This window comes from Litoribrevibacter albus (assembly GCF_030159995.1).
Lineage (GTDB): Bacteria > Pseudomonadota > Gammaproteobacteria > Pseudomonadales > Litoribrevibacteraceae > Litoribrevibacter > Litoribrevibacter albus.
Window position 1 is genome coordinate 1 of record NZ_BSNM01000014.1, and the last position, 114,677, is coordinate 114,677.

Below are 114,677 nucleotides of genomic sequence, written 5' to 3' on the forward strand. Positions count from 1 at the left end.
GCTGTTTAGTATAGAATTTCATAGTGATGGCCTCCTAAGGTATGTGCGCAAGAGCGCGCTATACCTTGGATGGTAGTTTAACTATCAAGCCCGAAAATCCTTGGGAGGTCATCATTAGTATCAAGTGCGTCAATTAGGACGCTCGTAAACTCGCGCCTATTACGCAGGCGTTATGCGAAATTGAGCCATGAAATTTAAATCGTCAATTATTCATGTTGTTGTTTTTCTATTTCTAGTTTGGGTGCAGCTTGATATTTCATTCAGCGCAGTTGTATCTGCCTTTTTTGGGGGATTATTTCTTCTAAGTGTATTGGTAGTTTTTGTTCTCGTGATATTTGGTAAAAGCCGGCCAGCTAAAATCCACTCAGGTGTTTTTCTCGCGGTTTATGTGGCAGCAATTACTATGTCGAATGTTGTAAATAGTAGATTGGCTTCCGATTCGATTGATAAAGGAAACTTGTTGGTTGAAAAGCTAGAGATGTTTCATAAAGGTCATGGGGTATACCCTGGTCAACTAACCGATATTAACGGAATTACTGAGGATCAGGTTTTTACCGACATGGGTCTATTTAATAGAATCCCTTTTTTTTACTCGGCTAAAGGGTCAGATTACAACTTGTCATTTCCTTTTCCAGGTTGGATGCTATATACCTATGAAAATAAGTCGCAAAAGTGGTACTTGGATGATTAGAATGCATAACAAAGCAAGGCATGGGATGCTACGCACCCATGCTCGCGGCGTTAGGCAAAAAGGAGCATGAATTAATGCTAGTTAGCAAATTGACTAATCATAAAGAAAAAATATTAAAAGAGTTCAAAGATGCTATGGAGTTTAAAGCATTTACAGATCTTGCTTACTTGTTAGCAACCAACGTTTCAGAAGCGCCTGGTAATAATAGTAAATTTACTCTTGGTTATTCGGAGTATGCGAATAAATTTGGATTGACTGATCAAGAGGTGAATATTAAAGATCTTAAAGTCCATTTTGAAAATGCAAAGACAAGATATCTTGATTTTTTAGTACACCAACAGCAGGTATCCTTGTTTGAACATAGTTTTTTTGATTTATTGAAAATACTATTGCTAGATAAACCTGAGCGCTTATCTAAGAAAAAACAAATAGATTACGGAGCAATTATCGAAGCAGATTGTATCGATGATCTTATATCTAAGTTGGTTGAGCGTGAGTTAAATGAAATTAAATATAAGAATGTATCTGAATGGTTTAACTATTTAGAAAAATTAATAGGTCTGCTCAATATTGAAAAGAGTGAATTAGAAAGAATTTCTGAAGCTAAGGCTTCACGTGACATTATTGTTCATAATGCAGGTATCGTAAACGAAATATATATTAAGAAATCGGGTGATGCTGCAAGGTTTAATGTGGGCGAGAACATTGATGTTTCCGGACATTATACTCGAGACACTTGGATAATTTTTTTGGATGTATTGACTGGTGTTATCGATAAAACGATTGAAAAGCATAACAAATCAAATGCCTAACATCTATATGACCGGGGGTTGTCAAGGCGCAAAAACCTGAAGGCCCCTCCAAGGTCAGAGCTCGATTCTTAATAATCTGTTCTGTTTCCTCTTATTGGCACCACTGCCGATTCTTTCATTACTGTTGTCAGTTCGTAAGAACTGCACACAAACATCTATCGAGGTTCTACTGAGGATACCCTCAGCATGTATCGGAAATACAGGACAGCCAACGTAAGAACTATGCCTGATAGTGTTTGATACTGACTTTATATACAGTCTTTATGTCGAAACCCTAAAAGGCCACACCCATGCCCAAACCACGCAAAGCTCAAATCTCTTTGGATGCCACGCCTTATTATCATTGCGTTTCACGCTGTGTCAGACGAGCTTTTCTGTGTGGCTTGGATCAGCTCACAGGCAAGAGTTATGAACATAGACGAGGCTGGCTAGAGAATAAGCTATTGTCTCTTCCTTCTATTTTCGCCATTGAAATTGCCGCTTATGCCATTATGTCTAACCATTATCACGTGGTGTTGTATGTGGATGCAGAGCAGGCTAAGAATTGGACAGATTATGAGGTGGCAGAACGTTGGCACAAGCTGTTTCGTGGTTCACCCGTTTCCACTAAATTCCTGCAATACAAAGTATTGAATGATGGTGAAAAGATTAATCTTGATCTGTTGATCACTAAGTGGCGTGAGCGCTTGCAGGACATCAGCTGGTTCATGCGAGTATTGAATGAAGCCATTGCACGAGAAGCGAATAGGGAAGATCAAAGCAGTGGTCGATTCTGGGAGGGTAGATTTAAAAGCCAAGCCCTTTTAGATGAAAAAGCGTTATTGGCTTGTCTAGCGTACGTAGATCTCAATCCAGTGCGTGCAAACATGGCCAGAACGCCGGAGCATTCTGATCATACTTCCGTTAAAAAGCGTTATAAAGCAGCGGTTAAAACCCGAGAGCCTAACTTGCCCGAAAACCAGGAAAAGGCTTTACTGTCTTTTACGGGGTATCCCAATAATGAGCAAAAGAAAGGGTTACCCGTTCCATTAACGGATTACCTTGCGTTAGTGGATTGGACGGGTCGTATTGTCCGAGATGACAAACGTGGTGCCTTATCAAATACGCTATCACCGATATTAGATCGCCTGTGTATAGATCAACAAGAATGGCTGAAGCTTTCTCAGGGCTTTGAAAAAACCTACAAAACCTTTGCGGGTGGTTCTGGCAGGATGAAACACATTAGCCAATTGCTTGGGTATCAACGACTGCGAACCTCCTGATTTATATTCCTAAAGAAGATTAAGTACTCGGCATATGCTGAGGCTTTGTTGTGCCTGAAATCTGTGTTTTTGAAGGGTTTTCACATGAATTACTAGTTTGAACTGAGATTTTAAGCGAAAGCTTGATGGTTTTGAGGAGACAGGCTAGAAGTTTTCTTAAAATGGCTGTCCAGTTTCTCTTTCTTAAAATGGCTGTCCAGTCCTGTTAGCTTCCTGTTCTGTTAATCACAAAAAAGCCCGTCAATGACGGGCTAAAACGGTGGGTGAACACCAAAGGGTTTCAATTAGCTGACAGGCTAATTCAATGCGAACCTGGATTTACACTGCGCTAGGTTCGGTCGCAGATTTCTTAGACGTACGCTTTTTACGAGCAGGCTTTTTAGTTGCGGCATCAGCTGTTTCTGTGTTCTCAGCTTGAGCGTCCGCTGAATAATCAACACCGATTTGATCGTTTGCCAAGCGAATAAAGTTGTAGTCATTCTTTTTGACGTTGAGCGTTTCTAACCAGAACTTCCACGTGGATTTAGGCCACAGTGTGGTGTTTCTGCCATCGGCTTGTTGATACCAGCTTTGACAGCCAGAACTCCATACGGTGTCTTTCATTAGCTTCTGAAGTTCAACATTGTAGATCTCTTGTGCTTCAGGTTTCACATCCATGTAGTCGGATTCACGTTGCTCAATGGCCTTCATACAGTTGAGGATGTACTTAACCTGAGCTTCAATCATGAAGATGATAGAGTTATGTCCAAGACCAGTGTTCGGGCCAACCAGCATCCAAAGGTTTGGATAGCCTGTAATGGATGTCCCATAGTAGGCTTCGGTGTGGTCTTTCCAGTCATTGTTCAACTCGCGGCCACCCAAACCTTTCAGTTCAAAATCCTTCATATAAATTCTTGGATCGACGACGAAGCCGGTGCCGAGAATAATGCAATCGATAGGGCGTTCCTGACCGTCTTGGGTGACGATGCTGTTTTCTTTAACTTCTTTAATGCCTTCCGTTACGAGTTCTACATTGTCACGGTTGAACATAGGGTAGTACTTGTTGGAGATAAGGATACGCTTACAGCCGATGGTGTAGTCCGGTGTTAGTTTACGAGCCAGTGCTTTGTCTTTTACCTGGAAACGAATCCATGCTTTTGCGATTTGGCTCAGAGACTTGGCAACGGATGGGTTAAACATCGGCCAAACGCGGGATTCATTGGTCCAGTACAGACGGAATCGATGAAGTCTTCTCCAACCCGGAATCAATTTAAACGCCGTTTTTTCGACCCCTAAATATTTGCGATCATCACGAGGCAGAACCCAAGCCGGGGTGCGCTGGAAGACGTGGAGCTTTTTCACTTTCGGTGCAATTTCAGGGCAGTATTGAATTGCACTGCCGCCTGTACCGATGGATACAACGTTTTTGCATTCGAGGTCGTAATCGTGATCCCATTGTGCGGAATGGAATACTCGTCCTTTAAAGTTTTCCAGACCTTTGATCTTAGGAATCTGAGGCACATGAAGCGGGCCCGAAGCCAAAATGAAGTGACGACAAAGATAGACATCCCCAGAGGTAGTCTTAACGGTCCAGCGGCCAGACTCTTCATCAAAAACCGCAGAGGTTACTTCCTGATTAAACCGGCAGAAAGGGCGGATGTTGTATTTGTCTGCGGTATCCAATATATATTTCTGGATCTCGTTCCAAGGGGCATAACGCTTTGACCAGTCATCTTTAGGCGCAAAAGAGTAGGAGTACATGTGTGATTGAACATCACAGGCGCACCCAGGGTAGCTGTTGTCGCGCCAGGTACCGCCGATGTCGTGTTTTTTCTCTAGCAGAACAAAGTTGTCGTTATCTTCTTCGCGTAACTGGATCGCCATGCACAGACCGCCAAAACCAGCACCGGCAATCACGACGTCAATTTCTTTGACTTGTGCCGTCTTATTTTGGGTCTTTTGATCGAGCGTTTCAGTAGACAGTTGACTATTCATATTCTTTCCTCGTTACAAGTGAGCGATGAGTGCTATTCCACTGTTTGGGTGCCAACGGCTATGCAGTCGCTTGCTGATATTCTTGTTTTACGGATTCGCTGAATTCATCGATTTGACTCAACAACGCGCTGTTGTCGTGCTGCCAAGGGTGGAAGCCAGGGCGGAAGTAATCGAACATGTCCGGGAAGATACGTCTTAGTGCACCCGGTTTGCCCCATAAATAGTTCATGCAGCTTGCCCAGCCTTTCAGGCTGCTCAGTTTTTTAGATTTGCGGACCAAGCCAATATGGAACGGGATAACCAGAGACCAGAACACAAGGTGGGTAAGAATATGAATGCCGGTACGAACCGAGTAGCTGTATAAACCTTTACCCATCACGTCATTCCACACATCGTAGGCCACGCCTTTATGCTCAATTTCTTCCATTGAGTGCCAATACCAGATGTTGGAGAAGTTCTTCTCTGCGTTTTCCATCAACTTAGGATCGGTCAGTACCGTATCTCCCAAACTGGCAGTTAGATGTTCAAGGGAAATAGTAACGGCCAATTGCACGTCATTCGGAAAGATCTGCTGGACGCGCTTCAGAAGTTTTTCAACCCGATCCATGTACTTGTCGACAGGGAAACCAGCGTCGATCAATGCTTGGTTGTAGACTAGGTGTTCACGCGTATGCAGGGCTTCCTGACCCATGAATTCTTTGATGTCTTTTTTAAGCTGAGGATCAGTGATTTGATCTCGGTAGTTCTGAATACTGTCCATAAAGAATTTCTCGCCCGCAGGAAAGAAAATAGAAAGCGTATTCATAAACTGAGTAAACGCTACGCCAGCTGGGTTCCAGTTGTCTGCATGTTCTTTAGTTAAATTAAACTTAAGATTTCTATGCAATGGCGCCACTTTGTTTTTGAATTCTACCTTGCTCATATTGATTACCTCTAGCTATACAACCACTATCATGGTTCATTTATTAATGTTACATCAATTGATGTAACATAGAGTAATGTATTTGCTAAAAAGGAAGTTGGCAAGTAAAAAAACACAAAAAATGTAGGGTTAGTTCACATCATTTGCTCGATTTAGGGTGTTTTTTAAGGGAGAGAGGGCGATTGATCACTGAAATTGACCTGCGATTGAAATGGCCAGAATGAAAACTAGAGCGATCTAATTGCCTGAATAGGCAAAAAAAGAGCTGAATAATCAGCTCTTGGAAGGGAATTTCAAAATGGAAAAGGGGATTACCCCTGATGTGTTAATGCCAACTCGTCGTTTGGAATGGTTAATTTCACCGATTCCATAATGCGTTTTTCAGCGGCTTCGGCGTGGTCTTTCCAGAGTTTGAATTTGTCAATTCTATCTACTCTGTAACCAAAATCTAAGCAGAGGTAGTATTTATCGGTTAATGGCATGCAATAAATACGGTTCTTAGCTGGACGTGCGACTGCTTTTTGTTCTATGTAGAACAACCAAGAGCGTCCATTAATAGTTTTTATTTTATGAGGCTTTAGAGGTGCATAACCTGTATCGCTCAATCTAAGATTGATTTCTCTATCAATGAATTCTTGAGACCATGGCTCACTGCGACTGTTAGCTAGTTCTAGGATATCTCTTCTAATTTTAGTGTTTTTGCCAAGACTTGGATCTTTGTCGTTATCATCCCATCCAATAATTGGAGAGTTATAGTAATCCTCGTATTCTGAAATTACAGTTTTTCCTAATGAATCTAGGTCAAAGGCACTGATGTTTTTTTCCTCGGGGATGCGCTTGATTTGTGTCATCAGGGTTAGGACCCCAAGTTCACCACTGGGTAAATTGACTACGGAAGGTACATAAAACCACATTTGCGTATCTACGTGTACATAGCGGTAATACTTCAAGCTTTCAGCGTGCTGGTCAAACCAACCATCTTTCATAATAGGGAAATGAATTGATCTTGGTGGTTCATTTGTATCTATATTCGAATAGGGTAATTCCACGCTGAACTGAATATTCTCAAGTGAGGCATTTAATGGATTTACTTCGCTAAAGTCTGGTCCGCCTCGAAAGCCGCGCCAGAGATTCTTAATCATTCCCATAAAAAAGTATCCTTACTATTTAGAATAATGTTCAAGTTTAAGCTCTTGTGGATTTGTTTATGTATTGCTGCACTTTGGCAGCTTTTTTGTCATAGCCTAACAGTTGTAACTGGTTTTTGTAGGTTTCTATGCCGAGGTAGGGCAGTGTATGTGGACTTGCTAAAGGCTCTCCATTCACGATTAGTCCAAAAAACTGGAGACTTCTTTGCAAACTACTACCGGACATATCATTTCTACCTGCAACGTTAGGTACAAAGTCGAAAGGATTATTTCTTTCTTTGTGTACTTTCATACCAAGAGTATGAGCAATCGATTGAATCCTCGGCATGTACGAGCCAGAGCCATGGATTGCTACTTCCTGTTTAGAAAGTCGCAAGCTAGAGTAATGCTTATGGAAGTGTTCAAGTGCAGCACAGAAGATAATTGCGCCTTGGCTATGAACCAACCATTTGGTTGCTTTGCCTTGCATCTGGCGTTGATGTAAAACTTCAGCTAGGTGTTGAGCATTATGGGATTTTTTGCCTCTGCGTTTATCGAAACCACATTCTATAAGATCTAAAAACCATTTATCACTAGGGTTATGAAAGAGTGTGTAGTCTCGAATATCATCTTGAGGGTAGGCGACTTGAGCGTGTACACCCATTAACCAAGTAGCTTTATTTAATTCATTAAGCATCCCATTAACCGCAGCATGTTCAGTTCGAATCTGGTTAACTGGTTCACCTAGTTCCCACTCAGTCTGTAACACGGTTAACTGTTTTCTATCTTTTGCTTCATCGTAAATATTATTAGCTCCTGGCTTTCTCTTAACATGCCATACGGCGTTCCTTTCGTGTGAGTGTTGAGCATCATTTGCCCTGAGAAGAGAACGATCAAATAAAATATCAAAAATAACTACTTGATTGTTATCATTTATTTTGTACTGGATTAAGTAATGGTATTTATCGAAGGGATAACGAGTACGATAAAGGCGTTTGAATAAACTCGGGTTTGGATTTGGCTTACACGCCGTATTTGGGTGTTTTACAACGAAGTGGATTTCTTTCAGCACCTGTTGTTGGTCATAGAAATTCAGACTTGCCAGCATGATCAAGGCTTGGTGGGTGATCTGAATATTCTGGTTTTGAATATATGCGCTATTAATTCCGTGTTCTTCGGCGAGTTCGTGGGTAAGTGGGGAATAGTTAAACCCCTGCATTTTGCCTGCGTGCATCCATGTCATTTTTCTGTCTCTCCATAACAGTGTTGAAATGTTGAAACAGAGTACTAAAACGTGGGGTATTTCGAATCAATTTCCTGTCTTTGAAGTCGAAATTTGAGAAGTCACGCAGAACGTCTAGGACGTTCTACTTAACTTAGTCTCAAGTGTACAGAAGGCCGACCTCTCGAATGCATTTAATGCATCAAAGTTCATCAATCAGTCGTTTATTGAGGTTGGTTAATTCTTCGGAATTGGCTTGATGGCTCTTTATCTCCTGAGTACTGGATTGCAGTTGTGATGAAAGCTGCTTAACCCGGTCATTGAGTGAGCCAATTTGCTCCATTAAGGTATTCACTGTGGTGAGTGCTTCACCTGCTTTTGAGGTTTGTTCGACACTGTTTTCGACTTTTTCCTGACCGCCTTTCATGACGTTAACGGCGTCCTGGGTACCTGATTGCAGGACTTCAATAATTTCACTGATTTGCTCGGTGGATTCTTGAGTACGCTTCGCCAGGTTTCGAACTTCATCGGCCACTACAGCAAAGCCTCGGCCTTGGTCTCCAGCGCGGGCGGCTTCAATGGCTGCGTTCAGTGCCAGCAGGTTGGTTTGTTCAGCTATGCTGACGATAACGTCGAGGAAGGCTCCAACTTTTTGGCTCTGTTCTTCCAAGCCAAGAATGACTTTGGAGGCGGCGTTAATATCACCGGCAAGCTCATTGATTCCTTCAATGGCGTTTTTAATGACTTGATGCCCTTGTTGGACTTCAGTTGCAGCTTGGTGAGCATTATCCGAGGTTACACCCGTTTCATGCTGAATTTCATGCGTGTATTCATCCATCTGATTCAATGTGCTCTGGGTGTGTTGTTGTCTCTCTGTCTGATGCTTCAGGTTATTAGAGAGTTCAGCACGAAGATCCTGCATTTTTTGTTGTTGATCGGCTAGCTGCTGTTTCAGCGTCTCAACTTCTTCTAAGTCGTGCAGACTTGGCTCTGAGTCTGATTCTTTAAGCGATGTGATCAATACTCTCCGGATACTCAGGTTCATACCTTTAACGACCGGTACTGAAATAATCACACCAAGGCAGAGAAGAGCGGAGATCAGCCAGAAGGCAGTGGTATTGGGTTTACTTTCTTTGATCTTAGCCTTAGCTGCGCGAAGGTTTGCAGTTTCTCTTATCTGTATTTCCTGATTCTTGAGCAGTTCTTGATACGCTTTGATGGATTTCAATTGCTGTTCAACAAAGATGTCTAAAGCGGCTTCTGCTCGTTTGATAGACGCATTAATTTTAACGGTATCAAGGCTTACTGAGTCTGCCATTAAACTTGGTTGTGGGGCGCCCTCTACATGTATTTTCATCACATCGAGTAGATTTCCAAGAGTAGGTTGGCTGATGCTAGGTAACGGAGGAAGAGAAAGTGGTGTGGAATCAGACTTTGTAGGTGCTTGCCCTTCAAAGCTCTTGAAGGCTTTATATCTTTGATCTGCGATCTGTTGAAGAATTTGGATATCCAAACTTAATTGCTTTTGTTTTTTGAAGCTTAGAGGATCAATTTTTTGGATGTAGTCGGTGGCTGCTCGATAATTCAAAACCACATTTTGAAATGTCTTAAGACGATTGCCGATGAGCAAATCATTTAAGTAAAGAGAGCCGGTTGCCAGCAGATACTTGCTATGGGTCACCCGGTAAGCGACCAGGTTATTGCCTGTATCCAGCGCTATCTTTCTCCACGCGGATAAGCCTTTTTGGATGTCGTTATAATGGTTTAAGAAACGTTGGGCTTGTTTATCATCAAACCGTTGGACTTTTACTTCAGATAGACGCTTTTGAATCGTATTCACGGCGGTTTCAAGCTGTGTCTGTGCTTCTCGCCACGTTTGATTAACCGGAATCATTGCCTCATCTAATGCCTCTGATGCGGCAACAATTACCGCTTCGTGTTGCACATTAGCTTTGGCGTTGAGTTGTCCTTCTAGCGTTTCAAGATACCGACTAACTTGTGATTGATAGGAGAGAAGGGCGTCATTCAATTCTTTATGAGTCAGGATCTTAGATGATTTTAGCGAAACGGCTTCTGACTTGATCTGCTCCAGGGATTGTCGAAGGTTTTCTACATCACCCAGAGTTAAGTCCGGTATTTCAAGGGCTGGTAGGCGATACTCTTCACTTTTAGTCACGGAGCTTTGAGTGGTTTCAATCATATAGTAGAGCGCGATGACAGTGGTCAGTAGAAACCATAGAACAAGAAAGCCCACACCTTTGTATAGATGTGATGTGACTGATATTTCCTGTGGTTGAGATGTCATGTTTCGTAATGCTCCGCGTTCTTTTTATGACGTTCTGGTGACTGTTTAGGGGATAAGCAAAAAAAGGGCCTGTATTTTGAACAGTCTCTTTTAGTTATAGCAGTTAGTTTAAGTAGGTGATGTATGGCTCGATAAAATTGAAAGGGTTGATCCATCTGTCTTGTAAGCCGAATCTTTGAGGTGTTTGAACTTGCCGTTACAAAAGTAAACAGTACAATGTGCTCCTTTGACTATTGGAACAACTTTTAGGTTATCGATGTCCACCACCAACATTACCTGCCCAAGCTGTAATGCTAAAAACCGTTTACCGTCAGATCGCTTATCGGATCAACCCAAGTGCGGTAAATGTAAGAAGCCTCTTTTCTCCGGGAAACCAATGGAATTAACCGCAGCGAATGTGGCTGCAACGGTTAATCATAATGAGATTCCTGTGTTAGTGGATTGCTGGGCGCCGTGGTGTGGACCGTGTAAAAGTTTCGGACCAATATTCGAAAAAGCTGCCAAAGAGTTGGAACCCAAGCTTCGACTTGCCAAGTTGAACACCGAAGTTCATCAGCAAGTGGCTGCTCGTTGGCAGATCCGTTCAATACCCACCTTAATCTTGTTCAAACAAGGGAAGGAAGTGGCTCGTATTTCAGGCGCGCTACCATTGCCTCAATTGAAGCAATGGCTGAAAGAACATGGTGTGAATTAGAACGTTTTCTAATATGTGGCTTTGTTCTGGGGTTCTCTTGTTTTGACTACGCGTGTCGTAGCTTGTACTACTCACTAAGAAGTTGACTCAATTACACCTCGAACAATTGCTATAACTCAGGCTGTCCATCCTCGAACACTGATCATTAACGTAGCAAAATAAATTTTTGTTTAATATGGTAATGATTCTTATTATCATAAATGACAGTTAAGATTTGTTGTCGATCTAAATCAGAAATCTACCTATGAAATCACTAAGTATAAGCGCCAAACTTTGGTTCATCGCCTTTGTGGCAATCGTTGCAAGCTTTGTATTACTGGCTACCAGTAGCTGGGAAAACAGAAGCAATCTTCTGGAAAGTCGCCAGAATGAGTTAAAACACCTTACGGAACTGGCCATATCAACGGCCCGTTTTTATCACGATCAAATACCTACGTTGACTGAGCAGGATGCACAAAACCAGGCTAAGAAAGCCATTTCAGCACTCAGGTACAACAATGGTATCGGCTATTTGTGGATTAACGATTACTCCGCAAATATTGTCATGCATCCCATTAAACCTAATCTGGACGGTCGTGATTTATCTGGATTTAAAGACGCAAAAGGTAAACGGATTTTCTCAGAGTTTGCCCGTTTAGGCAGAACAAAGGGAGAGGGGGTTGTCTCGTATTATTGGGAAAAACCCGGCGAGCGTGAACCCGTCGAAAAGCGTTCTTATGTGAAGGCGTTTACTCCTTGGGGGTGGGTGATTGGAACGGGCGTGTATATCGATGATATTGATGCGATATTTTACAGTGACCTGTTAAAGAGCTTAGGTTTCTTTTTGGTGGTCATTGGCGTGATCTTTTTTGTGATTCTATGGATACGCCAGGATATGAATCACGCCATTAAACGCATGATAAGTTCGATGGGACGTATGAGGGATGGTGATCTCTCCGAACGACTGATCACGACCGACCGCAAGGATGAGCTAGGGCTACTTAGTCGCGCGGCCAATGACATCGTATCGTCTTTTCAGAGCACCTTTATTCAGGTTCAGGAAATTTTAAACAAACTACTGCATGAAGCGACTACGGCAGAACGTTGCGGTAAACAGATTCATCAAAGCGTTCAGGATCAATTCATTGAAACCGATTCGTTATCAACGGCAATGGATGAAATGGCAACATCGGTGACGGAAATTGCAGGTAACACTCAGCAGTCGTCTAACTCTGCAAGGAATGTAAATTCTTATGTTGAGAGCAGCCAACAGCAAATGCATCTGACGCTTGAGAAGGTGTCTTCACTAAGCGAACAGATCATTAATTCTGAGTCGGTGATGCATCAGCTGGATGCTTATACATCCCAGATTTCGAGTGTATTAGACGTTATTCGTGGGATTTCCGAACAAACCAATCTGTTAGCACTTAATGCTGCGATTGAAGCCGCCCGTGCGGGAGAAACCGGCCGAGGTTTTGCGGTGGTTGCCGATGAAGTTCGTTCTTTGGCGAAGAAAACGCATGACTGTACGGAAGAGATTCAAAGAACCACTGAACAGTTGCAAGAGGGCAGCAACAACGCTGTTCAAGTAATGAAAGTGTCTGCGAGTTTGTCTGAAGAATGTTTGGCTTTGGCAGAAGAAACGGATCAGAACCTGCAAAGCATCCTGCAACAGAGTGTCGATATTGCAGACATGAATACGCAAGTGGCATCAGCGACGCATCAACAGTCGTGTGTTACAGAAGAGATGAGCCATAACCTGACAGAGTTAAGATCGTTGTCGGAAGGGTTAAAATCTGAGGCTCAGGAAGCGGCTAAGGTCAGTGAGCATTTGAATGATCTGGCAGATCAATTGAAATCGTCGATCAGCAAATTCTCAAGCTAGTGTTCAGTTAGTTCGTTAGTTCGCGAGCTAGCTAGTTCCTTCAGGTACGTGTTTGATGAACGAGCCTGAAGGAACTTTGAATCATTTAATCATCTTCCGATCTAGTTGCTTAAGGCGTCCTGCTCCTGATACGGCTGATCGGAAAACTCATCTAACGCATAGGCATCGGTTTGATAGCCTGGCTGTTCTACCGGCGCTCTCTGCATTGGCATAGTGACTTTGGCTAATGAGAGCTGCTGCAACACGTAGGGGCCACTTTCTTGAGAGTCTCTAACCATCAGACCCGCAAATTCCAGTGGAATCCAGTGCGTTCCTGACGATAACTCTTTGGTTTGTTGGGTAACACCCACAGGCACGTTGGTGCTGCTGTAAAGGGATGCTTGAATATAAAACTTGTTGGTCTGAGCTACCTTTACTTCGGCTTCAATCAGTAAGTCGCCTTTTGAAGTGATCTTGTCCCTGTATTCACCGGTCAGTTCAATATCCGGTTGCGATAGCGTAAAAGTCAGCGCATCCAGAATCTCATGCGCTTCGTCTTGGATTACCACTTTGTAGATACCCGGCTCTGAAATACTGGATGAGCTATCCGCTAAATTTATGGTTGCCTGATAGGTGAAGTCTTGATCTTCATCCGCGAGTTCCAGTTTGCCAATACGTTGACGAAAGGCTTCTATATCTGCGCTGAAATTGGCTTTTATTTTCTTTCCTTCACCGTCAGTAACATAGGCAAAGATATTCACCTGATCCGTGTTCAGGTAATACTTCTTATCACTCCAGATGGTTAAGCCGAAGTTTTTATCTTCACTCAAGGTTGTACGTTCGTCTGGGGCGTATCTCTGGGTGATCGGGTCTTGATTCGGACTGGTGAACCGTCTGTTCTCTGGCGGGTAACGAGTATAGTTGTCGTGATCATCTAAGAGTGCCAGTTGTAGATCCGATTTTTCGGTCAGAGCTTTAATCCGATCAATCGGTGAGAGTGATTCCTCTGGTTTCTTCTTCTCCGTCTTGGCGGTTGCAGGCTTGGCCGTCGTTTCATTAAACACCGTTTCATCCCAAATCGGTGTGGTAGCTTCTGTGGATGGCGTATTGTCGGCATCAGCTGGAAGCACAAGGGTTGATTCGTTGGAAATGGCAAACCATGCCATCAACATCATGATTAAGGGAAGTAATAAGTATTTTGGTTTCATAATGATTCGTTTCAAAGTTACTGCATTTGAAAGCAAAGAAACCCGGAGCGTTAAACGTTCCGGGTTCTCATTAATTTAACAGCGAATTATTGTGTACAAGACGCAATGCGACCTGACATGTTTTTGCCGTTACCACAGCTTAAGCCGTTTTCGATGTTAGTGTAGCTCGGTGAACTGATACCACCGTTACGCTCTGCATCGTGATCAGTGTAAACGCTTGCCATGTTGTAGGTACGTGGTGTGCCTTTGTTGCTGTTGTTACAGCGGAAGATTGGGCTACCGTAAGCAATACCAAAGAAGGTTTTGTATTCGTTCAAGTCATCCCAAAGATTACGTTTAGGTGAACCTGCACAGCCCATTTGAGACGCCAGGTTGATGTAACCGTCATCTTCACCCGTTAAGAAACCAGCTGACGCGCCTTCAATACCTGGGAAGCTCTTATATCCACCCATGGTGTAAATAGGTGCAGCCAGGTTAGAACCGATGTAGTTACGAGCCAGATAAGAGTCGTTCGTCTGCAGCCATTGAACACTTGGGTTACAGTCTTTACCCAGGAATGCCATGTTGATCAGCGCATCCAACCAGTTGCCGTTACATACGCGGTCAGCACCTTCTGTACCACCCATAGCACCACCCATGGTGAAGATGCCTAGAACGTTTTTAAATGCTTCGCTGTAAGGTACAGACTTAGCAGAACCGCTCGCGGTGAATGCCGTGTTGTAATACGGTGCTCCAGATACTGCGTTACCTGCCATGAAGACCATTTCTTGAGAACCTTGGCTGTGGCTTACCACCCAGAAATTATCTGATGAAGAGCACTGTGTGTTTGGCTCATCATGAACCAAGCCGTCACCATTACCTTGTTTGATCGAAACCATTTGACGAGCAATTTCACCTGCTGTCTCATCGCGCCAGTAAGGATAACCGCTTTCATCCGTTGAATCGTAACCCACGATCGCATAGTTATCGCTTGGGCCAAGCAGATAAGACATAAAGTCACTGTTGCTGTATTCACTGAAGTGAGAGGTTCTCCAGGAATCACGAGCTTCTGCTTTGCTTGTGCCTTGAGTACCGTGACCGTGAACCATGATGTAGCAGTTATCAGCTGCCATTGCTGTGTTAGACATTAACGTACTGCCAAGAACTAAAGTACTTGCAACGGCCGTTGTGCCTTTGGCAATAGTCGCAAGATATGAGCGAAATTGCTTTTTCATAATGTAAGACCTTCTCGAATGTTATTTTTATTGTGAGCGTCCTGCTTAATTGATCATCCATGACTTCAACGTCAGTTAAAGTGTGATGAAGTTCGCTATTCCAATATATCTGCTCTATGAAAATCCGCCATGACACTTGAGGCCATTTAGTCCGACATTTCCGGCCAAGTGGGTCATTTGTTACCGAGTAGGGGGCCTTTAACGCCTACCTCTGATTAAAACTCGCCTAGACTAATGAATAGTCGTAACGCAGGTGATAGGGAAAGTGCGTAACAGATGAAAAACAAAATGATAGTCGGTGCACTTGAGAGTTGTGATCTGCCTGAGTTGGATCTTCATCAGGTGCAAATGCGTGTGGACACTGGTGCCGCTACGTCGTCCTTACATGTCGATAACATAAATGAGTTTATGAAAGACGGTAAGCGTTGGGTGAATTTTGATATTCATCCTGATGTCCATAATGTCGACACTGTGGTAAACAAGACTTTGTTGTTGAAGGGCAAAAAGGTCGTTAAAAGTTCTTCGGCTGATAAAGAAAAGCGCGTTGTGATTAAAACGGCAATTCAGCTGGGCGGTCAGGAGTGGGTGATCAAACTGACGTTAACGGATCGCTCGTCCATGAAAAATCTGATGCTCCTTGGTAGAGAGGCGATGCAAGGTCGTCTCTTGGTCGATCCGAGTCATGAATTTGTTGTTTCTGACAGAGATTGAGCAACTACACTTTAGAGTATTAGATTTTGATGAGGTAATTTCTTCAAATATTAACCGAATTTTTTTGTCTTCCTCCTGAGTCCGAGGTTATGGTGAAGGAACGGGACGGAATACATTAAAAAGGAGGCAATGCTCATGAAACTGGCAATCTTGTCATGCGGACCAAAATCCTACAGTACTCAACGACTGAGAGAAGCCGCAGAACAACGAGGGCATGACGTTAAAGTACTCAATACGCTTAAATTTGCGATTGATCTTCAGCGGGGTGTACCCGATCTCTTCTTCAAACAAAAAGTATTAAGTGATTATGATGCAGTGCTTCCTCGGATTGGTGCATCTATTACGTATTACGGAACGGCGGTTGTTCGCCAGTTTCAGGAAATGGATGTCTTTTGTGCCAATACGGCGCATGGCATTAGTAATTCCAGAGACAAGCTGCGTAGTCTACAGCTGCTCAGCCGTCATCATATTGGTATTCCCCGGACAGCCTTTGTTCGGGATAAGAAAGATGTGTTGCCTGCCATTGAACGGGTAGGCGGTGCGCCCGTTATTATTAAGTTGATTGAAGGAACTCAGGGCATCGGAGTGTTACTGGCGGAATCTGTGACAACCGCAGAATCCATCATTGAGCTTTTACAAAGTCAAAAGCAGAACGTGTTAATTCAGAAGTTTGTGGCGGAAAGTAAAGGCAAAGACATCCGGGCTATTGTCGTTGGTGATCGTGTAATTGCAGCAATGAGACGAGTCGCGCAGGGGCAGGAATTCAGGAGTAATGTCCACCGTGGTGGCGTTGCTGAAGCGGTTGAACTTTCAGAAGAATATAAGGAAACGGCAGTAAGAGCGGCGCAGATTATGGGGTTGCAGGTGGCCGGGGTTGATATGTTGGAAAGTAAAACCGGCCCGCAGGTGATGGAGGTTAATTCGTCCCCAGGGTTAGAGGGCATTGAAACCTGTACCGGATTGGATGTGGCTGGTGCGATTATCGAGTACATTGCGGCTCAGGTAGATTTCCCTGAGATCGATGTTCGTCAGCGTTTGACGGTCAGTAAGGGATACGGTGTAAGTGAGATTTATGTGCCGGAGGGGTCGAAGTTTGTTGGTAAAACTATTACGGAAACTCAACTGCACGAGCAGGATATTAACGTCTTAACTTTATATCGAGGCGCTAAGGTGATACCGAATCCCCGTAAAGATCGGGTTCTTGAACCGGAAGATAAATTGCTTTGTTTCGGAAAAATGGAAGCGATGCGGGGAATGATTCCTGCTAAAGCCAGAAAACGCCGGAGTCCGGCTGTGGTTGATTTACCGGATACTTTGCCTGAAGGCAAAGAGCCTGATGATCGCTGAGGGCGTTAAATAGAGTCGGTTTAATCGAGATCTTCATTGCATCTCAAACCATAAGGGCTTGAGATGCATGAATGTCAGGCGGCTTACTGAGTACAGCTCGCTACTCGACCTGCCATGTTTTTGCCGTTACCACACGTTAGGCCACTTTCAATGGTCTGATAGCTAGGTGCCGCAATACCACCGTTACGCTCTGCGTCGTGGTCTGTGTATACGCTTGCCATGCTATAGGTACGTGGTGTGCCTTTATTGCTGTTATTACAACGGAAGATAGGGTCGCCGTAAGCAATACCCCAGAAGGTTTTGTATTCGTTTAAGTCATCCCAAAGGTTACGCTTAGGTGAGCCTGCACAGCCCATTTGAGAGGCCAGGTTGATGTAACCATCGTCTTCACCGGTCAGGAAGCCTGCAGATGCGCCTTCCGCACCAGGGAAGCTTTTGTAACCGCCCATGGCATAAATCGGGGCGCCTAGATTGTTACCAATCATGTTACGAGCCAAATAAGAGTCGTACGTTTGTAGCCACTCAACGCTCGGGTTACAGTCTTTTCCTAGGAATGCCATGTTTACAAGGCTGTCTAACCAAGAGCCGTTACACACACGGTCAGATCCTTCTGTACCGCCCATTGCGCCACCCATAGTAAAGATGGCCAATACGCCGTTGAATGCTTGATCGTAAGGAACAGAAACGGTTGAACCATCTGCTTTAAACGCGGTGTTGTAATACGGTGAGCCAGAGATAGCGTTCCCGGACATAAACACCATTTCCTGAGCACCCTGGCTATGACTTACAACATAGAAATCATCGGATGCTGCGCATTGAGTGTTGGCTTCGTCGTGGGTCAGGCCATCGCCATTACCTTGTTTTATTGACACCATCTGACGGGCAATTTCACCGGCCGTTTCATTGCGCCAGTAAGGGTAACCACTTTCGTCAGTAGAGTCGTACCCGACGATACCATAGTTGTCATTCGGGCCTAGAAGCTGGGTGATGAAATCGCTGCCTTCGTACTCACTGAAGTATGACTCTCTCCAGGAATTACGAGCTTCAGTTTTTACATCCCCCTTGGTTCCGTGACCGTGAACCATGATGTAGCAGTTATCTGCGGAAGCGGTATTGCTAAGTAGTGCGCCACTGATTACAAGGCCACCCAAAAGGGTGTTGGAAACAGTTAAGCATTTGGCTAAGGTCTTTTTCATACTTTGAGCCTTACATAGTTGTGCCATTCATATTCAGAGACTCAAAATCATTCATAGGCTTTAAGTCACTCAGAACTAAACGGCGTGTTATTGTTTTTATTGGGTTGATGCTTCCTGCAGTGGTCTTCCTTTGTTCTTATCTCTTTATAATCAGGTAGATATGATGACCTAGGGCTATATTAGATAAGTCATCTTTTGGCGCCATAACCGAAGCGGTCAGGCAAACTACTTTAGCGGCCAATCTTGTAAGTATTGGTAAACCAGTTAAGTGTTTGTATCTTTATTGCGAGCTTCTTGTTTGTAATGGTTTGGCGCAACACCAAACCATCGTTTAAAAGCCCGGCTAAAACTGGCGGCGTTTTGATAGCCTAATTCTTCAGCCAACGACTCAATGGATATGTCGTGCTTTTGTACGCGTTTCATGGCAACCCGTTTTCTCTCATTCTCAAAAAGCGCTTTAAAAGACACCCCGTGATTATGAAGATGGCGCCTGAGGCTGCGAGTACTCATGTAGAGTTGTCGGCTGAGGTTCTCCATTGAAACGTCTGTAAACGGCATGTTTCGGATGGTTTGTTTGACCTTTTGAAGCACCCACTCATCTTTTGATTCAGGTTTAGTGTATTGGCGGCATAAGTGGTCATTCGTAAGGGCCGTCTTTTCATTCTGAAAAATGATGGGTTGAGCCAGAGTTTCGGTCGGGATAATGACTCTGTTTTCCGGACAACCGAATCTAACCGGATTTTCAAAGAAGTTCTCGAATTCCTTTGCTTGCCCAGGGTTATCGTGGGTGAATTCAATTTCTACCGGATAGTGATTCTGGCCCAGACAAAATTTACCCAGGGAATACAACACGGAGATGTTGTACTCAAGCACATGGGGAAGGGCGTCGTGTAATGGAATTTTCTCTTCGATTGAAAAGATGCTTTGATCTTCATTTGTTTCCAGGTTCAACTCCAACAAAGGCGTAAATAAGTGTTGGTATTGAATCAGTAACTGCATGGCGGCTAATGCATGAGTGCTGCTCATGGTGCGACAAGCAAGAATGCTGTCGTGGTTGATGAAGAATTGCTTGCCAAGGATTAACGCATAAGTTGGGTTTTTACAGAGTCTTCGGGCGTTGGATGTAAGCTCAATGTACGCCCATAGAGGGAGTTGATGGTCATGAACCGTTAGCTGTTCAAAGGTAATACCTGTTCCAGAGAGTAATGCTTGCAGAGAGCATCCTTCCGATACCAGAAACTTTACAAGGGGTTTGATCTGAGCAACGGGCACGGTCAAGGTACTGTGCTGATGATTACCGGAATCAACAGACATCGGCCCTATAGGTGATGCGTCAGATCCTCTCTTGTCATAATGAAAAGAGGAGGGTTTCATGAGCTTTGCCTTTATTTTAACTTTTATAATTATTATGTGTGACTACAAAAACGTTAGGCAGGTAGTCACAATACCCCATTCGCGTCGTGAAAAAACATTGTTATTGAATATACATTTAATAAAGGTATTGAAAATGACCCCTTTCGGGGCATAAAAGCCTTAGCCTTGGAAGTATGGAAGAGGTTTAGCCAAAGGTAAGCACCTTTGGCTTGGAGTCTGTGTCAGAAAGAGTAAAAGAGTTTGCTTTGAAACCCTGAAATATCTTCGGCGTGTGGGCTTCGGAGATACAATAAGGTTAATCCCATTGAGTTGTCTCGGCTTGAAGCATATGCCGGTTTGATCGAAAGTCCAAATTCACTGATATTATCCGCATAAACGTCATCGCCTTTGTATCGGGCATTGGTGATGATGTACTCAAAGTTCAGCGGGGTGTCCATTAGGTTCACTATGGTATCTACGAAAATTCCATGTTTGTAGACAGTATTCTCCTGATCCGGGTCCACTTCATAGTCATCAACTGACAGTTCCATGGTTTCATACTGTCCGAACATATTGCCGATGCTGATTGAGATTTCTTTTGAGAAAAACTTGGTTGAGTCGAATGTAAAAAGGCTTGTGATGGAGCCTGAAATGATCTGACCTCCATCATATAAGTCTTCTGACGCAATAATCCCGTAATCAAACACGGGAGTGACAATCCAATGCTCGTTAACCGGGTACTGGTAAGACGCGCCAAGCCTTGCCTTGTAGGTTTCAGATCCTTCCTGATCGATATAGCTGATTGGCGCTTTTATGGTCAGGCTTTGGCCGCTTTTGTCAGTCCAGGAGTAGCTGATTGGAATGTTCCAAACGTCGGTATCGTAGCCTGCCTGGTCGTATTTTGCGTAATCAATTCCAATGCCGATTTTGTTCTCTTCGGCCATTTCCCCGGCGGCTATGTTTACCGGCGCTTTTTTGAATCCTGTGCCAGAGTAGAAGGCATTATCAACCATGCTGTTCATCAGGCTTGCAGGATTTCCGGCAATGGGACTGGTAGGGGAAATCTTGATGAGTTCTCGATTGATGCGATTTGCCGTCTCGCCACCATTACCTTTCAGATACTCTTCAAGTAATCTTAACGCGCGTTCCCGATCCCCCTGTCCATCAAAGTTTTCATTGATGTTCAGCGAAGGGATAGAGAATTGAAGTGTTGTACTGTTCAGAGCGAAATTTAATCCCATAGGTAAACCACGATAGTTTACGTTGGCATCTACCTGAGTGACGTTATCGACATAGGATGGAAAGATGTCTCGAATGGAATCATTTTGAAATTGATCGATCATTTTGTCGACGGACTTAAAACTCGATTTTTGGCGCTGAGAATTATCAACCGTCATATCGACTTCAAGGAGCTTGGCTGCAAATGCGAAGGAGGGAAGTAGGGCAATCAGAATGAGTGTCCAAGCGTGTTTGGGCGTCATGGTAGTTCTCCTCTGAATTAAGTGTCTTAACTATAGAAAAAGGAATGCTTTCATTTAGGCGGAGTTTTGAAACTCTCAGTTGCCGTTTTTGTGCAATGAATATTGATGTTTCAATGATGTAACCTGTTTTTAAAAACTGACCTAGACTCAATCTATTCGTTGTTTGAAATAATGGCAGGAGAAACCAATGAAAACGCTAATTGCTGTGCTTTGCGTGTTGATTAGCTTGGGAGTGCAGGCTCAAACTCAGGTCTCAATCTATGGGGATGATGCGTATCCGCCATATTCTTTTAAAGATAAAGGGAAGATGACGGGCATTTATACGGTTGTCTTACAGGAAATTTTCCAGCAAATGCCTGAGTATCGTGTTTCGATTGAAGGTTATCCGTGGAAACGCGGGCTGAAGGAGATTGAGCAAGGCAAGATTTTTGCGCTTTACCCTCCGTATAAACGAGTGAAAGAACGTCCTTATATGGAATATGAGGAGCCGATTCTTGATGAGCAATTGGTTGTTTTCTGTCATGAGAAGGTTTTGTCGACGCCACGAACAAAATGGCCTGACGATTACTATGGCCTCACGATAGGCAATAATTCCGGGTTTGCTGCCGGTGGTGATGCTTTTTGGCAGGCAGTAAAACGCGGCGATATTAAAGTGGAGGAAACAAAAGGAACGTCCAAGAACTTGCTCAAGTTGATTGCTGGTCGGATTGATTGCTACATGAATGATGGCTTGTCGATTCAGTGGGAGTTGAAGGCGCTGCAGAATCAGGGGAAATATAACGGCCTGTCAGTTAAGAAAGGGGCTGTGATTAGTTCTGAACAAGGCTTCCTAGGCTTTGCAACTGATGGCTCGAAGTTCCCCTACAAAGACACGTTTAAAGAGAAGTTTCATGCGGTGCTGAACCAGATGAAAAGCTCGGGGCGAGTCCAGCAAGTCATTGATGAGTTTATCGCTCAGTAATTTCTACTGGTCATCGGATTAATAAGGCTTGAGGCGCCGAGAGGAAATCCTTGATTTCCTCTCGGCTGAGTCATAGGGTTGTTCCTATTTTAAATAGTAGGTTCAGGGAACTATGCGTTGGAATCCTTTCAATACCTCCGTTGGATTAGCATTAGGAGGCGGTGCAGCAAAAGGCGTTGCTCACATTGGCGTGTTAAAGGCCTTTGAAGAAGAAGGCTTGAAAATCTCATATCTCTCAGGTACCAGCATTGGCTCATTGGTCGCTGCTTATTATGCGTTTGGTAAAAGCATTGAAGAAATAACAGCGGTGGGTGAGCAGCTCACTTTCAAGTCCATCACCAGCTTCAGTTGGAAAAAAACAGGCGGCTTTTTCACGACCAGCGCTGTTCGTGAAATGATCATTCGAGATCTGGGGGATGTTCAGATTGAAGATGCGCTCATCCCTTTGGCTATTTGTACCACCGACATTGTAACGGGTGAACAGGTTGCTTTTGAGAAAGGGTCTTTGGCGGATGCCGTATGTGCCTCAGTGGCCGTACCAGGATTATTTGCGCCGGTTGAGATCAATGGGCGTAAATTGGTGGATGGCGGTATAGTTGAAAATGTCCCTGTATCTCTTCTGGGGGATTTAGGGGCCGGTATTTCCGTGGCTGTGAATCTAAACGGTGTGAAACATTATCCTGTGCCTGACGGCATGCTCGATGTGGTCAGTAATGCCATTGATATTTGTATGGATCAAAAAACACGAGAGCAAATCAAAAAAGCGGATGTTGTGATTTCTTTGGATTTAACGTCCTTTAACCGCACCGACAACAAGGAACGAGTTCATGAGTTGATCGAGGAGGGCTACCGGCCAACCAAAGAACAAATTTCGAAAGTCCTGTGGTTTAAGCGTACCAACTATCTTCATTATTTAATTGATCTCATCCGACGGATTATTCCACTGAAGGTTCCTGAATTGATCAAACTCCCATTCAAACCGAAACTGCCTTCCATCAAAATCAAATAGTCTTAGAGGGGTCTTCAATGAAAAACTGGATTTTCCTTTGTGTTGCGATTGTGTCGGAAGTGATTGCGACGTCGGCTTTAAAGCAAAGTGATGGTTTTACTAAGTTGGGGCCATCTGTGGTCGTTATTATTGGATACGGTATTGCGTTTTACTTGTTGGCGCTAACTCTGCGTAGTATCCCAATGGGTGTATCTTATGCTATCTGGTCTGGGTTAGGTGTGGCATTGATCACTCTGGTAGGGTGGTTTGTGTATGACCAAAAGCTGGATTTTGCGGCCTTGGTGGGAATCGGGCTAATTATTTCCGGTGTTATTGTGATGAATGTGTTTTCAAAAACATTAGGACATTAAATTCTCTTTTCTTGTTTAGGTGGAAGTCATCGTTTGATTAACTTTTCTCAGGCAATAAAAAACCCGGCGCATGGCCGGGTTTTTTATGAAAGGAACGAATTACTTCGCTTCTTTACGTGCTTTCGCTTCTGCGATTACTTCTTCTGCAACGTTTGCAGGACATGGTGCGTAGTGTGAGAACTCCATAGAGAACTGACCACGACCAGAAGTAATAGTACGAAGGTGACCAATGTAGCCGAACATTTCAGAAAGAGGAACGTCAGCCTTGATGCGAACACCAGTAGTGCCAGCTTCTTGGTCTTTAATCATACCGCGACGACGGTTCAAGTCACCGATCACGTCACCTACGTTGTCTTCTGGAGTGAACACGTCAACTTTCATGATTGGCTCAAGAAGTTGAGGGCCAGCTTTTGGCATAGATTGACGGAATGCGCCACGAGCAGCGATTTCGAATGCTACTGCAGACGAGTCAACTGGGTGGTAGTTACCGTCGAATAGCTCAACTTCAACGTCAAGAACAGGGTAACCAGCCAATGGACCTTCTTCCATCATGCGCTTGAAGCCAGCTTCAACTGCAGGCCAGAATTCTTTAGGTACGTTACCACCAACAACAGTAGATTCGAACTTGAAGCCAGAACCAACTTCACCTGGTTTGATGCGGTAGTCGATTTTACCGAACTGACCAGAACCACCAGATTGCTTCTTATGCGTGTAAGAATCTTCAAGTGGAGCCGTGATTGTTTCACGGTAAGCAACCTGAGGTTTACCTACTTCTAGCTCAACGCCGTAAGTACGCTTCAAGATGTCTACTTTAATGTCTAGGTGAAGTTCACCCATCCCTTTAAGGATTGTTTCGCCTGATTCTTGGTCAGTCTCAACAACGAATGATGGATCTTCTGCAACCATCTTACCGATAGCAACACCCATCTTCTCAGTAGAACCTTTGTCCTTAGGAGTAACAGCAATAGAGATTACTGGCTCAGGGAAGATCATTGGCTCAAGAGTACATTCGTGCTTAGGATCACATAGAGTGTGACCAGTCTGAACGTTCTTCATACCAACAACCGCGATGATGTCACCCGCTTGTGCTGAATCAAGTTCAGTACGCTCGTCCGCCTGCATTTCTACCATGCGGCCGATACGCTCTGTTTTGCCAGTGTAAGAGTTAAGAACAGTGTCGCCTTTCTTCATTACACCAGAGTAAACACGGATAAAGGTTAGGGCGCCGAAACGGTCGTCCATGATCTTAAACGCAAGTGCACGTAGTGGCTCGTCTGCAGAAACCGTTGCAACTTCACCAGTAGGCTCACCAGTTTCTTTGTCAGTAAGCGGCTGAGGATCAACTTCAGTCGGTGCTGGTAGGTAATCAACAACAGCGTCAAGAACAAGTTGCATACCTTTGTTTTTGAAAGCAGAACCACAGAACGTTGGGAAGAACGCAAGGTCACGAGTACCTTTACGGATACATGCTTTGATTTGATCGATTGATGGCTCAACACCTTCTTCAAGGTATTCCATCATTAGATCTTCGTCTTGCTCAAGTGCAGTTTCGATTAGTTTCTCACGGTATTCTTCTACCTGATCAACCATATCTTCTGGGATGTCTTTGATTTCGTAGTTTTCTGGAAGACCAGTTTCGTCCCAAACGTAAGCTTGTTTGGTAAGAACGTCTACAACACCAGAGAAAGTATCTTCACGACCGATTGGAAGTGTCATAACTAGAGGGTTAGCACCCAACACTTTCTCAACCTGACCAACAACGCGTAGGAAGTCAGCACCGATACGGTCTAGTTTGTTTACGAAGATGATACGAGCAACTTCTGATTCGTTCGCATAACGCCAGTTAGTTTCTGACTGAGGTTCAACACCACCAGAACCACAGAATACACCGATACCACCGTCAAGAACTTTAAGAGAACGATATACTTCAACAGTGAAGTCAACGTGTCCCGGAGTATCAATAACGTTTAGACGGTGATCATTCCAGAAACAGCTTACAGCAGCTGACTGAATAGTAATACCACGCTCAGCTTCCTGTTCCATGAAGTCGGTTGTTGATTCGCCATCATGTACTTCACCAGTTTTATGGATTTTACCGGTAAGCTTCAGGATACGCTCAGTTGTCGTGGTTTTACCCGCATCTACGTGCGCGAAAATACCGATATTTCTGTATTTAGATAAATCAGTCATTTTATTACTCTATTAAGTTATAGGGTCTTCTACGAATCTTTTTTGTTCGAAAAAATTTGCGCGACAGTATACAGGAACTTTCTAGCGTTTTAGAAGAGGTATCCTGAAAATATCAATGGATTATTTTAGTTTGTTTCTGCCATAGTTTTTAATTGCTTTCGTTAAAACCGACGAAGTAAACCAAAATACCGCAAAATAGGTCCGATTATTCTTATAATTCAGCTGGTTAGTCTCTGAAATTATTAAATTGCAGTGGCATGCCTACATTTGCTTCGCGAAGCAGTGCCATTGTCTCTTGTAAATCGTCTCTTTTCTTTCCTGTGACGCGAACTTTATCACCTTGAACTGCTGCTTGAACTTTAACTTTGCTGTCTTTAATTAACTTAACAATTTTACGAGTATGTTCAGCTTCTAGACCTTCTCGGACTTTAATGCTTTGACGAACTTGTTTTCCAGCGCCTTCCGGGTCATTGATTTCCAGTGATCCAGTATCAACGCCACGCTTCACCATTTTGCTACGCAGTATGTCTTCCATTTGATTCAGTTGAAATTCCGCGTTAGCGTAAGTGGTGATGATGCCATCCTTCACTTCAAATTTTGCGTCTACGCCTCTGAAATCAAATCGGGTTGCAAGCTCTCGGTTGGCTTGGTCCACAGCATTGGTGAGCTCATGCATATTAATTTCAGATACCACATCAAACGATGGCATAGGCTTTCTCCATTTACATTCAAGTTCGTTTCGTTAATTCACTTTTGGCTACTGCAGTTTATTCAGCTGTTTTTATTCGCTGTCGTCTGACTCAGAGTTTAATGGTCTATGCAGAGTAGACCATGAATCAACTTTCAAAAAACAGTGTCTGTAACCGTCTTATAAAATAAAGCTGGAAAGTGTACTACAAAGCGCTCCGTCGGTAGATACATCTTCATGAATAAGACGGGTTTTAGTTCGTGATGAGTGGCATTGCTTTACATAATTCATACTGTTCAGTTCTAAGGAATTCCAGATTAAGGCCGATATCATCTAATCGAGAAGTAGGAAAAGCTTGTTTTTGAAGGCTTTATTTTTAAAGACTTTGCTAGCGAAGACAACAAGGTATCGGTCGAAGGAAGAGGTGGCCTGTGGGATCAATCAAAGAAATGTCGCTGAAGAAGAAGTTATTAGCGACCGTCATTATTTTACTTGTTTCAATTATTTTAATCCTGGGTGCCAACCTTGGGCGTGTATTACTCAGTCTCAAGGAAGATATTGTTGCTCAAACCAGTGAAGTCATGGAGAACCAGATCCAAGCTCGACTGAGATCAGAAGCGTCCACGTTCGCACAAAAGGTGGGTGGCTTTATTAATCGGGCGTATCAATTACCTCAATCCGTCTCGAAAATTCTTGAGGACAGTATGTCACCTGAGAATATCGCGTTTGATCGTGATCAAGTAAATCAGTTGGTGTCATCCGTTTTGGCCAGAAACCCTCAGATCGGTTCGATGTATTCTCAGTTCGAACCTAATGCCTATGATCAGATGGATGGCATGTATATGAATACTGGCCAACTTCATAGTGTTCAAAGTACCGGCTCTCTTGAAATTTACTGGGTTCGGAATTCCGATGGTTCGTTAGAACAACAGCAAGTGGAAGACTCCAGTGAGAAATATGCGGACACCAAGAATGAATTTGGTATTCGTGAGGCTGAATGGTACTTGTGTGCCAAAGACTCCAAAACGCCCTGTGCAATGGAACCCTATTTATATGAAATTTCTGAAGGCTATTCAGAAATGATGACCAGTCTTACGTCGCCGATCGTTACTGATGGCAAATTTAAAGGCTTGGTCGGTGTAGATGTGAATCTCCCTGTGTTCCAAAAAATGACCGAAGAGCTCAGTCATAGTTTGTTTGATGGTCAAGGTCGAGTGACCGTGTTGAGTTCGATGGGCTTCGTTGTCAGCTCAAGTCATTACAAAGATAAATTAAGCCGTCCTTTGAAAGAATCACATCCTAATTATTCGGACGATCTTCTATCGGTCTATAAAAACAACTCGGTGCTAATTAAAGATGGAATGTTCCTTGTAGGCTATCCGATCGTTATTAACGCATCAAATACCACCTGGTCGGTGTTGATTGAAGTACCGGTGGAGGCCGCATTAGCTGCGGAACATGAGTTAACCGAGTTCATTGAAGGTCAGGTAGCGTCGATTATTTCTCAGCAAACGATCATTTCCATCATAGTGGGCATTGCAGGACTGGTGGGGATGGTGTTTTTGATCGCTTCTATTACCCGTCCTATCGGACAGCTCAATCGGGCAATGCGCTATCTTGCGAGTGCTGATGGTGATCTCACCCAGGAAATCAAACTGGATACCCATGCAGAATTAATTGAACTGAGCGGAAGCGTTAATCAATTTATTGAAAAGCTGCGTAATATGATCAGTCAGCTAAAAGTGGTTAGTGCCAATGCCCGAGTCTTGTCTTCTGACAGTAAGGAAGTGAGTGAGCGAGCGGATCATGAGACCAGTCAGCAACTACATGAAATTAGCAATGTAGTGACAGCAACCAATCAAATGTCTGCGACTGCCCATGAAGTATCCCGATTTGCTACAGAAGCTTCTGAAAATGCCAATAATGCGTCCAGTGAAATTCAAACCTCAACCCAGTCATTATCGAGTTCAGTGGATATGGTTCAGTCGCTGACTGAGGACATGCGAAAAGCCAGTGATTCCATTTCTCAGGTGGCCGCACGGAGTAATGAGATTCATCAAATCCTGGATGTGATTCGAGCGATTGCAGAACAAACTAATTTGCTGGCTCTTAATGCCGCTATCGAGGCAGCAAGGGCTGGAGAGCAGGGGCGTGGCTTTGCGGTAGTTGCCGATGAAGTTCGCTCGTTGGCCTCTAAAACCCAAGCGTCGACGGAAGAAATCAACGAGATGATTCAGAGCTTACAAGGCGAGGTGAATTCAGCGGTTGCGATTATTGGTGACGGTACCTCAAAAGCGCAGAACGCGATGGAACGTACACAGCTCTCTTATGAGTCGCTTCAGGGGGTCGCTAAAGACATCGTTCTGATTTCTGATCATATTACCCAGGTGGCGACTGCGGCGGAAGAGCAAAGCTCTGTGAGTGAAGAGATCAATCGAAATCTAACGATCTTGAGTGAAGCATCAAGTGCGCTTTCCGAATTGGGCAAGAAAAGTTCGGATATCAGTGATCAATTACAATCTCAAATGGACAGTGTCGAACACCAGCTATCCTATTTAAAGACATAAGTTTTTGGAGCTGCCTGAGCCTCAGTCTACAATACAAGAGGTTGGTCCAAAGATTTATGATTTTGGATGACCACTTGTATTGCTGAGGTTACTTGTGACGTTTACCCTATTGCTATCAATTCTGATCTTGTTCTCGTCTACTGTGCTTTCTACAGAAGCGCATTCAAATGAGGTTCTGTCAGACATGGGTGAGGCAGGTGTGGTTCGGGTGTGTCAGATCGAACAAGCCAAATATGGCTTTCGAATTGACCTGGCAAACTTGATCCTGAGTAAAACGGCAAGTCATTATGGTGAGAGTCAACTCATTCGATTTCGAAAAGAAGAAGCTGGCGTAAGTCAAAACCGATGCATTGAGTTACTTAAAATGAAACGCATCGACTTATTGTATCTCCCGCCTAAAGACGCTTTGATTTCAAATTTTGATTTTATTCCTTTTGATATTCATGCCGGAATGCTTGGGTATCGAGTATTCCTTATTCGAGAGACGGATGTAGAGCGCTTTAAAAAGGTGAAAACGATTGAGGATTTACGATCTTTCACTGGTGGCTTTGGTAGCCAGTGGGGGGATTTCAAAGTCTTTGGTCTGAATGATTTGCCCGTGGTTGGCGCTGCCAATACCAAAGTACTTCTGACCATGTTGAAACATGATCGTTTTGATTATTTTCATCGTGGTTTGCATGAAGCGTGGAATGAACTTCAGGCCCAATCCGATCAAACCAAAGGCTTGATTGTTGAGAAGCATCTGGCGCTTCGTTATCCGTTTCAAGTCTTCTATTGGTTTCACAAAGATAATGACTATTTGAAAGAGCGCTTTGAGAAGGGCTTACTGTTAGTTTTGCAAGACGGAAGCTATCGGCAGCTATTCAGAAAGCATTTTGATGATATTGTGACTCGGGCCAATCTGCGTAATCGCACCATCATTGATATTGACTACCCAATGTCGGATGAAGTCAGAAAGTGGTTAGGTGACGATGCGCTAACCCCTTTCTGGTTGGAAGAGAACTATTAGGTTTCTATCCTCAATCTGTTGATTTACATGTTTCTTCGGTATTCACCTCCGACACTGAATAATGCGTCGCAGATCTCGCCCAGGCTGGCGCACTTAACCGTATTCAACAAACACTCAAAACTGTTTTGCTTTGATTTTGCTGCGGCTTTCAATTCATTCAGCGCCTTTTCTTTGTCGGTTAGGTGCCGTTGATGGAACGCGGCCAATTGTTGAATTTGCTGTTCTTTTTCTTCATCTGTCGAACGCATTAATTCAATGGATGAGAGGTTTTCTTGCTGGTCCTGCTGAGATAAGAAGGTATTCACGCCGATCAAAGGGAGGGAACCATCGTGTTTCCTGTGCTCGTAAAGCATTGATTCGTCCTGGATCTTCGAGCGCTGATACATGGTATCCATCGCGCCAAGCACGCCCCCACGTTCGGTTAACGCATCAAATTCTTTAAATACGGCTTCTTCGACAAGATCCGTTAACTGATTAATCAGGTAGGAACCTTGCAGCGCATTCTCGCAATAGTTCAGTCCCAGCTCTTTGTTGATGATAAGTTGAATGGCAACGGCCCTGCGGACGGACTCTTCGGTCGGAGTGGTGATTGCTTCGTCATAGGCATTGGTATGCAAGCTGTTGCAGTTATCCAGTAAGGCATACAAGGCTTGCAGTGTTGTACGAATGTCATTGAATTGAATCTCTTGCGCGTGGAGTGATCGACCTGAAGTTTGAATGTGATATTTGAGCTTTTGAGAGCGCTCGGATGCACCGTAGCGCTCTTTCATGGCTCTGGCCCAGATCCGACGGGCCACCCGGCCAATGACTGCGTATTCCGGGTCCATACCATTACTGAAGAAGAAGCTGAGATTTGGCGCAAAGTCATCGATGGCCATGCCTCGCGACAGATAATATTCGACGATGGTAAAGCCGTTCGCCAGTGTAAATGCCAGTTGGCTGATCGGATTAGCGCCTGCTTCGGCAATGTGATAGCCGGAGATCGAAACGCTGTAGAAGTTTCGTACCTGATGGTCGATGAAATACTGTTGAATATCGCCCATCATTTGCATGGCAAATTCGGTGGAGAATATGCAGGTATTTTGGGCCTGGTCTTCTTTCAGAATATCGGCCTGAACGGTTCCTCGAATTTTCTTCAGCGTATCCGCTTTGATTTGTTGATAGGTCGCTTGATCAATGACTTGATCACCGGTTACACCCAACAGTGCCAAACCGAGGCCATCATTGTTGGACGGCAGGGCACCTTGGTATTCAGGTCTTTTTTGATCTTTGAAGAGGTCTTGAAGTTGTCGATCCACCTCTGTCCATAGGTCATTTTCGGTGATGTATTTTTCCACCTGTTGATCAATGGCCGCATTGACAAAAAATGCGAGGATGATCGGAGCAGGACCATTGATGGTCATTGAAACCGAGGTGGTGGGCGCACAAAGGTCAAAGCCCGAATAGAGCTTTTTCATGTCGTCCAGATTTGAAATCGAAACGCCTGAGTTACCAACCTTGCCATAGATATCGGGTCTGGGGTCAGGATTGTGTCCATACAGGGTTACTGAATCAAATGCCGTTGAAAGGCGGGTCGCCGGTTGGCCTTCCGCTATGTAGTGAAAACGCCGATTGGTTCGTTCTGGCGTGCCTTCGCCGGCAAACATGCGAATTGGATCTTCACCTGTGCGGCGGTAGGGGAATACCCCGGCTGTGAAGGGGTAATAACCGGGCAAATTTTCTCTTAGCAAAAAGCTTAAACGTTCGCCCCAGTCCTGATAGTCCGGAGCAGCGACTTTGGGAATAGCATTGCCCGACAGCGATGTCAGGTAGTTGTTACCCGTAACCTTGTTGTCTCTGACTTGGTAATCGTATTGTTCTTTTTGAACGCCCTCGATTAACGCATCCCAGTTTTTTAGTCCGTAAATTTCTTGGCTTGAAAGTTGATTTAACGCCTCCTGATAGGCGTCTCGGATCGTTTGAATCGACGGGTTGCTTTGGTCGGTGGATTGAAGTTGTTGTTCCGTATAGGCCGACAAACACTCAGGGCGCTGAGGATCATCCAGCAAGGTCAGGCAGGAATAATATTCTTTTACTTTTCTGGCAGCGGCGGCTTTATGCTGAATCGCCTGTTTGGTATCCCGACCTTGTTGTGCGATTTCAGACAAATAACGGACACGTTCGCCCGGGATTAGCGCGAGTCCTTTAGGTAGGGTTGCTGTACCCTCCATTTTATGAGGCCAACTTGTTTTAATCCCATTTTCTTGGGTCATCTTGGATAAGCGTTCGCAGAGTGTTGCGAACAAATGGTTGACGCCGGGATCGTTAAATTGGCTCGCAATCGTCGCATGAACAGGAAGAGCTTCATCGGGAAGCGTGAATTCATTATGGTTGCGCCGGTATTGTTTTCTCACATCACGTAGCGCATCTTGGGAACCTTTACGTTCAAACTTGTTGATGACGATGACGTCGGCAAAATCGAGCATGTCGATTTTCTCAAGTTGGCTGGCTGCACCAAATTCGCTGGTCATGACATACGTGGCGATATCCACCAGATCGACAATCTCCGAATCACTTTGACCAATACCAGCGGTTTCGATGATCACCAGATCGAATCCCGAATGTTTTAAAAGGTCTATAGCGTCAGAAAGCAGGGCACTGGTTGCGAGGTTCTGACGTCGTGTCGCCATTGAACGCATGTAGAGGTTGTCGGCTCGAAGACTGTTCATCCGAATCCGATCTCCCAGCAGTGCACCTCCGGAGCGTCTACGGGTTGGATCAATGGCTAAGATGGCAATTTTTTTATCGGGCAGTTGCTCGCAGAATCGATTCAGTAGCTCATCCGTTAGAGATGATTTCCCCGCGCCGCCAGTGCCGGTAATTCCAATCACAGGTGCGGCAGGAAACCCTTGCTGAAGCTGCTCTTTAAGCGTCACAAGTTCTTCGCCAGACAAAGTGTGATTTTCCAACGCACTGAGTGTCTGGCTGATGGTTAGTTTGTGTGCTTTATCGAGTGGGGCGTCTTTAGTGCGTGATATTAGGTTTTGAATCGCTTGATGTTTCGTTGTGTAAGGCAACAGCTTAGCGAGTCGATTCTGTTTGGCTGATTGGGTGCGCTCGATGACGTCGTCAATCATCTTCTCCAGCCCCATCGATAAACCGTCTTGTGGGTGGTAAACCCGTTCAATGCCGTAATTGTGGAGTTCTTCAATTTCTTGTGGGGTGATGGTTCCACCACCACCGCCAAAAATACGGATATGGGATGTGTCTAGTTCCGCCAACTGATCGTGTAAGTATTTGAAAAACTCCATATGACCGCCTTGATAGGAACTGATGGCGATGGCGTCGGCGTCTTCTTCAATGGCAGCAGTGAGAATGTCATCAACGCTTCGGTTGTGGCCAAGGTGAATGACCTCAACACCACGGGCCTGGATCAACCGGCGCATGATGTTAATGGCCGCATCGTGTCCGTCAAACAATGAGGCAGCAGTAACAAATCGGAGTGGCTCTGTGCTTACGGATTTCGTGCCTTGTTGTGCTTGTTCACTATCTTTAGCTCGGCCACTATCAAGTGCAGTATCGGTACTCATAGCTTTAAGTCTAGTCGAAGCGTTTTGTTTGATGTTCGCATTTGATGTCGTGGTTGTTGATGTGGTGGTTGTTGTTGATGTGGTTGTTGATTTGAAGGTAGTTGGTGCCGTTTTGACGGATGATTCGCTGCTCATCTTTCCCCCTTGTATGTCTTCCCTTGTCGGTGTTCATCAGCAAATAGGGATGTGTGGTGAGTGCTTTGGGGCGCACCATTGAGTGATCCGTCTGCTGATAGGTTTTTTGTTATTCTTGTAATACGTCCGATGTCTTTCACTGGTGTTTTTAGTGATGTTTTTGTGAGTATGGATAGCCTTTGACTGCTTCGCCATTGGCTTCGATCAATTGGTTAAAATTGGTTCATTCAGGCCAAGGAAAATATGCATAAAAGTCATTAGCTGAGGATTTGAATGGAATTTAGATTCAGTGAAGAGGCTTGGTGAGTTAAGGATGACTTGCTTCAAAACGACTGGTCTGAAAGCGATGGTTTGATATACCTCAGTATTTTAGTCGGGTATTTATGAGAGTATACTCAGCATATTTGATCAGTTAGGTAAGTACTATGTCTGCAGGTAAGATTCCACATCCTTTGTTCCGTTTAGGGTTTCGACCTCTTTTTTTCTTTGGCGCTCTGTCTGGAGTACTACTGATTGCCTGGTGGACATTTTATTGGACTAGTTTGTCTTCGGGGACTGCCGTTTCCTGGATGCCTGTAGGTGGTTCTATTTGGTGGCATGGCCATGAAATGGTGTTTGGCTTTACTACGGCCATTATCGGTGGTTTTCTGTTAACGGCGGTTCGTAACTGGACCGGTATTCCTACCATTACCGGCGCGCCTTTGATGATGTTGGTGGGGGTATGGTTGTTAGCTCGATTGACGTTGGCGTTCGGTTCCGGGCTACCGGGCTGGCTGGTACTGTTAATTGATGAGTCGTATCTGGTCGGTCTGATGGTTGCTGTGGCGTACCCCATCATTAAAGCCAAAATGTGGCGTAACTTGATGTTTGTGCCCATTCTACTGCTGTTTGTTGTTTTGAATGCGCTTTCTTACGGCAGTGTCCTAGGGGTAGCGTCTCTGGAAGGCTTTGCGCTAAATGCCATTCACGGTGCGATCTTTTTAGTTGCTTTGATCATTGCCATTATCGGTGGTCGTGTACTGCCATTCTTTACAGCGAATGGCTTGAGAGTTCAAAAGATCGATTCCATTCCTGCGCTGGATGCGGTTGCCTTGCTTAGCCTGTTAAGCTTGGTGGCTATGGCCGTCTACGGTTTGAATGACGTACCTTCTGCGTTATTAGCCTCCGTTGCATTTGTATCCGGGCTTGCCAATCTGATTCGTCTTGGCCGATTGCAGTTTTGGCTGTGCTTCAAAGTGCCTCTGTTATGGTCCTTGCACTTGTTCTTCAGTTTTATCGCTTGGGGATTGTTAGCTTTGAGTCTCTATGCGCTGGAGGTGATTGATAGTTTGAGCCCTGTGCTTCATTTGATAACCGTTGGCGCGATAGGGGGCATGATTCTTTCGATGATCACCCGTGTAAGCCTTGGTCATACAGGAAGACCGCTGCAAGCCTCTAAACCTTTGGCGGTTGCATTTGGTCTGCTCTTTGTCTCTGTGGTGATGCGTTCAGTGCTTCCGATGATCATGCCAGAACTGATTTCCACCGCCATTCTTATTGCGGGTGGGCTTTGGGTCATTGCTTTCGGGCTGTTTGTGTGTGTGCACGGACCGCATTTATTGACTGCTCGCCCGGATGGGAAACCTATTTAGTTGGAGGAGAATTAAGGCCGTGCGCCAGCATGGCCTTTGCAGAGGAATAACTGGAAACGCAGTAAGGTACGCAATAGGTAAGAAACATCTTGATCCAGTCTGTTGGAGTCAGGGAGCCAGCCAGAATCTTGTCGCCGTAATTAATCGCGATTAACAATGTGCCAACCACCAGTGCGACCCGAATGGCTGTCGATACAGTACTGGCGGTAAGCATGCAGGTGATCAGGGTTGGCTGACTCATGGTCTTCTTTTTCCGTCTCTAAAAGTACAAAGCAACGCAGAAGGCGATAAATAGCGCCAGAGACAATAGCTGCCAAAAGACTACAGGGTTGTTCTCGACTAAGGCCGTAGTATTTTGTCGCTTATATTTGGGGTTTGGATGTTGAACTTCATATAAAAGTTCGGATACGTCCTGATGTCGGTTTTGAGGATCAAAGGACAACGCTTTTTGTATCGCACCATCAATCCAGAAAGGAACCAGCGGATTGTGCTCATACGTTGGCGTGTATTTGAGCTTCATATAAGCGCTTTTTGAACGGCAGGTATTGAGCTTACCGTGGTAGGGTTCCTGACCTGTCAGCATTTCATACAGAATCACACCTAATGAAAATACTTCTGAGCGGATGTTACTTTTGAATTCTAAAACCGTTTCTGGTGACGAATATCCCGCTGTACCAAGGATGCCATCCTGTTCAATGGGGGACGCAATTTCTGCAATGCCGCGAGCATGGCAGGAGCCAAAATCAATAATTTTCGCTTCCCCGTTTCTATCCAACATGATGTTGCCGGGTTTCAAATCCTGATGAAGTGTTTCTTTTCTATGAAATGCTCGAACGCCTTTCACTATCTGCTCAAAGATATAAAGTGCTTCTTCAATGTGAGGCTTGGGATGCTCATTAATCCAACGTTCCAGTGTTATTCCTTCAACGAACTCGGTTAGGTAATACAGGCAGGATTTCCGTCTGCTCGATTCAACTACTTTGACCACATGAGGGTTGTTAATTCGACTGCCAATCCAGCTTTCCATGATGAAGCGTTCTATGTAGGCCGGATCATCATCGTAATTGACCGAGGGGGTCTTCATCGTGAGGATTTTATCGGTTTCCGTATCTCGCACCCGATAAAGTTGGCTTCGGTTACTGGCATGGATTTCCTTTTCGATTTTATAACCATCCAAGGTCATACCTACGTCTAAATAAGGCGGGAAAGGAAGTTCTGTCAGTTTCTGAGTAACGTCGTTAACGTCTTGCTTTGGAAGACTGTCAACCCGCACGATTTGGCAACTGAGATTGTCATTACTGTTATTTGATAATGCCAGCTCAATGAGCTGCTGGCATAAGGTTTCCAGATCTGACTGGTCAGGATTTATTGCATTTTTTAGTACATTTCGAATGTCTCTGTCTTTGACAAAATCATGAATGCCATCCGTGGATAAAAAGAAAATGTCACCGGCCTCGATGTCCAGGGTGCGGCAATCTACATCGAGATTTACATCCAGCCCCATCGCCCGTGCGAGGTAGGATTGTTGGTCACTAATATAGGTTGTGTGGTCTCGGGTGAGTTGTTCGAATTCTTCCCCTCGTAATCGATAAATCCGGCTGTCACCCACATGGAAAATAGTGGCTGTCTGAGACTTAAAGATGATGCAGCTCATGGTACTCACGTAGCCTTTGCCCGCATCAATATAGTGTCGACCCTGGCCGTAAAGCCATCGATTTAACGCCGTCAGGACTTTTGTTGTCGATTTCTTAACGCCCCAGGTGTCAGGCGTCGAGTAGTAATCGTACAGGAAGTTTCGAACACAGGTTTCGCTGGCTTCTTTACCGGCTTCGGCGGCGCTGACGCCATCCGCGATAATCGCAACCGCACCTTTGTTGCTTAACAGTGAACCGTCGGGGATGCGAATACCGATGGCATCTTCGTTATCTGGTTTTACGCCAGCTTCAGACTTTTGCCCAACCGTAAATTTTGCGTCGGCCTGCAGATGCCATTCGCTCATAGTGTGTCCTTTTTTATAAAAGCATTGCGTCTGGCGGGTTACTGTTTTATGCATCATTTTAGGGCGTGAAAACAAGCGTCATCCCAGTCACAGACTGCGTTCGTGATCTGTTGCTTACCTTTTCACGGTTGAGGATGAATTTCAATCGAACTAGGCACTTTGATTGAAAAATATCAGAGCGGTGAGTGAAGTTTTGATTGTGTTGGTTGAATTGTGAACAGAAAAGTCTATTATCGAATCATTAATAGACGATCGGTCGAAAAATAATAAAAAAAGGATTTCGTTGATGACTGTGCACATTTCTGGACCCAAAGGTCATTTCTTATTGGGTTCTATTAAGCCGTTTACCCAGGACTTACTGAACTTTATGACCTCAGCTCGACAAGCGCACGGGGATTTCATTCATTTCAAGCTGGGGCCGGTAGACACCTATTTAATTTGTCGGCCGGAATTGATACGCCGAGTATTAGTGTCCGATCAAGATAAATTCATTAAGAATCGTAATTTTTGGAAGCATTTTACGTCGTTATTTGGGCTTGGCTTATTAACCAATGAGCACCAATCCTGGCGTGTTCATCGTAAGCTCTCTGCTCCGGCATTTCAGCCAAAACGAATCGCAAATTACGCTGACTTTATGGTGTCCTATACGCAGGAAATGATGAGTCATTGGCAAGAGGGGGCTGAGATTGATCTTCACGATGAACTGATGGAAGTGACCGCAAGAATCGTCGCGAAGGCCTTATTCGATGCAGATTTAGGTGAACACAACGAGCAGCTTTTAACTGCCATGCACACCTTGGAAGGGTTAATTCCTACCCGTATGGCACGGCCGTTCTCTTGGCAGGATTCAATTCCGACAAAGAGCAACCGACAGTATTGGAAGGCACTTAAAAAGCTTAATCAAGTGGTGGACGGATTCATTCAGCATCACAAAGATCAGGAACGACAAGGGCAGGAGAGCAACTCTCTGTTATCTGTACTGATGCAGGCTCGCTATGAGGACGGTTCTCGTCTTCCAGACAAACAATTGAGAGATGAAGTGATTACGCTGTTTTTGGCTGGGCATGATACCACGGCCATTACACTTTCCTGGGCTTTGTACTTGTTATCACTGCATCCTGAAAAACGGGCGAAGTTGGAAGAGGAGGTGGATTCTGTTCTTGCGGGACGAGATCCGGGCTGGGACGATCTTAAACTGCTTCCATATACTCGATCCATCATCAAAGAAACTTTGCGACTCTATCCTGCAGCTCACCTGATTGGTAGAGAAACCACAGAAGATATTGAAATGGATGGCGTTATTCTCAAAAAGGGCGCTAGTGTGTTAATCAGCCCTTGGTTAATGGGAAGAGAAGAAACCTATTTTGATGATCCATTATCGTTCAAGCCTGAACGCTGGACTGAAACCTTTGAGAAGGATCTTCCAAAAGGCGTTTATGTGCCATTTAGTGCCGGGCCTAGAGTCTGTATTGGTGAAGGCTTTGCAATGATGGAATCCATCATTCTGCTGTCTTCCATCGTGAAAAACTTCCGGTTGAACTATGAACATTCTGAAACGGTAGAACCTTTCCCATCGATTACGCTAACACCACACGGTGGAATTAAAGTGCGAGTTGAAAAAAGGGAATCGACAATCCCTTCTGAAGTGCAATGTTCTGGTGTCCAGTCGTTTGCGAGTGGTAGCTAGTTATTTAGCAAATAATTGGCAGAACAGGTGTGATCGCCAGGTGAGAAAAATAGGAAACTTATTGGGATGAAGAAAGACCTACTGATTTCTTTCTTTAACATCAAACAGTTTATTCGGGGATTACAATGAACTATCCGATCGCAGGGTCATGTCAGTGTGGCGGAGTAACCTATCAATTACTCTCACAACCAAAAATGATCGTGGCTTGCCATTGCAAGGAATGCCAAAAGTTGTCGACCAGCGCGTTTAGTATTACGGCCATCGTAAATGCTGAAGATATTAAGTTTGAAGGGGAGATGGTTGAGTGGAGTCGAACGGCAGACAGTGGCAACATCAACGGCGCAAAGTTTTGCCCGACCTGTGGAAACCGGATTTATCATTTTGATCCAAAACAGCCGGAGACCATCAAACTCAAGCCCTCTAATCTGACGGATACCAGTATCATAAACCCAACGGCTCATGTGTGGGTGAGTGAGAAACAAGATTGGTTCGAAATACCCAAAGGAGTGGCAGTCTACGACAAACAGCCATAATTATTTGATCTCATGTCTCATTTTGGATTTCGACAAAACCGCGTATCTCGCGGTTTTTTTATGTCTTATCTGGCTTTCAGAGGAATTTACTCCGAGAAACAATGACCTGAGCTGCAAAAAGCACTACACTGCTTGGCTATTTTTTAATGTAACGAAATGTAAGTATGCCGACTCGGCAGTGACCTTTCGATAGGTGTTAGGAAGTACAATGCAGCAAATTGCGAGACGAATCTTTAACCGTAATATCAAAAAAACACTCCAAAGTAGCATCAAAAAGCCCTCTGAAGTGATCGGTCTTTATCAGCAAACGAAAGAGAATGCGAAGCAACGTTTTTTTAATGCGGATACGTTGGTTCAGGCAGAAAAGACACCTTTTGAAGTGGTGCATCAAAAAGACATCGTCACTTTGCGTTATTACCCGCCATTGGAGTGTGATTCTATTCAGGTAGAAGACGGTCAGGGTGGTGAGTTTACCGTTGAGGTGGCTAAAAAATCTTTGCCGACACCATTGGTATTAGTGTCACCATTGGCCGTAAATATGTACATCTACGATCTCTTTCCGAAACGTAGCCTGGTTAAGTATTTACGCGCCAGAGGGTTTGAGTTGTACCTTGTGGATTGGGGAAGACCAGGTTGGAGACAAAACCACTTTTCCATCGAAACCTATATTGCTGACTTGATGCCTGAGATGATGGCAAAAGTTCGTGAACACAGCGGTAAGCAGACGCTTTCGTTACATGGTTGGAGCTTTGGTGGCATGTTCAGTGCGGCGTACTCAGCACTGGATAAGGACATCAAGAACGTGGCCTTGATCGGTGCGCCGTGTGATTACCATGCTAATGGTGAATTAGGTGTCCAGTATCAACGTATTTCACGCAATCTACGCTGGTTAGAAAAACGAACTGGCTGGCGAGTACATAACACCAAACAGCGCTGGTGGCGTTCACCGGGTTGGGCGAATTCAATGGCATTTAAGCTGACTAATCCTGTGGGTAGTATTCAGGGGTATCTGGATTTGTTAAAGAATTTGCATGACGAAGAGTACATCATCTCGCATGCCACCAATGGTGCTTTCTTGGATGATATGGTGGCGTATCCCGGTGCGGTTATTCAGGATGTTATTCAGTTCCTATGGACCGACAACATCATGGCGAAAGGTGAGTTACCACTACGCAATCTTCGTGTGAACTACAGTGATGTTAGAGCGAATCTTTGTTTAATTACAGGAAAGCATGATCCGATTGTAACAACCGATTGTGGTTTAAAACTCTTTGATCACGCATCCAGTGAAGACACCTTCCACCAGGAAGTGAAAGGCGGTCACATGGGGATTCTTTCCGGCAGCAAATCTACCACTGAGATTTGGCCGCAAGTTGCTGATTGGTTAATTGAGCGATCTTAACAATCTCATTTTCTGACTAGGTTAGAAACGTCTTCAGCGTTTCGATCAGCTCGTCAGGTTTAAACGGTTTGGGCAGGTGGCTGTCCATTCCGATTTCTCTATACCGTTTGATGTCTTCACTCATCACGTTAGCCGTTAGCGCAATGATCGGCGTTTTTTGGTTAAGCCCGCTTTGACGAATCAGCTCTGTGGCTTTCATACCATCCATTTCTGGCATTTGGATGTCCATCAATATCAAATCAAATACTTCTGTATTCGCTTTATCGACGGCAATGGCTCCGTTGTCTGAGGTTGTTACTTGGACGCCAAAAATGCTCAGCATTTCTAACGCGATCAGTTGGTTGATAGCACTGTCTTCCACCAATAATACATGTTTCCCATGGAAGTCTTGCTGTGTTAATTGTGAAGAGGCACTGGATTTTTGCCCTTGTTCATCTGCCAACGCATTTACAATTCGAATAGTGTTTAGGGGCGCTTCGATCCCAACAAATGGTTGGGTAAAGTGATCATGCAATTCAAGTAATTGGTCCGGGTAGCCAACGATGTAGATGGTTTTATCTTTGTGCTTGTTCAGGAGTGAGGACACATCATTGATGGTACTTGCTTCCATTTCAGGGGGGAGTTCAATCAACAAGGAGTCAGATATTTCAGCAGGAAAGCAGTTAATACCGCATGCTTGAAGCATGTGTTCTAACTCTGGGGTGGCTGATTTCTCTGATTCACTTAGATCGCCTGTATTCGTTATCTTGATTGAATTCGCAAAGGGAACACTACAAGCAGGGTGAGCAAGCTTGATCCAGTGTACTTTTTTCTTTCTGGCAACATTGGTTGATTCAGTGATCGTCTTAGTCACTTGATCCTGAGATTGAACGGGTAAGATGACACTGAAGGCGGTTCCTACATCTCGTTCTGTTCTGATATGAACCTCGCCCCCCATAAGCTCTGTTAAGCTTTTTACAATGGAAAGGCCAAGACCTGTTCCTCCAAACCTTCTTGTAGTGGAGGCATCCGCTTGGGTGAATTCTTCGAAGAGATTTGCGGCAATTTCGTCGGGAATGCCAATGCCGGTATCTGACACTTCCATTTCCAGAAAGCCTGTTGAGTTGTAAGTGACCTTAAGTTGGATATAGCCTTCACTAGTAAACTTGATGGCGTTGGATATTAAGTTAGTTAAGATTTGTTGGAGTCTGGCTGGATCACCTTGGATATAAGCAGGTACATTGGGTTCAATCAAAATGTAGAAATTCAGATTCTTGTCTCGGGCATTCGTCCCCATGGTTGCTGAAAGTCTCTCAAATACATCGGCCAGATCTACCTGCGCAATCTCTAATTCAAATTTTCCGGATTCAATTTTACTGACATCCAAAATATCGTTGATGACATGAAGTAGGGCGTCACTGGAGAGAATCACCTTTTCTAAATAGCCTTGAACTTCAGGGGTGTCTGCCTTGTGACGGGCAAGGTTGGTCAGACCTATGATGCCGTTTAACGGTGTCCTGATTTCATGTGACATGTTTGATAAGAAACGGCTCTTGGCTCTGGTGGACTCTTCTGCTGCATTTCGAGCAATGGTCAACTCATCTTTTTGTTTCTCTAAGGCATGACTCATTCTACGTTGAATGATCAGTTGTCTTGAAATGACGATCAGTACAATAAGGGATATTGCTCCAATAAAACCGAGCAGAAATATTTGATTAGAGAGGCTTTTATTCCAATAGTTATGCATCATTAAGCTTTGTTCTTGGGACGCGTGGATTACCTGCCTGCTGTAACGGTTCCAATGCTGATAGGCTTTGTTCAGGTGGGAATCAAACTCTTTAGCATTGAGTAGGTCATGCTCGTGCTTGGGAGCAAAGAAACTAAGTTGATCAAGGTATTCCTGAAATTCTATGAGCTTGGATATGTCACCATGTTGGTGATGAAATTTCCGTGTTACATCACTTTTAAGATCATTGTTGATACTGCCTTTAATGACTTTCAGTTGCCTATTGAGATTTTTAAAGTTTTTCTTGTTGGGGGTTGTGAGATATCGCTGACTGGCTAATTGTAATGACATCAACTTGGTTTTGACCCCAAGGTTGTTACTGATGATGGCCAGAAACGGGCCGTCGTTTAATTCCTCAAACTTCTGAAGTTGATGGATGGAAAACAGCACGGAACCAAGTAAAACAACGGCAAGGACTATGATATTAACTACGAGCAGTAGCTGTTTTGTATTACTCACTGCTCTATTTCACCTCAATGGCTTTGATTTGCCATACCGACTTATTGTAGTAGAGGTCGTTTCTGATCTCGGGGAAGTCAGAAAAAGGGAAGACCACATACAGAGGCCCACGATCAGAAAGCGTGAGTTGTTTTCCGTTTTCTGAGTCAGCAAGAATGACGCCGTACTTATCCAAATCATCAACACTGATTTCGGCCAGATAGTCATCCCAGGCGATCACAACAACAGTGCGACCTTTACTGCCTAGCAGTGTCAGTAAATCAGTAAACAGTGGGCCGCTATAAGTGACTGGAACTTCTGTGATATGACTGCTCGTGGTGATGCTTTTACGAGGAAGGTTATTGATCACATCACGGTCAATGATTGCCATGTCGTCCGCATTTGTGACAGTAATCGCTCCACTTACTTCCACAATGATATCGTCGGTGGGGTTCGACAAATCTGCATAGATGTAGGGATTTGGAAAGAAAAATAGCGGAAGGAAAGAAAACAGAAATCTAATGTGTTTAGGTGTCATACAGTCCACTCTCAACTCTTTTGTTAGATCGAGTATAGACCTAAAATGGTTAGAATGACGGCTTGGAATGTTGGTGGTCTATGACTCACTCCTCAAAAGAACAAACAATTGATCCTTCAATTTGTCCATTATGTGGTAAATCGAACCAGTGTCAGATGGCTGCTCCGCTATCTAAAGCAGGGAAATCTAAAGCTGGAAAGTCTGAAGAGATCAAAGCTAAAAACAATAACTGTGAAGACAATAACCCAGCTGATAGCAATCTTGAGTCAACCACACCTTGTTGGTGTGTCTCTGAGAGCTTTCCTGAAAATTACCAAGAGCAGTTAGCTGAGCGAGACATAGATACTCGATGCATTTGCCCAGGTTGTTTAGCTCAACTATCCCGCCGTTAAAACGACGCTTATCAATAATCCTCCCTTAACACTTGAAGTTACCTGGTGTCATCAGGATAATCGCGCCTCGCTTTAGGTAGGCGTGCCTTATTTTATTGCTCACAATTTTGATGTCAGTAACTAAGAGCGTGTCTTTAAACGGGAAGTTGCGTGCTTGTGTTATCACGTTTGATGAATACATCAGATGATATTTCACGAAATTCCAACGCTGCCCCCGCAACGGTAATGGAGTTAAGTTCAGCAATTAGCCACTGTGTTTAAGTTTTTAGAACATGCATGGGAAGGCGCTGAATGTAGATGGACAACTATCTTACTCCTAAGCCCGGAGACCGGCCTGAAAGCATTTACTCATGACGCAATGCGCTTTTCATTTTGATCATGATTTTTCATTTCAATGAAGAGGCTTGTGTGTTTTCACTGATACGTGCGGTGGGCACGTTAGGCGGTAGGATAATGATATTTAAATCTAGGCTTTCTCAAGTATTAGTTTCTAAAACGTTCGTTTCTTCAACCAATAAATCTCCGGCAATCGCATCGATGTTCGCTGCGGCTATGTTGATGCATCCAAACGTCCATGGTCAGTCGATAGAAAATTCTCAACCCAACACTATGGTCGTCACAGCTAACCGTACAGCCGTGTCTGTCGATGAGACGTTGTCGTCCGTTACTATCATCACACGAGAAGATATTGAACGTTCTCAAGCGCGTTCTACTGAAGAGCTGTTGCGTGATTTTGCCAATGTTACGATCAAAAACACTGGAGGACGTGGGAAGCAAAGTTCGTTGTTTCTTCGTGGCACTGCATCAACTCATACGTTGTTTTTGATTGATGGTGTAAAAGTAGGCTCTGCAAATAATGGTGCGACGGCATTTCAAAATATCCCTGTGGATCAGATTGAACGAATAGAGGTGGTGAAAGGGCCAAGATCCAGTCTCTATGGCTCAGAAGCTGCGGGCGGTGTGATCCAGATCTTTACTCGTAAGCAAAGCCAATCCGGATTTAGCCCGTTTATTCGCGTGGGGGCAGGATCGGATGATACACAAGAGGTGGCATTAGGTTTTGGTGTTCGTAACGATTCTGCTTCCCTGAATGCTACCTATAGTTATGAAGGCACCGATGGTATTGATGCTTACAAGCACTACGAAAGTGATGATGACGCGTTTGAAAATTCATCGTTAACGGTCAATTCAGACATTAAGCTGTCTGGTAAGACGAACCTGACATTCAATTATTTGCAGTCTCATACTCAAAATGAATTTGATGATTCATTTGGTTTCTATCCGAATCAGCAAAATAAAGATACTTTACGTGTACTGGGATTTGGCTTGAACAACGACATGACTCAATGGTGGTCATCGAGCATTCAGCTTGGCCGTAGTTGGGAAAAGTCACATACCTTTGCTAACTTCAAAAGGCTGTCGTCCTTCGAAACTAGACGGGATTCATTTTCCTGGATCAATGAATTTACGCCATCGGATGACGTGAGTGTTGTTGTGGGGTACGACTTCCAGGATGATCACTCAGACACCACCTCGAACTTTATTCAAAATGAGCGCAATAATCATGGTGTATTTACTCAAGTACAAATGCATGTTTCAGGGCATGATTTGGAGCTGAACCATAGATATGATGATAACGAGCAGTTTGGGTCTGAGCACACAGGTTCATTAGGCTGGGGCTACAGCTTCGAAAACGAGACTCGATTAAAGGCGTCTTATGGCACGGCTTTTGTCGCTCCGTCATTTAATTATCTATACCATCCAGGCTTTGGTTTCTGCTGTTCAGGAAACCCAGACTTAAAGCCCGAGAAATCGGATACGCTCGAACTGGGCATCAATGGCGTTTTAGAATCGGTTAACTGGTCGATCACCTGGTTCCGCACTCGCATTCAGGATTTGATCGTCTCCGAAGAGCCTTTCTATATTCCTGAGAACGTGAATCAGGCGAGAATTCAGGGGATGGAGTTTTCTGCCAATACGCGTTTTTTTGATTGGGTTATTCGCGGTGATTTATCTTTGCTAAGCGCAAAGAGTCGCAACGGCGTATATAAGGGGAATCGATTAATTAACCGTCCGACGCAAACTTTGTCGATTATGATGGATCGTGATTTTGGCCGTTTCTCTGCCGGTGCTTCTTTTGTAGCTGAAAATGAATCCTATGTGGATCAGGCAAATACGGTTGAGTTACCCGGCTATGCTACCGTCGATCTTCGTGTTGGCTACGAGGTGATTGATGGATTGAAGTGGCAGGCCAAGATCGAAAACCTCTTTGAAAAGGAGTATGAGGTGAGCCGTGGCTACAATCAGCCAGAGCTAACCTATCTGGTTTCAGTGACTTATCAGCCATAGTGGTATCGACTTTTCATTCTTTGATCGATCTCACCAACAAAAGCCGCTCGTAACAGAGCGGCTTTTTAGTTTTTATCATCTAATCGATTCTCTATAATGCGACACTTCTTTTCCCGTTCTTTTGTCAGTTGATAAGGATCTTGTATGAATCTCATGACTATTGCCCTAGGTGCAGTGTGTTGGTTAATCGCTCTGGTGTTTGGGTATCGTAGCGTTAAATACAAAGAGACGGACGGACGTCTTAAAGTTATGAGAGCCACATTAGGCGAAAAGCGCGGCGTGTTGTTCTTTCGTTTTACCTATGTAGCTATGCCGCTTTTCATTGGCTCGATCATCATTGCAGCCGGTTTTCAGGGGTTGACCATCGTTGAGTTTTTCATGGGATCACAACAATCATAGAGTAGATTAGCTGTCTTACTGACACTGTCTTAATGACGCCGTCTAAATGCCAGATAAGGGTGATGCAGGATGCTAAATACACTTTCGACCTTACTTCTCTTACCTATTCTATTACCTCAAGGGATCTACGTTCGTCTCACTACTCCAAAGCTTCCGGAAGCAAAAGGGGAGCGATCAGGTGTGTTGGGGCAGGGCAACCCATTGAGTGTTCTGATTTTGGGGGATTCTGCCGCAGCCGGTGTCGGGGTTGATTGTCAGTCTCAGGCTTTGTCAGGGCAGCTAATTGAGCGCTTAAAAGCTCATTATCAGATTGAATGGCGATTAGAAGCCAAGACGGGTGATAAAACGTTAGACGTTATAGAACGATTAGAAACGCTTGATGCGTTTGAGGTCGATGTGGTGATTACCTCGATAGGGGTGAATGATGTCACCAGCAGTGTTTCACCTAATGATTGGTATCACCAGCAACAGCGAATGATCGATCTTTTAAAGGATAAGTTTTCAGTCGGTTCTGTGTTGATGACGCCTGTCCCACCCATGCATATGTTTCCGGCATTACCACAGCCGTTAAGGTGGTGTTTGGGGTTGAGAGCAAGAGAATTGAATGCTCATTTGAAGAAGCTCATTCATGCGAATGAGAACTGTAGCTTGATTGAACCCGGATTTGAGTTAGACCATTCACTGATGGCCAGTGATGGGTTTCATCCTGGTCCTAAACTCTATGAACAATGGGCTGAAGCTTTAACGCAGCATATCTATCGTTTTCAGCCCAAGTAAGTTTGTGGAGTTAACTCACTCCACGTAACGAGTTGATGTGCTAATTACGGTAAAGCGTTTGAATTAAGTGAAAGCCAAATTGGGTTTTTACAGGCCCATGAATTTCCAGGATGGGTTTCTTGAACACCACTTGGTCAAAGGCTTTAACCATTTGACCAGGGCGGAATTCGCCTAGATCACCACCTTTTTTTCCTGATGGACATTGCGAGTATTTTTTCGCGAGCTTGGCGAAATCCTCACCTTGTTGGATACGTTTTTTGAGCTTTTCTGCTTCCGCAGCGGTCTTCACTAGAATATGTCTTGCACAGGCGATCATTGATTTATCTCAACTATTGTTCACTTGGTAAGTATACCTGATCTTGGATGAGGCTAGTAACCATCTGGTCTCAATACATTTTTCCTGTTTGATGCGACAATTTGTCGCAGTGACATCATTTTAGCTTAGGGGATAATGCAGTCCATGAACTCAAATCTAGAAAACATCACACAAAACAAGAATCTACGGTTGCTGTTCCTGCTCAGGAACGTCGCGATTGTCGGTCAGCTTTTGTCGGTTTCGGTTGCCTATTGGGGATTCAGCCTCAAGCTGGCGGTGGAACCGATGTTGGTGGTGATTGGTTTGTTGGCGCTTGTGAATGTTTTTACTGCCTATCGTTTGAAGCAAGGCGCTAATCGCTTGGAACTTGGACGACAGGAAGTGTTTATTCAGCTTCTGATTGATGTTCTCGCCTTGTCTGTTTTGATTTACTTCAGTGGCGGTATTTCAAACCCCTTCATTGGATTTTTTATTCTTCAGGTAGTGATCGCTGCCATCTTGTTGGAACCCATTTATACCTGGTTGATCGTAGCAATTACCGGCTGTGCTTATCTGATTCTTTCATACGTGAGCTATGACGTTGCTGGCTTGACTCATTCAATGGCTTCGATGCCATCAGTGTCTTCCATTGCAGGGCATGCCGGACATGCAGGCCATGTTGGGCATCAGGTCAATGATTCTTCGTTTAATCTGCATCTTCACGGAATGTTTTTGGGTTATGTCATTGTTGCTGTGTTGGTCGCATTTTTTGTGGTTCGAATGGCGAATAACTTGAGAGAACGGGATCAGGAAATTTATAGAATTCAGCAGCAAGCTTATTCTGAAACTGAAATCATGAAGTTGGGTATGTTGGCCGCAGGTGCCGCACACGAATTGGGCACGCCGTTGAATGCCATTCAGTTAGCCACTGACGAGCTCAAGGCCAGTTTAGACGGTAATGATGAGGTTCAGCCTACTTTGAATCTGTTAGCTCGTCAGGTGAGCAGATGCTGTCAATCAGTGAATGATTTGATGACGGTAGTTCGCCAGCCTCGTGCCATGAATGCGTCTGAAGTTGAAATCAATCAATTCCTGCTTTCGCTTTCCGAGAATTGGAATCACTTGAACCCCACAAAGCAGTTAGAGTGTCATTTGGACGCTACTCAAGGGTTGAAAGTGGTGGCGGACAAACTTTTATCTCAATCCATAATTAACTTATTGGACAATGCCGCCCGGGTGTCTGATGAGGCAATTCAGCTGATCAGTCGAATTGATCAGAATACAATTGAAATTATTGTTCAGGATTCTGGCCCGGGTATGCCTGAAGAGGTACAGAGAAAGCTCAAAAACCACATGCCGATTACGGACGGTCAAGGCAAGGTTCGTCTTGGACTGTTCCTGGTGAATACCTTGGTTCAACGTATTGGCGGTGCTTTAAGCTTCGACAAATCATCGTCAGGGAAGTCGCAAGTTATTCTTTCGATTCCGGTAGTAGACAATTCAATGAATGGGGAGGGGTAGCGCGTGTCTGATCAGCCAATAACTGACATATCTGCAGCAGATGAATCGGTATCTGATGAACAGGATCAACCCAATGTCTTGATTGTGGATGATGATTTGGATTTTTCCGAAATCTTGGCCCTGTCTTTCAAGCGTAAAGGTTATCGATACAAAATTGCCCATGATGTGAGTGAAGCCCAGGCATTGATCGATCAGGAGCAATTTGATTACGCCACGCTTGATTTAAGAATGCCGGGTCCGTCTGGCTTGACACTCATTGAATCCTTTGTTGAGAAAAGCCCTGGTGTTCGCATTGTCGTATTAACTGGGTATGCCGGTATTAACACTGCAGTGGATGCCATCAAATTAGGGGCCGTTCATTATTTGGCGAAGCCAGCTTCTATCGACGAAATCATTACGGCCATGACCACTTACCAGGCAAATCCTGATCAGCCAATTGCCGAAAAGCCAAATACGATTGGTATGTTGGAATGGGAGCGTATTCAACAGGCTCTCACGGACAACGATTTCAATATCTCTGCAACGGCGCGCCAGTTAGGCATGCACCGCCGAACGTTGCAAAGGAAATTGCAGAAGAAGCACTACCGGGAATAACCCTAATCCGGACGTAAACCGGACAACCAAATTCAGATAACAGCGTTTATTTGCCAGTGGGATAAAACCATTGGTAGGGGCTTCTTTGTGCCTAAAAAATGTGCCCGAGAAAGTGGCTCGGGCGCTTTAAGAATAAAGAAGACCTTAATAACTGATTGAAAACAAAAGAATTTAATAAAATTACATTAATGGGGAAGCAGTATGACCAATAACACATCCTTTTTTGTCGCACCATATCTGGCTGCCGTTCCTTTGTTACTCAGTAGCGTTTTGGTTCAGGCAAATGAAGTGACAACTGAAGCAGTTGAGCGAAGTCAGCATACCAAAACTATTCAGGTGATCGGCACCGCTGAGCAAACAGGCGTAGATACACAGCTTACGCCGGAATCATCAGCCATCACGCATCCCATCAAAGATTCAGGTGAATTACTCCGTTCGGTCAATGGTGTGACGGCGTTGCGTCGTGCAGGTCACGGTTTTGAGCCTATTATTCGTGGTCAGCAACAAGGCCAGTTAAATATTCTGTCCGATGGTGGACAGATCATTAGTGCTTGCCCAAGCCGAATGGATCCGGCAACCAGTTACATCGGGATGGAGTCCTTCGATAGTGTGACGGTCATCAAGGGCAATCGTTCTGTGATCTATGGCAGTGGTGGTTCTGGCGGTACCGTGATTTTTGAACGTCAACGTCCGATTTTTGATGACAAACCATATCAGGGAAAAATTACTTTAGGCCATACGGATAACTCCGAAGCAACCAGTGGCTCCATCGATGTTTCGACGGGTGGCACCATTCATGGTAACCAAACAGGCTTTATTCGTGCGTACGCCGAAAAGACTGAGACAGGCAATTATGATGATGGTAATGGCGATACGGTTTCTTCGTCCTACAAATCATTAACCCAAGGTATTCTGCTTGGGGGGGATATTACCGAGTCAGATTATATTCAACTTGGCCTTGAACAAAGTCGTCAGGAAGACGTGTATTACTCTGGAAATGGCATGGATTCGCCTTATGCCGATGCAGACCATATTCGGGCTAAATGGGTACATGACGCGTCGCTAGGGTTTGTTGATGATTTTGAGTTGAGCGTTTATCGCAGTGACGTTAACCACTTGATGGATAACTACACCGTGCGTGATCGTCGACCTGTGATGGGAATGCCTCCTATGCCCATGGGCATGGCGGCACCGTCAAGTACGGATAGCTGGGGCGGACGTTTCTTAGCAAACACCTACCTTGATTCTGCAGATATTCGATATGGTGCGGATTATAAAGCCAGCAATCAGAAAGCCACCCGATACATGGACAACGACACGGACTATGGCAATGGATTCGCTATGTCTACGTCGATTTTGTGGCCAGACGCACAGCTTCGAAACACAGGGGTGTTTGGCGAGGTGGATTACTTCCTCTCTGATGTAAACACCTTACGTGTGGGTGTACGTTTCGATCACTGGACAGCAGAAGCGAAGGGGGCCGATGATAGTTACAACATGATGCCGCCAAGAACGCCGAATGGTTTGTATGAAGATTACTACGGATACGATGCAGACAAGCGTTCTGAAAATGAAATCAGTTTGGTTATTGGCTGGGATCGAAAACTCTCAGACACCATGACTTTGGATGTGAACCTTAGTAGAACCGCGAGAGCGCCAGATGCCACCGAACTTTATATCGCCTCTGACAAAGAAATGATGGGAAATCAAAACGATTGGGTGGGTAATCCTGATCTCGATTTTGAAATTCATCATCAGGTGGACATCAACCTAAGTCAGGCGACACGCAGCTACTCATGGTCGGCTACCGCGTTCTATGATCAGGTTGAGGATTATATTGAGCGGTATCAGGCGGGTACTGGTATGAATTCTATCTACAAATACCGCAATGTAGATGCTTTGCTTGCTGGTGTTGAATTGGAAGGCCAGTACAAATTTACTGAGGAACTTTCGACTCGTGCCACCTTGGCGTATACCAGAGGTATGAACACTGAGGACAGCACTGACTTGTCTCAAATCGCTCCGTTGGAAGCGCATCTTTATGCCGATTATAAAACGGGCGCATGGGGCACTGGGTTTGAGTGGGTGGTAGCAGATGGACAGGATCATGTGAGCGACACCAGTGGCCTTGATGCAGGTGAGTCCACAGGCTTTGGCGTACTGCATTGGCAAGCACATTATAATGTGATGAATGATCTGACCTTAAAAGCGGGTGTAGAGAACGTATTTGATAAAGCATACGCCTACCATGTAAACGCAGCGAGTGTTGATCCGTTCAGCTCGGATGCCGTTCGTGTGAACGAACCTGGCCGTCAATTCTGGGTGAAAGGAGAGTTCGTTTTCTAAGTCAGTTCTTTATTTCGTGCACTCTTAATGAGTGTACTGTTTTTGGGCGATGACCCTTCTGAATCAAGTGTTCATGGGTTATCGCTCAACTTTAGACGTTTTCTAATACTATTGAACTTTGTTCACAAATCGATTTCTAACACGGGCCGCAAAAATATGAGCAAATAGTATCATTATCCTATTAAGTTCTGCTTTAATGGGATGAATATCATTAAGGGAAGACACACGTAAGGATGTTCAATGAACAACAAACGCTATCTCAGTATCGTCGATAACGGATTTCTCATTACTGAAACGGAAGATAGTCCAAAACATATCGGAAGCTTATTAATTTATCGAAAGCCGGAAGGAGCAGATGAGAACTTTGTTCATGCTCTTTACCAAAAATGGCTGACCGTCAAAGAAGCTTATCCTCCGTATAATCTTAAACTCAATATCACCAATCCATTAGCACCTTACTATCTAGAAGACCCCGATTTTGACCCGGTAGATCATGTTGAATATTTAAAAATGCCGGAAGGTTCAAGCCGTGAAAAGCTCTATGCCAAGGTTTCTGAACTTCACGAAATCTTAACTGATCGTTCTCTGCCATTATGGCGCTGTTATCTTATTGATGGGTTAAGCGATAATCGCTTTGCTGTCTATTTCAGAGGTCATCATTGCATGGTGGATGGCATTTCTGCCGGTAAAATAATGATGGAGTTTCATGCAAAGGATGCAGAAACTCTGGATTTACCGCCATTCTGGGCAATGCCTGATAATCCTTATAACAAGAAGTCGTCACGTAAAAGACCGTCTATGATGGAACGCCTTAAAAACATGGCGACAAGCAACGTTAAGACGGCAGTGGGTATCTCTCGTATTTCGACGCAGTTGTGTCTTGAAGCGGCGGGTCTTACCAAGAACGCTATTTCATTGCCTTTTACATCGTCCAAGTCGGCGCTGACAGGCTCAATTACCTACAAACGTTCATTCTCTACGGCATCCTTGCCAATGGATCGCGTAAGTAATCTACAGAAGATTTCCCGAAATACCCTTAATCATGTGGCGTTGACCTGTTTGGATGGCGCTATCCATCGTTATCTGGATCATATTGGTCGTCCTCTGGATGAGCCGTTGACGATTACGATGCCTGTCTCGCTAAGGCGTGAAGATGCCAAAGTTGGCGGAAATCAGATTGGTTTGGTAGCTACCAAGTTGGCAGATCGGACGGATGACCCTGTTATCCGTTTGAGAGAGATTGGTGTATCGTTACAGAGTATTCGTCATCAGATTGATACGTCACCTGCCGCCAGTATCCAGGCGTACTCCTTATTAACCAATGGTTTCTCTCAATTGATGGAATCTGCCAAAGCCGCGCAATTTATTCCGGCGCTTTCGCATACCATCGTGTCTAACGTGCCAGGGCCAAAGCAAACCCTGTATATGGAAGGTGCAAAGCTAGAAGAGTGGTATCCCGTGAGTACGTTAGGACCTGGTCATCGTTTGAACGTTACTATGTTCTCTTATGATGGTCAGCTGCACTTCGGTTTGATTGCGTCTAAAGATTACTTGCCGGATCTAAATGTATTAGGTGGCTATATCTATGAAGCGTTTGAAGAGCTCGAAGCTGTACTTCAATCGCCGGATATGGGCACTTCTTTGCTAGAAGCGAAGAGACAGCACCGATTATCGGGCGTTGAACAATCCTGATTATCTTTCTTCTGAACTTACCTTGATTGGTAAGTCACGACGGGCAAGCTTCAGCCTGCTGAAGCTCTGCTCGTTGAATGAAGTCATCTAAGGCCGGTCTAAACTGGCACTGGCAACCCATCTCTACCAGCATCAAGTAAATCCCACCAATCACTCGATTGATAAATACGGTATCTGCTGAAGGTTGAAAATCACTCCAGTAGGGCAGAACGGATTTCCATTCCTTTAACACCTTTTTATGAACGTTCGATCGGCCAAAATCAAACCCGTCTGTGGTTTCAAATGGGGTCATAAATATGTCCGTCCATAATTTATAGAATTCATCTGGAATTCTTCGATTGCTCTGGGATCGGACATTTAGCTCTAACAGGGCTTGATTGAGTTGATCGTAGTCTCGGTTGATGGCTGAGCTTAAACAATTTAGGAATGCTTGTTTATGCATAGCTGAGATAGGGCTAACACTTCCAAAGTCATAAACGATTAGAGTGCCATCGGATTTAAAGGCAAAGTTACCGGGGTGAGGATCGCTATGGAAGGCATTAAATTCAAAGACTTGCCGAGCGATGAAGTGAAAGAGAGTATTACCCAATTGGTTGATGATGTCTTGAGGTAACTGTTTTGGAACTTCTTTGATGGAAAGACCTTGTTCCAAACTGGTGGTCAGGATGCACTTAGTTGAATATTCGTCGATGACGGAGGGAATGCAAACATTACTGTCGCTCTGGTGAAATTCTCCGAAACGCTTGAGTTGTCTTGCTTCTTCAAGGTAATCGAGTTCGCGAATTAAGGTCTCTGATAATTCTTCAAATACCGCTTCCAATGCAGATGGATCAACTTTAAGTAAACCACCAAACTTGAGTAACCGCCGTAAATGTTTAAGGTCAGACTTACAGGCTTTTTCAACACCCGGATACTGGATTTTCATGACGACTTCCTGGCCGTCGTGAGTAGTGGCTTTGTGCACTTGCCCGATAGAGGCTGAGGCTATCGGTTTCTTCGAGAATTCTGCAAAGATGTTATCTGGATAGTCGCCCAATTCCAGAATGATTTGGCGTTCAATGACTGAATAATCCATTGACGGCGCCTGATTCTGGAGGGCTGCTAACTCTTCGGTAAACTCTTGAGGAAAGAGGTGCTGCATTTGGGAGAGCATTTGCCCAACCTTCATGGCAGCGCCTTTCAATTCGCCGAGTGTGCTCACGACTTGCTTGCCGATTTCCCGGTACAGTTCGCTCTTGGCGACTTCTGTACGATGAGATTTCTGGAAGCTGGAGCGAATACGATTTGAAGCGTATTTACCAACAATAGATGCCGTCATACCTGCCAACTTGGTGGCGCGTTTACGATGACTGATCCATTTTCCTTTCTTTTGATGGCCTTGGTCGTGCTCGCTCATGCATTTCACTCTTTTTGCTAATTAAGGGCCGACGAGAGATGTCCATATTACTTGTCGCCCTAGGTGTTTCAGCACTTATTTATTTAGGGTTTAGACATCTACTTGTTCTTGACTCTCAAGCGTTTGGAACAGTTCTTCAAGTTTTCCGCCCATCTGAGCCAATGCAAAAATGGCATCCGGTAATTGTTGAGCAAATATAGGTAGGCTGTCTTTCAGTAATTGAGGGTTTTCTGATCGCTCCGCATTAAGTTCTGGTGTAGCAAGCGTGGAAATCAATCCCAAGATGGAATACACCTGGTCCTCAAGATTTAAGTCTCCCCGGAAGCTTTCATCCAGATTGTTAAACTTGTCTATGGTAGTTTTCCATAGCCCTTCAATAGAGGTAAAAGCGGTAATGAATCCCTGGCAGAAGTGTTCTAGCTCGATACGAGTTGGTGCTGATTCAGACCAAGTCAGGTTCACTGCGGGGTTACACGAACCAGACATCAAATCATCAAACGCTTCTTTGTAATGCTGAACCATATTCAGAATGATTTTTTGCATTTCAGTTTGCTTTTCAGCATTGGCAGACTCGCCGTTGAATACAATAGGAAGCCATTCTTCGGTGGAGAGAAACGCAGGGGCGGAGAGAATGCCGTACAACAGACCAATAAATTGCGGGTAGTTCAGCGTTCCGTTAGGTCTGTCACTGTGACATAGAAACGCTTTGAGTTGCTCTCGATCTGCATCTAATAAAGGGGGGAGTTGGTCTGTCATGATGTTGCATCCTTCAATCTATTACTTTCTCTGACATCCAACGTTCGGTTCCTCTTATCATCAAATATCAGACACTTACTTCCCAGAGTAGAGGAAAAGCCAATCCCTGGCTATGGTTCATCCCTGAAAACTACGAGTTCCTGAAAAATACTCGTCATCCAGAAGCAACTTGTTCCTGAGGAATGACTTGTTCATGAATAACTAATCGTCTTTGAAAATATCGGGCGTTTCTGCACGATGAAAGCCTTCGAAGGGTTCGCAGTTTTTTGCGTTAGGTAAGGGCCACACTCGATTCCCTAAGGATGCGCCGCCATCTATCCGAATGGATGTGCCATTGATGAACGATGCGGCAGGAGAGAGGAGAAAACAAATCATGCCACTGATTTCAGATTCTGTGCCCATGCGTTTCATTGGAACCGCGTCTTTCAGTTTGGGAATAATGGCTTTGAAAGCGCCATCGTAGGTGTCCATTCCACTGGAAATAATCCAGCCCGGGGCGATTGAATTGACTCTCACACCTTTGTGACCCCACTCAAACGCCAATGTTTTGGTTATGTTATCCATACCGGCACGTGCCGCGCCTGAGTGAATCATTCCCGGCATTCCGCCCCACATGTCAGCCGTAATGTTGACGATGGCACCACCGGTTTTTGACATGCTCTGGTTAAACACTTCACGGGCAAAAAGAAAACCGCCCATCATGTTGGTTTTAACTACGGCTTCAAATCCTTTTTGTTTGATGGTCATGGCTGGGCCAGGGTATTGACCACCTGCATTATTGATCAGACCATCAATTTTGTGGTGTTTTGACAGTACATTTGCGACCACGTCCGCAACGGTTTCTTCTTCTCGAATATCGCACTGGAAGAAGTCTGCGTTTCCGCCGTCTTCTTCAATCTCGGAGCAAACTTTTTCAAGTTTCTCGATGTTTCGTCCTATTAGGCTGACACTCCCACCCAAGGAAGCTATCTCGTGAGCTGTACACCGTCCAATACCACTTCCGCCACCAGTTACAATGAAATGCTGACCATTAAAAATTCCTGGTTTTAATACGCTGTTGAAGCTCATTACCTACTTCCTTTGTCTGTCAGTTTTGTATACTACTTTTTATACGTCTACGTAGTGTAAAGGATACTACCAAGCGGGTGCTTGGTAGTGAATGGCCCAAATGTTCACTTTTATTGAAGAAAATGATCTTGGGGGCAAAGTAGGGCATAATGCGAATTAGTAACGATGATGCTTTTTTATTAGGACGGTTATGAACGAAATTACTATCCAAACCCCAGACGATTGGCACCTACATTTCCGTGATGGTGACATGCTTAAAGAGACTGTTCCTGCGACAGCACGCTGCTTTAAACGCGCGATTGTGATGCCAAATCTGGTTCCGCCTGTAACGACTGCTGATATGGCAGATGAGTATCGTCAACGCATTTTAGCTGCGAGACCTGAAGGCAGTGACTTTGAGCCTTTGATGACGTTGTATCTTACAAACTCTACAACAGCTGACGATATTCGTGAGGCAAAAAAACGTGGTGTGATTGCTGCGAAACTCTATCCTGCTGGCGCGACAACTAATTCAGACGCGGCGGTTAGTGCGCTGGAGGGGTTGTACCCAATCTTTGAAACCATGGCTGAAGAAGGCATGCTGCTTTTGGTTCATGGTGAAGTGACGGATAACCACATTGATATTTTCGATCGTGAGAAAGAATTTATTGATCGTCATATGCAACCCATTACCGAACGTTTTCCTCAGTTGAAAGTGGTGTTCGAACACATTACTACGAAAGATGCTGCTCAGTTTGTGGAAGCTGCGTCTGATCTGGTTGCGGCGACAATCACGCCACAACACTTACTTTTGAACCGTAATGATTTGTTAGTGGGTGGCATTCGTCCACATAATTTCTGCTTGCCGGTTCTGAAGCGTAATATTCACCAACAAGCCTTGCGTGAAGTAGTTGCGAAAGGTTCAAACAAGTTCTTCCTGGGTACGGACTCAGCACCTCACGAAAAACATCGTAAAGAGTCTGCATGTGGTTGTGCAGGTTGTTACAGTGCTTGGTCTGCGCTGGAACTGTATGCTCAGGTATTCGAGGAATTAGGTGTTATTGAGAAGCTAGAAGGCTTTGCGAGCCATTATGGCCCTGATTTCTACGGTTTGCCTCGCAACCAGGGTACTGTTACCTTGGTGAAAGAAGAGTGGACTATTCCAGAGGAAATCACTCTACCAAACGGCAACCCGATTGTGCCTTTCTTTGCCGGTCAAACGGTTAATTGGAAAGTTAAAGGGTAAGCCCAAAAGCTTTAGGGTCTTGGCTTTGTGCCAAGATCCGAAGCGTTTCTTAAAGTTTCTTATCCAAAGTCTTTGTCACCCGCCTTTCTTGCCTCAAGCTCGGTTTATTTCAACCACTCGTTTTTCAGTCACTTTCAGCTCGATACCGTATAAGTCGCTCTGAAATTACTTGGTGACTGCCATTGGTAGTTCCACCGTCACTATAAAACTGGTCCGTTGCCCATTTTGCTGAACCGTCTCCGCATGCACTTGTCCTCCCAATCGAATTGTCAGACCTTTCACTATGGATAAGCCTAAGCCCAGATTAGTGGTTCCGGGTGTTCTTGCCTGGTCAGCTCGATAAAAAGGCTCGAATATATCTTCAAGCTGCTCTTCATTTAGATTTGGTTGCTCGGCTATTTCCGATATTTCATTACTAACAGAGATCTTTAGTTGTTGCTTAGTTTTTGTGAGTACGATGTTAACCGATGATCCGGCCGTCCGGTACTGCAATGCATTGCTGATCAGGTTCCGGAAGATGGTGCTGAGCCAGTTGTCTTTTGAATACACAAAAAACTCACCCTCAGGCGGAATGGTTTCAAGGGCAATATTGAGTTCGCTCTGGGTTTCAAACTGTAAGTCGTCAATTAACGCTTTTAGCGTGGTTTGGACATTTTCCCGGGTTTCAAGTTTCGGATGTTTTTCCTGTTCGAAGAGTGGTAGCGAAAGAGTTTGTTTGATGATTTGGTCAAACTGATTGATCTCAGTCTGAATTCGTTCGAATAGCTGTTGCGCCGCTTGGGATTCAAAGACTTGTTCGCTTTCAAGCAACGCTAACGCCACTTGCATTCGGCTAATAGGTGCTCTTAATTCATGTGACATATCCTGAATCAATCGATTTTGATGATTGTAGGCGTGTTTCAGTTGTTTCGTCATACGATCAAAATCACAGGCTAAAACAGCAATCTCATCTTTACGGTTTTGGAATTGTCCTGATATCTGAATATCCAGGTCGCCATCTGCCAGTGCGTTGGTGGCCTCTTGCATTGCTTTGATAGGGCGAGTGAGGTTTCTTGCTAATAAGTAGGAGAAGCAGCCTGTAAAACCCGCGACAAGGAGTATGACCAACCAAAAGTGATCGACAATGTGTCGGAAGAATTCACCGGGTCTGGGTGGATGATCAAAGATCAGTCTGTAGCCTTTGCCCTGATAGTCTGTCAAATAATACCCAAAGTAGACATTACGCCCGTGTTTTTGGCCTATTGTCTTTTGTTCTTCTGAAATTTTCTCTGCTATGTCGAGAATTTGTGGCGGAATAGGGCGATTTAACAGATCCGATTTTTCAGATAAAACATAAACTCTATGTGGATGGATTCGCCGGTTAATTCTTTGAGCCCAGTTTATTAAGCCTGCTTCCCCGTGTCGTTGATACGCCATTTCAGCTTTTACCACAGCTTTGGATAGCGGTGGTGGCAGCTCATTGGATTGAGGTCGAGAGAGGCGAAGAACTACTGCCGTTATGATGATCATTACAATCATCATGATCCAAAAAGACAGAAAGATTTTACCGAACAGAGTGCGCATGATGTATTGATTCGTTTAAAGAGTGGAATCTGAGAGCAGTTCTTCTTTGAACAGATAGCCCTGGCCTCGGATATTTGCGATGAGATCCGAAGGTAAATCTTCTCGTGCAAGTTTCTTTCGCAAGTTACTCACGTGAACGTCTATAGCCCGATCATACATTTCCAGGGGTCTATTCAGTACATCCAGAGTCAGTTGTTCTTTGCTTAAAATACGCCCTGGTGAACTCATAAAGACCTGCAGTAGTTTGAATTCAGCTCCGGTGAGTTGAATGAGATTATCATGATAGTAAGCTTCGTATCGTGCGGGGTTGATGCTTAACCCTGCCATGGTCAGATTCTCTGATGAGGCGTTGGTTGTCTGATCTGCTTGCTCTTTTATCACGGACTGACTTCTTCTTAAAATGGCTTTGATTCGAGCCACCAGTTCGCGAGGATTACAGGGTTTTGCAAGGTAATCGTCGGCGCCCATTTCCAGACCAATAATACGATCGATGTCTTCCGTTTTAGCCGTGAGCATTAACACCGGAAGTTCCGACGACTTCCTGACTTCTTTTAATGTGTCCAGACCGTCCATGATGGGCATCATAATATCCAGCACCATTAATTCCGGTTTAAAGGACGATAGCTTTGCTAACGCTTCTTTTCCGTTATATGCGCTCTCAACATCAAACCCTTGATTAGAGAGGTAATTTGCAAGCAGTTCATTCAAGGTGATGTCATCATCGACGAGTAAAATGTTTGTCATAGTACTTATCTGTTATTACTTTTATCTGTTATTACTTTTTTAAAAGAGTGAGACGGTTGTCGTTTGGTCTAAAACTTCTAGTGTAGCCATAATCAGAATGATTCAGTGACTGGCTTTACCTATCTTAACGTTAACATGTCTCTCATATTGCTCTGATACCAATAGAAGAGAAGGGTTCACTGCTTGGTCTTCTGATATAGTCAAAAAATAAAACCCTCGATCTTTGCACATACTTTACATTTTCTTTACCTGCTTTTGACCCACATTAACACTTGTGAGAATTAGACTGGATTCAATCGTTGGCGATAACCGAAAGCCGATATTGCTGACTCAAGTTAATTTCTTTAAAGGTGATTTATGAAAAAGGCAACAAAAGCAATTTTACTGGCTGGTGTATTAACTCTAAGTGTTCCTGTATTGGCGTTTCGAGGAGGGATGGGTGAGGACTTTGATGGCGGAAGACATCATGATCCTATGCAGAAATTCGAGCATATGAGTTTGATGCTGGATCTAACGGATGAGCAGATTGCTCAGGTCCGTCCCATTATTGAAAAGAACATGAAATCGGGCTCACCACGTAAGGAACATAGGGACGTTATGCGAGAGTTGAGAGAGGCGGTGAAAAATGGTGCGGATCAGTCCGAACTAAATGCCATTGCTGATAAAGCGGCTAGGGATGTCAAAGAGGATATACTGAAAAAGGCTGAGATCATGGCGGCAGTTCGAGATGTGCTAACAGATGAACAAAAGCAAAAACTTGAAAAGCTTTCAGATTTTAAAGAAAGAAAAATGTCGCGTTTCATGCATCACTAAATCGATGTTTAGAGCATAACCGGGTATCGGGCTAAGGCAGTTAGCCCGAAGCAGCATTGCTTCGGGTTAAGTAACAGTTTGTATCATAATGTTCTTTGTTGTGTTTGGTTAAGGAAAAGAGTTGATAGGCTCTATACTCATGTCCTAACTTGAGATATAAGTTTAAAGATAACAATAAAAAAACATGCAATAGACATTTATGCCGTTCTCGCGACTTTTTTCACTTTGGCTTATGCTATTTTTTGCCATTTCATCAGCCAAAGCCTCATCGACTTCTGAAACTGATCTTTCTGAAGTGCCTCTTAATATCTATCTTCAAGAATCCCAGGTTATTGATTCTAGTTTCCAATATATTGAAGATCCTGATTCCCAATTAAATCTATGGGATGTCATTGGTACTGATAATGACATGTGGACGACCGTTGAGAAGGGGGGCGGGAATTTCGGCTTTACGCATTCAACGTTTTGGCTGAGACTGGATGTGAAAAACGGCATGTATGAGCCGTCCAAAACGCTATTAACGGTCAATTATCCGTTACTTGATTACCTTGATTTCTATCTGATGGATGGGAATGAAATTGTAAAAAGCAGTAAAGTCGGGGATCTCCGGCCATTTTCAAATCGAGAAATCTATCATCCCAGCTTTGTATTCCGATTGCCTCAGGAAGAAGGTTCTGTTGACCGGATTTATATCAGAGTTCGGTCACAAGGTACCTTGGTGTTTCCGCTAGAGCTTTGGCAAGAAAAGCACTTTTACGAATACAGTTCCAATGCGACCAGTTTTTATCTTTTCTACTTTGGTGGAATGTTCATCGTTGTTCTGTTGAATTTTGCGATTTTCTCAATGCTACGAGAACGTATCTATCTGTACTATGCCTTGGCAAATACTGGTTATATCTTATTTTTTGCATGCATGAGAGGGTATGCAAACCAGTTCCTTTTTCCTCAATGGCCGGAGGCGAGCAATCAGCTGCTGTTAACGGCCTTGCCGATGATGTCTCTGTTTTCGCTGCTTTTTGCCCGTGACTTTTTGTCTTCTTCAAAACACGCTCCAAAGCTCGATATGTGTCTGAAATTTATGGCGGGGATTGAGTTTGTTAATTTGCTGGCGTCCTTTGTATTGAGTTATGACTATGCAATTCGCTTATCTGCCATCATTTCCGGCCCATTCTTCATCATTCTGCTCTTAGCTGGCCCAATCGTTTGGTTCTCTGGAATCCGAGCGGGGGCAATGTTTACTTTTGCATGGTCAATGCTGACCTTAGGAAGCATTCTGACGTTTATGCGTTTCTTAGGTGTTATTCCCGAAACCTTTATCTCTCACTACGGTATGCAGATAGGTTCCGGGGCGGAAGCCGTAATTCTGATGATTGCCCTGGCTTATAGGATTTATTACGAAAGAGAAGCAAAAATTTCGGCTCAGTTAGCGAGCATAGAACAGGCCAAGCAGAAACGGGATTCTCAGGAAGCGCTGGTGCAAGCCATGCTTCATGACCCTGTAACTAAGCTGCCAAATCGCAGCCTGTTTGAAATGGCCTTCAATGAGCGGATTATGTCTGAATCAGATGGAGAGTTCATAGTTTTGCTGATTCGTATTGATCGTTATATGGAAATCAGTCAAACCCTGGGGCTTTCTACCGGCGAGTCATTACTGCAAGCGCTCGCGGATTTCTATTGTAGGGAATTAACCAGCTTACCGGGCTTATTAGCACTGGAACGCACCCCGGATAGCACGCACCGGTTGTGTAACTTCTCTGGGGATACCTTCGGTGTGTTGTTAAATCATAAAGAGGTTATAAAGCATCCTAAGCAACACTTGCAGTTCTTAGGTATGTTGCGTAAGCCGTTTGAGTTTGGTGGATTAAGCCTTGATCTTAATCCCAAGTTTGGTGCGGCTCGTTATCCTGAAGACGGTGACAACGCTGAATCATTGATTCGAAATGCCATTGTTAGCATGGAAACAAACAAGAAGAATAAACACGGCATTAGCTTTTATTCGAAAGAACAGGACATCTATCACGAAGGTCGTCTGACATTGATGTCCAATTTGCGTCAGGATCTTGCCGATGATCGCCTTGAGCTTTTCTATCAACCCAAATTAGCATCTACAACCGGTCGAGTTGTCGGTATGGAAGCTTTGATTCGTTGGAATCATCAACAGTTAGGTTTTATTCCGCCTGATGAGTTTATTCTGCTTGCTGAAGAGACAGGGGTCATTTCCCAATTAACCCGATGGGTTATTAATAGGGCGTTGTCGGATTTTGTCCAGTTCAGGGCAGAGGGCTATGAAGGAGATATATCCATTAATATCTCCGCACGAAACCTATCGGAGTCTGATTTACCAGGTTACTTAACTTCAAAGTTAAGTGAATACCAGATCCCTGCCAATAAAGTCATTCTTGAGCTTACAGAAACAGCGGTGATGGAAGATCCGGAATCTGGCATTGTTGCGTTAAATGCGCTCACAGATACCGGGATTAACTTATCAATCGATGACTTTGGCGCGGGTTATTCATCTCTCTCATATCTTAAACGTTTGCCTGCCACAGAAATTAAGCTGGACCGTTCTTTGATAACGGATATTTTAAGTTCAGAAAGTGATCGGGTGATCGTTCAAACTTCTATCGATATGGCTCATAACCTAGGATATGACCTTGTTGCGGAAGGTGTTGAAACGCAAGAGGTTCTGGATTTATTAACGTCAATGAAGTGTGACAAGATACAGGGTTATCATTTAAGTCGTCCTCTTGATCGAGAGGCAATGTCTGCTTGGCTTGAAGAAGCATTAAATACAGCATGTGAGAACAACTGACCGAACTCTGTAATTTTGTTGCGCTCTGAATTCAGTGTTAGGTCAGTTGTTTATTTGATACGTCATATTAATTCTTAACTGGTTCCACAAGTACTAATCTCATATCCAAGGTACGGAACATCTGGTGTACCTTATCTTGCACGTCAAGAATGTTGTCTCCCTGTACGCGAAAGCGGAATTTAGTGCCTTTTCGAGTGAATGCATTGACTCTGTACATAAACTTTCTCCTATCGATCTTTGTCTTGTATTGCGTTTGATATGTGTCGTTCTTAGTTGATAGGATTAAGTTTACGGACTGAAGCGACAGATAGTGTCGCCATTAAGGGTGTTATGAAAACTTTTTTACGGCGAATATCAATTTTAGAATTATTGCGTACACAGCGTGCTTTCCTTGCTACAGAAGAGATTCTGACCTTCTTGGTGAATGAAGGTTATCTCGATGATGAGCTTCCGCATAAAACTTTGATGCGTATGGTGCAACGGGATCTTATCTTTCTGCTGGGAGAAGAGGATGAGGAAGGCATTCCTGATAATGAGTTTGGCCTGGAAAGAATCAAAGGTGAGGGGCGTTCAATCAAATGGCGGCTGGATCCTTACAATGATTTGACTTACGACTTCGAAAAAATGCCACAGAATATGGCGATTGCTTTCGCGATGACACAAAAGCACCTCTCTGACTTATTACCAAGGAATACTCATAAGGAATTGTCGCGTCTGTTTTCTGCGGCAGAAATGCGCTTGAGTCACAGTGGACGAGGCTTGTCGCCAAAAGATTTCAGTCGATTTAAAGACTCAATCGAGTTTTATCAGCGAGGCCAAAGCTTGCAAGCGGCACAATTTGATATGACTCATCTGGATACGATCTACAGAGCCATCATTCAGCGCAAGCAGATTGGATTTGAGTATCGCGGAAAGCGTTATCGAGTGAATCCATTGGGTGTGGCCATTTTGTTACCTAAGTTGTACCTCATTGCGATAAAGAACGGTGATTCTAATGAGATAGCCTCGTGTCGTCGTTTCTTGATTCATAAGATTGATTCGGTTTGGCTTGAGACTTCTTCTCTGGTACTCCCGGAAGGCTTTTCAATGGATGAATACCTGAAGGCTGGCAACATGGATGTTTATATCGATGCTAATGATGAGGCGGTTCATCAGCTGGAGCTGAAAGTATTGCCAGGAAATGATCGTCTGATTGAAGATTTGACGGAATCTCCGATCAGTATGGATCAGATTATTGAACCGTTAAGTGACGGTGGTGCGATGTTAAGAGCCGGTGTTCGTAGAACGATACAGCTTCGAAATTGGCTGTTGTCTGTCGCCTCTGTCTCAGAAGTTTTGGCGTCACCAGAGATTCGAAGAGATGTGTTGAACTTTCTCAAACGCTCGGTTTCTCAGTACAACACTCATTAATCACTTGTATGCTTTTAAAAGGTGATTGTTTAGTCAATAATTCCTGTTTGGGCAGGTCTTTAGTAAGGAATAAGAAGAGATGCTGTTAACTGTACGTTCTATATCAAAAGGTTTTATGTTGGTTTTGATGGCTGCCTGGCTATCTGCTTGCGCTACCGTAGGTAAAGAGTTTACGGAGAATAATATTCAACAAATTGAAATCAACAAGACAACTAAAGTCGATGTGAAACAGATGTTTGGTTCACCTTGGCGAGTGGGCTCTGAGAGTGGTCAAACTACTTGGACCTACGGGCTTTACAAATACAGTGCGTTTAAACCGGCAGCAACCAAAGATTTGGTGATTCGTTTTAATAGCAATGGCACGGTGGCGGGCTACACCTTCAATACCACGCAACATAAAGAATAACGATTTTCAGGATAATTCATGGACCTTAATTTCATCAGTCTCACTGTGTTGGCTGTATTTATTCCAACCTTTTTCTTTGTCTCAGTGACTCCTGGTATGTGCATGACTTTGGCAATGACGATGGGGATGACCATTGGTGTCAGACGAACCATGTGGATGATGAGTGGGGAATTGATTGGTGTAGGGTTGGTTGCCACGCTCTCCGTCATCGGGGTTGCGGCGATTATGCTGAATTATCCAATGGTGTTCGATGTCTTTAAGTATCTTGGTGGTGGTTATTTGGGGTACTTAGGATTGCAGCTATGGCAATCGAAAGGAAAGATGGCGCTGAATCATGATGGCTCACATAGCTTTGATGTCAGTCGCCGTGAACTGGCCGTTCAAGGGTTTGTGACAGCGGTTGCGAACCCCAAGGGATGGGCTTTCTTTGTGGCGTTATTGCCACCGTTTATTGATGTTAACCGAGACATGGCGCCACAGCTTGTAGTGTTGTTAAGTTTGATCTTATTGCTAGAACTTATTTGTTTGATGCTATATGCCGCAGGTGGTAAAACGGTCAGTCATTTATTGCAAAGTGCTGATAACGTGAAGGTAATTAATCGTTTGGCGGGAACGTTAATGATTGGTGTCGGTATCTGGTTAGCATTCGGATAAAAAAACTGCCTTCATGGGAAGGCAGTTTTTAATGGTTTTTCGAGTCTGGAATCTGAGTAAAATTAATTTTCGATACCAATGATGTACCAAGGTGCATTTGGTTCTTTTAGGTCGCGTTCCAAATGCCAAATATCAGAAATATCTTCCTCGACATTTTCAACTGAGTCTCTATAACGCCCCGAGAACTTAATACTTACTTGAGCTGTGCCGAACACCTGATGAGCACGTACCAAGTCCGCATCTACATACATCACTTCAGTATGCTGGTCACCGTCTAATTGGCTTCTTTCTGCAATGAGATCTTCAGCCAGGTTAGGGCTGGTATATTCTCTGATCGTATCTGAATCTGCTTTATTCCAGGCTTCCTGCAAGGTGCGATAGTGGTCACATGCACCACTTAAGAAACCATTCAGATCGAAACCAGGAGGTAAGTCCAGAGGCACTTCTTCAGAGTTGCTATCTGTTGTTTTAGCACTTGTCCCACCAAAAGAAGCCGTTGATTCAAAATGTTGAGTAGTATCTTGTGGGTTGAGAGTTGAATTTCCGGCATAAGCGGCTCGATTCATCGATGAGGCTTTGCTCTGTGACATCGCTTTGAACAGGCGATAACCCACAAAAGCCAGCAGTGCGATAATCAGAATGTCCATGAATTGAATACCTTCAAATGCCCCGCCGAGTAGTGCTGCGATGAGGCCACCTGCAAGTAGTCCGCCTAGAAGTCCGCCCATTAATCCTTTGCGGGGTTTGTTGGCTGTGTTGTTCTGAGTGTTTGTTTTATTAGCAGTTTGTGAAGAGTTATTTTTATTGTCCGCTAGAGGTTTTTTGGCTGGTGCTGTACTGAATAGCTTACCGAACGATTTACCGCCACCAAGCTTTTTGGCCTCAGCATCCGCTGGAGCGAGGATAAAAGTGAAGGCAAATATAACCGCAAAAATGGCCCAAAAATTTCTCATCATTAATACTTTTCCTATTACTGCATTCCATATGGAGGAGTTCGCATCCTAACTGGATTGTCTGACATGTCAATTGCTTTAGCTTCTAATCGAGACTAACCATCCACTTTCCTAATGGGATAGAATGCGGAAAATTTTTGCATGAAGTATCAGAAATGAAGGCATCTATTCCAGAAATTGAACAAGCTACCCGACAATGGGTTGAAGAGGTCATTGTTGGATTTAACTTTTGCCCTTTCGCTAAACGGGAAGTGGTTAGGAACAGTATTCGTTATCAGGTTTTAAGCTACTCAGATAGAACCAATGAGGGCTTTTTCGATGCATTAGACAAGTTGCTACAGGAGTTCAAATATCTCGATCAGCATGATGGTGTTGAAACCACGTTGGTTGTATTTACTGGCTTGTTGGATGAGTTTGATGATTTTCTCGATTTTCTAAATTTTGCTGAGAAGCTTTTGGTTGATGAAGGCTACGAAGGTATTTACCAGTTGGCTCACTTTCACCCTGAGTATTGTTTTGACGGAGAGCCTGTAACCGATCCTGCTAATTACACTAACCGTTCTCCTTATCCTACGCTGCACATTATTCGTGAAGCTTCGATGGAGAAGGTCTTGGCGAATATTACTCATCCCGAAGAAATTCCTGAGCGGAATATTCGTTTGGCTAGGGAAATGGGAAGCGAAAAACTGGCGGCTATTTTAAAGAGCTGCTTGAAAACTCAATCCACCTAATCGGATGTGTGGATTGGAAGGCGAGTAAACTAGGTAAGCTTACTCTCGGTGCATGTTTCTTTGAGCCCATGAATACATTAACTAGTCTTTCAAGCCGTTAGCAGCGTAGATGATAACGTGTTTGAACTCATCGAATCGTTCAAGAGGGGGAAGTGTTTCTGCATGTCCCTCTGCGAATGAAGAATAGCCATCAACGTCCAGGTTTTTTACACGTGAGTCGGCCATTAGGATTGATTTGCAGTTCTTTCTCAGCTCCGTCAGCAAAGGGATATTGTCCCGGTCGTAGAGCACATCTGCAGCAAGGATCAAATCAATGTCATTTTCTTGTTGGATTAGTTCAAAGAAGTCTGAACTGTATTCTATTTGAATATTGTTTAACTCTGCATTGGCTTTGCAGCTGATGATTGCATCGTCATCAATATCACAAGCGATAACTCGCTTTGCTCCGAATTTGGCAGCCGCTATAGCTGCAATGCCTGAACCTGCACCAAAATCTACGACTACTTTGTCTTTAACGACTTCGGGGTTTTGCTCAATATATTGCGCCATGATTTGGCCACTGGCCCAGCAAAAACACCAGTAGGGTGGCGCTTCCCATATGACTCTGACTTCTTCCGGACTAAATGGTCGATCCATGTTTGAGTCATCCAAAAGCCATAATTTTAACCAGGGTGTTAATGGCATCGCGGATTCGATAAGACGCGCGGTGGGTAGACTGTAGTGCAGTCGGTGGATCAGATCTTTGAGAGAATTAGCCATTAATTTTTCCTGTTCGTTCGCTCTCATGACAAGTGTCTATACTGGTTAAATGGCTGCGAATTATAACCAGTTATTGCGTAACAATCTTCCTTTGGAATACCTCTTATGAACCAGAGTTCAAAGTCCTGTATTTATCGTTATCGTGAGGGTAATCAATGTGATACGGAGTGTAATGGAGATTCCCCTTTTTGTTATTGGCATGACCCCGTTGTAGATAAGTCAAAGGATGATATCAAGGAAGAGTTAGAAGCTTGGGCAAAGTCGGGACGGTCGATGGATGGCTTCCAGCTAAAGCGAGTCGACCTATCTCACATTAACCTGGTGAAACCTGGTTCCAAGAATGGTTATACGATTCGGGATGCTGACCTTTACCGAGCTAATCTGAATAATGCCCATCTTTTTGCCATCGATTTTAGTGGCAGTTCGCTCATGAAAGCGAATCTCAGTTTTTCCAACCTTCATTGTGCCAATCTAATTGGGTGTAATTTATTAGGCGTGGATATCAGCAAGTGCAGGCTTGAGAATATTCAGTGGGGTGATTTTAGTTGTCAGGAAGTCAAAGCAAAAGAGGCCTTTAGTGAAGGTGAAGTAGCATTAGCTAGGGATCATTGTCAGGAAGCTGAGGAAATCTACAGAAATATTCGGAAGAATTGTGAAAAGCAGGGACTATTTCAGACGGCGGGGTATTTTTTTCATCGTGAAATGGTGGTTCGTCGCTATCAAATGCCGCAATATTCATTTGATCGTCTAGTGTCCAAAATGGTGGATGCATTCTGTGGATATGGAGAGAAACCGCTCAATGTAGTTATTTTCTCAATGGTCTTGATCTTGTTTTGTGCGATCTCGTATTTCTTTCTAGGTATTTCTGGCGCGCACGGAATGGTGGAGGCCAGTTTAAATTCGTCCTTCAAAGATAATGTACTGGCCTTTGGGAACTGTCTGTATTACTCCGTGGTTACTTTTACTACCCTTGGCTATGGAGATTTTACACCCGTCGGTCCATCCAAGATCATGGCTGCATTAGAAGCGTTTACAGGCAGTTTTACGATGGCTTTGTTCGTGGTGGTTTTTGTTAAGAAGATGACACGATAGACTGAATTCTGAGTTTAGATTCTTCGAAGTGAGTCTTTAAAATTTCGTCTGTCAAGTCATTGAGACTGATTATGCCTTGGGTAATAGGGCTTAAATCCAGGGCCAGATTGACTGAACGTGCTTGATCTTCTGTGTGACTGTCCGAGAAGGTGGCATTGGCCTGTCGTCTGCCTAAGACGGCTGTGTCATATCCTTTATTACCATCAATTTGTGAGTCGTATAGGCCGATCAGTGCTTGCTCCAAATTGGGCATGGGTGAACAATCTAACTCGATTCTGAATTGATTGGGTAACCAGTCTAAGCTTCCCCATACTTCAACACCGTAGACTTTAGGCTGGTAGCTAGGATTGGTTTGTATGACAGACTTTAATGCATCCAAAACTATCGTTAAGACGGTGATGTGGGTGCCATGTTTATCAAATGGATTGTGTGTGTAGATGGTGGAGGGGCGAATCTGATCTAACTCATTTGTAAGTTGTTGAACAGCCAGGTTGCGTTGGTCTTTTAATGTTTGACTACTGCATAGCCACTGCTGACAAAATGCATATTCACCCAAAAGTGCTGCTTTCTCTTGCTCATGTTGACGTATTAAGGATAGGGCATCATTAGAGGCGTTTTGATATCGACCGCCACGAGAAGCTCCGCTTCCATTAGTCAATGTGATACTGCTGAACCATGAATCGGTTCTTTGGAAACTGGCTTGTATGCCGGAATAGCCAACTATTTCTGCATCGTCTTGATGAGCTATGACTGCCAGATGAGTTGTGCTCGATTTATGATGGTCTTCGAGAAGCGGTGAGCAGAACTCCCGGCAGACAAAGTTATCCATAACGTATTTGGTGTCTTATAAGTGCAGGTTGTTTAAATCAACAGTTCTTTGTTTGTTGTAAGTTTCGACAACTGTTCCATCTTCCATAATATGAACAAATAAATTATCAATATCTCCGCCGTCTGATGGGTATTGAATGCTTACTGACTGGCCACACAGATCAGCAAGTTTTGCCTTCAGCTCCTCCAGATTAGTGCATTGGATTTCTAGGTCGAATGTTTTGATTAGATACATCGCGAAATTCCCATTCGTATGCGTTTCTTAGATAAATCTTATCCCAAGTGTGTATAAGATTTATATCTTAGGTTCCTAAAACTTAATATTAAGTTATGCTTATGGCAAGACAATTAACAAGATAACAACAAAGCGTTAGGAGTTTTCAATGTTGATCGAGATTGATATGGATGATGATCAGCTAAGACGTTTGCTAATGGGTGTTTCATTTTTTAATGAAGTTAAGAAACTCGGCGAAGAGCAATATCAGATCTTACTGTCGTTGGCTCGAATCTATAAAGCATCACCTGGTGAGGTTGTTATTTATAAAGGGGATATAGATTCTTCGATCTATTTCCTGCTAAAGGGACAACTCGAAGTGTACTCGGGTGAAGCTGTAAAACCTGAAGAAAAGGTGAACTATATTTCGCCAGGCGAAAGCTTCGGTACTTTCGCAATGATTAACAATGATGAGCGTGCAGCTACCATCGCAGCTGATGAAAACTGTCATGAAGTCATTTTGTTATCATTGAATTCAGAATTATTCGGTGACTTATTCAATCATGAATTAGTAAGTTTGGGCGTTAAGTTAGCGTTTTATCGAATGGCGTGTCACAGTGCTCGCTGGAAGCTGGAAATGTACCGAATGTCGCATCCCGACAGCCCACTGGTAACTAAGCTGAAAGATATAAAACTGTATACGGGTGTGAAAGATTGTCAGGAAGAGCTGGAAGCCCTGAGAGAACAGGCTCAGGCCTTGTCAGAACTTTTAAACGCTTGGAACCAGTATCTAAATAAATAATCCAACAGATTGGCCATGGTTTTACTGATTGTTTTGTGAACTATGGCTGCTTCTTATGTAAATTCCCCGTAAATGTTCCTTTAAAACATTGTTTGATAACTGAAACTTCAGTAGGGTACGGTTTAGAATACAACCTCTAATCCCTTCTATATTTTTGTAGGTGGCTCTGTGGCATCCCCATTTTCTTTAAAAAAGAATAAAAAAATTGTTTCTTTATTCAGTATTTTGTCTGCATTAACTCTCTTATCAGGTTGTGATAGCGGCAGTGGCGATTCGATTGGTCCTAAGCCTGATATCACTTTGTCTGGAGAGGTGATCAAAGGTACAGTGATTGGTGCACCTGTAAATGTTTATCGTGCCTCTCAATCATCCGGTACCATTCCATCTACTCCTAATGTCGAAGGTATCGAAGATAATCTTTACACCGATTTGTCTGGCAAGTTTTCTGTAATTCTTGATGGTGATGACTTCCGGAACCGAACTATTGTGGTTCAAGTGGGTGTTGCTAAGTGCTCCTCTTCAAGTTCTGAATATGATGAGGATAATAACGGCTGTAGAGATACAGATGGCACCTATGTGTCCATTGATGACTTCTATTATGTGGGACAATATCGCTGTGATGACCCAATCTCTGGTTGTATACACCCTGAAACCGGTGATGTCGTAGACTTTGGTGAATTACTTCCTATTGATTTTGAATTGCGCTCGGTTGTTCCTCTTCTTTCAAATTCAAGTAGTGTTCGTTCTCAAACTGCGAACGTTTCAGCACTAACGACGCTGGCAGCTTCGGAAATCCTAAATGTTGGTGGTGGGTACAGTGAAAATGTGGCGTTAGCTATCTATGACAAGATTGCTAAGGTTTTTCAGCTGGATGGTATTGATTTTCTCACGCATGACCTAGTTGATGTATCTAACCTAAGTTCTAATGTAACAAATGATAGTACGTGGCTTTTGTCCTCTGTGAATGCGGCTATTGTTACTACTGCTTCGCGCCCTGAAACTGGTGTTGCTACCACTTTGGGTCGTGGTTTTGCTTCGTTGACTTCTGTCTATTTATCGAATGGCGGGCAAATGGTGTATCGTTATTCTGGTGCAGATGATCAAGATCTACAGTCCATTTTCTCTTTAGCTCAGAGCATAACTTCAGATTCTCAGGTTTCTGGCTTTGTATCGGACTCAGCAAAAAATACGCTTACTGAAATACAAACAGATATTAATAATCAGCCTGCTAACACTTTAACAGAAGAAACAGTATCTCAAGATATTTTAGATCTGATTGCTTCTGATGTTGCTGATGCAAAATCTTATCTGTTTGATTTTATGGATTGGTATTCAGATGAGGTCGCTCCTAGTACGCCTGCGTATAGTAAATTTGAGTTTATGATGGAAAGTGTGAAGGCAGGAGCAAGTGAGTCGTTGGGCTATATGGAAACATTAGGTAATGATTTTACTTTGGTTTTGAGTGCAGCATTAGCCCAAATTCAAAACACTTCATGGGATGGAAGTGATTTGACCTTAACCTCCCAAGACTCTGACGGAAACGATGTCGAGGCTGTGCTTTCTAAATCAGGCAGTAGATATACTGTTGAAGGTCAGTTCCTGAATACTACGTTTGATTTTACTTTTACCTACCGTGAAACTACCAACGAAGATGGTGTGATGCCTGATAACCCGCCTGAGGGTGAAGAAGATGATCGTGTATATCGTTTTGATATAGAAGATGATGGCGCCGGTGTCCAATTTGCAGCGTTCAACAAAGGTTTAACTCTTAATTTTGAAGAAGATGTTGCTGTAAGTATTCAGGTTGACTCTGTATTTACAGGTCTTGAGTCGTCGGTAGTTAGATCTTCTTTTGCCTGGGGTGATATTAAACTGGCTCAAATCGAAAATGCACCAAGATACAGTACCGATCTTGGTCGAATCTCGATTGAGGGGCAGTTAGTGTTTTCTATGGAACATGTAGCTGACACCATAACCAGATTTAATGATACTTATACTGATACAGAAGAATTTACTGTTCCAAGAGTTGATGATCGTGCCTTTGTGTTCTTGCAGTTTGGTATTTATAGCTTAACCAATCCATCTCCATCTAAGTTTCGTTTAACTGTGTCAGGTCAAGGCAATAATGTCGGTGATACCTGGCCTGTGAGTTTCTTGTATGCGGTATTGAACCAGGAAAATGTTCAAGGTGAGTTGTATGGGGCAGAGGGTTTTGGCTCGTTTGATCCAAACTACCTTGAAAATGTATGGGGTGAAAATGATTGTGATTTTCTTCCGGTAACTTACTCAATCTTATTTAATCAGAACACTTCTGATGATTATGACTTTAATGACATTGAAGTGACTTTACCAAGTTCAGGTGGCGCGAGAGACTTGGTCTATAGCATGACTCTGACTAAGCAGAGATCAGAACTGTCATCTACCACCAAGAATGAGAAAGATGACGCGAGACTATGTAGCGTGACTTATACAAACGGAAGTGTTACTGCGGATGTTGATTTCTATAAAACGAGTTCTAGTAGTGAAACTGGAAGCTATATGGGGCGTTCTTTCAACTACATAGGTTTCGGTGAGCTTTCAAATAACCATAGTTTATTGTTTGCCGAAAGTGCTGGTACGGAAGACAATCTTAGCTCCAGATCTTCATTGATGAGTTATGATGACTGTGAAAATCTAGGCTCATACGGTGGTGGCGCAGGCCGACTATACAGTTGTAATACTCCGGCTGCAGGAAGTGATGATGAGTTCTGTTTTAATAGTGGACTTTATGCTGATTTGAATGCAACTCCGATTATTGGTTCTAAGATTGAGCGTCAACTGAATGGTGAAACAGGTAATTATGAGTTAGTTGTTACCGATGAAAACTACCGCTCTTGTTCAGATGGCGAGGATTGGGAAGTTCGTTACACGGATGGAACTATCCAGGTTTTACCGGTAGATTTAAGTCTTTTCGGAACGCCTGCAAACTAATTCCTTTATGCCTTAATTTAGACACGAAAGCAGACTTGGCTTATGCTAAGTCTGCTTTTTTGTTTTATTTACACTCTCAAAGTAGCCCTCATGTACAACGAATATTTTGGTTTAACTGATCGTCCTTTTTCTATTGCACCTGACCCGCGATATCTTTATATGAGTGAACAGCATAAAGAAGCGCTGGCTCATCTGATGTATGGGGTGAATCAAGAGGGTGGATTCATACTGTTAACGGGTGAAGTAGGGACAGGAAAAACGACAGTATGTCGTTGTTTCTTGAAGCAGCTCGATGATTCCATTGATGTTGCATACATTGTGAATCCGAAGCAAACCTCATTAGAGCTTCTTGAAACCATGTGCGATGATTTAGGCATCCCAAGGGTGCAGGATGATCGATCGATTAAGTCGCTTACGGATGTTATTACTCATCGATTATTAACCAATCATGCGAAAGGCAAGAGTACGGTTCTCCTGATTGATGAGGCTCAGAATCTTTCAGTCGAAGTGCTAGAGCAACTAAGGTTGCTGACTAATTTAGAAACTGATCAGAAAAAGTTATTGCAGATAATTCTGCTGGGCCAGCCTGAGTTATTGGATATTTTGGCTAAACCTGAGCTACGACAGTTGTCTCAAAGAGTGACTGCTCGTTTTCACATGGGGCAGTTAGATCGTAAGGACATCATTCCTTATGTGCAGCATCGCTTGGCTGTTGCCGGGTGTCGGATGGCGTTGTTTCCCCTGAGCACATCAAAAATTATTGAGAAAGCCAGTGGCGGGGTTCCTAGATTAATTAACCTGATTTGTGATCGTGCGTTGCTTGGGGTGTACAGTAGTAATGGCTCAACGGTTACAACTCAGACATTGAAACAAGCAGCCAAAGAGGTCCTTGGCGAACAGCGTGAGTCAGCAAAAAGTAATGCTGCTTATTCAGGCTGGATCTGGGGAGTAGGTTCTTTTGTTTTGGTGATTCAATTCTGTTTGGTGTTAACCTGGCTTTTTTATCCCTCTGTTTTCTCAGATGAAGGTTCCGTTAAGACTGTTGTTGTTCCTTCTGTAGTCGAACCTGTTATAAAGGCTGAAACTGTAGTGCCAGCAATGCCTGACTTGGATGAGTTGTTTAACGCCTCTGCATATACGGCGTTAGCTAAATCCTGGGGTATTAATGGTATTTCAGGTAGCAAGCAACAGTTATGTGATGATCTGTCGAAGACTCTTTTGACATGTAAATCCAGAAATATTACGTGGGATAGGCTAGTCCGAATTAATCGTCCTTCAGTTGCGACGTTGTACTATCAAGGCCGGACAAGATTGTTGTTTATAGAGCGCTTGGTTCACGAGGATAATGCCATTCGCTTAGTCGTTTTAAATGAGGATGGTCAATCACTCTCCATCGAACAATCAGTATTTGAACAGCTATGGACTGGTCAGTTGGACTTCTTATGGCTTGCTCCTTCTCAGAATATGCCTTTGCTCAAGCCAGGGGATGCTCATGACTATATCCATCAAGTAAGAGAATTACTGACCGGTAGTAATGGGCGGATGTTATATGATGAAGCGTTGTCTGGTCTGGTACGACAATTTCAGACTGATATGGGTGTTACGAGCGATGGTGTGATAGGGCCAGAAACTATCATGTTGTTGAACGAAGTCAGCGGACAGGCTCCGGTGTTGCAGTCGCCAAAACCAAGTTCGCTGGTTCATGCTCAGCCTGCTTCTTCCGTTGAATCAGAACCAGCCGATAAACCATATGAAAACATTGAGTCATCCGACATCTTGGATTCAGAGTTAAAAGTTATAGGAGCCCAAGGTTAATGTCTTACATTCTTGATGCATTACGAAAATCTGAGCAAGAGCGAAGAAATCAGGAAGCAGTCACTTCATTTTCTGTAGGTACTATGGATCCTCAGTCTGGCTCTGAAACTCAAGGCAATCCTTGGGTTTGGATTGCAGTCGCCATTGTATTGTCGATCAATGTATTAGCTTTTTTGTTCATTTTTAAAGATGAAATAGTCAGTGCTGATAAGCAAGAGCAAATTCCTACTCTTCTGGGTAATAATCCTTCGAAAGATCTCTCTGCTGAGGTGAAGCCGCGATTAGACGAAGCGGTAGTTGAGGAACGTTTCGTGGAGGAGCGTCCGTTGCCTAGAGCAATACCTTCACAGGATGGAGTTCAGCTTCCTGAGAAATACTTAGCCCCTAACCAGACAAGTGCAGAGCGTTCTTTTGAATCTCAGACTCCTGAATACCAGGTTGGCTTCGAATACTCAGACGCAGATGTAATTCGCCCGAAGCCAAAAGACAGGTTAAGTGGTAGTGACAGCTTAGGCTCAGAAGATATCTCTCCGATTGGCTCCCAGGATAAAGAGATGTCACTGGCGGAACGCTATAAAGATGTACAAATGGAACAGCGGGCACCAAAGTATGAAGTGATCAATGCGTCTGAATCTGCTTCGGCACCTAATACTGTAAATCTTCGTGAGCAATTGTTAGACGGGCTTCAGGAGCCTCAAGTCATTAAACCTTCTGCTGGTCATTCTAAATCGGTGAACTCAAACCATTACAGTCAGGCTGAGGCTGAGAAACTCCCGCGAATTATGGATCTTAGCCGTGACCAACAAGCAATGATTCCTCCTATTAGATTTTCAGGCCATTTGTATTCATCCCGTCCTGAATCCAGATCTATTCGTCTGGAAGGGGTTAAGTACAAAGAAGGTGATCGGATCAGTAGAGCTGTGAGTGTTCATACGATTACAGAAGATGGTGTGGTGTTGGATTTAGAGGGTAATCTGTTTTATATCTCTTCATTCGAAGACTGGAATGGGATAAGATAGTGTTTAAATATACAGTATTCTATTTTTAGTTCCCTTCTAATGTTAAATGATGCGCTAAAAGGTGCGATTCAGGGCGCTTATCGTCAATTCCTGAACAAAAAAGAACTTAAGCCTCGTCATGGTCAGAAACAGATGATTGCTGTACTGGCCAGAACCCTAGGTAATATTCAGATAGGTGAAAAAGATTTAAGGGTTGGCACTAATCCCTATGTTGCCGTGGTAGAAGCGGGAACAGGTACAGGGAAGACCGTTGCCTATCTTTTATCCGTAATACCGATTGCCAAGTCTTATGATAAGCGTATCGTTATCTCGACGGCTACAGTCGCGCTCCAAGAGCAGATTGTGTTAAAAGACCTACCTGATGTTCAAAAGAACTCTGGACTGGACTTTAGCTTTGCATTGGCGAAAGGGCGTCGCCGTTATATGTGTCCTGCCAATTTACAATTGGCCCTTTCTCCCAGTCAGAATCAGCAAAACACCTTTCTTTTTGAAGATGAGCTGGATCAGCAAACAGATCAGGCCTTGATTCCGCTGCTGGATGAGCTTGCTCAAGCCTTTGAATCTAAAGAATGGTCTGGAGATTTGGATGATTGGCCGGATGACTTGTCAGATGAGGTAAGAGTCAAAGTAACTACAGATCAGCATCATTGTTCAGGGCGAAAGTGCCCGATGTACAGTCAGTGCCCATTTTTTGAGGCACGACAATCCCTTGAAAAGTGTGATGTGATTGTTGCAAACCATGACCTGGTGCTTTCAGATCTAAGTCTTGGAGGGGGTTATGTGCTTCCTGCGCCTGAAAGTACCTTGTATGTGTTTGATGAAGGACATCATCTGCCTGATAAGGCCATTAATCACTTTTCGTCTCAAGTTGGTCTGAATGAGAGTCGTTTGTGGCACAAACAACTTGACCGGGTGCTGGGGCGGGTTCCTCAGACACTTGCGAGTACATCCATTGCTGAGCTATGCCGGATTATTCCAATCATTCATTCTGAGTTGTCGGAATATCTACAACAACATTTTAATCTTCTTGACCATTCTGAGGGCTTACCTCGAGAGAACCTTACAGACAGTGAGCACGATAAAGCCGTTGCGCGGATTCGATTTGAACTTGGGGAGGTTCATCAAACCCTAAGAGAGCACGCAGAACAGGTTAAATTGTTATACAGTCGATTACTGACTCAATTTAATAAACTTTATGATCTGGTTGATGATGAGCTGGAAGATAAAGACCATACAGAAAAGGCAGAGCTGGAACAGCTCCAAGCTTGGCTGTCTATGGTCACGACGGAGGTTGAGCGCAGGCAGCTACTCTGGGTGCGATATTGTGCTTCTCCTGCTGAGAATTACCTACCTGTAGCAAGATGGATCGATGTTACAGATTACAATCATCAGATTGATTATCAAATCAATACCAGTCCTATTCAGGCAAGTGAAGATTTAAAAGTTTTCTTGTGGCAGCGTTGTTTTGGCGCAGTAGTGACATCTGCAACTTTAACTGCTTTAGGGTCCTTTGACCGCTTTAAAGCCAATGCAGGATTGTTTGATAATGCTGTGACGGAGCAGGTGATGAGTCCGTTTAATTGGCAAAGTGCACAGTTGGTCGTGCCTAATTTGAGATCTTTGCCAAGCCAAGAACAACAACACTCCGATGATATAGCTCTTCGCCTTCCGGATCTTACTAAGAATGATAAAGGAAGCTTGATTCTCTTTTCTTCACGTCGTCAGCTTCAGAATGTGATGAGTATTGTTCCGTCAACCTATCGTGAAAAGTGCCTGATTCAAGGCGAGATGAGTAAGCAAGAACTCATAAAGCGGCACAAGCAGCGCGTCGATCTGGGGTTGCCAAGTGTCTTGGTAGGATTGGCGAGTTTGGCTGAAGGTGTAGATTTACCTGGGGATTATTGTACGCATGTAGTTATTGCCCGAATTCCCTTTGCTGTGCCAGACGACCCAGTTGGGAAAACCCTGGCTGAATGGTTGGAGTCTAAGAAAATTAACCCGTTCTTTCATATTTCTGTCGCAGACGCTTCGGTTAAGCTGGTTCAGGCATGTGGGCGGCTTCTTCGAACTGAACAAGACTCAGGGCGAATAACCCTTATGGATCGACGAATCGTCACTCAGCGATATGGTCAGGCATTGATTAACAGTCTTCCTCCTTATACATTGGTGGTTGAGTAACTTCTCCAGGTATTCTTTGTGTCCAAGATTCAAGCCGGTTCTTTATCGTCGTCCCAAATACAGTCTGATTTTCATCAATTGGGAACGAGCTTTTTTACAGAGCTTAAGCCATCAGGAATTAGTAATCCTAACTGGGTGGCTTTAAGTAATTCGACGGCCAATTTATTGAAGCTTGATCAATCTAATGTGAAATCTGAAGACTTGAAGGTGCTGTCAGGTAATTCAGTTCTTCAAGGAAGTAATCCGCTTTCGATGATCTACTCAGGGCATCAATTTGGTGTTTACAACCCACAGTTGGGGGATGGGCGAGGGATTCTGCTTGGCGAAATTAAAGGTGAAGGCGATGACTTATATGATCTTCACTTGAAGGGCGCAGGGCTAACGCCTTATTCCCGAATGGGTGATGGGCGAGCTGTATTGCGCTCTAGCATTCGTGAATTTCTTTGTTCAGAAGCGATGGCAGCTTTGAATATCCCTACCACCCGTGCTTTATCCTTAGTGAAAGGCGACGACCAGATTATTCGGGAGAGGGTCGAGCCTTCTGCCATGGTTTGTCGGGTGGCGAAGTCTCATATTCGTTTTGGTTCGTTTGAATATTTTTACTACACAGGTCAGAAACAACAGCTTCAAGAATTGCTGAATTATACGATTCTTCGTTATTTCCCTCTTTTAAGCATTGATGAAGATGGTTATGTGGCCTTTTATCGTCAGGTGTTGGAGCGAACAGCAAAGATGGTCGCGAAATGGCAGGCGGTTGGTTTCTGTCATGGTGTTATGAATACCGACAATATGTCGATTCTTGGAGAGACCTTTGACTATGGACCGTTTGGGTTTATGGAAGCGTTTAATCCTGCCCACGTTTGTAATCATTCAGATCACTCAGGTCGATATGCCTTCAATCAACAGCCAAATATTAGTTACTGGAATTGTGCCTGTCTTGGTCAAGCGCTTTCTAATCTTCTCCCGGAAGCTGCGATAAAACAGATATTAAATGAATATCCGTCTATGTTTGGAAACTACTATCTGGCTGAAATGCGGAGCAAGTTGGGTTTTCAGGAAGAAGATGAGCGGGATGCTTCTTTAGTTCAGGAATTATTGGCTGCTTTGCACCAAAATCAGATGGATTACACAAACTTCTTTAGAGGTTTGTCGGGCGCTGATTTTATGGCTTTGACTGATTGCTCTGAGGATTCTTCTGATAGTTTGTCTCAATGGCTCGGCAAGTATCAATCACGACTGGAGGATGAAAAATATTGCCCTCAAGTTCGAATGGTTACTGCTAAGGCATCAAATCCCAAATATATTTTAAGAAACTACCTGGCTCAAATAGCAATTGATAAGGCTGAGAAAAATGATTTCTCGGAAGTAAATGTATTGCTGGATATTTTATCCCGACCCTATGAAGAGCAGTTTGAGAATGATGCGTATGCCCAAAATACTCCGGAATGGGGTTGTGGGTTACAAGTTAGCTGCTCGTCGTAGCTCCAATAGCAATAATCATAAAAAGGTGGCCCGTGGCCACCTTTTTTGTGTTTGATTGATCAAGTCTGATTACTTGTTTTGAGGCAGTTGCAATCTCATGTTAATTGCATTTTGTAAAGCTTGATTGATGCTTAGAATGTCACTGTTGACCCCACCAGGAGGAAGTCGGGATTCAAAATCAGCAGGGAGAGGGATATACAATCTTCCATCTACACCGTCAAAGCTAATTTCAAGGTTGTTTACAACCAAGCCGGAGTCTGTAAGATTCGTTAGGGGTTGTCCTGTTTCAGGATGGGTGAACCCCTTGTCGATCAAGTCTTGTACGGAATAGGTAAAATTATCGCCTAGGACGAAACCATCCGGCGCGCCAGCAATTTCTCTTGGTGGCAAAATCAAATCTTCTGTTTGAATAGCTGGTTGACTAGCAACTTCTAGAGAGGCTTCAACACGAGCTGAATCCCAGGACTGGTTAGCTTCTAAAGCTGTGAGAGTTGTTTGCGTCGCACCATCTTTAAGTTCTTCTTCTCGATCTACTTGTTCTGGGCTTGGTTCGCCTGGGCGAATATTTACATTTACCACTTTCTTAGCCACTTTTTCCCGAGTGGCTTTAGGAATGTAAATGGTCGAATCTTTAATATAAGCCGAGTTCAGTTCGTTAGGTGTCAGTTCAACTACTTCTGCCAGCGTTACAGATGACGCCAATAAAGTTGTCGCTGTAAGCATGGTGGCTGTGAATGCCGTTGTTAAAGAAGGCCGTGTGAATTTACGTGCCTGTTTTGATAGAAAGTTACTGAGTTGCATAGCGGTAATCCTATAAGTCTTATCTCAAAGAGATGCTGACATTCCGTTTTCAGTTACAGCTCAGAAGAAAACGCTGATCAAAGTATGACAGTTAGTATACCCAGATTATCCTGTTACTGTGGGTTATGTTTTAAAACAGTGTGTATCACTAAATTATGTTCAAAGTAAACAGTGAATAAATCATATTCCCAAGTAGTTATTGGTGGCTTACCAACCGGGCCTGATGTCGAGACCGGTATGCCGTATTTGGATTCAACTGCTTTCATATTCATACCATTGGATGGGCGCGGTATGTCTTGTAGTTCTGGTGATTGTTGAGACACAGGCACTACGACTTCGTCGGCATAAGATGTGATTGCAAAGCCGCCCACACTGCTTACAAGTACTGTGGTTAGGAGTAGCGTTGATAATTTCTTCATTGGCCTAGTCTCTGTTTTCGTCTTTCTTCTAATTGTTTATGGAAAATTCGTCGTGCAATGCGATCACGATCTTGATCACCAATATTCACGAATTGAAGGCCGTATCGATAAATAGGCCCTAATTCTTCGTTGTCGGTTGAAAAAGATACGCATGTAATAACTTTAGCGTAGAGTTCGAAACTTAGGTAGTCCGGCATGAAAATCAAATTAAGCGCTAATAAACTACCTACAGGGCGTTCAATGCTGTTGTAAAAGTCGACGCCGGTTTCACTGATAGAAACTTTTTGTTCTGGAAATTTTGTTGCATCAGGGTGTGCCGAAATAATCAACTGTGCTAGTGATTGAATCTTTGAGTTTTGAATTTTGAAATATTTTGCTGTTGCGGAAGAGTCGGATTCCACAGCATGAAGTAACTGACCTTCTTCCGCCTGAGAGGAAATAATTTGGTTCAGGAGTTTGAAGTGATTCGGTAACGGAAGAGGGTGCTCTTCATTGTCCGTAGGCAGTTCAGAAATTGACGAAAGCCTAATGACGGCTTGGTCTTTTATTCGAATGTATTCTCTTTGCTCTGACATCATGGTTACCGCTGTTTACTCATGCTTAGGTATTCTAGGCTAACTGTAGATTTTTTATAAGGTTTTTCTTGATATTAAATGAAGCCTGGATCACACTACTGAGCTCTTGTCTTTAGCTTATTTATTAAGCTTTTCTTACAATCAAAAAGAAGATTATGCGAACCAATATTCCTTTGCTGGTTGGGCTTAGATACACCCGAGCCAGGCGTCGAAATCATTTCATTTCATTTATCTCCTTAATATCCATGATTGGTCTAATGCTTGGTGTAGCGGTATTGATTACTGTGCTATCGGTCATGAATGGCTTCGATCGTGAGTTGCGCTCTCGAATTCTTGGTATGGTACCTCATGCAACAATCACCGCGCAGGGTGGTATGCATGATTGGCAATCGATCGCGGAGCAAGTAAAAAAGAATGATGATGTGCTGGGTGTTGCTCCTTTTATTCATGCTGAGGGGATGCTCACTCACGCAGGTAACGTAAAAGGCGCTTTAGTCACTGGAATTGATCCTGAGTTTGAACCAGATGTATCAATCGTGGCAGATCATATTATTGAAGGTGAGCTTGAGGATCTGGAATCCAGCCGTTTTGGAATTATTCTTGGGAACCTCCTGGCTGCCCAGTTAGGCGCTGTGGTGGGGGATAAAGTGACATTGGTACTTCCTGAGGCCAGTCTTTCTCCTGCGGGTGTTTTGCCAAGATTAAAGCGCTTTACTGTGGTTGGTGTTTTCAAGGTTGGAGCAGATCTGGATGCTTCAGCGGCGTACATTCACATTCGTGACGGAGCCAAACTCTTTCGTCTTGGTGATGCTGTGCATGGGGTTCGCCTTAAGTTGGATGATTTATTCCAGGCTCCGTATGTGGCTTGGCGGTTAGCCGCAGATCTTCCAGGGCGTTACTACGCAAGCAGTTGGCTTCGCAGTCATGGAAATCTATTCCAAGCCATTCAAATGGAAAAGAAAATGATTGGTTTGCTGTTGTTGATGATTGTCGCTGTTGCCGCGTTTAACATCGTTTCAACTTTGATCATCATGGTAACGGAAAAACAAAGTGATATTGCAATCATGCGAACAATGGGGGCAGCGCCCAGAACTATTATGGGGATCTTTGTTGTTCAAGGGTTTGTGATTGGTTTGGTCGGAACTGTGCTTGGTACAGCACTTGGCGTGCTGCTGGCGCTTACAGTTTCAGATATTGTTACGTTCATCGAAGATTTATTCGGTGTCAAAGTACTTGACCCGAATGTTTATTTTATCAGTTATTTGCCGTCTGAATTGAGAATGGAAGATGTTGGCTTAATCGCAGTCGCTGCTTTGGTTCTGAGTTTATTAGCAACGTTATACCCTGCTTACCGAGCATCAAAAATCCAACCGGCGGAGGCTCTAAGATATGACTGATGTAATTTTAGAATGTAGCAATGTCTCGAAGACCTTTGTGGATGGCGATCTTAAAACTTCTGTTTTACATGATATTAATCTGCAGATTCATGCAGGTGAGATGTTAGCCATTACTGGTGCTTCGGGCTCAGGTAAATCTACCTTGTTAAACTTGTTGGGTGGGTTAGATCTTCCAACCAGTGGTGATGTGAAACTGCTTGGGCAAAGTTTTTCTGCGCTTTCAGAGCGTAAGAAAGGACTTCTTAGAAATACGAATCTTGGGTTTGTGTACCAGTTTCACCATCTACTCCCTGAATTCTCAGCGGAAGAAAATGTTGCAATGCCTTTATGGATTGCAGGGGAGGGAAGGAAGTCAGCCCTTGCAAAGGCAAAGCATTTGTTGGATCAGGTTAAACTATCCCATCGATATACTCATAGAGCGGGAGAGTTGTCTGGTGGCGAGAGGCAGCGTGTTGCGATTGCAAGAGCTTTGGCGGCAGATCCTTGCTGTGTTCTTATGGATGAGCCTACAGGAAATCTGGACTCAAATACGGCAGAACATATTCACGACTTGATTAAAACGATTAATTCCCAGATGAATGTCGCGTTTGTCATCGTTACGCATGATTTGACGTTAGCAGAACGTATGGACAGTCGTTTGAATTTGGTGGAAGGGTCCATTGAATTCCACTCAAAAAATGAAGTCGCCTAACTATTCTTGGTGACTTTCCAATCTAATCTTGTACGCTCAGTTTTGCTCTACGGGCTGCGCGTGCTTTCCATTTTTTAATCACGCGGTAGCGCCAGACTACCTGAACCGTAACATATCCGGTAATCGCCAGGATTACCCCTGTAACAGCGGAACCAAAGTAGAGGGGCTGCCAGACCACCGAAAGTCCATTTGCTAGCCATTCAGTTGTGAACTCAAAACTATCGACGGGCTCGGTACCAAGTAGCCATGCGCCAAATTTATACGTAGCGAAAAAGAGTGGGGGCATGGTGATAGGGTTGGAAATCCAAACCAAACCCAAGGAAAGAGGAATGTTGGCTGTTAAATAGAAAGCCAGGAAGGCAGCTGGGACCATCTGAAATGGCATGGGAATCATACACCAGAATAAGCCGATTAACGCTGCTCTAGATACCGATCTGCGATTAAAGTGCCATAGATTGGGCTCGCTAATTAGACTGTGCATGAATTTTAAGGAGTTAATAGCCAAAATCTCTTCGCGTGAAGGTATTTTGAATTTAAGGTCGTTCAATGCCATGTCTAAATTTCACAGAATCCGATTAGAACCAACGTGCTGATTCACTTACTAGCGCTTTCAGCGTTATATCATAGTTATATTATTGCTTACTTGCATGATCAGCCTGCTAAGTGGCTTGCCTTGTTCTTAACCATAAGCGTCGGCTATTTTACCTTACGGCGTCCTAAAGTCATTGTCTTATTTTGTTTAATCAGTTGTTTACCTGTAATCGCGCAACTTTTGGACGTGCAGGAACGCATGATTTTTCCCTTCGATAAATTAAGCATTTCAATGCGTTTAGTTGTGATGAATGACTCGGCATCTAAGTCTTGGGGCAGTCAGGGTGTCTTTGATGTTTTAGCGGCTGAGGGATGTGTGGAGCGATATTATCATGTTTGCACAGAATTGATTGGGCATCAGGTGATGCTCAATGATTATCAAAATACAGGGTTTTTAGCTGGGCAAATAGTAGAGGGGAATGTTGTTCTTAAACCAGTCTTGGGCTTTCTGAATCCTGGAGGGTTTGACTATGAGCATTGGTTATTCAGTAAAGGCATCGTCGCCAAGGGGTATTTTTCGGGTTATCCAGCAATTATAGGGTCTTCTGGTGTTCAATCATGGAGTGATCGGATAAACCAATTTATTGAATCTCAAGCGGCTAACTCAGGGCACAAGGATCAAGCTATCTCAAATCGAGGAAAAGGACTTCTAAAGGCGTTAATTTTAGGTGATCGCTCAGCGGTAGATGATGAGGATAGAAGGATTCTTGCTGAATCCGGATTGATTCATCTATTTGTAATCAGTGGCTTGCATATCGGTTTGCTGTTCGGCGTGATTTATCTGTTTTGTAAGTGTGTTCTTGTGGGTGTTCAGCAAACTGTTCCTGTTTCGACTGCTTGGTTAATGAAAGTTTGCGCGATTTTAGCGCTTATTGTGGTTTGGTGGTATGTGGATCAGATTGGTTATCCTACGCCTGCACTCCGTGCGCTTTTATTTATATCGATCTGGTTAGTTGCACGGCTTTTAGGTTTTGAATTTTCTATTTTTCAGATACTTAGTCTGGCTGTATTTATCATATTATCACTTTTCCCTTATGAAGTAGTTTCGTATGGCTTTTGGATGTCATTTTTAGCGGTTCTTGCATTGGCGCTTGTTACTGTGAAGCCCCTGCCGTTAACCAAAACTAATCTAAGGTCTGACTCTGGTAGTAAGAATTTTCCGGGCAAGAATTTTTTACTGCTTGTCTTTATATCATTGAAATCCCAGCTTTATATTCTGGTTTTGCTTTTGCCATTAGTGTTGACTTTTGGGACACAAACCAGTGTGTTAGCTGTACTTTGGAATCTTTTGCTAATTCCCGTGTTTAGTGTTTTGGTCATACCTGTATTGCTCATTGCTTCAAGCGTCTTTGATATTTTTCCTGGATTTTCTTTTGATATTTTCACGGTGGTTGGTGATTCCTTGGTTTATCTTATTGATTGTTTGTCTTGGGCTAATTCAGAGTCGCCACGTCTTGGCGTGATACATTTTACGGATAAGCTTGCTCTTGCTTTGGGATGTGGGCTGCTTTGTCTATTTCCTTTTTCTCGCAGATTCAGGCTTGCTGGTTTTGCGATGTTGTCTAGCCTGTTGGTGATGATGCCTAGTCAGAAGAACCCTATGGATGTGTGGTTTTTGGATGTTGGTCAGGCGCTGTCAATTGTGTTGATTAAGGATCATCGAGCGTTTATTTACGACACGGGTTTTTCTTTTGGCTCGTTTAATGCGGCTGATAGTGTGATTGTTCCTTTTTTGAGAAGTCAAAATGTTGAAGCGGTGGATGTGTTGGTGGTGAGTCATCAGGATTTGGATCATAGTGGAGGGATGAAAGCTTTGTTGTCTAGTTCCTATGTTCCGTCGGTATTGATCCAAAACTTTACCACTTTAGATTCCTATGGGGGCGAGCAGAAGCCGTGTGACAACTCATTAAGTTTTAAATGGCAGGGCGTCTCGGTGAGAGCTTTATGGCCAATGGTGTCTACTGTCGGTACTAAAGGTAATGATCTCAGTAGTAACGACTCTTCTTGTGTTCTTTTGCTGGAATACCAAGGGCATGAGGTGCTGTTAACCGGGGATATTACTGCTCGTGTTGAACGAACACTCATTGAGGCGAATCCGGATGTGTTTGAAGATGGTGTTGAACTTATTTCTGTTCCTCATCATGGCAGCCGGACATCCAGCTCAGATAGGTTTGTTAAACAGGTAAAATCAAAATGGGCGGTTGTTTCCAGTGGCCCGTTGAATCGTTTTCGTCATCCAAATTTGGATGTGGTAAATCGGTATTTCAATGCAGATATAAAGCTGATGAATACGGCAGACGAAGGGGCTGTTCATTTTGCGGTTCTTTCTAGCGGTCAACTGGCTTATCTACCGCAGTCGGTGGAGGAAAAATCCCCCTATTGGCGAACCATTCGGGTCAGGCAATGATTGTTTTTGCGATTGAGTTAAAAAACCTTTATTCTCAGTCCGTTATTATATAGCCCACTGAAATACAGGGAGATTTAAGCGTGTTTGAGCTAGTTAAAGCCGGTGGTTGGTTGATGTATCCAATCCTTGCGTGTTCTGTGATTGCAATGGGGATCATTATTGAACGATTTTGGTCATTAAGAGCAAGCAAAGTAGCTCCTAGAAAATTGTTGGCACAGGTTTGGGTTTGGATTCAGAATACCGAGCTTGATAAGGACAAACTTCGAGCTCTAAAACAACAGTCCATGTTGGGCAGTGTTTTCGCTGCAGGTTTGAATAATTCATCGAAAGGGCGTGAAGTGATGAAAGAGAGCCTGGAAGAGCAGGCGAGTCACGTAGCTCATGAGATGGAACGCTATCTGAATACGTTAGGTACTGTTGCCTCAATTACGCCTTTGTTAGGACTGTTGGGTACCGTAATCGGAATGATCAAAGTCTTTAATGACATTATGTTGCAGGGCACGGGGAATGCTAATGTTTTGGCAGGAGGTATCAGTGAAGCACTGATTACGACGGCTGCCGGTTTGACAGTCGCTATTCCTGCGATGATTTTCTACCGCTACTTCACCCGAAAAATCGATGAGCATTTGGTATTTATGGAACAGGAGTCCATTAAGCTGGTCGAAGTGCTGCAAGGAAACCGTAAGGTGGATATGTCAGAGGGAGACTGATCTTGAATTTTCGAACGAAAAAACGAGAAGATGTTTCAGTAGATCTGACACCTCTTATCGATGTTGTTTTCCTGTTGCTGATTTTCTTTATGGTATCCACGACCTTTACCAAAGAAACTCATTTGGAAATTGATTTGCCTGAAAGTTCAGCTGAGGCCGAAATGTCAGAGCAGGTAGAGCTTATTGAGATTGTTGTTAACTCCAGTGGTGGTTATTCGGTGAATGGAAACAGTCTGATCAATAATCAGTTGGACACATTAAAGCGAGCCATCCAGAAAGAATCCAATGGCAACACCAAATTGCCAATGGTTGTGACGGCTGATGCCAGTGTTGCTCATGAATACGTGGTTAGAGCTATGGATGCAGCAGGTCAATTAGGCTTTACCAAGTTGAGTATTACTACCAAACAGGCACAGTAGACATGAGTTCTGTTGAACGAGCTTGGTATGAGGGGGCGAAGTGGCTAACGTTACTTCGCCCTTTGAGTTATTTAGCGCACCAGTTTGCACGTTCTAAGCGTGCGCGTTTTCTTGCATCTAAACCTATCAACTACTTTGTGACCCATGATGGTTTCGAAGTGCCTGTGGTGGTCATTGGTAATATTTCAGTGGGCGGAACGGGGAAAACCCCGTTCACCATCGCCTTAGCTAAACACCTTGAAGCTAAAGGTAAGCGTGTCGGTATTGTCAGTCGAGGCTATGGCAGTAAATTAAAAACTTTTCCTTATGAAGTGCAAAGCAATTCATCTCCCGATGACTCTGGCGATGAACCGCTGCTGTTGAAGCAACGATTAGGGTGTCCGGTTGTAATTTCTCCTAATCGAGTAGAAGCGTTGCAAGAAATTACGAGTAAGTATACTTTGGATGTTGTTTTATCTGATGATGGGATGCAGCACTATCGGATGCCTCGGACCTTGGAAATTGCATTAGTTGATGGGCGTCGAGGGTTAGGGAATGGGCGTATGTTGCCAGAAGGCCCACTCAGGGAGCCTGTTGACCGGTTAGCCAGTGTGGACTTCGTGGTTGTGAATAGTGCAGATCAATCCTTTCCAGAAGAATTTTCATATGATTGGGCTGCTTGGTTCAAAAATAATTCCTTTCACAAGATGGGGATTGTGCCAGGCGATTTTTATCGCCTTGATTCCGATGAAAAGGAAGTCATTACTGGTGAGACAGTGTATGCGGTTTCGGGAATTGGTAATCCTCAGCGATTCTACAATACATTGGATTCTCTTGGGTTAAAGTACCACCCCAGACCTTTTAAAGATCACCATAAGTACGAATTACTGGATTTTGTTGATATGGCCGATCAACGGATCGTTATGACGGAAAAAGACGCTGTAAAATGCCGAAACTTGGATCTCGGTAATGCGGTTTATCTCTCTGTAGAGGCCGAATTGGATTCTTCGTTATTAGATCAGATATACGATCGACTTTTTTAGTTGGAGTTTGTATGAGTTTTTCAGTTGTTATTCCTGCGAGATATTCTTCTTCTCGTTTGCCTGGTAAGCCACTTAAAGATATTGCCGGCAAACCTATGATTCAGCATGTGTATGAAAGGGCATTAGAAAGTGAAGCGAAAGAAGTCATCATTGCCACTGACGATCCTCGTATTCAACAGGTTGCTGAAGGTTTTGGTGCAAAGGTTTGTATGACAAATCCTGATCATGCTTCCGGAACAGATCGCCTTCAGGAAGTGGTTTCTCAGTTGAACTACTACGCTGATGACATTGTTGTGAATGTCCAGGGGGATGAGCCTTTAATTCCGCCTCGTGTTATCAATCAGGTAGCGCATAACCTGTCTGCTGAGCAGGAAGCGAGCATTGCAACTCTTTATGAACCGATTGAGCGTATTGAGGATGTATTCAATCCCAACATTGTTCAAGTGGTAACAGACAGAAATGACTTTGCTTTGTATTTCTCCAGAGCTCCTATTCCTTATGCGCGTGATGATTTTGCGAGCTCAAAAGAAGTCATGCCGAAGGGTGTGAATTTCAAACGTCATATTGGTATCTATGCTTACCGAGTAAATCTTCTTAATAGTTTTGTTAAGTGGGATGAAGCTCCCATTGAATCTACAGAGTGTCTTGAGCAGTTAAGAGCACTTTGGAATGGCGCTAAGATTCATGTTGCTCTTGCTGATGAAATTCCGCCTGGCGGAGTGGATACAGAAGAAGATCTTGAACGTGTTCGCGCGTACTTTGCAAAACAGTCCTAAATAGTAATGAAAGTGCTGTTTGTTTGCCTTGGGAATACACAGACTAGTTTCTAACTTATTGAAAATATTAAATAAAAATAATCGTTACGTAAAATGAACGTAAAACTTTTGGAAAACTATTTAAGTGTTTACGTTCAAATCTGCGCTTACATCTGTCCACTGAATGCCGTGGCCATCCAAGTAGTGATTAGTCATTTTCTCATCTGTGTGGCCCAACAAGGCTTGTGGATCAATGCCCTGTTCTTTATACAAGTGAGCACCCAGAGATCGAATTTCATGAAACGTTGGGCGGGCGCTTTTTTCAAGGTCATCAAACAAACCTGTTTTTTCGCGGGCTGTAGCAAACCCTCGAGTAATATTGTCGGGTTGTAGTCTTTGGCCTTTTTTCACTTCCCACTTCAGGGCCCCTGAAGAGGTTCTTGTAATCATCTGATGTATGAGAAATTGAGAGAGTACGCCAGTATTTCGACATGATTTGATAATGGAATTAAGTGCTGGGGTGACTTGAATTCTCAAATATGCAGCTTTGTTGGCGCTATCTTTTCGGCTGCCTTTTTTGGCTTTTGATGTTTTCTTTTGTATTACGTGTAAATACCCATCTTTAATATCCGAGAATTTCATATTTGAAATATCTTCCCGGCGCTGCAAAGTCAGTAATGCGAGCATCATTGCATTTCTAATGTGTATTGGGGCAGAGTTGTATATTGTATCGAACTGTTCTTTTGTTAATCGTTCTCGCTGAACTTTAACCGTGATTGGGAGTGTCTTTTTAGCAGGATTTGATTCAGTTAGGCCATTACCAACGGCAAAGTCAAAGCACTTAATCAGAGCACTTCGTAAGCGGGCGGCCATCCTTCTTTTATTTTCACTCACCCACTTATCAAGAAACTCTGAGCAATGAAAAACAGTGATATCCATAACAGGTATATCTCCGAGGTGTTCTTTCATTAATGTGGTGTCATACTTCAGTTGATCAACTGTCTTTTTGGATAAGTCTTCACTTAGTCGAAGTTCAATATATTTTTCAATCCAGCTGGCAAACGTGTTAGCCCTGCCTATGACTTTATCAACCAGTCCGTATTCAATTGAAAGCATCGAGTTTAACTGCTGAGCAGCTAAGATTGCCTGCATCCGGTCTGATCCCATTCCGTGCCGGGTATTGGCAACAGGGTGTTTGTAGACGTAGTAGACCTTTTTCTTCCTTTTTTCCGCGTACAGGTTTGTCGGAAGATCAAAATTCCCTTTTTTACGTGGTCTGTTCATTAAACGGCCTTTAATACTCTATTCACAAGTCTGTCAGAGGCTGTTTCCTGAACATAAACGAACCATGTCCCGCCAACTTTAGTGCCCGGAACTGCCCCTGACTGAATCCAATTTACAACAGTTCTTGGTGTGGGTCTGGAATTCTCAGTAAATTCCTGATCTAGGTATTCTTCAATGCTCATTTTCCTTGGCATATTACACCTCTTACTTTCCAATAAATTTAAATAAAGAAAACATGTGCTTTGTCTTGCGTGTTTTCTCGTATGCTCTAACTGCTGATAACAGGTTGTTATGTACCTGTTCAAGCCCCATTTGGTTGTTCCAGCACTGAGGGCAGAAATACTTACCACTGCCTGTTTTAATGATTCTTGTGTCGCACTCTGCGCATTGCATGGTATTCAAAAAACAGTACTGCAACTCAGGATTAAAGTTGGGTGGTTACGCCCGTTAAATCGGTCTATGCTGTTCTCTTTCTCTTCCAAAAGATTAAGGATGGTCTTATGAAAAAGTGTTTTATATTGATAATGGCGCTGGTACTGACTGGTTGTTTTGGTCCTGGTAAATACCAAATTAAAGATGCACGCGAAGTTGTCAGTATGGATGGCTACTACAGCGTTAATAACCGTATTTCTACCAAGTCGGTTGCTGGTGGCTTGCATGTAGATGATACGGGTGTATTCATTAACCCGTTCGCTTTTGATAAAGCCAATGGCGAAGTCATGACGGGTTTCAAGATAACTAATAAAACGTTTTACGATACCTTCTATGGTTCGCCAAACTCTCTGGGTAATCTGCAAGTTATTACCTTCGAAATTGACGGTGAAAAGCATGACTTCGACATCATGGACACTAATAGTGACTGGGGTAGCATTGGCTACAATACGGCTATAGGGTCGGCCGGCTCGTCTATTACGGAAACCGGAGTCGCTTACATTAATAAAGATGTAATGCTTAAGATTGCTCAAGCCAATACTTTGATCGTCTATATTTACGGCACTGAGCGCTCTGTGAAATATGATGCTGAAGATGTTAGCCAATCGTTTCATGTAAATTTAAACCAGTTTGTTGATTCTGTTTTGCTAAAAAATGCCCGTACTGCAGAACCGGGCTAATGGGCTAGCATAGGATCAGGGGTTAAACGGTATGCTTAATAGTGCGAAGGTAAGCCAGGAGATGGTTTGCACGAGCACTATTTTTAACGCAGACAATTTTGTTGCCTCTCTGAAACTTAAACACGAAGCCTTCTTTTGCAAGAGTTCTGGCTGAAATTAGGCTGTTCATTAACATGGTCCTTCTAGTAGCAAAAAGTCTTCTCTTCGGTTTCTGGCGTTTGAATTGACTCGCGCAGAACGTTGTATTCTTACTGGCTCAACACCTTCAAGATTCATTGCGTAATTTACAGAGCCAACAAGTAGAGCAAGGCATAAGAACTCAACAATCCCTTTTCTCAATAGCACTACGGCTAGCTCGGTTCTGTTATCTACCCCCATCTTAAACATGGCGTTCATTAAGCGCTTTGAGACTGTGTATGGAGATATTTTCATTTCCTTGGCTATCTCTTTATTAGAAAGCCCTTCCATAGACCATAGCGACGCTTCAAGCTCTCGATCAGCAAGACCTTGATTTTTATTCCCTTGCACAGTTCTGATTTTGATAGCGTCTTTGTTCATTTGCCTGGTCTGCAGTTGTTTACTTTGTGTATGTATATAAACATAAACTTTATATTTATTTTATGCAAGAAAAAATTCAGACAAAAAAAACCGCCAAACGGCGGTTTTATTTATTCGGTAGGGTAGTTAATGTAAGCAGGCGGCCAGGTGGCCCGCTATCGTTAGCGCAGGTCTTTTTTGCTTTGCTGGCTGATGCTACTTTTTTCATGGCGGCTAGATAGCCTAAAAAGTAATCAACTTTATTTGAAACAGCAGGGTGGTTTTGGCAAATGAACCTGTCAGGCTCATTTCTGATGAGGCGCTGGGCCTCTCGTAAAGCAGTATTGTTTATCATATCCAGTCCTTGTTTTCATTTTTATTTATCCTAGCGCTATACCCATAGTTATGGTGTGTATAATGATAAACACGGTCTACAATGAATGAAAGCTAGATAATTTCTCTCAGTAGAAATTATAACGATTGCAATTTCTCTATATAGAAAATGTGGTGCAAATATCGACGACGATGTAAAGCTGTATCTCGATAGGAAGCGGAGAAGAGCAAGAGCAGATTTTAGAAAGCTAATTAAGGATGAGTTAAAGTACGAATTAAAAGATATCAGTAAAGAGCTAGGTGTCAGACAGTCTGCTTTTAGCAAAAAACTGAACTGCACACAGGAATTTACTGAACTTGAATTAATGTATTTTCAAGAATACAAGGGTATCAGTATTAGACAGGTATTAACTGGAGAGCCAGAAAGCTTTAGTGATGCAGCTGAGGAGTTGGCTGCGTTCATAAGGGAGATTGGACTGGGTGCTGATGCTGTAATGAGTATTAAAATTGCGCTAGAGGCTGCGTACAAAAAGGGCAAGGAGTCTAATGAAGATTAGACCTTGCCACCTCTGAAGATCACTTTACCAATGATAATCGTGTTTTTGTCTTGATTGGCCGAGATGGTTTCCTCTCTGTAAGAGTTGTTATCCGTCTTTACCAAAACAGAACCGTCAATTAATAACTGAAGTCGACGTAGCTGAATGTCATTATTGTACTTGATGGCAAAAATGCCTGGTTCAGTAATGCACTTATTTTCCGTGTCAATCAGAACGGTACTGCCAGGCTGAATCAACGGAATCATTGCGTCGCTGGTGGATTTTGCATAACCCACGTATCGAGCACTGCCGGTGCTTTCAGATATCCATTCAGTAAGAAAGGGGCGGGCCTCTTTGATTATTAGTTCGCCCGATTCTGTGACACGAGGAATAAGGATTACCTCTTGCGTTGGGAGATCACCGTCTTGATCCCAGCTTTTTGCAGCCTTGAATGTACCTGTTGACTCTGTTTTGTAGCTGGCCGGAGTTTCCTTTACACCGTAGTTTATCTGGCTATCTCTAGTCGCCCCTATGGCTTCTGGTGCTTCCAAGCCACCATAGATTGAGATGAAGCAGTCTCTAAGATATTCAACGCCGAAAATGCAGCTTTTTGCATTGATGGCGATCGCGTGCGTATCACCCTCGGTCGTCAATAATTCTAAATCGTCATAAGTCTGTTCACCGGGTGTGTAGGGCTCAGAAACGTACATATCGCGCTTATCAAGTACGCAATACCAGGCCGCTTTTTTGTATCTTAGCTTGATGAATGGAGTAAATTTGGCTGTGTCGACAATCGCCCCTAAGTCGTGAATCCAGTCTTCACTTGTGAAAGATTCAATTTCCCAGCCATGCGCGCTCATTAGCTTCTCAAAGAAGCGCTTAAACTTCGCGCTGTCGCAAATCTTATTGTTTGAATCTAGCCAGTCTGTGGCAATGGAGCCATCCATCATGGATATAAAAAACGAGCGATTCCATTGAATGGCGTCAGCAACGATACCCATTGCCTCTTTAGGTATGGATCTTCTGACAAACCAATTATTAATTCGCTGGTTGGATGGGGCTGATGGATCTATGCGGCGAGCAAGTTCAGCCTTGCTGACGCCCAGACCTTCCATACGAAGATTGATGATTTCCATTGTTCTGTTCATGCCTCGAATTATGAAACAACCCGGATAATTTATATATAAACGGAATGTTTTCAACGTTGTTTATGTTGATAAACATTGTGTATAGTAATAAACTTGGTGATTCAAGACTGAAGGCAGGGATAAAAATGCAAAGACTTTTAGAAGTGTTCGAATCTAAACAAAACATCGCTGAGCTAGTAGGCATCACGCCTGCGGCTGCTGGTCGATGGTTTAAGACCGGACAAGTTCCAGCGAAACAGGTTTTGAAAATTGAAAAGCTTTCAAATGGTGAACTTCACTGTTCCGATATTCGTCCTGATTTATATCCGCCTGAGCGTTTTAAATCCGTTTGATGATTAACAGTTTATGGAATGTTGATGGTGATAAACAGACCGTTGATGAGGCTGTTTTTTCATCCAGTAAAACTAACAAGCAATAAAAAAGCCAGCGAATGAGGCCAGCTTCTTTAATTGCACTACCTTGAGTTTCGAGGCACAGGTAATGAAAGGGAATATATCTCAGAACGAACGGAATGACAAACCCATTTGGTTTGGTGCTGATTTCGCGAAAGATCGCGATTTCTCTCGTCATTGTTTGACACAAGAAAAGCCTAAGTACTATGATAATCATTCACTGGCAAAATCCAGTGACGGGATTGGAACCCCGAACATCAAAAGAGGCGCACAAAGTCGCCCATTTGCTATCGCGGCTTTTTTTGTGCCTGTACTTTCTGAAAGTGCAGAGCATGCCTGCGCGTGTCACATCTGTTTAAGGTGGGCTGGATGGGGAACCTTCGGGTTCGCCGTTTCTCTTTTGGCGGTAGTTCCAACCCGTTCAGCTCACCGCCCCTATGAGATTGGAACCTCTTTGGTGGCGGTTACATTACCAACATCAAAAGAGGGCTCAGCCATGCCTACGCTGACCAATGCACCTACGTGTGCAAAAAATGCCAAACGCATTACCGATAAGCAAGTTAAGCACTTAGAAAACCGACTTGCTCAGCTTTCCCGTTATTTCCGTACCCGCCGAGGGCAATACAGCCTTATCAATCCGCTTATAGCGGGTTTGTGCTATTTCCTTCGCTGCGGTCACATCCGAAACATCAAAACCAATCAATACGCCGAAGCTCAGCTTTGGATCGAAAACGCTTATCTGAAAGCTCAGGAAATGAGAGTGCAGGTAGATAAGCTGGAATCCGACTGTATTAAAGAAATCATCCGAGGCGAGCAAGGAGGTGCGGCGTGAGCAACGTTTACGAACTATCGTCCGCTGGTGGCGATCAAGAGGCACCGAAGAAGATGGCAACACTGGAAGACGGTTACTACCAAGTCGCTCACCAGATCGGCATCGCATTATGTAAGGCTCGTCTCAGCGATAGAGAAAGCCGTCTTGTGCAAGCAGTGATGTTTAAGACATTCAGCTACCACAAGAAAATGGATTGGATATGCAACGAGCAATTATCTGAGTTAACAGCGATTGATATTGGCAATATTGGTAAAACCAAATCTCAGTTAGTAAAGCGTAAGATCTTGGTGTCTGAGGGTAAAAAGCTGGGTCTTAACCTCATTACTGAAGACTGGCAGCTTGAGCCGATAAAGAATAAGCGAGGCGGTAAGAAGAGTCTTCTAACTTTGGTTGAAAAGTCGGGATCGACTCAGAAAAAAGTCGAAGCCAACTTAAACCAAAAAAAGTCGAAGCCGACTTTCGGAAAAGTCGAAGCTGACTTTCGAAAAAGTCGAAGCCGACTTGATTTCGAGTCGGGATCGACCCCCACAAAAGAAGAAACTATTACAAAAGAAACTATTACAAAAGAAATATCTGTTCAAAACGACGATCCACCGGACGAAATAAATTCACCCGTTGAGACCAAACCCAAACGAACCAAAAAACCGGATTCGTTCAAAAAATTCTTTGCCCAATACCCTGCCCACCGGAAAGGGGGGACGGACGCACAAGCCTGGAAAGCTTGGAATTCAGAAAAGTTGGCCGATCAGGATGCTGAAGACGCACTTGCTTGGCTAACCACCACGCAAGCCAATAACCCTGATTGGGGAACGTTGGCAAATCACCAATTCGTGTTTGGGATTACCAAGTTCATTCGTGAACGCATCTGGCTAACCCCGATGCCATTGCAGCGCCAGCAACCCCAATCCGGTGCAAACTGGGTGCCTGACGACGAAGGAAATTTCTACGACGTAGAAAACCCTAACCCTTTCATTCACTCAACGTGCTTGGAGGATTTCTAATGCAAACGGTAACCCAAATAACCCAAGGCATGACTAAGCAATCTCAGCCAGCCAAGCCAGCCCAAGGTGAGTTTCAACAAAAACCCGCTAGGGAATTGAGCCCTGATGCTGTTCGCATTGTGAATTATTTGTTTCAAAGACTGCGCTCGTGCTTCCCAGCATGGAAGAATTCATTTCCTGACGCTGATTCCTGGAAGCTGGCAAAACAGGCATGGGTTGATGCGTTCATTGAGCATGGTATCTGTACCCACGATCAGTTAAATCATGGCATTCGTAAGGCCACCGAAGTTGGCTCTCCGTTCTGGCCGTCGGTAGGTCAATTCGTGCAGTGGTGCAAACCAACCCCGGAAGACTTTGGCCTTCCCTCAGTGCAAGAGGCGTACTTCGAAGCGGCTAAGAACGCCAGTCGTGTTAGATCCCATAAATTCAGTCACCCAGCCGTTCGGTTGGCTGGGGGCGCGACTGGTTGGTTCGAGTTGGCCAGTCAGCCCGAGAGCAAAATTTTCAAGCGCTTTGAGCGGAATTATCAGGTGTTAGTGAATCGAGTAATGGCCGGTGAAGATCTGTCCGCCGAGATTCCCAAGGCGTTGCCTTCTGGGGTAGTGACTCGGCCTGCACCTAAGACGGTTGCCTTGGCTTCGCTTGATCAGCTTAAGGCCGCGTTGTCGTGACAGCAGGCCGAATGATCCGGCTGTTGTGTTCTAACCCATTGTTCCAGTGCTGGTTAGCTCAACAAGTCGGATTACCCAAAGTGGCCTATTTCGGGTGCATCGGAATTCTAAAAAAGCGGTGTGGCGTATCTGAGTTCAGGGAGTTTAAGAGCAATGAGCAAGCAGCAGAAAAACTGGCAGAACACGTTTACCAATTTAACGAATACTGTAAAAAAATACAGTATAATTAGGGTCGTGAAAGACCGCCGTTTTTTTAAGCCAAATAAGGCCGAGAAAAAACGATTGGCTCGTCACTATCAAGAGCTGGCTAGGCAGTTACAGCAAGAGGCAGACCAGTTACATGCCACCGAAAACAGCGGCTGATTACGCAATTGAAATTTACGAGACCAAAGGGAGAGAGCGAAAGTTAGTGCTCTTTTCCAAAGTCCCAGAGCGATTTCAATCAACAGTAAAAAACCTAGTGAAAGAGCAATGCCGAATGGATCGCTCAGCAGAGTTAACCGGTAAAGGCGGTGTGGGTTATGCCGGTTTTGTTCGCTCACGTAAGAATACGAGGTAAATCATGGCAAGAGGAATTAATAAGGTCATCTTAGTGGGTAATCTGGGTCAAGATCCTGATACCCGTTATACGGCCAACAACAACGCTGTGACCAATTTGACCATTGCGACAAGCGATACCTGGACGGACAAACAAACGGGGCAGAAGCAAGAGCGCACGGAATGGCACCGGGTAGTGATGTTCAATAAATTGGCTGAAATTGCTCAGCAGTATTTGCATAAGGGGTCAAAAGTCTACATTGAGGGCTCACTTAGAACGCGCAAGTGGCAAGACGATCAAGGGCAGGATCGATACACCACCGAAATTGTTGCCTCTGACATGCAAATGCTGGACGGTCGTTCCGGCGAATATGGGTCAGATATGAGAGCGCAGCAACAAGCAGAGGCGTATGGGGCTCAACCCCCAGAGCAATCACAAACCCTCAATGCTAACCCCCAAAGCCAAGCCCCGGCACCAGTGGGTGAGTCTTATGAAGATGACATTCCCTTCGATGTATATCAGCGTGGAATGGTGATTTAGTGAGCTTGATTGATGTATTTGGCCGTCAGGACACCATTTCGTGTCCTGATTGTCGCGGGCAATGTTTTGTGCGTGGAGCTACAGCGGTTATGCATGAGTGCGATACCTGTAACAGCGTGGGCTTCCTAAAGACTAATCAACAGGTGGTGGCGTCGAAGTCTGAAGCCAACTACGCCCGCGATAAGGTTATTCAACAGATGCAGCGTGAGATTAACAAGCTCCGCACTGTTGTTGTAGCTAATGACGAGACAGGACCAACCCGAGAAATGGTTTACCCAGAAAATGGGGTGAAGCGTGGGGCGTGTGGTTCTGTTTACCAGGGGGATTAGATGAAACCAGTTCGGAAGACTTCAAAGGCAAGGAAACGGCCAACCGATTATGAAGGGCCAGAGCAGATAGCTTTTATGCTCTGGCTAAAGGTGCATTACCCCTGGGCGGAAGAGGTTTGTATTCATGTGCCGAACGGTGGAAGCCGTAACAAGATCGAAGCGGCCAAACTGAAGAAACAAGGGGTGAAGGCGGGCTTTCCAGACTTGGTGTTCTTTCTCCCCCGTGGTGAATATCACGGGTTGGCGATTGAGTTCAAGGCGACGCCGCCCAATGATGCGGACGTTCAGACGAACCAGAAAGAGTGGTTACAGCGATTAACAGACCAGGGTTATAAGGCAGTGGTTGCCAGAGGATACGATGAAATCAGGCAAGTCTTTAAAGACTATATCAGCGAACCTGCCCCACATGTGCGGAAAGCGGTGGCTTGAAACCGGGTCTCCATTTGCGCCTATTGATACAGTAATGCATGAAGGTAGTTTTATGAGTGAGTTTAGTATTCAACGTTTGAAAGATGATCTGAAACGGCATGAAGGGGTGCGCTCTACTGTGTACACCTGCCCAGCGGGGAAGTTAACCATTGGCGTGGGGCGTAACTTGGAAGACCGTGGGCTGCTGGAATCTGAAATCGATTTTTTGCTGGAAAATGACATTGCTGAGTGTATTCGGTCTGCAAGGCAGTTGGTTATCTCTTTTGATCAATTGAATGATGTTCGGCAAGAAGTGATTTTGAATATGATTTTCAATTTGGGTGCTAGCCGGTTTAGTAAATTCGTAAAAACTATTGTGGCCATTAATGACGGGTTCTTTGAAAAAGCCGCCGCTGAAATGTTGGACAGTCGTTGGGCTACACAAGTTGGTGATCGAGCCCAAGAGTTAGCAGAACGTATGAGAACTGGCCACGAATAACAACCACCAGCAGAGGGCGCTAGGATGCGGAAAAACACCGTTGATCAATATCTTACTGAATGGGCGATTTCAATCATTGAACGAACCCATCCATTGGACGCGAAACCCACGCATTTTAATGAGTCATTGGTGGTTGAGGTTGTGCCGGAATCCGCCGGAAAATCCAAGCCGTTGTGGAATGGAGCGATTAATGAGCCGTTTACGGTGGATCTTGTGTCGCGGGCGCTGTCTGCAAATATGGACGAATGGGGTCATAAAGCCTGTTTGTTGTACTTTTATCCGCAAGGTCGGAGGGTGAGTCAGTCCGATGTGGTGGACCAACTTAAGCAGCTTGGTTTTAAAGCCAATAGGCGGCGGGTAAGTGAAACCATTACGCGCGCTCGGACATTGGTTCGGGTGGTGGCATAAGGTACACTACGGTCTCTTCTTTGGGGGGGCTGTATGAATCAACGAGAACACTTATTTTCCAAACTGACCGAATTAGAGGCGTTGCTGGTGGCGTTCAATGTGGGGGAAGGGGGCTTTGATCCTCTGATTCCAGAAAAGGTAGAGTTCTCGGCCAATCTTCTGTTCGGTATGGCGAAAGAGTTAGGCTGTTTGGATGTGTGCGGCTTGGCTGAACAAATCCGTCGTAAGGCTATTGATAGCGCCTTGGATACAGCTGAAAAAAGCCTGCTGGTGGAAATTCGTCGTGAAGCATGGCGTCATGAAGTTACTCTGGGTCGTTATCAGACTTTGGCCGAAAAGCGAAAACTGAAGTTTGATAAAATCAAAGAAGTCATCACCCCTATCTTAGAAGATCCTGCTCGATTTTCTGTGGACCTATCCGAATATCGACTATTGGTTGAGGGCGTTCGTGCTCGACTGTCAGAAAAAGTCTATGCCAATCTTTGTGCCTACCTGGATGATGGGAAAGTGTTGGGTAAGATCATAAAAGACGTTCGTCACCAGTTAACTTGGTTGTTTGATATTGAGCGTCGTAGCGGTCTGCCGTCTGCTGAGGATGTCGACGAGGCGTTTAGTGTTGAATGGGCAGAATACGATCTTCGGATTAAGCGACATGTTGCCCGAGTCCTTTCAAAGTCCGGTGTTAAGGTGCCGCTGTAGTTTTCCTTTCCGTTAATTCCCTTTTTTAAGTAAATAACACGTTTACTTCTTGCAGCCTTTGTTTGTATACGTTATGTTTATGTTTATAAACTGTTTATAGGTGGCAATATGAACGCATTAAATAAAATCAAAGGAATTACCACTGCTCCCAGTGAGTTTAATTACTCGCTGTCTGAAAAAGCGGGGTGGCGGACTGTGATAGAGGCAGACGTGGAGGCCTTCTTGGCATCTGGTAAGAAAATAAAGGTCTACGACAATTCTGGAAAGGTTCGAATGATTGGCAGTTGGGATGCCAGTTCTGCGAAAAAGCTGAGTGAATTGGGTAAGCAGCGCCGTCCGGATACACCACTAAGCAGGATTGAATTCAACAACCGGGCGATACGTATCTTTATAAACCCCAAAGGGCAGGCCGAATACATTCTTAAAGACGTTGGGTTGGCTTTGGGGATGATGCATTCCTTTCCGTTGCGATTTGCCTCAGTAAAGACAACTCGAAAACTCCGAATGAACGGCGTTAATCGAACCCTTAGCACGGCTCAGTGCGATGATATTGTAAGCGTGGTTTCCAAGATTCCTGGGGATGTTGTCGATGTGGCGCTTCGTGACTACTTTGTTCAATGGCTGGTGGAGCAATCTACTGATCAAGTGGCCTGACGGGTTCTAGCGAATTCCGTGGAAGTGCCGGAATAAGGGGCTAGGATTAATTGGCAGGGGCTAAATTCTCATTGTCTGCATATTTCCAATATTGGAGGTTATACAGACATGAGCAAAGCCAAAGCATTAAAACCCTTCCAAATTAAACACGCCCTTTCCGTCTGCAAGTTGATGACGCATAGCCAAGGTAAACGCTGTGCATTGGTTCTAAGCCATTCAGCTATGCGGGTATCAGAGATAGCACTTCTCGAAACTAAATACGTTGTAACTAAGGCTGGCTTGATACGCCGTGAGATTCATCTACCAGCCGCCATTTGTAAGAACTTGAAGCCTAGAACCATCTGGTTAGGTGGTTCGCTAATCACTGAGATTATTCAGGATTGGATTGATTATAGAAAGGCCAAGGGCTGGGGAACGAATCTTAGCTCTGACGATTATCAAGGCTTGAATCCAGATAGTCGCTTTCTGTTCTCGAACAAAGGCAGGCCGTATGCCATGACCGTTAAAAAGAGAGTTTTGGTCGATGGATCGGTTAAGGAATACAAATCGAGTGACGCGCTAGAAAGCAGCATTAGAACGGTTTACAAGAAAGCCGGATTGCATCAGGCGAGTAGTCATTCAGGGCGTAAGAGCTTAGTTACAAACGGGATAGTTAAACACGGATATTCACTGGCTCAGATGGCAAATTTACTGGGTCATAACGATGAAGAAACAACACTAATTTACGTCGACATTGATCAGCAGAGAATCGCTGAAATGTACGAGGAAGCCTTTTGAGGGACTAAAGATGAAAAACAAACTGACTGATTTGAACGACCACTTATTTGCACAAATTGAGCGCTTGGGTGATGAAGAATTAAGTCATGAGCAGCTGGAAAAAGAGATTGCCCGAACTGATGCTATTACCTCAGTTGCGACTCAAATTATCTCCAATGCGAAGACGGTACTCGAAGCACAGGTCAAGTTAGGCGATTTACCGATGAATCAAAAAGTACCGGAGTCGCTGGGATGAAAGGTCGGCAGATTCAGTACTCAGAACAAGAATTATGCTTTATCAAGTCGCATTGCACCTTGCCGCGTCGTGAGCTGACAGATCGGTTTAATGCCCAATTTGATCGTGCGTTGGAGGTGAGTCACATTGCGGCGCTGTGTAAGCGCAAGGGGTGGCTGACGGGGCGCACCGGCCAGTTTGTGAAGGGGGAAGCGTCTTGGAATGCGGGCACGAAAGGCGTAATGAAGCCAAACAGCGGCAATTTCAAAAAAGGCCATGTGCCTCAGAACCATAAGCCGGTCGGCAGTGAGCGGATCAATGTCGAAGGGTATGTGGAGATCAAGACTCAGGAGCCGAACGTTTACGAGCTAAAACATCGAGTTGTGTATCAGGAGCACTTTGGGGCGATTCCCCCTGGAACCAATGTTTCGTTTCTTGATGGCGACCCCCTGAATTGCGCGCCTGACAACCTGATCGCAATTTCCCGCGCTGAAAGCCTGTTCATTAACAGAAGCAAACTGTCGGGTTTAACCGGGAATTTGAAAGTGGTGGCTAAGAATCTGGCCGCCATGAATGTAAAAAAACACGAACGGGCCAAAGCGGTCTGATCTTAGGTAATTCCGAAACAGGTGATTTATGGATGATTATTGCGAAGTGAGCGGGTGTGAGTATTGTCAAAAATTGCCTGTGTCTGATTACTACGGTTCACGTCTTTGTGATGACTGCATAAAGATGGAGGAAACAACCGATTGGGATCAGTATGAGGAAGATAAGCGCCAGCGAATAGCAGAGCAAAACGAATATTAACGCAGTTGTTCGGCTATTCCGAACAACTCAAACCACGGAAAGTAACAGGGGGATTTATGGCATTAGTGGTTCTTAGTGTTGATCGAGATTTATTACCGCCTCATACAGATGAAGATTTTGAAGATTGGTTGAGGTTTAAAACTGGCGACAAAAATTGGATGCGTGGGGAAAATCCGCTGATAGATGAGGATTTGAAAAGCGAGATACGAGAGATCGGAAAGTAAAAATATTCTGTAAAAAGGCTTGCAACTGTATGACAGTTGTCATACAGTTGTATTCAGAGGTTGAGGCAAAGGGCTTCAATCCAAACCAGAGAGGCGAAGCGCGAAAGCGGGTGAGCCAAAAGGAAAAATAAAATGTCTATCAAAATTTTCACTGCATTCCACCCTTCTACTACTACGGCTATAGAGCGTGGTGAAGTTCAAGAACAATTCGAAATTAAAACTACCCCAAGAAATCTTCTGATTGCTGCAAACGAGCGACTTGAAATATCGCAAATGCAAGAATCTGGATGGGGTAGTATCGGCCATCAGGGAACATGGATTGAGATAGATGGCGTGCGAATTGACAATGATGATATTAGCGAAATTGAAAAAGAGCATCATCAAATCATCAAACAAGATTACGACAGATATAACAAATACGATAAATATCCTAGTCGCACAGAAATCGCTAAAGATTTGATAAATGATGTTAAAGAAAAATGTTACAAGCCGAGAGCTGAAGTCTTGGATGAAATGGATATCTAAGATCTACCGAAATCAAGGATATAAATATATGGACGGCTTTTGTCGTCCTTTAGGATGCCCGATGAAAAAAGAAATTTCCAGAAACCCTAGTTTTACACCGTCGCCCAAACTTCGGAACTTCCTGAGCAATTCAGAGCTTGGGGTTACTCGGTCGCTCAATGAGTTGTTTGATCGGTATTCTATGATGATTGAATTGGATGCTATTCGATTAACGGAGTCCGAAAGGTTCGCGCTCGCTGAACATTTGCAGGGCGTTCTTATGGATGTAATTGCGATTCAGTCAGTGCCGCAGGATGTGATTGAAACTGAGTGTGATTCGTTGATTGAAAAAATGCAGGGCGCGACGTTTGGTCAGGTATTGGCGACGTTAGTTAGATACGAACTGATTAAGTAAAGCATTATCGGAATTTAGTTATGCGGTGGCATGAGGATCGGCGGTTGTATTTTTCAGTGTGGCTATTGCCTGTCAGCTTGACGCTGGTTAGCTGGCTTATCTTTGCTGTCGTTTAGTTTAACGAGAAATAACGCAACTGTCCGGAATTCCCGGATAGTTCAAAGCACGGAGTTTAACGGGGTGAATTATGGCTTTAGTGGTTATCAGTATAGATAGATCAAAGTTGCCTGCTCATACGCAAGATGAATACGAAGAGTGGGTGGAATTCAAAGTGGGTAATGGGTGTATTTCTGATGAAAATCCGCTGTGCGATGTTGATCTTAAATCGACAGTCAAAGAGATCGGAAAGTAGTAGATGCAGCTATCAAGCAAGGAAATAAGCAGCGGTAACGATCTTTCTGATATTGAAGTTTTGCGGAGAGGTTTAAGTGACGAGGGCTGCGGCTGTCCTGAAGAGGAGCTAGTCATATTGAATACTCATGTGACTATTCATTTAGAGCCAGACGGTTCAGGTCATGCGTTCTACGATAGCGGCGATTGGCAAGAAGAAGAGTTGTTTGCTGATGTAACAACAATTCCTGAACTTAGAATTGCAGCTAAAAAGCACCTAGAGAAACTATACGGAATTTAAGGGGTAGATGATGGAATTTACATGGCAACTTGTTCTTTCTTTGGTAGTAACGGCTTTCTTTCTTGGTCGTTTGATTGAGGGTTGGTTCGCTAGGAAAGAGCTAGCAAAGTTAGAGATGGAGGTTGACGTAATTTCAGCGATGTCGGCAAAGCTGAATGCTGAAGTCTTAGAGCTTAGAGAAGTCGTAAAATAAAAATGTTTAGGCATGCACCCTTTAGATTGCTAGGTGGTTATGTGTTTTCTGAGGGGCGTTATCAGTGGATGCCGATGTGCATTAATTTGCATTGTCAAAACAGGGCGGCAGCTAATGGTTTTTTGTGTGTTGGCTGCTATTACGAACAACTACAACAAACTGCGTATTTAAATGATCATTGAAAAGTTAATTATTTTCCTCTTGTGCTGTATGTAACAACAGTGTATAAATGTACATAGAGTGCGATTTTTGCGCTTCGAACCTTTTTACAGTTTTCAGAAAGCTCTCCATTTGGAGGGCTTTTTTTATGGGTGAAATATGGCGACCGTTCAGTATCGGCCAGATATAAGCACAGGCAATATTCTTACTATTGTCACAGCTTTGATATTAGTGGCTGGTAATTACTTCGCCAATGAGCAAAGGGTCGCAACAGCAGAAAGTGACGTTGTGGATTTGCGCTCTGACCTCCGCCTTCTTCAAACACAGTTTAACGAGTTAAGCTCGCAAAACGCTCAATACAACAGTCGTCTAGATTCTCTTGAATCCTCAATGAAAAGGGTTGAAGAAAATGTTAACTGGCTTGTTCGAAACGAAATTCAAAAGGATACGCGCAAATGAAACTGACAGCTTTGATTATTGCAATATGGGCCGCACTTGCGTCAACAATGGTGTTTGCCGCCAGTCCGGAAGAAGTCGCAAATACCCTTGATGCGGTTCTTGGGTTGCTATCAGCCGCAGCTTATCTACTGCCTGCCCCAGTTCAGGGTGCCATTTTTATTGGTACGTCTGTGATTGCGTTGGTAACGCATGGGGTGAAACATATCCCACAAGATACTCGCAAAAAGTTACTAGGCAAAGCCGACCCTGTTGTGATGGCTATTGCTGGTAATACAAAACATTGCGCCAATGGTGGAAGCGTACCAGAGCAGGTTGCTGAGAGGTTGGACGAAAAAGTACAGGTTATTGCTTCCGCTCTGAATGACTCTATCCAGACTACAAGTCAACGGGTTATCCGTTCTGAGTTAGATAAGCAAAGCGCTGATATTACAGGAACAATAACTAATTTTGCTCACAAACTTACCCAACGCACAGATGATCGGCATCGTACCAAGTGATACCTATTTAATATCCGATAAAATCATTTTTAATTAAGGAAATATGGCATGTTGTTAGAGCACGATAAGCAATACAGCCATTCAGGCGGGCCAATTATTTTTACCATTAATGTTGGCGTTGGTTCTGCAGAGCTGTATATCAAAAAAGAGGCTAATCAAGGCTGGGTTAAATGCTCTGATGCTGTATTTACTGATAATGATGTAAAGTCAATATCAATGGATATTTGCTTGTTTAAGTGGAAACTTACCGGTGATGCAACGGTGGCTGCGTAATGTCTTTGGTTCGGGCATTGGTCAGCCCTCTGGTTTCAAGATTGTCAAAATCAGTTTTTTCAATGCTGGATATTGATACTGTCGTCATTTTTGGCGCGTCAATTATGGAGCAATCGTTTTCCGATTCAGAAGATACGGTGTCTAAATTTTTAGACGCCGGCATTTTTGTTGATGTTTTTGAAAGAGCGACCAGTGGAGATGATACCACTCAAATGTTAGCTAAGCTGCCCGCCGTTATTACCGAGTTCCAATCAATCGCGGCACGGACGTTATTTGTAATTCATTGGGGCGGGAATGATGTCTCAAGAGACGGGCCGTTCCCTGGTGGGGCAGATACAATGGAAGCTAACATGCGCTCAATGTTATCAGACATTAAGAGTGCCGGTTTTAAGATAATGATGAGTGACATTTCTTATCGAGTGCCCCCTGCTTCGAATCCTTCGCAGCCGTATAACGATGCTTTTATGTATCAATTGCAGTCAGAGTACAACGACGTAGATTGGTTCTTACAGCAGTTCACATTTGATAATCAGGTAGATATAGAAACGGATGGAATTCATCCAGGTGCAGTACTAGAAGAAAAAATACGACAATATCTAGTCGTACAATCCAAAGCATACATAAAGCCTGTAGCAGTAGAGACGAGCATTGTTAAAGATTTGGTAATAGAGTTCGGGGCTGGTGCTCTACTTAAATACCGATCCCAATTGAATTCCATCGACGCGAATGGAACAATTTTCGATCTTAGAAACTCGGATTACTCAAAAATTGTGGGTTCGTCGGTAACGGTAACCGGTGCCTATGGAACCAACACGTCAGGCCGAGGAAATACCGCAGATATAGGTAATGATACGGCGTCACTATTTAATGATGAATGCCTAAAAGACAGTCTATATATCACCTCCTCAGATACGATTTATGTCGATTTAAGCGGACTGCCACTTGATGATGCTGGTTTATACACGGTAGGAGTAACTGCAAGCCGAAAGTCTGATACAGGCACAAAGGTTAGTGAGTACACTGTTGATGGCATTACTTTGGCGCTAGATGCTGAATTAAGTCCGCCTGGTCAGGTTTACTTCAATAATGTTACCGGCGCGAATCTCAGGTCGAATGGTATTCAGGTTGCTGTTCAAGATGGTAGTTCTTTTGGGTATATAGGTATTGCAAGTATAACTGAAGCAGGATGATTGAATATGCCAAATGCCGCAAAGAAACCTTGTTCTAAGTTTGGTTGTAAAGAGGTAGTCGAGCGTGGCCAGCGCTTTTGTTCTGACCATAAGGCACTTCATCAAGAGACTATCGACAAGCAGCGTGGCACAGCAGCCCAGCGTGGCTATGGGTCTCGATGGCAGAAAGCTCGTCTTGGTTTCCTAAGAAACAATCCGCTATGCCTACACTGTCATGCAGAAGGTTTAACCATCAGTGCTACTGTAGTTGATCACATTATCCCGCATAAAGGTGATATGGCTTTGTTCTGGGATCGAGCCAACTGGCAACCGCTTTGTAAGCGTCATCACGATATTAAAACAGCTACTGAAGATGGTGGCTTTGGTAGGGGGAGGGGGGTGTAAATCTCTACACCCTTTTAGACCTAGACCGCCGCCCAAGTCATTTATGCACACCCGCGAAACTCAAAACTTTTTTTTGGACGAATTATGGCAAGACCAGCAAAGCCGACAGCTCTAAAAGTTGTGACGGGTAACGCGGGCAAGCGTCCGTTAAATAAGAACGAACCAAAGCCAGAGGTTAAGCGGCCTAAAGTCCCGGCTCATCTGAGCCCAAAAGCAAAAACAGCGTTTCGTGGCTTGTGTGATCTTTTGGAGAACATGGGTGTTCTAACCATTGCCGATGGTGTCGCACTGGAACTGATGTGTGATGCGTATGCAGAATGGCGCGATTGTCGAAAAGTGGTTGAAAAAGAAGGCCGGACCTATCAAACAACCAGCATGGCGGGTGAGCTTGTCTACAAAGCAAGGCCTGAAGTAGCAATGGCATCTGATGCGTGGAAACGTCTAAAGGCGATGATGGGGGAGTTCGGCTTAACTCCGGCCAGCCGGACAAAGCTGCAAACCAACAAGCCTGAAGAAGTTGATCCACTAGAAGAGTTTTTAAATCGTAAACGCTCTTGATGGAACACAACAGTGCATCGGTTAATGATGCAATTCAGTACGCTAATGATGTAATTAATGGCGCTATTGTCGCTTGTCACTGGGTTAATAAAGCCTGTGAACGTTTTAACCGTGACTTGGAAGGTGGCGTAGCTCGGGGAATATTCTTCGATAGAGACGATGCCCAGCATGCGTTAGATTTTTACCCGCTGTTCACGACTCATGTGAAAGGTGCCTTGGCTGGGCAACAGATTGAGTTAGAGCCCTGGCAATCCTTTATTATTGCCAACCTGTTTGGTTGGAAAGAAGCGGCTACTGGCAAGCGCCTATTTAGAACAGCGTACATCGAAGTGGCTCGGAAAAATGCTAAATCGACTCTGAGCAGTGGATTAGGCATTTACATGCTGGCCTTTGATGGTGAGGGTGGTGCTGAGGTTTACAGTGCTGCTACCACCCGAGATCAAGCGCGCATTGTTTACGCTGACGCTGAGGTGATGGTTCGTAAGTCACCTGCGCTTAATAAGCGGTTAGGCGTCCACAAAAACAACATCCATCACATCAATTCAGCGTCCAAGTTTGAACCGCTCAGCTCAGATGCTAATACTCTGGATGGTTTGAATATTCATTGCGGGATTGTTGACGAATTACATGCGCACAAAACCCGTGATGTGTGGGATGTACTTGAAACGGCGACCGGCGCCCGTGAACAACCCTTAATCATTGCGATTACCACTGCTGGCAGTAACAAGCATGGCATTTGTTACGAGCAAAGAACGTACTTAACTAAAGTCCTGAATGGACAGGTTGAAGACGACACGTACTTTGGAATTATCTACACCCTGGATGAAGATGACGATTGGCAAGATGAGGCCAATTGGATCAAGGCTAACCCGAATTTAGGGGTTAGTAAAAAGATTGACGACATGCGGCGCTTGGCAAAGAAAGCCGCTGAAATGCCAACAGCACGTAATAACTTCCTAACCAAGCATTTAAACATTTGGGTTCAGGCTGAAACCGCTTGGTTAGATATGGATAGATGGGATCGTTGCCCTAAATCCACGATAGATATTAGCCAGCTTCCTTGTTTTATCGGCCTTGACTTGGCTAATAAGTTGGATGTGGCTGCATTGGTCATGCTGTTCTGTCATTCAGACGGAACTAAGCACCTAAAGTGCAAGTTCTATCTTCCTGAAGACCAGATTCATAACAAGTCCAAATCGATTGGCAATATGTACCAGTCGTGGGCCGAGTCGGGATATCTAACCCTGACACCCGGGAACATTATTGATCATGAGTACATTGAAAGTGATCTGCGAGACCTATTAGCCGAACACGACGTTCAAGAAGTCGCGTTTGATCCGTGGGGGTCTACTCAATTGGCCGTTCGGTTAGTTGAAGATGGGGCGCCAATGGTAGAGGTGCCTCAAACGGTCAAGAACTTCTCTGAATCAATGAAAGAAGTCGAAGCATTGGTTCTCTCTGGCAAATTACATCACAACGACAACCCAGTTCTGAACTGGATGGCGTCCAATGTGGTAGCCAAGATCGACAAGAACGAAAACATATTCCCGAACAAAGACCATCCGGATAACAAGATTGACGGCATGGTCGCGTTATTTACCGCTATGAATCGCGCACTTTGCCACTCTGGTGAAACCGCCGCGCCGCAAATTAGGTTCCTATGAAGCTATTCGGTTTACAAATTACCAGGGCGAAGAACGCCGATATCATAGACACATCAGAAAAGCTGGCCTCTGCATTAGGCGGTTGGAGTATGAGTACGTCGGGCGTGGAAATCAATGCTCGTAATGCCATGCAGATTGGCACTGTCTTTATGTGTGTTCGTGTACTGGCTGAGTCAATCGGTATGTTGCCTCTACGACTGTATGAAGAGGTAGGCGGCAGTAAGAACTTAGTTTCAGGCGTCAGGTTGGCTAATTTACTGCGTAATGGTCCGAATGACTTCATGACCGCTCAAGAGTGGAAAGAGTGTGTGGTTACGCATCTTTGCTTGCGCGGGAATCATTATAGCTATGTTAACAAGGTTCGTGGTGAGCCAAGAGAATTGCTGCCTCTGAATCCGGATGCTGTCAAGCCGATCATTAACGATGACTGGACCATTGAATACGAAGTCACCTTTCCAAACAAAATAAAGCGAACACTGAGTCAAAATGAAATTCTGCATATCCGGTTGTTTAGTGTCGATGGTGTTAATGGGTTAGGGCCGATTCAGTGGTGCAGAAACGGCTTAGGATTGGCTAAAGCAACTGAAGATCATGGTTCGCGCTTATTTAAAAACGGTGCTCACCCGGGTGGTGGCTTTCAAACTGACCAAACTCTAAAAGATGAGCAATACAACCGCCTAAAAGATCAGTTGGACACCTTCAATAGTGAAGGTGCACACAAGCCTCTGATTCTGGAAGGTGGCTTAAAGTGGCATCAAATTTCATTGTCTGCTGAAGACGCCCAGTTCTTAGAAACGCGAAAGTTTCAGCGAGCCGAGATATGCGGAATGTTCCGGGTGCCGCCGCACATGATTGCAGACCTTGAGCGAGCGACTTTTTCCAATATCGAACACCAATCCTTAGATTTTGTTCAGTCGGCTCTTATGCCGTTCATGACGAGGATTGAACATCGATTAGCAAAATCACTGCTTAAGCCTACCTCTAATCAATATTTTAAGTTCAACGCCAACGCGCTACTTCGTGGTGATATCAAGTCTCGTGGTGAGTTCTATACAAAACTGCAGCAAGCAGGGGCCTTAAGCCCTAACGAAATTCGTGAATTGGAAGACATGAATCCGCGTGATGGCGGGGACGTATATCTAACACCGCTCAACATGGCCCATGACGGCAAGCCCATTAAAGAAGGCAGCAACAATGCTCAAGAATAAAAGCTTTAACTTAGAAATTAAGTCTGTCTCTGATACTGGTGAGTTTTCCGGTTATGCCTCTGTGTTTGGGGTCAAAGACAGTCATTCAGATATTGTCTTGCCTGGTGCATTCAAGAATACGCTTGAGAGGTGGACTGAAAAAGCATCGTTACCGGCTATGTTGTGGATGCATAACATGAATGAGCCGATTGGTGTCTACACAGTCATGAAAGAAGATGAGAAAGGACTCTATGTCGAAGGGCGCTTGTTAGTTGATGACGACCAACTAGCTAAGCGTGCTCATGCTCATCTTAAAGCAAAGAGCATTTCAGGCCTTTCTATCGGTTACAACATTATTGATGAGGAATGGAGCTCTGAAAAAGGGGCTTGGCTGCTCAAAGATATCGAACTATGGGAAGTCTCATTAGTAACCTTTCCTTCAAATGATGAATCTCGAATTAATGATGTGAAGGCCGCTTTCAGAGAGGGCGAACTTCCAAAACCTTCATTAGTAGAGAAATTCCTGCGAGACGCTGGATTTTCACGATCTCAGTCAAAGGCTTTTATGGCCAATGGCTACAAGGCTCTGCGCGACGCAGATACCACCGCGCCGGATTTATCGGCACTTAAATCTCTTACATCCATAATTAAAGGTGAATGATATGACAGATGTCGCTGCAGAAATTAAAGAAGTTACAGGGGCGCTGCAAAGCGCTTTTGAAGAATTCAAAACCAAAAACGATAAGCGTATTGACGGTGTTGAGTCCGAGAAATCAGCGCTGGCTGATAAAGTCGATTCATTACAAAGCAAGTTGAAAGAGCTGGAAGAGATTAAAACCAATCTCGAAGCGCTTGAAACCAAACAGAACCGCATCGGTTCTAATCACTCCAAATCTCCTGAAGCAGAAGCGCATAAAGCTGGATTCTTGAAGTTTATGCGTAAAG

117 protein-coding genes, 1 pseudogene and 1 riboswitch (1 of these 119 running past the window's edge) are annotated in these 114,677 nt (G+C 44.0%); of the genes and pseudogenes, 82 read left to right on the plus strand and 36 right to left on the minus strand.

All coding sequences use genetic code 11. The features are described from left to right. Positions 1-187: 187 nt before the first annotated feature. From QQL66_RS10215 to QQL66_RS10225, 3 genes are all read left to right on the plus strand, one after another. On the plus strand, positions 188-691 hold the full coding sequence (locus tag QQL66_RS10215) for a hypothetical protein (RefSeq protein WP_284381186.1): 504 nt from the start codon (positions 188-190) through the stop codon (positions 689-691). A 38-nt stretch (positions 692-729) separates the two neighbouring features. Further along, positions 730-1,503, plus strand: coding sequence for a hypothetical protein (locus QQL66_RS10220; protein WP_284381187.1), 774 nt, complete (start codon positions 730-732; stop codon positions 1,501-1,503). Between the two features lie 290 nt (positions 1,504-1,793). Beyond that, positions 1,794-2,765 carry a transposase gene (locus QQL66_RS10225; protein ID WP_284381189.1) on the plus strand — a complete coding sequence of 324 codons (972 nt, stop codon included), beginning with the start codon at positions 1,794-1,796 and terminating at the stop codon, positions 2,763-2,765. A 318-nt stretch (positions 2,766-3,083) separates the two neighbouring features. On the opposite strand, the gene QQL66_RS10230 is transcribed toward QQL66_RS10225, so the two are convergent. The 5 genes from QQL66_RS10230 to QQL66_RS10250 all read right to left on the minus strand — a co-directional run bounded on the left by QQL66_RS10230 (position 3,084) and on the right by QQL66_RS10250 (position 10,315). Beyond that, the gene (locus QQL66_RS10230; RefSeq protein WP_284381190.1) at positions 3,084-4,739 is read right to left on the minus strand and encodes a flavin-containing monooxygenase; all 1,656 of its coding nucleotides are present in this window, start codon (positions 4,737-4,739) and stop codon (positions 3,084-3,086) included. Positions 4,740-4,797: 58 nt separating this feature from the next. After that, a complete protein-coding gene (locus tag QQL66_RS10235; protein WP_284381192.1) occupies positions 4,798-5,661 on the minus strand; it encodes a metal-dependent hydrolase in 864 nt (287 codons plus the stop codon). 311 nt (positions 5,662-5,972) lie between these two features. Next, positions 5,973-6,809: a hypothetical protein gene (locus QQL66_RS10240; RefSeq protein WP_284381194.1), complete on the minus strand. Its 837-nt coding sequence runs from the start codon at positions 6,807-6,809 to the stop codon at positions 5,973-5,975. A gap of 37 nt (positions 6,810-6,846) precedes the next feature. After that, positions 6,847-8,031: a hypothetical protein gene (locus tag QQL66_RS10245; RefSeq protein WP_284381195.1), complete on the minus strand. Its 1,185-nt coding sequence runs from the start codon at positions 8,029-8,031 to the stop codon at positions 6,847-6,849. Between the two features lie 181 nt (positions 8,032-8,212). Then, positions 8,213-10,315, minus strand: coding sequence for a methyl-accepting chemotaxis protein (locus QQL66_RS10250; protein ID WP_284381197.1), 2,103 nt, complete (start codon positions 10,313-10,315; stop codon positions 8,213-8,215). A 256-nt stretch (positions 10,316-10,571) separates the two neighbouring features. On the opposite strand from QQL66_RS10250, the gene trxC reads away from it, so the two are divergent. Then, the gene (gene trxC, locus QQL66_RS10255; protein ID WP_284381199.1) at positions 10,572-11,009 is read left to right on the plus strand and encodes a thioredoxin TrxC; all 438 of its coding nucleotides are present in this window, start codon (positions 10,572-10,574) and stop codon (positions 11,007-11,009) included. 244 nt (positions 11,010-11,253) lie between these two features. Further along, positions 11,254-12,873 carry a methyl-accepting chemotaxis protein gene (locus QQL66_RS10260; protein ID WP_284381200.1) on the plus strand — a complete coding sequence of 540 codons (1,620 nt, stop codon included), beginning with the start codon at positions 11,254-11,256 and terminating at the stop codon, positions 12,871-12,873. A gap of 101 nt (positions 12,874-12,974) precedes the next feature. Here QQL66_RS10260 and QQL66_RS10265 read toward each other — a convergent pair whose 3' ends face one another. Together QQL66_RS10265 and QQL66_RS10270 are read right to left on the minus strand one after the other, a co-directional pair. Beyond that, positions 12,975-14,060 (minus strand): DUF4785 family immunoglobulin-like domain-containing protein, encoded by a 1,086-nt coding sequence (locus QQL66_RS10265; RefSeq protein ID WP_284381201.1) that lies wholly within the window; start codon positions 14,058-14,060, stop codon positions 12,975-12,977. Between the two features lie 86 nt (positions 14,061-14,146). Next, positions 14,147-15,274 carry a hypothetical protein gene (locus QQL66_RS10270; protein ID WP_284381203.1) on the minus strand — a complete coding sequence of 376 codons (1,128 nt, stop codon included), beginning with the start codon at positions 15,272-15,274 and terminating at the stop codon, positions 14,147-14,149. Between the two features lie 276 nt (positions 15,275-15,550). On the opposite strand from QQL66_RS10270, the gene QQL66_RS10275 reads away from it, so the two are divergent. The 3 genes and pseudogenes from QQL66_RS10275 to QQL66_RS10285 all read left to right on the plus strand — a co-directional run bounded on the left by QQL66_RS10275 (position 15,551) and on the right by QQL66_RS10285 (position 17,332). Beyond that, positions 15,551-15,985 carry an ATP-dependent zinc protease family protein gene (locus QQL66_RS10275; RefSeq protein ID WP_284381204.1) on the plus strand — a complete coding sequence of 145 codons (435 nt, stop codon included), beginning with the start codon at positions 15,551-15,553 and terminating at the stop codon, positions 15,983-15,985. Positions 15,986-16,120: 135 nt separating this feature from the next. Beyond that, positions 16,121-17,044 (plus strand): annotated as a pseudogene (locus QQL66_RS10280) (ATP-grasp domain-containing protein); the annotation flags it as partial. Positions 17,045-17,059: 15 nt separating this feature from the next. Beyond that, complete coding sequence (locus QQL66_RS10285) at positions 17,060-17,332, plus strand: cation:proton antiporter regulatory subunit (RefSeq protein WP_348524842.1); 273 nt, start codon at positions 17,060-17,062, stop codon at positions 17,330-17,332. A gap of 83 nt (positions 17,333-17,415) precedes the next feature. Here the strand turns inward: QQL66_RS10285 and QQL66_RS10290 are convergent, their stop codons facing one another. From QQL66_RS10290 to QQL66_RS10300, 3 genes are all read right to left on the minus strand, one after another. After that, positions 17,416-18,528, minus strand: coding sequence for a hypothetical protein (locus QQL66_RS10290; protein ID WP_284381206.1), 1,113 nt, complete (start codon positions 18,526-18,528; stop codon positions 17,416-17,418). A gap of 264 nt (positions 18,529-18,792) precedes the next feature. Then, positions 18,793-19,902 (minus strand): AraC family transcriptional regulator, encoded by a 1,110-nt coding sequence (locus QQL66_RS10295; protein ID WP_284381208.1) that lies wholly within the window; start codon positions 19,900-19,902, stop codon positions 18,793-18,795. Positions 19,903-20,123: 221 nt separating this feature from the next. Beyond that, positions 20,124-21,362, minus strand: coding sequence for a hypothetical protein (locus QQL66_RS10300; RefSeq protein ID WP_284381209.1), 1,239 nt, complete (start codon positions 21,360-21,362; stop codon positions 20,124-20,126). Positions 21,363-21,549: 187 nt separating this feature from the next. Between QQL66_RS10300 and QQL66_RS10305 the strand changes: the two genes are divergently transcribed. From QQL66_RS10305 to QQL66_RS10315, 3 genes are all read left to right on the plus strand, one after another. After that, complete coding sequence (locus QQL66_RS10305) at positions 21,550-22,323, plus strand: substrate-binding periplasmic protein (RefSeq protein ID WP_284381210.1); 774 nt, start codon at positions 21,550-21,552, stop codon at positions 22,321-22,323. A 112-nt stretch (positions 22,324-22,435) separates the two neighbouring features. Further along, positions 22,436-23,332 carry a patatin-like phospholipase family protein gene (locus QQL66_RS10310; protein ID WP_284381211.1) on the plus strand — a complete coding sequence of 299 codons (897 nt, stop codon included), beginning with the start codon at positions 22,436-22,438 and terminating at the stop codon, positions 23,330-23,332. Positions 23,333-23,349: 17 nt separating this feature from the next. Next, positions 23,350-23,682: a DMT family transporter gene (locus QQL66_RS10315; RefSeq protein WP_284381213.1), complete on the plus strand. Its 333-nt coding sequence runs from the start codon at positions 23,350-23,352 to the stop codon at positions 23,680-23,682. A gap of 99 nt (positions 23,683-23,781) precedes the next feature. Here QQL66_RS10315 and fusA read toward each other — a convergent pair whose 3' ends face one another. Together fusA and QQL66_RS10325 are read right to left on the minus strand one after the other, a co-directional pair. Beyond that, on the minus strand, positions 23,782-25,872 hold the full coding sequence (gene fusA / locus QQL66_RS10320; protein ID WP_284381215.1) for an elongation factor G: 2,091 nt from the start codon (positions 25,870-25,872) through the stop codon (positions 23,782-23,784). Positions 25,873-26,098: 226 nt separating this feature from the next. Next, on the minus strand, positions 26,099-26,581 hold the full coding sequence (locus tag QQL66_RS10325; RefSeq protein WP_284381216.1) for a YajQ family cyclic di-GMP-binding protein: 483 nt from the start codon (positions 26,579-26,581) through the stop codon (positions 26,099-26,101). Between the two features lie 410 nt (positions 26,582-26,991). On the opposite strand from QQL66_RS10325, the gene QQL66_RS10330 reads away from it, so the two are divergent. Both QQL66_RS10330 and QQL66_RS10335 read left to right on the plus strand, forming a co-directional pair. After that, a complete protein-coding gene (locus QQL66_RS10330; RefSeq protein WP_284381218.1) occupies positions 26,992-29,127 on the plus strand; it encodes a methyl-accepting chemotaxis protein in 2,136 nt (711 codons plus the stop codon). Between the two features lie 94 nt (positions 29,128-29,221). Further along, entirely contained in the window at positions 29,222-30,136 is a 915-nt protein-coding gene (locus QQL66_RS10335) for a hypothetical protein (RefSeq protein ID WP_284381220.1), read from the plus strand. 23 nt (positions 30,137-30,159) lie between these two features. Here QQL66_RS10335 and QQL66_RS10340 read toward each other — a convergent pair whose 3' ends face one another. Continuing rightward, positions 30,160-33,705 (minus strand): methylmalonyl-CoA mutase family protein, encoded by a 3,546-nt coding sequence (locus tag QQL66_RS10340; RefSeq protein ID WP_284381222.1) that lies wholly within the window; start codon positions 33,703-33,705, stop codon positions 30,160-30,162. A 31-nt stretch (positions 33,706-33,736) separates the two neighbouring features. Between QQL66_RS10340 and QQL66_RS10345 the strand changes: the two genes are divergently transcribed. Then, entirely contained in the window at positions 33,737-33,922 is a 186-nt protein-coding gene (locus QQL66_RS10345) for a hypothetical protein (RefSeq protein WP_284381224.1), read from the plus strand. 343 nt (positions 33,923-34,265) lie between these two features. After that, entirely contained in the window at positions 34,266-35,471 is a 1,206-nt protein-coding gene (locus QQL66_RS10350; RefSeq protein ID WP_284381225.1) for an NnrS family protein, read from the plus strand. On the opposite strand, the gene nrtS is transcribed toward QQL66_RS10350, so the two are convergent. Together nrtS and QQL66_RS10360 are read right to left on the minus strand one after the other, a co-directional pair. Then, positions 35,464-35,712 carry a nitrate/nitrite transporter NrtS gene (gene nrtS / locus QQL66_RS10355; RefSeq protein WP_284381226.1) on the minus strand — a complete coding sequence of 83 codons (249 nt, stop codon included), beginning with the start codon at positions 35,710-35,712 and terminating at the stop codon, positions 35,464-35,466. The two genes, QQL66_RS10350 and nrtS, sit on opposite strands and share 8 nt — an antisense overlap. Before the next feature lie 18 nt (positions 35,713-35,730). Further along, positions 35,731-37,470: a bifunctional protein-serine/threonine kinase/phosphatase gene (locus QQL66_RS10360; RefSeq protein ID WP_284381228.1), complete on the minus strand. Its 1,740-nt coding sequence runs from the start codon at positions 37,468-37,470 to the stop codon at positions 35,731-35,733. 286 nt (positions 37,471-37,756) lie between these two features. Here QQL66_RS10360 and QQL66_RS10365 point away from each other — a divergent pair, with 286 nt between their 5' ends. The 3 genes from QQL66_RS10365 (at position 37,757) to QQL66_RS10375 (ending at position 41,092) form a co-directional block, all read left to right on the plus strand. Beyond that, the gene (locus QQL66_RS10365) at positions 37,757-39,157 is read left to right on the plus strand and encodes a cytochrome P450 (protein WP_284381229.1); all 1,401 of its coding nucleotides are present in this window, start codon (positions 37,757-37,759) and stop codon (positions 39,155-39,157) included. A gap of 125 nt (positions 39,158-39,282) precedes the next feature. Further along, complete coding sequence (locus QQL66_RS10370; RefSeq protein ID WP_284381230.1) at positions 39,283-39,690, plus strand: GFA family protein; 408 nt, start codon at positions 39,283-39,285, stop codon at positions 39,688-39,690. A 208-nt stretch (positions 39,691-39,898) separates the two neighbouring features. Continuing rightward, positions 39,899-41,092, plus strand: coding sequence for an alpha/beta fold hydrolase (locus tag QQL66_RS10375; protein WP_284381231.1), 1,194 nt, complete (start codon positions 39,899-39,901; stop codon positions 41,090-41,092). 16 nt (positions 41,093-41,108) lie between these two features. On the opposite strand, the gene QQL66_RS10380 is transcribed toward QQL66_RS10375, so the two are convergent. Together QQL66_RS10380 and QQL66_RS10385 are read right to left on the minus strand one after the other, a co-directional pair. Then, positions 41,109-43,316 (minus strand): ATP-binding protein, encoded by a 2,208-nt coding sequence (locus QQL66_RS10380; protein WP_284381233.1) that lies wholly within the window; start codon positions 43,314-43,316, stop codon positions 41,109-41,111. A 4-nt stretch (positions 43,317-43,320) separates the two neighbouring features. Then, positions 43,321-43,833, minus strand: a complete 513-nt coding sequence (locus QQL66_RS10385; protein WP_284381234.1) for a putative pterin-binding protein — start codon at positions 43,831-43,833, stop codon at positions 43,321-43,323. Positions 43,834-43,913: 80 nt separating this feature from the next. Between QQL66_RS10385 and QQL66_RS10390 the strand changes: the two genes are divergently transcribed. From QQL66_RS10390 to QQL66_RS10405, 4 genes are all read left to right on the plus strand, one after another. Then, positions 43,914-44,225 carry a cysteine-rich CWC family protein gene (locus QQL66_RS10390; RefSeq protein WP_284381236.1) on the plus strand — a complete coding sequence of 104 codons (312 nt, stop codon included), beginning with the start codon at positions 43,914-43,916 and terminating at the stop codon, positions 44,223-44,225. A 93-nt stretch (positions 44,226-44,318) separates the two neighbouring features. Then, positions 44,319-44,577: riboswitch (cobalamin riboswitch) on the plus strand. Between the two features lie 101 nt (positions 44,578-44,678). Next, positions 44,679-46,574, plus strand: coding sequence for a TonB-dependent receptor domain-containing protein (locus QQL66_RS10395; RefSeq protein WP_284381238.1), 1,896 nt, complete (start codon positions 44,679-44,681; stop codon positions 46,572-46,574). Positions 46,575-46,718: 144 nt separating this feature from the next. After that, positions 46,719-46,973 (plus strand): hypothetical protein, encoded by a 255-nt coding sequence (locus QQL66_RS10400; RefSeq protein WP_284381239.1) that lies wholly within the window; start codon positions 46,719-46,721, stop codon positions 46,971-46,973. A 69-nt stretch (positions 46,974-47,042) separates the two neighbouring features. Then, entirely contained in the window at positions 47,043-47,750 is a 708-nt protein-coding gene (locus QQL66_RS10405) for an SGNH/GDSL hydrolase family protein (RefSeq protein ID WP_284381240.1), read from the plus strand. Between the two features lie 40 nt (positions 47,751-47,790). Here QQL66_RS10405 and QQL66_RS10410 read toward each other — a convergent pair whose 3' ends face one another. Then, positions 47,791-48,066: a peptidylprolyl isomerase gene (locus tag QQL66_RS10410; protein WP_284381241.1), complete on the minus strand. Its 276-nt coding sequence runs from the start codon at positions 48,064-48,066 to the stop codon at positions 47,791-47,793. Positions 48,067-48,210: 144 nt separating this feature from the next. Here QQL66_RS10410 and QQL66_RS10415 point away from each other — a divergent pair, with 144 nt between their 5' ends. The 4 genes from QQL66_RS10415 to QQL66_RS10430 all read left to right on the plus strand — a co-directional run bounded on the left by QQL66_RS10415 (position 48,211) and on the right by QQL66_RS10430 (position 54,198). Beyond that, positions 48,211-49,566: an ATP-binding protein gene (locus QQL66_RS10415; protein ID WP_284381242.1), complete on the plus strand. Its 1,356-nt coding sequence runs from the start codon at positions 48,211-48,213 to the stop codon at positions 49,564-49,566. A gap of 3 nt (positions 49,567-49,569) precedes the next feature. Then, entirely contained in the window at positions 49,570-50,160 is a 591-nt protein-coding gene (locus QQL66_RS10420) for a response regulator transcription factor (protein WP_284381243.1), read from the plus strand. Positions 50,161-50,361: 201 nt separating this feature from the next. Continuing rightward, positions 50,362-52,506 carry a TonB-dependent receptor domain-containing protein gene (locus QQL66_RS10425; protein ID WP_284381245.1) on the plus strand — a complete coding sequence of 715 codons (2,145 nt, stop codon included), beginning with the start codon at positions 50,362-50,364 and terminating at the stop codon, positions 52,504-52,506. 240 nt (positions 52,507-52,746) lie between these two features. After that, positions 52,747-54,198, plus strand: coding sequence for a wax ester/triacylglycerol synthase family O-acyltransferase (locus QQL66_RS10430; protein ID WP_284381246.1), 1,452 nt, complete (start codon positions 52,747-52,749; stop codon positions 54,196-54,198). A gap of 34 nt (positions 54,199-54,232) precedes the next feature. Here QQL66_RS10430 and QQL66_RS10435 read toward each other — a convergent pair whose 3' ends face one another. The 3 genes from QQL66_RS10435 to QQL66_RS10445 form a co-directional block, all read right to left on the minus strand. After that, the gene (locus QQL66_RS10435) at positions 54,233-55,594 is read right to left on the minus strand and encodes an ABC1 kinase family protein (RefSeq protein ID WP_284381248.1); all 1,362 of its coding nucleotides are present in this window, start codon (positions 55,592-55,594) and stop codon (positions 54,233-54,235) included. A 90-nt stretch (positions 55,595-55,684) separates the two neighbouring features. Beyond that, complete coding sequence (locus QQL66_RS10440; protein WP_284381250.1) at positions 55,685-56,350, minus strand: UPF0149 family protein; 666 nt, start codon at positions 56,348-56,350, stop codon at positions 55,685-55,687. A 201-nt stretch (positions 56,351-56,551) separates the two neighbouring features. Then, complete coding sequence (locus QQL66_RS10445) at positions 56,552-57,418, minus strand: SDR family oxidoreductase (RefSeq protein ID WP_284381251.1); 867 nt, start codon at positions 57,416-57,418, stop codon at positions 56,552-56,554. A 190-nt stretch (positions 57,419-57,608) separates the two neighbouring features. Between QQL66_RS10445 and pyrC the strand changes: the two genes are divergently transcribed. Further along, positions 57,609-58,643, plus strand: coding sequence for a dihydroorotase (gene pyrC, locus QQL66_RS10450; protein ID WP_284381254.1), 1,035 nt, complete (start codon positions 57,609-57,611; stop codon positions 58,641-58,643). A gap of 165 nt (positions 58,644-58,808) precedes the next feature. On the opposite strand, the gene QQL66_RS10455 is transcribed toward pyrC, so the two are convergent. Together QQL66_RS10455 and QQL66_RS10460 are read right to left on the minus strand one after the other, a co-directional pair. Continuing rightward, a complete protein-coding gene (locus QQL66_RS10455; protein WP_284381256.1) occupies positions 58,809-60,152 on the minus strand; it encodes a HAMP domain-containing sensor histidine kinase in 1,344 nt (447 codons plus the stop codon). Positions 60,153-60,221: 69 nt separating this feature from the next. Further along, positions 60,222-60,950: a response regulator transcription factor gene (locus QQL66_RS10460; RefSeq protein WP_284381258.1), complete on the minus strand. Its 729-nt coding sequence runs from the start codon at positions 60,948-60,950 to the stop codon at positions 60,222-60,224. A 357-nt stretch (positions 60,951-61,307) separates the two neighbouring features. Here QQL66_RS10460 and QQL66_RS10465 point away from each other — a divergent pair, with 357 nt between their 5' ends. Then, positions 61,308-61,763 (plus strand): Spy/CpxP family protein refolding chaperone, encoded by a 456-nt coding sequence (locus QQL66_RS10465; RefSeq protein WP_284381260.1) that lies wholly within the window; start codon positions 61,308-61,310, stop codon positions 61,761-61,763. Between the two features lie 232 nt (positions 61,764-61,995). Then, a complete protein-coding gene (locus tag QQL66_RS10470) occupies positions 61,996-64,575 on the plus strand; it encodes an EAL domain-containing protein (RefSeq protein ID WP_284381261.1) in 2,580 nt (859 codons plus the stop codon). A 67-nt stretch (positions 64,576-64,642) separates the two neighbouring features. Here the strand turns inward: QQL66_RS10470 and QQL66_RS10475 are convergent, their stop codons facing one another. After that, positions 64,643-64,792, minus strand: coding sequence for a hypothetical protein (locus QQL66_RS10475; RefSeq protein WP_284381262.1), 150 nt, complete (start codon positions 64,790-64,792; stop codon positions 64,643-64,645). 113 nt (positions 64,793-64,905) lie between these two features. On the opposite strand from QQL66_RS10475, the gene QQL66_RS10480 reads away from it, so the two are divergent. The 3 genes from QQL66_RS10480 (at position 64,906) to QQL66_RS10490 (ending at position 67,045) form a co-directional block, all read left to right on the plus strand. Continuing rightward, positions 64,906-65,985 carry a helix-turn-helix transcriptional regulator gene (locus QQL66_RS10480; RefSeq protein ID WP_284381263.1) on the plus strand — a complete coding sequence of 360 codons (1,080 nt, stop codon included), beginning with the start codon at positions 64,906-64,908 and terminating at the stop codon, positions 65,983-65,985. A 79-nt stretch (positions 65,986-66,064) separates the two neighbouring features. Continuing rightward, positions 66,065-66,391, plus strand: a complete 327-nt coding sequence (gene bamE, locus QQL66_RS10485; RefSeq protein WP_284381264.1) for an outer membrane protein assembly factor BamE domain-containing protein — start codon at positions 66,065-66,067, stop codon at positions 66,389-66,391. Between the two features lie 18 nt (positions 66,392-66,409). Then, the gene (locus tag QQL66_RS10490; protein ID WP_284381265.1) at positions 66,410-67,045 is read left to right on the plus strand and encodes a LysE family translocator; all 636 of its coding nucleotides are present in this window, start codon (positions 66,410-66,412) and stop codon (positions 67,043-67,045) included. A 62-nt stretch (positions 67,046-67,107) separates the two neighbouring features. Here the strand turns inward: QQL66_RS10490 and QQL66_RS10495 are convergent, their stop codons facing one another. Beyond that, positions 67,108-68,001 carry a Tim44 domain-containing protein gene (locus QQL66_RS10495; RefSeq protein WP_284381266.1) on the minus strand — a complete coding sequence of 298 codons (894 nt, stop codon included), beginning with the start codon at positions 67,999-68,001 and terminating at the stop codon, positions 67,108-67,110. A 152-nt stretch (positions 68,002-68,153) separates the two neighbouring features. Here QQL66_RS10495 and QQL66_RS10500 point away from each other — a divergent pair, with 152 nt between their 5' ends. Beyond that, positions 68,154-68,729 carry a DUF1415 domain-containing protein gene (locus tag QQL66_RS10500; RefSeq protein WP_284381267.1) on the plus strand — a complete coding sequence of 192 codons (576 nt, stop codon included), beginning with the start codon at positions 68,154-68,156 and terminating at the stop codon, positions 68,727-68,729. An 81-nt stretch (positions 68,730-68,810) separates the two neighbouring features. Here QQL66_RS10500 and QQL66_RS10505 read toward each other — a convergent pair whose 3' ends face one another. After that, the gene (locus tag QQL66_RS10505) at positions 68,811-69,488 is read right to left on the minus strand and encodes a 50S ribosomal protein L11 methyltransferase (protein WP_284381268.1); all 678 of its coding nucleotides are present in this window, start codon (positions 69,486-69,488) and stop codon (positions 68,811-68,813) included. 105 nt (positions 69,489-69,593) lie between these two features. Here QQL66_RS10505 and QQL66_RS10510 point away from each other — a divergent pair, with 105 nt between their 5' ends. Further along, positions 69,594-70,580: an ion channel gene (locus QQL66_RS10510; RefSeq protein WP_284381269.1), complete on the plus strand. Its 987-nt coding sequence runs from the start codon at positions 69,594-69,596 to the stop codon at positions 70,578-70,580. Here the strand turns inward: QQL66_RS10510 and QQL66_RS10515 are convergent. After that, positions 70,561-71,409, minus strand: a complete 849-nt coding sequence (locus tag QQL66_RS10515) for a PIG-L deacetylase family protein (protein ID WP_284381270.1) — start codon at positions 71,407-71,409, stop codon at positions 70,561-70,563. The genes QQL66_RS10510 and QQL66_RS10515 overlap by 20 nt on opposite strands. A 15-nt stretch (positions 71,410-71,424) precedes the next feature. Beyond that, positions 71,425-71,643 (minus strand): hypothetical protein, encoded by a 219-nt coding sequence (locus QQL66_RS10520; protein WP_284381271.1) that lies wholly within the window; start codon positions 71,641-71,643, stop codon positions 71,425-71,427. 148 nt (positions 71,644-71,791) lie between these two features. On the opposite strand from QQL66_RS10520, the gene QQL66_RS10525 reads away from it, so the two are divergent. The 6 genes from QQL66_RS10525 to QQL66_RS10550 all read left to right on the plus strand — a co-directional run bounded on the left by QQL66_RS10525 (position 71,792) and on the right by QQL66_RS10550 (position 81,888). Further along, on the plus strand, positions 71,792-72,424 hold the full coding sequence (locus tag QQL66_RS10525; RefSeq protein WP_284381272.1) for a cyclic nucleotide-binding domain-containing protein: 633 nt from the start codon (positions 71,792-71,794) through the stop codon (positions 72,422-72,424). A 168-nt stretch (positions 72,425-72,592) separates the two neighbouring features. Continuing rightward, on the plus strand, positions 72,593-75,394 hold the full coding sequence (locus QQL66_RS10530; protein ID WP_284381273.1) for a hypothetical protein: 2,802 nt from the start codon (positions 72,593-72,595) through the stop codon (positions 75,392-75,394). A 90-nt stretch (positions 75,395-75,484) separates the two neighbouring features. Next, entirely contained in the window at positions 75,485-77,209 is a 1,725-nt protein-coding gene (locus tag QQL66_RS10535; RefSeq protein WP_284381274.1) for an ExeA family protein, read from the plus strand. After that, on the plus strand, positions 77,209-78,228 hold the full coding sequence (locus QQL66_RS10540) for a general secretion pathway protein GspB (protein ID WP_284381275.1): 1,020 nt from the start codon (positions 77,209-77,211) through the stop codon (positions 78,226-78,228). Before QQL66_RS10535 ends, QQL66_RS10540 begins: the two co-directional genes overlap by 1 nt. 39 nt (positions 78,229-78,267) lie before the next feature. Next, on the plus strand, positions 78,268-80,406 hold the full coding sequence (dinG, locus tag QQL66_RS10545) for an ATP-dependent DNA helicase DinG (protein WP_284381276.1): 2,139 nt from the start codon (positions 78,268-78,270) through the stop codon (positions 80,404-80,406). A gap of 18 nt (positions 80,407-80,424) precedes the next feature. After that, positions 80,425-81,888 carry a protein adenylyltransferase SelO gene (locus tag QQL66_RS10550; protein ID WP_284381277.1) on the plus strand — a complete coding sequence of 488 codons (1,464 nt, stop codon included), beginning with the start codon at positions 80,425-80,427 and terminating at the stop codon, positions 81,886-81,888. Between the two features lie 69 nt (positions 81,889-81,957). On the opposite strand, the gene QQL66_RS10555 is transcribed toward QQL66_RS10550, so the two are convergent. The 3 genes from QQL66_RS10555 to QQL66_RS10565 form a co-directional block, all read right to left on the minus strand. After that, entirely contained in the window at positions 81,958-82,689 is a 732-nt protein-coding gene (locus QQL66_RS10555) for a hypothetical protein (protein WP_284381278.1), read from the minus strand. Positions 82,690-82,802: 113 nt separating this feature from the next. Continuing rightward, complete coding sequence (locus QQL66_RS10560; RefSeq protein ID WP_284381279.1) at positions 82,803-83,108, minus strand: hypothetical protein; 306 nt, start codon at positions 83,106-83,108, stop codon at positions 82,803-82,805. Then, positions 83,105-83,686, minus strand: coding sequence for a PilZ domain-containing protein (locus QQL66_RS10565; RefSeq protein ID WP_284381281.1), 582 nt, complete (start codon positions 83,684-83,686; stop codon positions 83,105-83,107). Before QQL66_RS10565 ends, QQL66_RS10560 begins: the two co-directional genes overlap by 4 nt. A 152-nt stretch (positions 83,687-83,838) precedes the next feature. On the opposite strand from QQL66_RS10565, the gene QQL66_RS10570 reads away from it, so the two are divergent. Continuing rightward, positions 83,839-85,080, plus strand: a complete 1,242-nt coding sequence (locus tag QQL66_RS10570) for a lipoprotein-releasing ABC transporter permease subunit (RefSeq protein ID WP_284381282.1) — start codon at positions 83,839-83,841, stop codon at positions 85,078-85,080. Next, positions 85,073-85,771: a lipoprotein-releasing ABC transporter ATP-binding protein LolD gene (gene lolD, locus QQL66_RS10575; RefSeq protein WP_284381283.1), complete on the plus strand. Its 699-nt coding sequence runs from the start codon at positions 85,073-85,075 to the stop codon at positions 85,769-85,771. The genes QQL66_RS10570 and lolD overlap by 8 nt, the downstream gene beginning before the upstream one ends. Positions 85,772-85,793: 22 nt before the next feature. Here lolD and QQL66_RS10580 read toward each other — a convergent pair whose 3' ends face one another. Beyond that, a complete protein-coding gene (locus QQL66_RS10580) occupies positions 85,794-86,324 on the minus strand; it encodes a DUF2062 domain-containing protein (protein ID WP_284381284.1) in 531 nt (176 codons plus the stop codon). A gap of 33 nt (positions 86,325-86,357) precedes the next feature. On the opposite strand from QQL66_RS10580, the gene QQL66_RS10585 reads away from it, so the two are divergent. From QQL66_RS10585 to kdsB, 5 genes are all read left to right on the plus strand, one after another. Further along, positions 86,358-88,769: a DNA internalization-related competence protein ComEC/Rec2 gene (locus QQL66_RS10585; protein ID WP_284381286.1), complete on the plus strand. Its 2,412-nt coding sequence runs from the start codon at positions 86,358-86,360 to the stop codon at positions 88,767-88,769. An 80-nt stretch (positions 88,770-88,849) separates the two neighbouring features. Next, entirely contained in the window at positions 88,850-89,479 is a 630-nt protein-coding gene (locus QQL66_RS10590; protein WP_284381287.1) for a MotA/TolQ/ExbB proton channel family protein, read from the plus strand. 2 nt (positions 89,480-89,481) lie between these two features. After that, the gene (locus tag QQL66_RS10595) at positions 89,482-89,898 is read left to right on the plus strand and encodes an ExbD/TolR family protein (protein ID WP_284381288.1); all 417 of its coding nucleotides are present in this window, start codon (positions 89,482-89,484) and stop codon (positions 89,896-89,898) included. Between the two features lie 2 nt (positions 89,899-89,900). Then, positions 89,901-90,920 (plus strand): tetraacyldisaccharide 4'-kinase, encoded by a 1,020-nt coding sequence (gene lpxK / locus QQL66_RS10600; RefSeq protein ID WP_284381289.1) that lies wholly within the window; start codon positions 89,901-89,903, stop codon positions 90,918-90,920. 11 nt (positions 90,921-90,931) lie between these two features. Next, positions 90,932-91,696 carry a 3-deoxy-manno-octulosonate cytidylyltransferase gene (kdsB, locus tag QQL66_RS10605; RefSeq protein ID WP_284381290.1) on the plus strand — a complete coding sequence of 255 codons (765 nt, stop codon included), beginning with the start codon at positions 90,932-90,934 and terminating at the stop codon, positions 91,694-91,696. 120 nt (positions 91,697-91,816) lie between these two features. On the opposite strand, the gene QQL66_RS10610 is transcribed toward kdsB, so the two are convergent. Next, a complete protein-coding gene (locus tag QQL66_RS10610) occupies positions 91,817-92,959 on the minus strand; it encodes a tyrosine-type recombinase/integrase (protein ID WP_284381292.1) in 1,143 nt (380 codons plus the stop codon). Positions 92,960-93,459: 500 nt separating this feature from the next. Between QQL66_RS10610 and QQL66_RS10615 the strand changes: the two genes are divergently transcribed. Then, positions 93,460-94,071 carry a hypothetical protein gene (locus tag QQL66_RS10615; RefSeq protein WP_284381293.1) on the plus strand — a complete coding sequence of 204 codons (612 nt, stop codon included), beginning with the start codon at positions 93,460-93,462 and terminating at the stop codon, positions 94,069-94,071. A 168-nt stretch (positions 94,072-94,239) separates the two neighbouring features. Here the strand turns inward: QQL66_RS10615 and QQL66_RS10620 are convergent, their stop codons facing one another. Both QQL66_RS10620 and QQL66_RS10625 read right to left on the minus strand, forming a co-directional pair. Beyond that, entirely contained in the window at positions 94,240-94,629 is a 390-nt protein-coding gene (locus tag QQL66_RS10620) for a response regulator transcription factor (RefSeq protein ID WP_284381295.1), read from the minus strand. 106 nt (positions 94,630-94,735) lie between these two features. Next, a complete protein-coding gene (locus tag QQL66_RS10625) occupies positions 94,736-94,963 on the minus strand; it encodes a hypothetical protein (RefSeq protein ID WP_284381296.1) in 228 nt (75 codons plus the stop codon). 343 nt (positions 94,964-95,306) lie between these two features. On the opposite strand from QQL66_RS10625, the gene QQL66_RS10630 reads away from it, so the two are divergent. After that, positions 95,307-95,498 carry a hypothetical protein gene (locus QQL66_RS10630; RefSeq protein WP_284381298.1) on the plus strand — a complete coding sequence of 64 codons (192 nt, stop codon included), beginning with the start codon at positions 95,307-95,309 and terminating at the stop codon, positions 95,496-95,498. Here the strand turns inward: QQL66_RS10630 and QQL66_RS10635 are convergent. Beyond that, entirely contained in the window at positions 95,495-96,613 is a 1,119-nt protein-coding gene (locus tag QQL66_RS10635) for a S24 family peptidase (protein WP_284381299.1), read from the minus strand. The genes QQL66_RS10630 and QQL66_RS10635 overlap by 4 nt on opposite strands. A 137-nt stretch (positions 96,614-96,750) precedes the next feature. Between QQL66_RS10635 and QQL66_RS10640 the strand changes: the two genes are divergently transcribed. The 33 genes from QQL66_RS10640 to QQL66_RS10800 all read left to right on the plus strand — a co-directional run. Next, entirely contained in the window at positions 96,751-96,957 is a 207-nt protein-coding gene (locus QQL66_RS10640) for a transcriptional regulator (RefSeq protein ID WP_284381301.1), read from the plus strand. Between the two features lie 148 nt (positions 96,958-97,105). Beyond that, positions 97,106-97,849: a hypothetical protein gene (locus QQL66_RS10645; RefSeq protein ID WP_284381303.1), complete on the plus strand. Its 744-nt coding sequence runs from the start codon at positions 97,106-97,108 to the stop codon at positions 97,847-97,849. After that, a complete protein-coding gene (locus QQL66_RS10650; RefSeq protein WP_284381304.1) occupies positions 97,846-98,850 on the plus strand; it encodes a replication protein in 1,005 nt (334 codons plus the stop codon). Before QQL66_RS10645 ends, QQL66_RS10650 begins: the two co-directional genes overlap by 4 nt. Beyond that, the gene (locus QQL66_RS10655) at positions 98,850-99,521 is read left to right on the plus strand and encodes a replication protein P (protein ID WP_284381307.1); all 672 of its coding nucleotides are present in this window, start codon (positions 98,850-98,852) and stop codon (positions 99,519-99,521) included. The genes QQL66_RS10650 and QQL66_RS10655 overlap by 1 nt, the downstream gene beginning before the upstream one ends. A gap of 153 nt (positions 99,522-99,674) precedes the next feature. Further along, positions 99,675-99,884 (plus strand): hypothetical protein, encoded by a 210-nt coding sequence (locus tag QQL66_RS10660; RefSeq protein ID WP_284381309.1) that lies wholly within the window; start codon positions 99,675-99,677, stop codon positions 99,882-99,884. Continuing rightward, positions 99,862-100,080, plus strand: a complete 219-nt coding sequence (locus QQL66_RS10665) for a hypothetical protein (protein WP_284381311.1) — start codon at positions 99,862-99,864, stop codon at positions 100,078-100,080. The genes QQL66_RS10660 and QQL66_RS10665 overlap by 23 nt, the downstream gene beginning before the upstream one ends. Before the next feature lie 3 nt (positions 100,081-100,083). Continuing rightward, positions 100,084-100,599 carry a single-stranded DNA-binding protein gene (gene ssb, locus QQL66_RS10670; RefSeq protein ID WP_284381313.1) on the plus strand — a complete coding sequence of 172 codons (516 nt, stop codon included), beginning with the start codon at positions 100,084-100,086 and terminating at the stop codon, positions 100,597-100,599. Then, positions 100,599-100,928 carry a hypothetical protein gene (locus QQL66_RS10675; protein ID WP_284381314.1) on the plus strand — a complete coding sequence of 110 codons (330 nt, stop codon included), beginning with the start codon at positions 100,599-100,601 and terminating at the stop codon, positions 100,926-100,928. The genes ssb and QQL66_RS10675 overlap by 1 nt, the downstream gene beginning before the upstream one ends. Next, complete coding sequence (locus QQL66_RS10680; protein ID WP_284381315.1) at positions 100,929-101,357, plus strand: VRR-NUC domain-containing protein; 429 nt, start codon at positions 100,929-100,931, stop codon at positions 101,355-101,357. A gap of 52 nt (positions 101,358-101,409) precedes the next feature. Further along, positions 101,410-101,835 carry a glycoside hydrolase family protein gene (locus tag QQL66_RS10685; RefSeq protein WP_284381316.1) on the plus strand — a complete coding sequence of 142 codons (426 nt, stop codon included), beginning with the start codon at positions 101,410-101,412 and terminating at the stop codon, positions 101,833-101,835. A 24-nt stretch (positions 101,836-101,859) separates the two neighbouring features. After that, on the plus strand, positions 101,860-102,243 hold the full coding sequence (locus QQL66_RS10690; protein WP_284381317.1) for a hypothetical protein: 384 nt from the start codon (positions 101,860-101,862) through the stop codon (positions 102,241-102,243). A 33-nt stretch (positions 102,244-102,276) separates the two neighbouring features. Next, entirely contained in the window at positions 102,277-102,942 is a 666-nt protein-coding gene (locus QQL66_RS10695; RefSeq protein ID WP_284381319.1) for a hypothetical protein, read from the plus strand. Between the two features lie 108 nt (positions 102,943-103,050). Further along, positions 103,051-103,596 carry a hypothetical protein gene (locus QQL66_RS10700; protein ID WP_284381320.1) on the plus strand — a complete coding sequence of 182 codons (546 nt, stop codon included), beginning with the start codon at positions 103,051-103,053 and terminating at the stop codon, positions 103,594-103,596. A gap of 108 nt (positions 103,597-103,704) precedes the next feature. Next, positions 103,705-104,373, plus strand: a complete 669-nt coding sequence (locus tag QQL66_RS10705) for a tyrosine-type recombinase/integrase (RefSeq protein WP_284381321.1) — start codon at positions 103,705-103,707, stop codon at positions 104,371-104,373. Positions 104,374-104,383: 10 nt separating this feature from the next. Continuing rightward, on the plus strand, positions 104,384-104,608 hold the full coding sequence (locus tag QQL66_RS10710; RefSeq protein ID WP_284381322.1) for a hypothetical protein: 225 nt from the start codon (positions 104,384-104,386) through the stop codon (positions 104,606-104,608). Then, positions 104,605-105,195: an HNH endonuclease signature motif containing protein gene (locus tag QQL66_RS10715; protein WP_284381323.1), complete on the plus strand. Its 591-nt coding sequence runs from the start codon at positions 104,605-104,607 to the stop codon at positions 105,193-105,195. Before QQL66_RS10710 ends, QQL66_RS10715 begins: the two co-directional genes overlap by 4 nt. 28 nt (positions 105,196-105,223) lie before the next feature. Next, positions 105,224-105,394 (plus strand): hypothetical protein, encoded by a 171-nt coding sequence (locus QQL66_RS10720; RefSeq protein ID WP_284381324.1) that lies wholly within the window; start codon positions 105,224-105,226, stop codon positions 105,392-105,394. Between the two features lie 56 nt (positions 105,395-105,450). Continuing rightward, complete coding sequence (locus QQL66_RS10725) at positions 105,451-105,618, plus strand: hypothetical protein (RefSeq protein WP_284381325.1); 168 nt, start codon at positions 105,451-105,453, stop codon at positions 105,616-105,618. A gap of 132 nt (positions 105,619-105,750) precedes the next feature. Beyond that, positions 105,751-106,143 (plus strand): hypothetical protein, encoded by a 393-nt coding sequence (locus tag QQL66_RS10730; protein WP_284381326.1) that lies wholly within the window; start codon positions 105,751-105,753, stop codon positions 106,141-106,143. A 61-nt stretch (positions 106,144-106,204) separates the two neighbouring features. Beyond that, positions 106,205-106,537 (plus strand): hypothetical protein, encoded by a 333-nt coding sequence (locus QQL66_RS10735; RefSeq protein ID WP_284381328.1) that lies wholly within the window; start codon positions 106,205-106,207, stop codon positions 106,535-106,537. A 187-nt stretch (positions 106,538-106,724) separates the two neighbouring features. Then, a complete protein-coding gene (locus QQL66_RS10740; RefSeq protein ID WP_284381330.1) occupies positions 106,725-106,889 on the plus strand; it encodes a hypothetical protein in 165 nt (54 codons plus the stop codon). A 3-nt stretch (positions 106,890-106,892) separates the two neighbouring features. Beyond that, entirely contained in the window at positions 106,893-107,168 is a 276-nt protein-coding gene (locus QQL66_RS10745; RefSeq protein ID WP_284381331.1) for a hypothetical protein, read from the plus strand. 7 nt (positions 107,169-107,175) lie between these two features. After that, on the plus strand, positions 107,176-107,361 hold the full coding sequence (locus QQL66_RS10750; RefSeq protein ID WP_284381333.1) for a hypothetical protein: 186 nt from the start codon (positions 107,176-107,178) through the stop codon (positions 107,359-107,361). Positions 107,362-107,679: 318 nt separating this feature from the next. Beyond that, positions 107,680-107,979, plus strand: a complete 300-nt coding sequence (locus QQL66_RS10755) for a hypothetical protein (RefSeq protein WP_284381335.1) — start codon at positions 107,680-107,682, stop codon at positions 107,977-107,979. Beyond that, entirely contained in the window at positions 107,976-108,476 is a 501-nt protein-coding gene (locus QQL66_RS10760; RefSeq protein WP_284381336.1) for a hypothetical protein, read from the plus strand. Before QQL66_RS10755 ends, QQL66_RS10760 begins: the two co-directional genes overlap by 4 nt. A 48-nt stretch (positions 108,477-108,524) precedes the next feature. Beyond that, positions 108,525-108,749, plus strand: a complete 225-nt coding sequence (locus QQL66_RS10765) for a hypothetical protein (RefSeq protein WP_284381337.1) — start codon at positions 108,525-108,527, stop codon at positions 108,747-108,749. After that, positions 108,749-109,939, plus strand: a complete 1,191-nt coding sequence (locus QQL66_RS10770; protein ID WP_284381338.1) for an SGNH/GDSL hydrolase family protein — start codon at positions 108,749-108,751, stop codon at positions 109,937-109,939. Before QQL66_RS10765 ends, QQL66_RS10770 begins: the two co-directional genes overlap by 1 nt. 6 nt (positions 109,940-109,945) lie before the next feature. After that, positions 109,946-110,323: an HNH endonuclease gene (locus QQL66_RS10775; RefSeq protein ID WP_284381339.1), complete on the plus strand. Its 378-nt coding sequence runs from the start codon at positions 109,946-109,948 to the stop codon at positions 110,321-110,323. 84 nt (positions 110,324-110,407) lie between these two features. After that, a complete protein-coding gene (locus tag QQL66_RS10780) occupies positions 110,408-110,881 on the plus strand; it encodes a phage terminase small subunit P27 family (RefSeq protein WP_284381340.1) in 474 nt (157 codons plus the stop codon). Beyond that, entirely contained in the window at positions 110,881-112,545 is a 1,665-nt protein-coding gene (locus QQL66_RS10785; protein ID WP_284381341.1) for a terminase large subunit, read from the plus strand. Before QQL66_RS10780 ends, QQL66_RS10785 begins: the two co-directional genes overlap by 1 nt. Beyond that, the gene (locus tag QQL66_RS10790; RefSeq protein WP_284381342.1) at positions 112,542-113,753 is read left to right on the plus strand and encodes a phage portal protein; all 1,212 of its coding nucleotides are present in this window, start codon (positions 112,542-112,544) and stop codon (positions 113,751-113,753) included. The genes QQL66_RS10785 and QQL66_RS10790 overlap by 4 nt, the downstream gene beginning before the upstream one ends. After that, positions 113,740-114,393 (plus strand): HK97 family phage prohead protease, encoded by a 654-nt coding sequence (locus QQL66_RS10795; RefSeq protein ID WP_284381343.1) that lies wholly within the window; start codon positions 113,740-113,742, stop codon positions 114,391-114,393. The genes QQL66_RS10790 and QQL66_RS10795 overlap by 14 nt, the downstream gene beginning before the upstream one ends. 1 nt (position 114,394) lies before the next feature. After that, positions 114,395-114,677 carry the 5' end (the start) of a phage major capsid protein gene (locus QQL66_RS10800; RefSeq protein ID WP_284381344.1) on the plus strand. It continues 923 nt past the right edge of the window, so only the first 283 of its 1,206 coding nucleotides appear in the window; it begins with the start codon at positions 114,395-114,397; its stop codon lies off the right edge, out of view.

Coding starts and splice junctions, on each gene's coding strand:
- QQL66_RS10215 (WP_284381186.1), top strand. CDS start 188: ATGAAATTTAAATCGTCAATTATTCATGTTGTTGTTTTTCTATTTCTA.
- QQL66_RS10455 (WP_284381256.1), bottom strand. CDS start 60,152: ATGATCATCATAACGGCAGTAGTTCTTCGCCTCTCTCGACCTCAATCC.
- QQL66_RS10305 (WP_284381210.1), top strand. CDS start 21,550: ATGAAAACGCTAATTGCTGTGCTTTGCGTGTTGATTAGCTTGGGAGTG.
- QQL66_RS10460 (WP_284381258.1), bottom strand. CDS start 60,950: ATGACAAACATTTTACTCGTCGATGATGACATCACCTTGAATGAACTG.
- QQL66_RS10300 (WP_284381209.1), bottom strand. CDS start 21,362: ATGACGCCCAAACACGCTTGGACACTCATTCTGATTGCCCTACTTCCC.
- QQL66_RS10760 (WP_284381336.1), top strand. CDS start 107,976: ATGAAACTGACAGCTTTGATTATTGCAATATGGGCCGCACTTGCGTCA.
- QQL66_RS10620 (WP_284381295.1), bottom strand. CDS start 94,629: ATGAACAAAGACGCTATCAAAATCAGAACTGTGCAAGGGAATAAAAAT.
- QQL66_RS10735 (WP_284381328.1), top strand. CDS start 106,205: ATGAAAAAAGAAATTTCCAGAAACCCTAGTTTTACACCGTCGCCCAAA.
- QQL66_RS10475 (WP_284381262.1), bottom strand. CDS start 64,792: ATGTACAGAGTCAATGCATTCACTCGAAAAGGCACTAAATTCCGCTTT.
- QQL66_RS10690 (WP_284381317.1), top strand. CDS start 101,860: ATGCGGAAAAACACCGTTGATCAATATCTTACTGAATGGGCGATTTCA.
- QQL66_RS10610 (WP_284381292.1), bottom strand. CDS start 92,959: ATGAACAGACCACGTAAAAAAGGGAATTTTGATCTTCCGACAAACCTG.
- QQL66_RS10440 (WP_284381250.1), bottom strand. CDS start 56,350: ATGACAGACCAACTCCCCCCTTTATTAGATGCAGATCGAGAGCAACTC.
- QQL66_RS10500 (WP_284381267.1), top strand. CDS start 68,154: ATGAAGGCATCTATTCCAGAAATTGAACAAGCTACCCGACAATGGGTT.
- QQL66_RS10740 (WP_284381330.1), top strand. CDS start 106,725: ATGGCTTTAGTGGTTATCAGTATAGATAGATCAAAGTTGCCTGCTCAT.
- QQL66_RS10695 (WP_284381319.1), top strand. CDS start 102,277: ATGAATCAACGAGAACACTTATTTTCCAAACTGACCGAATTAGAGGCG.
- QQL66_RS10435 (WP_284381248.1), bottom strand. CDS start 55,594: ATGAGCGAGCACGACCAAGGCCATCAAAAGAAAGGAAAATGGATCAGT.
- kdsB (WP_284381290.1), top strand. CDS start 90,932: ATGAGTTTTTCAGTTGTTATTCCTGCGAGATATTCTTCTTCTCGTTTG.
- QQL66_RS10430 (WP_284381246.1), top strand. CDS start 52,747: ATGAACAACAAACGCTATCTCAGTATCGTCGATAACGGATTTCTCATT.
- QQL66_RS10260 (WP_284381200.1), top strand. CDS start 11,254: ATGAAATCACTAAGTATAAGCGCCAAACTTTGGTTCATCGCCTTTGTG.
- QQL66_RS10525 (WP_284381272.1), top strand. CDS start 71,792: ATGTTGATCGAGATTGATATGGATGATGATCAGCTAAGACGTTTGCTA.
- QQL66_RS10745 (WP_284381331.1), top strand. CDS start 106,893: ATGCAGCTATCAAGCAAGGAAATAAGCAGCGGTAACGATCTTTCTGAT.
- QQL66_RS10310 (WP_284381211.1), top strand. CDS start 22,436: ATGCGTTGGAATCCTTTCAATACCTCCGTTGGATTAGCATTAGGAGGC.
- QQL66_RS10750 (WP_284381333.1), top strand. CDS start 107,176: ATGATGGAATTTACATGGCAACTTGTTCTTTCTTTGGTAGTAACGGCT.
- lolD (WP_284381283.1), top strand. CDS start 85,073: ATGACTGATGTAATTTTAGAATGTAGCAATGTCTCGAAGACCTTTGTG.
- QQL66_RS10795 (WP_284381343.1), top strand. CDS start 113,740: ATGCTCAAGAATAAAAGCTTTAACTTAGAAATTAAGTCTGTCTCTGAT.
- QQL66_RS10725 (WP_284381325.1), top strand. CDS start 105,451: ATGGCATTAGTGGTTCTTAGTGTTGATCGAGATTTATTACCGCCTCAT.
- QQL66_RS10785 (WP_284381341.1), top strand. CDS start 110,881: ATGGAACACAACAGTGCATCGGTTAATGATGCAATTCAGTACGCTAAT.
- QQL66_RS10555 (WP_284381278.1), bottom strand. CDS start 82,689: ATGCAACTCAGTAACTTTCTATCAAAACAGGCACGTAAATTCACACGG.
- QQL66_RS10730 (WP_284381326.1), top strand. CDS start 105,751: ATGTCTATCAAAATTTTCACTGCATTCCACCCTTCTACTACTACGGCT.
- nrtS (WP_284381226.1), bottom strand. CDS start 35,712: ATGAGTCAGCCAACCCTGATCACCTGCATGCTTACCGCCAGTACTGTA.
- QQL66_RS10655 (WP_284381307.1), top strand. CDS start 98,850: ATGCAAACGGTAACCCAAATAACCCAAGGCATGACTAAGCAATCTCAG.
- pyrC (WP_284381254.1), top strand. CDS start 57,609: ATGAACGAAATTACTATCCAAACCCCAGACGATTGGCACCTACATTTC.
- QQL66_RS10680 (WP_284381315.1), top strand. CDS start 100,929: ATGAAACCAGTTCGGAAGACTTCAAAGGCAAGGAAACGGCCAACCGAT.
- QQL66_RS10710 (WP_284381322.1), top strand. CDS start 104,384: ATGAAAAACAAACTGACTGATTTGAACGACCACTTATTTGCACAAATT.
- QQL66_RS10510 (WP_284381269.1), top strand. CDS start 69,594: ATGAACCAGAGTTCAAAGTCCTGTATTTATCGTTATCGTGAGGGTAAT.
- QQL66_RS10615 (WP_284381293.1), top strand. CDS start 93,460: ATGAAAAAGTGTTTTATATTGATAATGGCGCTGGTACTGACTGGTTGT.
- QQL66_RS10640 (WP_284381301.1), top strand. CDS start 96,751: ATGCAAAGACTTTTAGAAGTGTTCGAATCTAAACAAAACATCGCTGAG.
- QQL66_RS10635 (WP_284381299.1), bottom strand. CDS start 96,613: ATGGAAATCATCAATCTTCGTATGGAAGGTCTGGGCGTCAGCAAGGCT.
- QQL66_RS10345 (WP_284381224.1), top strand. CDS start 33,737: ATGTTCGCATTTGATGTCGTGGTTGTTGATGTGGTGGTTGTTGTTGAT.
- QQL66_RS10775 (WP_284381339.1), top strand. CDS start 109,946: ATGCCAAATGCCGCAAAGAAACCTTGTTCTAAGTTTGGTTGTAAAGAG.
- QQL66_RS10630 (WP_284381298.1), top strand. CDS start 95,307: ATGTATTTTCAAGAATACAAGGGTATCAGTATTAGACAGGTATTAACT.
- QQL66_RS10700 (WP_284381320.1), top strand. CDS start 103,051: ATGAACGCATTAAATAAAATCAAAGGAATTACCACTGCTCCCAGTGAG.
- QQL66_RS10480 (WP_284381263.1), top strand. CDS start 64,906: ATGAAAACTTTTTTACGGCGAATATCAATTTTAGAATTATTGCGTACA.
- QQL66_RS10720 (WP_284381324.1), top strand. CDS start 105,224: ATGGATGATTATTGCGAAGTGAGCGGGTGTGAGTATTGTCAAAAATTG.
- QQL66_RS10540 (WP_284381275.1), top strand. CDS start 77,209: ATGTCTTACATTCTTGATGCATTACGAAAATCTGAGCAAGAGCGAAGA.
- QQL66_RS10515 (WP_284381270.1), bottom strand. CDS start 71,409: ATGGATAACTTTGTCTGCCGGGAGTTCTGCTCACCGCTTCTCGAAGAC.
- QQL66_RS10365 (WP_284381229.1), top strand. CDS start 37,757: ATGACTGTGCACATTTCTGGACCCAAAGGTCATTTCTTATTGGGTTCT.
- QQL66_RS10560 (WP_284381279.1), bottom strand. CDS start 83,108: ATGAAGAAATTATCAACGCTACTCCTAACCACAGTACTTGTAAGCAGT.
- QQL66_RS10400 (WP_284381239.1), top strand. CDS start 46,719: ATGAATCTCATGACTATTGCCCTAGGTGCAGTGTGTTGGTTAATCGCT.
- QQL66_RS10245 (WP_284381195.1), bottom strand. CDS start 8,031: ATGACATGGATGCACGCAGGCAAAATGCAGGGGTTTAACTATTCCCCA.
- ssb (WP_284381313.1), top strand. CDS start 100,084: ATGGCAAGAGGAATTAATAAGGTCATCTTAGTGGGTAATCTGGGTCAA.
- QQL66_RS10425 (WP_284381245.1), top strand. CDS start 50,362: ATGACCAATAACACATCCTTTTTTGTCGCACCATATCTGGCTGCCGTT.
- QQL66_RS10295 (WP_284381208.1), bottom strand. CDS start 19,902: ATGAAACCCTCCTCTTTTCATTATGACAAGAGAGGATCTGACGCATCA.
- lpxK (WP_284381289.1), top strand. CDS start 89,901: ATGAGTTCTGTTGAACGAGCTTGGTATGAGGGGGCGAAGTGGCTAACG.
- QQL66_RS10220 (WP_284381187.1), top strand. CDS start 730: ATGCTCGCGGCGTTAGGCAAAAAGGAGCATGAATTAATGCTAGTTAGC.
- QQL66_RS10580 (WP_284381284.1), bottom strand. CDS start 86,324: ATGGCATTGAACGACCTTAAATTCAAAATACCTTCACGCGAAGAGATT.
- QQL66_RS10715 (WP_284381323.1), top strand. CDS start 104,605: ATGAAAGGTCGGCAGATTCAGTACTCAGAACAAGAATTATGCTTTATC.
- bamE (WP_284381264.1), top strand. CDS start 66,065: ATGCTGTTAACTGTACGTTCTATATCAAAAGGTTTTATGTTGGTTTTG.
- trxC (WP_284381199.1), top strand. CDS start 10,572: ATGTCCACCACCAACATTACCTGCCCAAGCTGTAATGCTAAAAACCGT.
- QQL66_RS10325 (WP_284381216.1), bottom strand. CDS start 26,581: ATGCCATCGTTTGATGTGGTATCTGAAATTAATATGCATGAGCTCACC.
- QQL66_RS10495 (WP_284381266.1), bottom strand. CDS start 68,001: ATGATGAGAAATTTTTGGGCCATTTTTGCGGTTATATTTGCCTTCACT.
- QQL66_RS10390 (WP_284381236.1), top strand. CDS start 43,914: ATGACTCACTCCTCAAAAGAACAAACAATTGATCCTTCAATTTGTCCA.
- QQL66_RS10470 (WP_284381261.1), top strand. CDS start 61,996: ATGCTATTTTTTGCCATTTCATCAGCCAAAGCCTCATCGACTTCTGAA.
- QQL66_RS10350 (WP_284381225.1), top strand. CDS start 34,266: ATGTCTGCAGGTAAGATTCCACATCCTTTGTTCCGTTTAGGGTTTCGA.
- QQL66_RS10395 (WP_284381238.1), top strand. CDS start 44,679: ATGATATTTAAATCTAGGCTTTCTCAAGTATTAGTTTCTAAAACGTTC.
- QQL66_RS10225 (WP_284381189.1), top strand. CDS start 1,794: ATGCCCAAACCACGCAAAGCTCAAATCTCTTTGGATGCCACGCCTTAT.
- QQL66_RS10660 (WP_284381309.1), top strand. CDS start 99,675: ATGAGCAAGCAGCAGAAAAACTGGCAGAACACGTTTACCAATTTAACG.
- QQL66_RS10385 (WP_284381234.1), bottom strand. CDS start 43,833: ATGACACCTAAACACATTAGATTTCTGTTTTCTTTCCTTCCGCTATTT.
- QQL66_RS10270 (WP_284381203.1), bottom strand. CDS start 15,274: ATGAAAAAGCAATTTCGCTCATATCTTGCGACTATTGCCAAAGGCACA.
- QQL66_RS10315 (WP_284381213.1), top strand. CDS start 23,350: ATGAAAAACTGGATTTTCCTTTGTGTTGCGATTGTGTCGGAAGTGATT.
- QQL66_RS10265 (WP_284381201.1), bottom strand. CDS start 14,060: ATGAAACCAAAATACTTATTACTTCCCTTAATCATGATGTTGATGGCA.
- QQL66_RS10490 (WP_284381265.1), top strand. CDS start 66,410: ATGGACCTTAATTTCATCAGTCTCACTGTGTTGGCTGTATTTATTCCA.
- QQL66_RS10235 (WP_284381192.1), bottom strand. CDS start 5,661: ATGAGCAAGGTAGAATTCAAAAACAAAGTGGCGCCATTGCATAGAAAT.
- QQL66_RS10360 (WP_284381228.1), bottom strand. CDS start 37,470: ATGAGCGAATGGCATCTGCAGGCCGACGCAAAATTTACGGTTGGGCAA.
- QQL66_RS10250 (WP_284381197.1), bottom strand. CDS start 10,315: ATGACATCTCAACCACAGGAAATATCAGTCACATCACATCTATACAAA.
- QQL66_RS10565 (WP_284381281.1), bottom strand. CDS start 83,686: ATGATGTCAGAGCAAAGAGAATACATTCGAATAAAAGACCAAGCCGTC.
- QQL66_RS10445 (WP_284381251.1), bottom strand. CDS start 57,418: ATGAGCTTCAACAGCGTATTAAAACCAGGAATTTTTAATGGTCAGCAT.
- QQL66_RS10770 (WP_284381338.1), top strand. CDS start 108,749: ATGTCTTTGGTTCGGGCATTGGTCAGCCCTCTGGTTTCAAGATTGTCA.
- QQL66_RS10465 (WP_284381260.1), top strand. CDS start 61,308: ATGAAAAAGGCAACAAAAGCAATTTTACTGGCTGGTGTATTAACTCTA.
- QQL66_RS10340 (WP_284381222.1), bottom strand. CDS start 33,705: ATGAGTACCGATACTGCACTTGATAGTGGCCGAGCTAAAGATAGTGAA.
- QQL66_RS10370 (WP_284381230.1), top strand. CDS start 39,283: ATGAACTATCCGATCGCAGGGTCATGTCAGTGTGGCGGAGTAACCTAT.
- QQL66_RS10570 (WP_284381282.1), top strand. CDS start 83,839: ATGCGAACCAATATTCCTTTGCTGGTTGGGCTTAGATACACCCGAGCC.
- QQL66_RS10415 (WP_284381242.1), top strand. CDS start 48,211: ATGAACTCAAATCTAGAAAACATCACACAAAACAAGAATCTACGGTTG.
- QQL66_RS10290 (WP_284381206.1), bottom strand. CDS start 18,528: ATGAAAAAGACCTTAGCCAAATGCTTAACTGTTTCCAACACCCTTTTG.
- QQL66_RS10535 (WP_284381274.1), top strand. CDS start 75,485: ATGTACAACGAATATTTTGGTTTAACTGATCGTCCTTTTTCTATTGCA.
- QQL66_RS10375 (WP_284381231.1), top strand. CDS start 39,899: ATGCAGCAAATTGCGAGACGAATCTTTAACCGTAATATCAAAAAAACA.
- QQL66_RS10755 (WP_284381335.1), top strand. CDS start 107,680: ATGGCGACCGTTCAGTATCGGCCAGATATAAGCACAGGCAATATTCTT.
- QQL66_RS10790 (WP_284381342.1), top strand. CDS start 112,542: ATGAAGCTATTCGGTTTACAAATTACCAGGGCGAAGAACGCCGATATC.
- QQL66_RS10765 (WP_284381337.1), top strand. CDS start 108,525: ATGTTGTTAGAGCACGATAAGCAATACAGCCATTCAGGCGGGCCAATT.
- fusA (WP_284381215.1), bottom strand. CDS start 25,872: ATGACTGATTTATCTAAATACAGAAATATCGGTATTTTCGCGCACGTA.
- QQL66_RS10230 (WP_284381190.1), bottom strand. CDS start 4,739: ATGAATAGTCAACTGTCTACTGAAACGCTCGATCAAAAGACCCAAAAT.
- QQL66_RS10405 (WP_284381240.1), top strand. CDS start 47,043: ATGCTAAATACACTTTCGACCTTACTTCTCTTACCTATTCTATTACCT.
- QQL66_RS10665 (WP_284381311.1), top strand. CDS start 99,862: ATGCCACCGAAAACAGCGGCTGATTACGCAATTGAAATTTACGAGACC.
- QQL66_RS10240 (WP_284381194.1), bottom strand. CDS start 6,809: ATGGGAATGATTAAGAATCTCTGGCGCGGCTTTCGAGGCGGACCAGAC.
- QQL66_RS10645 (WP_284381303.1), top strand. CDS start 97,106: ATGAAAGGGAATATATCTCAGAACGAACGGAATGACAAACCCATTTGG.
- dinG (WP_284381276.1), top strand. CDS start 78,268: ATGTTAAATGATGCGCTAAAAGGTGCGATTCAGGGCGCTTATCGTCAA.
- QQL66_RS10410 (WP_284381241.1), bottom strand. CDS start 48,066: ATGATCGCCTGTGCAAGACATATTCTAGTGAAGACCGCTGCGGAAGCA.
- QQL66_RS10625 (WP_284381296.1), bottom strand. CDS start 94,963: ATGATAAACAATACTGCTTTACGAGAGGCCCAGCGCCTCATCAGAAAT.
- QQL66_RS10520 (WP_284381271.1), bottom strand. CDS start 71,643: ATGTATCTAATCAAAACATTCGACCTAGAAATCCAATGCACTAATCTG.
- QQL66_RS10705 (WP_284381321.1), top strand. CDS start 103,705: ATGAGCAAAGCCAAAGCATTAAAACCCTTCCAAATTAAACACGCCCTT.
- QQL66_RS10505 (WP_284381268.1), bottom strand. CDS start 69,488: ATGGCTAATTCTCTCAAAGATCTGATCCACCGACTGCACTACAGTCTA.
- QQL66_RS10780 (WP_284381340.1), top strand. CDS start 110,408: ATGGCAAGACCAGCAAAGCCGACAGCTCTAAAAGTTGTGACGGGTAAC.
- QQL66_RS10275 (WP_284381204.1), top strand. CDS start 15,551: ATGAAAAACAAAATGATAGTCGGTGCACTTGAGAGTTGTGATCTGCCT.
- QQL66_RS10685 (WP_284381316.1), top strand. CDS start 101,410: ATGAGTGAGTTTAGTATTCAACGTTTGAAAGATGATCTGAAACGGCAT.